Origin of the sequence: Streptomyces sp. NPDC018833 (genome assembly GCF_044390825.1) — a bacterium.
In the GTDB taxonomy this organism is placed as follows: domain Bacteria; phylum Actinomycetota; class Actinomycetes; order Streptomycetales; family Streptomycetaceae; genus Streptomyces.
In genome coordinates this window covers 29,657-118,193 of record NZ_JBIRZM010000018.1, presented here as the reverse complement: position 1 = coordinate 118,193, position 88,537 = coordinate 29,657, and the positions used below count along the sequence as shown (strand labels likewise).

The window sequence follows — 88,537 nt, the reverse complement described above, 5'->3', positions numbered from 1 at the left end:
TTTTCACCCGGAACCCCCCCCCCCCCCCCCATTTCCCCCCCATAAACCACCCCCCCCCCCCCCCCCCGGGGGGGGGGGGGGGGGGGGCCCCGGCCCCCCCCCCCGGGGGGGCGCCCCGCCTCGTCAGCCCTGCTTCACTTGACGATGTTGCCGATCTTCGGGGCGGGCTCGTTCTGGTAGTTCGCCGGGCCGAAGTTGGCCTTCACGGCCGCGTCCCAGGACTTGTCCTGGACCATCTTCTCGAGGGCGGCGTTGATCTTGTTGACCATCTCGGTGTCGCCCTTCTTGACACCGATGCCGTAGTTCTCGTTGCTCAGCTTGAGGCCGGCGATCTTGAACTTGCCCTTGTACTGCTCCTGCGAGGCGTAACCGGCGAGGATCGAGTCGTCGGTTGTCAGCGCGTCGACGGCGCCGCTCTGGAGGGCGCCGAGGCACTGGGAGTAGGTGCTGTACTGCTTCAGCTGGGCCTTCGGCGCGAAGTCCTTCTTCACGTTCTGCGCGGAGGTGGAGCCGGTGACCGAGCAGAGCTTCTTGCCGTTGAGGTCGTCACCCTTGCTGATGTTGTCGTCGGCGCGGATCAGCAGGTCCTGGTGGGCGAGGAGGTACGGGCCGGCGAAGTCGACCTTCTGCTTGCGCTCGTCGGTGATCGAGTACGTTGCGGCGATGAAGTCCACGTCGCCGCGGGCCAGCGCGGTCTCGCGGTCGGCGCTCTTCGTCTCCTTGAACTCGATGTCCTTCTCGTCGTAACCGAGCTCCTTGGCGACGTACTTCGCGACGTCGACGTCGAAGCCGGTGAACTTGCCGTCCGGCGTCTTCAGACCGAGGCCGGGCTGGTCGTACTTGATGCCGACGGTGATCTTCTTGCCGCCGCCGTCGGTGCCGGTGTCGGTGCCGCTCTCCTTGCTGTCGGAGCCGCAGGCCGTGGCTGACAGGGCGAGCGCGAGCACGGTGGCCGAAGCGGCGGTGACCTTACGAAGCTTCATGATGACTTCCCTAGAGTTTGACGCGAAGTGTTGGATCAGACGCGATACGGACAACTGATCCAGGACTCAGTGGTGGAGGATCTTCGACAGGAAGTCCTTGGCCCGGTCGCTGCGCGGGTTGCTGAAGAATTCCTCGGGCGATGCCTCTTCGACGATCCTGCCGTCCGCCATGAACACGACCCGGTTGGCGGCGGATCGGGCGAAGCCCATCTCGTGGGTGACGACCACCATCGTCATCCCGTCTCGCGCCAGCTGCTGCATGACCTCGAGGACTTCGTTGATCATCTCGGGGTCGAGTGCCGACGTCGGCTCGTCGAAGAGCATGACCTTGGGGTCCATCGCGAGCGCCCGCGCGATCGCGACGCGCTGCTGCTGGCCACCGGAGAGCTGGGCGGGGTACTTGTCGGCCTGCGCGGCGACCCCTACCCGGTCGAGCAGCGCCCGCGCCTTCACCTCGGCGGCCTTCTTGTCCGTCCTGCGCACCTTGACCTGGCCGAGCGTCACGTTCTCCAGCACGGTCTTGTGCGCGAACAGGTTGAACGACTGGAACACCATGCCCACGTCGGCGCGGAGCCGTGCGAGCTCCTTGCCTTCCTGAGGCAGCGGCTTGCCATCGATCGTGATGGTGCCGGAGTCGGTCGTCTCCAGGCGGTTGATCGTGCGGCACAGCGTGGACTTTCCGGACCCGGACGGTCCGATCACCACGACGACTTCGCCGCGCGTGATCGTCAGGTCGATGTCCTGGAGCACATGCAGCGCGCCGAAGTGCTTGTTCACGTCGCTCAGTACGACCAGGTCGCCCGCAGCGGGTACGGCTTCGTCTGCGCCCTTGGTCACTGACACTCCGCTCATCGGCTTCTTGCTCCGTCCTCCTCGGTTGCAGAGGACCCTAATCACGCGCTGCGACCACAGTCATTACATCTGAGGGGAAATTGAGCATAACGATCGGGCCGCAATCGGACACTCTGCGTGAACAGGGCGGTGGTCAGCGTACCGGGTAGGTAACGGAAACCACTGTGTAACAGGATGCCCCTTGACTCCTTGCGGGCGCATCGGCGTTCATGCCCTGTTGGATGCCGCGACAACGCTCTGACACTCTGACGTCGGCGCCGACCATCCGACGTCCTTGCGGATCGCCGCATCATCGACCGTACGAACACCGCTCACGAACGTAGGGGGGCCATGAGGCTGCTGCTCGTCGAGGACGACGACCACGTCGCCGCCGCCCTGTCCGCGGTGCTGGCGAGGCACGGGTTCCAGGTCGTCCACGCCCGCAACGGCGAAGAGGCGCTGCGCGCGGTGCTGCCCGACAGCCATCCGGACAAGCCGCCCTTTGGCGTCGTGCTTCTCGATCTCGGTCTCCCAGACCAGGACGGCTACCAGGTCTGCGGCAAGCTGCGGAAGCTCACCTCCACACCCGTGATCATGGTGACCGCGCGCTCGGACGTCCGGTCCCGCATCCACGGGCTCAACATGGGCGCCGACGACTACGTGGTCAAGCCGTACGACACCGGTGAGCTGCTGGCCCGTATCCACGCGGTCAGCCGGCGAACCGGAGCCACCGACGACGCCCAGCAGGGCGCCACGGGCGACGCCCTGCGGCTCGGCCCGGTCGTCATCGAGCTGCCGACCCGGCGCGTCAGCGTGGACGGGGAAGATGTCCAGCTCACCCGCAAGGAGTTCGATCTCCTGGCGCTCCTCGCCCAGCGGCCCGGAGTCGTCTTCCGGCGCGAGCAGATCATCAGCGAGGTCTGGCGCACCAGCTGGGAGGGAACCGGCCGCACGCTGGAGGTGCACGTCGCGTCCCTGCGGTCCAAGCTGCGCATGCCGGCGCTGATCGAGACCGTACGCGGCGTCGGATACCGGCTCGTCGCGCCCGCCGGGGCGTAGGGCAGGCCGTTCCCCGTGCGTACCCGACTGCTTCCGCTGCTCATCGTGCTCATGGCCGGCGTGCTGCTCGCGCTCGGCTTCCCGCTGGCCGTGAGCCTCGCCGCCGCTCAGCAACAGAGGGTCGTGGTCGACCGGATCGACGACACCGTGCGCTTCGCGGCGCTCGCGCAGTTCGTCACCAAGGGGCTGGCGGTGACGGACGAGCGCCGCTCCACCCTCCAGGAACAGCTCGACCGCTATTACGACACCTACGGCATCCGCGCGGGCGTCTTCCACCGGGAGATGAACTCCATGGCGCGCGCACCGCAGACCTGGGTGCTGCCGGGAGAGGGGGAGAGCCGGGAGGCGTTCGAGGAGGCGCTCACCGGCCGGCGCAGCGAGGATCCCCCGCAGGTCTGGCCCTGGCAGCGGGGCGAGCGGCTCGTCGTCGCCTCACCGGTGGTCCGGGACGGAGATGTCGTCGCCGTCGTCTTCACCGACTCGCCCACCGGCCACCTGCGTTCAGGCATCCTGCGGGGCTGGCTGCTCATCGCGGCCGGCGAGAGCGCGGCGATGCTCCTGGCCATGGGTGCCGCGTTCCGGCTCACCGGCTGGGTGCTGCGGCCCGTACGCGTCCTGGACGCGGCCACGCACGACATAGCCACGGGCCGGATGAACTCCCGCGTCGCCGCCGCGGGCGGCCCTCCGGAACTCAGGCGGCTCGCCCGTTCCTTCAACGAGATGGCCGACAACGTCGAGGAAGTGCTCGAACAGCAGCGTGCGTTCGTCGCCGACGCCTCCCACCAACTGCGCAACCCGCTGGCCGCCCTCCTGCTGCGCATCGAGCTCCTCGCGCTGGAGCTGCCGGCCGGCAACGAGGAGATCGCCTCCGTGCGTACGGAGGGCAAGCGCCTCGCACAGGTCCTCGACGACCTCCTGGACCTGGCGCTGGCCGAGCACGCCGCCGCGGACCTCCAGCTGACCGACATCGGTGAGCTGGCGGCCGAGCGGGTCGCCGCGTGGCGGCCCCTGGCGGACGAGAAGGGCGTGGTACTGGGCGGGGACACGGCACCGGTCACGGCATGGACGGATCCGGTCGCGCTCTCCAGCGCCCTGGACGCAGTGATCGACAACGCCCTGAAGTTCACGCCGCGAGGGGAGCCGGTCACCCTCGACGTCACGTCGAACGGCGACACGTCCACGATCGTCGTGACGGACTGCGGACCTGGGCTGACGGACGAGGAGCTGTCCCGTATCGGCGACCGCTTCTGGCGCAGCGGCCGCCATCAGAACGTGAAGGGGTCGGGCCTGGGCCTCTCCATCGCCCGTGCGCTGCTGATGGCGGGCGGCGGCTCGATCGACTACGCCCACCACGAGCCCCGCGGCCTGCGCGTGACGGTAACGGTGCCGCGCACGCCGCCGGGCGGTGAGTGACACCGGGGGCGTATGCCGGGGCGGGGTGCCCGAGTCGGCGCGAGTGGCGGTGGTGCGTGCCCTCGGGTGACGGTGGCGCGTGCGGGCGGTGGCGGGCGCGTGCGGCCTGTGGCGTGTGCGATCTGGCCGGCGCGGCCGCGTCGCGCGGCCGGGGGAGCGCGCTGGCCGTTACGGCTTGGCCGAGCGGTAGTAGCGCCGGGCGCCATCGTGCAGCGGCAGCGGCGCCGTGTAGACCGCGGTCCGCAGATCCACCAGCTGGGCCGGATGCACCGTGTTGCCGATGTGGTCGCGGCTGTCGATCACCGTCCGCGTGAAGCCCTCCGTCATCGCCGGATCCGTCCGGTCCGTGGTCACCAGAAGGTTCGCGACCGCGATCGTGGAAACGGGCGTACCGCCCTGCGCCTGGAGATACGCGTCCGCCGGCATCACCGCGGAGCGGTAGTAGCTGGTCGAGTCGCCCGTGGCGTGCAGCTTGTCGACGACCTCAGCCTCGAGCGGGACGAGCCGGATGTCGAACCGCTCGGACAGTTCCTGCACGGTGTTCGTGGGCAGACCGCCCGACCAGAAGAACGCGTCAAGGCTGCCGTTCTCCAGCCGTCCCGGCATGGTGTCTATCCCGGCGGGGACGGGGGTGATGTCCCGTTGCGGATCGAGTCCCGCGGCGGTCATCAGCCGGTCGGCGACCAGCCGGACCCCCGACCCCTGCTGGCCGACGCCCACCACCTTGCCCCGCAGTTCGCGCACCGACGAGACCGGCGACTTCTGCGGCACGATCAGGTGCACGTAGTCGTCGTAGAGCCGCGCGCAGCCGCGCAGCCGGTCGGCGCCCGGCAGGCCGTCCCGCTTGTACGTCGCGACCGCGTCGGCCGTGGCGATGGTGAAGTCCGCCTCGCCGGACGCCACGCGCGCGAGGTTCTGCTGCGATCCCTCGCTGGTGATCAGATCGATCTCCACGTCGGGCATGTCCTTGGCGAGTGCCTCTTCCAGCAGCACGCCGTACCGCTGGTAGACGCCGCTGCGCGATCCCGTGCTGAAGGTCAGCTCGCCGCTCGGCGACGTCCGACCGAAGGGCAGCAGCCACCACGCGAGCATCCCGAAGGCGACAAGGGCGGCCGCCGCCGTGAGGGCACGGCGGCGGCTGATGCGGAGGCCGACGGGGAGCATGGCGCGATCCTGCCAGCTCACCGGGGGTACTGGCCAGGCCCCTCCGGTGCGCACCGGGTCGGCTGCGGCGCCGGGGTCCACCAAGGCAGAGGCGTAGCGGCACGGGGACCCCGTACCCTGGTGGGCGCGATGAGTGCGAAAACTTACGAGGTGCGCACCTACGGGTGCCAGATGAACGTCCACGACTCCGAGCGGCTGTCGGGCCTGCTGGAGGACGCCGGTTACGTGCGGGCTCCCGACGGCGCCGACGGTGACGCCGACGTCGTCGTCTTCAACACCTGTGCGGTGCGGGAGAACGCCGACAACAAGCTTTACGGCAATCTCGGCCGCCTCGCGCCGATGAAGGCCAGGCGCCCTGGGATGCAGATCGCCGTCGGCGGCTGCCTCGCGCAGAAGGACCGCGACACCATCGTCACCAAGGCGCCGTGGGTCGACGTCGTCTTCGGTACGCACAACATCGGCAAGCTCCCGGTGCTGCTCGAGCGTGCCCGCGTCCAGGACGAGGCGCAGGTCGAGATCGCGGAGTCGCTGGAGGCCTTCCCCTCGACGCTGCCGACCCGCCGCGAGTCCGCGTATGCCGCCTGGGTCTCGATCTCCGTCGGCTGCAACAACACCTGCACCTTCTGCATCGTCCCCGCCCTGCGCGGCAAGGAGAAGGACCGCAGGCCCGGCGACATCCTGGCCGAGATCGAGGCACTCGTCGCAGAGGGCGTCTCCGAGATCACCCTGCTCGGCCAGAACGTGAACGCCTACGGCTCCGACATCGGCGACCGCGAGGCGTTCAGCAAGCTGCTGCGTGCCTGCGGGAAGATCGAGGGCCTGGAGCGGGTCCGGTTCACCTCCCCGCACCCGCGCGACTTCACCGACGACGTCATCTCGGCCATGGCCGAGACGCCGAACGTGATGCCGCAGTTGCACATGCCGCTGCAGTCCGGGTCGGACACGATCCTCAAGGCGATGCGGCGCTCGTACCGGCAGGAGCGTTTCCTCGGGATCATCGAGAAGGTGCGCGCGGCCATTCCGCACGCCGCCATCTCCACCGACATCATCGTGGGCTTCCCCGGCGAGACCGAGGAGGACTTCGAGCAGACGATGCACACCGTGCGTGAGGCCCGTTTCGCCAACGCCTTCACCTTCCAGTACTCCAAGCGCCCCGGCACACCCGCGGCGACCATGGAGAACCAGGTCCCCAAGGAGGTCGTCCAGGAGCGCTACATGCGTCTGGTCGCCCTACAGGAGGAGATCTCCTGGGAGGAGAACAAGAAGCAGGTCGGCCGCACCCTCGAGGTGATGGTCGCCGAGGGCGAGGGCCGCAAGGACGGCGCCACGCACCGGCTCTCCGGCCGCGCGCCCGACAACCGCCTCGTCCACTTCACCAAGCCGGAGACCGAGGTGCGTCCCGGTGACGTCGTGACGGTCGAGATCACGTACGCCGCTCCGCACCACCTCCTCGCGGAGGGTGCGGTGACGTCCGTACGCCGCACCCGCGCGGGCGACGCGTGGGCGCGGCGCAACGCGGCGGAGGCCGCGAAGCCGACCGGTGTGATGCTCGGCCTGCCGAAGATCGGCGCCCCGGAACCGCTGCCCGCGGCTGCGGCACCGGGCTGCGGCTGCGACTGACCCGCCCCCTGCCGGCCGGTGCCTCGGTGAGCGGCCACGATCGCGTCCGGCACGCGCGCGTGCCGGACGCGGCGATCGCACCCCGACGCGCTGTTCGTCGTGCGACGCTCACGGCGCTGCGGCTCTGGCGGGTGCTGCTGGTGCTGTGGCGTTGAGTGCGGTGGGGCCGGCGTGCTGTTGATGCCTCGGCGTTCACCGCGGGAGGGTCGTGCGGGGTGCTGCTCGTCATGCGGCGGTCACCGCGACCGTGGCCGCCGCGGACCTCGTTCTGGGACCGCGGCCCGTTCTGCGGCGCGCAGGCACTCCTGACGGGCCGCGTGCCACTCTCCGACCAGGGTCTTCTCCGGCCGCGGCCGCTCAGTGGGCCGCGCCGGGTCGCCGACCCGGTGGCATGTGCACGCACTAGGCTGCCGATCATGCTTGTCGCCGCCGCCGTGTGCCCTTGCCCGCCCCTCCTGGTGCCCGACATCGCTGCCGGAGCCGCACCCGAACTCGACACCGCCCGCGAGGCGTGCGCCGACGCCGTGGGCCTGCTCGCCGCTGCTCGGCCGGACCTGCTGCTCGTGGTCGGACCGGCCGCGGAGGCGGAGCACGGCACGTACCCGGCGGGAACCCGAGGCTCCTTCCGGAGCTTCGGCGAGGATCTCTCCGTATGCCTGGGCGAGGGGCCCGAGCGGGAACGGCAGCTGCCTGCCTCGCTCGCCGTCGCGGCATGGCTGCTCGGGCGTACGCACTGGGCGGCCTCTCCGGTGGAGGGCCTCGCTGTGGACGACCGGCTCGTCGGCGACCGCTGCGCCGCGGCCGGGCGCGAGGCCGCCGCGCGGAGCGAGCGGGTCGCGATGCTGGTCATGGGCGACGGCAGTGCCTGCCGGACGCTCAAGGCCCCGGGATACCTCGACGAACGCGCGGCGGGCTTCGACCGGGACGCCGCGCGGGCGCTTGGCGCGGCGGATGCCGAGGCACTGATGGCGCTGGACGCGTCGCTGGCCCGGGAGCTCAAGGCCGCCGGCCGCGCCCCCTGGCAGGTGCTCGCGGGTGCCGCGCGGGGCGCAGGACTCGAGGGCCGCCTGCTATACGAGGACGCACCGTACGGGGTGGGCTACTTCGTCGCGACCTGGTCCTGACCACCAGCAGGCCGACCGGGCGCCACGGCAGGAACCGGTCCGGGCCTGACCCACCGGTCCTGGCACGGCCCGACCGCCGCGGCAGCGCGCCGGCCGGGAGGGCCGCCCGGCTACGGGCCCCCGCCCACGTGCGGGCGCCGTCTCTCGCGCAGACGGAGGGCCGCGGAGCTTGCGTTCCGCGGCCCTGCGTTGTTCATCTCAGGCTGCCGGCGGCGTCGTGCCGGGGCCCTTCTCGTCGCGGTGCGCGATGCGGCCCAGGGCCTCCTTGGCCTTGCCCGTACCCGTCTCGATCTTGCTGCTGTACTTGCCCTTGGTCTTGTCGTCGACCGTCTTGGCGGCCCTGTCCAGGCCCTTCCCGATCCTGCCCTCGTGCTGCTGGGCCAGGTCGGTGACCTTGTCCTTGGCCGGGGCGAGCTTGGCCTTCAGGGTGTCCAGGAAGCCCATGGTTCACCTTCCCTCGTCATCCCGTGTGGGGCACTACTTCCGGGCGCCTTCACCGGCCTCGCTGTCCGCCGCCTCCTCGGCGGACTGCTGCTTGGGGATGTCCACCCCCGTAGCGGCTGTCTCCTCGGCGAGCGTGCCATCCGCATCGGCTTGGGAGTCGGACGGGGCGCCGGCCGGGGGCTCCGCCGCCACGGTGGCGAGGGGTGCCTCCTGGTCCGACGCCTCGGCGGTCGCCACAGACTTACCGCGGAACCATGAAAAAACGCCCATATCTGCTCCATAGCGTACTCGTGCGGGCGAAGTTCCGCGCCGCCCGGAGCGTCCCATTGCGCCGCTCGCGGGTACCGGCCCGAAACCGGCGTCCGGAACCTCGCAACAGGCAACGACCCCCGCCGCCTGCCGTCACTTCGCTCGTTCGGGGAGCGGTGCCGGGGTTTGCGAAACTGGGGCGGTGAGAAGTGCAGCTCCCGCACCGCGGGTCATCGCCGTCGTCGGTCCCACTGCGGCCGGAAAGTCCGATCTGGGGGTCTTCCTGGCCCAGCGGCTGGACGGCGAAGTCGTCAACGCCGACTCCATGCAGCTCTACCGTGGGATGGACATCGGCACCGCCAAGCTGACAGCCGAGGAGCGCCACGGCGTCCCGCATCGGCTGCTCGACATCTGGGACGTCACCGAGACGGCGAGCGTCGCCGAGTACCAGCGGCTGGCCAGGGCGGAGATCGACCGGCTGCTCGCCGAGGGCCGCACACCCGTCCTGGTGGGCGGCTCGGGGCTGTACGTTCGCGGCGCGATCGACGCCCTCGAATTCCCGGGCACCGACCCCGATGTGCGGGCCCGGCTGGAGGAGGAGCTGACCGTGCGCGGCTCCGGGGCACTCCACGCCCGTCTTGCCGCCGCCGACCCTGATGCGGGCCGCGCGATCCTGCCGGGCAACGGCCGTCGCATCGTCAGGGCGCTCGAGGTCATTGAGATCACGGGCAAGCCCTTCACGGCCAACCTCCCGGGCCACGACTCCGTCTACGACACCGTGCAGATCGGCGTCGACGTCGGGCGGCCGGAGCTCGACGGGCGCATCGCCCTGCGTGTGGACCGCATGTGGGAGGCTGGGCTGGTCGAGGAAGTGCGCTCCCTTGAGGAGCAGGGACTCCGCGAGGGGCGCACCGCGTCCCGCGCGCTGGGCTACCAGCAGGTGCTCTCCGCGCTCGCGGGGGAGTGCACCGAACGCCAGGCCCGCGAGGAGACCGTGCGCGCCACGAAACGTTTCGCACGCCGACAGGACTCCTGGTTCCGGCGGGATCCGCGGGTGCACTGGCTCAGCGGCGCGGCGCAGGACCGGACGGAACTTCCGCAGCGTGCCCTGGCGTTGATCGAACGAGCGGTCACAGCCTGATCACGTGATGGCATCGGGACGCTCCGCCCGTCATTCCGGCCACCTGGAGCGTGCCATCATCGAGCATCGATCGACAGCTGAGTCCGAGTTGGGAGGGCGCGTGGCGATGGAGGCCGGCCCTCGCGACACCGAGCGGGAGCGCCGAGATGCGGCCGAAGGCACCTCGGGGCTGAGCCCGGACGGTCCCGACGAGCATGACGTACTCGCCGACGAGGTCGAGGTGGAGCTCCGCCCGCAGCGGCGCCTGCGCATCTGGCAGCTCGCTCCGATCGTCGCGCTCGCCGCTGTCGGCTCCCTGATGTTCGCCTTCCCGCTCGCCTTCGGCACGGGGGACGGCGGGGCGGTGGTCGCCATGCTCGGCCTGCTGATCAGCTGCTGCGCGGCCGGCTGGGGCGTGATGGCGGCCCGTCGCGTTGGGCACAGCTGGCCCGGCCTGCCCGCCCGTGGCTCCGGCGAGCGTCCGGACTGGCGCGTCCTGGCTCTGTATGTGGGCGTGGGGGCGGTCCTCGTCGCCCTCGCGGTGTGGCGGGTGGCCCGCCTGCGCTGAGCCGGCGCATGGGGGCCGCGTGCCTGCATGAGCGGTGGAGCGGCGCTCACCGGACCCGTACGCCCGAGCTGAGCGGCACCGCCCGTGTCACGCCTGCGCCGCTCTCGCGTCCATCCGTGCGTGCCGCGCACCCGTGCAGCGCACCGCTAAGTGCACCGCATCTGCGTCCGTCGCCTCGTGCGCCCGTGCCGAGGGCGTCTCGACCGACCGGAGCCGAGCCCGTCGCCCCGCCGCCCGGCGCGGCCCTGCCCCGGTACCCTCCCATCCACCGGACGGCCCGCTGTCGGACCGTCCTCGTACGATGGTGGGCGTGACCATCTCGCAGACCTCCCCCATCCCCTTCCTCAAGGGCCACGGCACCGAGAACGACTTCGTGATCGTCCCGGACCCGGACAACGGCATCGACCTGTCGGCGGCGGCCGTCGCCAGGCTGTGCGACCGCCGGGCCGGTATCGGCGGTGACGGGCTGCTGCACGTGGTGCGCTCGGCGGCCCATCCAGAGGCCCGGAGCATGGCGGACGAGGCCGAGTGGTTCATGGACTACCGCAATGCCGACGGCTCCATCGTGGAGATGTGCGGAAACGGCGTCCGGGTCTTCGCCCGCTACCTCCACCGTGTCGGCCACGCCGAGGCCGGAGACATCGCCGTGGCGACCCGCGGCGGCGTCAAGAAGGTCCACATCGCCAAGGCGCCGGCCGGCGCCGGAGCCGACGCGGGTGACATCACCGTCTCCATGGGGCGCGCACTGCTCCCCGAAGACGGGGTGACCGTCACGGTCGGCGAGCGCAGCTGGCCCGCGCGGAATGTGAACATGGGCAACCCCCACGCGGTCGCGTTCGTCGACCGTCTGGACCACGCGGGGAATCTGTACTCTGCGCCCCCGTTCAGCCCGGCGTCGGTCTACCCGGACGGGGTGAACGTGGAGTTCGTCGTCGACCGCGGTGAGCGCCACGTCGCCATGCGCGTGCACGAACGAGGGTCCGGCGAGACGCGATCCTGCGGTACGGGCGCGTGCGCGGTCGCCGTCGCGGCGGCCCGCAGGGACGGCGTGGACCCGGCCGTCACCGGCATCCCCGTCACGTACACGGTGGACGTGCCCGGCGGCCGTCTCGTCATCACCGAGCGGCCCGATGGGGAGATCGAGATGACCGGACCGGCTGTGATCGTCGCCGAGGGATACATCGAGCCCGCTCTCCTCGAAACCGTGCTCGCGTAGAGCTTCGCTCGAATGGGTGATCCGTTTCACGCTGGGCGAGAGCGGGACTGCGCCACGTGGTGGGCTCGGTAGCATCAAGCACCGGCCCGGAGGCACGATCTGACCTTCCATCGCCGGTCGAAGCAGCCGGAGGTGCCCATGAGTGCAGAGGCCGCCAACCCTGGTGCCCACAGCCGCAGGCGCGGCCGTCCCAGGATCGACCTTCGCCGGATCGGCCGCGCCGCGCTGCTGGGCCCCACCGGCCGTGACCGTCTCCCCGACGCGATCGGACATGTCGTCGACGCGCACCGCGCGCACCATCCGGACGCCGATCTCGCCCAGTTGCACAAGGCGTATGTGCTGGCGGAGTCGTCCCACCGCGGGCAGTTCCGCAAGAGTGGTGAGCCGTACATCACCCATCCCCTCGCCGTCACGCTCATCCTCGCCGAACTGGGCGCCGAGACCACGACGTTGACGGCGTCGCTGCTGCACGACACCGTCGAGGACACCGAGGTGACGCTCGACCAGGTGAAGGCCGAGTTCGGCGCCGAGGTTGCCTACCTTGTCGACGGTGTCACCAAACTCGAGAAGGTCGACTACGGTGCCGCCGCCGAACCGGAGACGTTCCGCAAGATGCTCGTCGCCACCGGCAACGACGTCCGCGTGATGTCGATCAAACTCGCCGACCGGCTGCACAACATGCGCACCCTCGGCGTCATGCGCCCCGAGAAGCAGGCGCGCATCGCCAAGGTGACCCGTGACGTCCTCATCCCCCTCGCCGAGCGGCTCGGTGTGCAGGCGCTGAAGACCGAACTGGAGGATCTGGTCTTCGCGATCCTGCACCCCGAGGAGTACGAGCGCACGCGCGCCCTCATCGCCGAGAACGCCACGGCGTGCAACGCACTCGCCGCCAACGCGGAGGAATTCCGGACCGTGCTGCGCGACGCCGGTATCACCGCCGAAGTCCTCATCAGACCTAGACACTTCGTGTCCGTGCACCGTGTCTGCCTCAAGCGTTCCGAGCTGCGCAGCACCGACTTCGGGCGTCTGCTCGTCCTCGTCGCCGAGGACGCCGACTGCTACGGGGTGCTCGGCGAGCTGCACACCTGCTTCACCCCGGTGATCTCCGAGTTCAAGGACTTCATCGCCGCCCCCAAGTTCAACCTGTACCAGTCGCTGCACACGGCCGTCGCGGGCCCGGACGGCGCCGTCGCCGAAGTCCTCATCCGCACCCACCAGATGCACCGGGTGGCCGAGGCCGGGGTGGTCGCGCTCGGAAATCCGTACGTGCCGACCGAGGGCGCGGAGCCGCCCGACGGCGAGCGTGCGGATCCGACGAGACCCGGCTGGCTGTCCCGTCTCCTCGAATGGCAGCAGTCCACACCCGACCCGGACACCTTCTGGACCTCCCTGCGCGCGGACCTGGCGCAGGACAAGGAGATCACCGTCTTCCGGGCCGACGGCCGGGCGCTCGGCCTGCCGGCCGGTGCCACCTGCGTCGACGCGGCCTACGCCCAGTACGGCGAGGCGGCGCACGCCTGCATCGGCGCCCGCGTCAACGGCCGACTGGCGACCCTGAGCACCCAGCTCAACGACGGCGACACCGTGCACGTCCTGCTCGCCCAGGACGCCTCCTCCGGCCCCTCACCGGACTGGCTCGACCACGCCCGTACCCCCGCCGCACGGATCGCCATCAGCGGCTGGCTCGAAGCCCACCCCGAGGGCGTGAGCGCCCAGGCCGCCGCTCCCCGGCACCCCGCCCCACGTGCGGCCGACCGGCCGGCCTCGGTGAACGCTGTCGTCGACCTTCCGGGTGCGACGGTACGGCTCGCCGGCTGCTGTACACCGGTCCCGCCCGACACCGTCACCGGCTTCGCCGTTCGCGGGGGCGCGGTGACCGTCCACCGTGCGGAATGTCCCGCGGTGGCCCGGATGGAAAGCGCCGGCCGCGCGCCGGTGACCGTGCGCTGGGGCGACGGTGCCGAGTGCCGGGTCACCCTGGTCGCCGAATCGTTCGGCCGGCCCCGGCTGCTCGCCGACCTCACCGAGGTCATCGCCGGCGAGGGCGCGGCCATCGTCTCGGCCACGGTCGAACCGCCGAGCCAGCAGCGCGTACGGCACACGTATACCCTGCAACTCCCAGACGCCGCCGGTCTTCCCGCCTTGATGCGCGCCATGCGCGACGTTCCGGGCGTGTACGACGTCAGCAGGACCCAGCATCCGGCCTCGACCACCTGACCTCGTTCGGGTGGGGACGCGACCCGCCGTCGCGTGCCGTCCCGGCCGCCCAGCGGCGCGCTGGTAGCGGTAGGGCATGCCGCACACTCCCCGACGCCGCCTGCGTGCCCTGCTGATGGCCGCAGCATCGGCCACCCTCGTCGCCGCGACACTGCCCGAACCCACCGCCCTCGGGATCGGCGACCGGCTGTTCCCCCAGCTGGGCAACCCCGGTTACGACGTCATCGCTTACGACATCGCCCTCACCTACACAGGCAGCAACACCGAACCCCTGGACGCCGTCACCAGGATCGACGCGTTGACGCACGAGCGTCTCGACCGGGTCAACCTCGACTTCAGCCATGGCACGGTCCGCTCCGTCGAGGTCAACGGCAGACCCGCCGAGTTCGCGTCCGCCGGTGAGGACCTCGTCGTCGAGCCCACGACGACCGTCGCCGCCGGATCGAACCTGCGGATCACCGTCACGCACACCAGCGACCCGCGCGGGCCCAAGACCGCCGGCGGCTGGGTGCGCACCGGCGACGGACTGGTGATGGCCAACCAGGCCGACGCGGCCCATCGCGTCTTCCCCTGCAACGACCACCCCGCGGACAAGGCGTACTTCACCTTCCGTGTCACCACCCCCGACAACCTGACAGCTGTCGCCAACGGTCAGCGGGTGGCCCGTTCCCGGAACGGCACCAGCACCTCCTGGGTCTATCGGACCGGCCATCCCATGGCCTCCGAACTCGCCCAGGTCGCCATCGGCCGTTCCGCCGTCGTCGAGCGGCAGGGCCCGCACGGCGTGCCCATCCGCGACGTCGTCCCCGTCGCAGACAAGGCCCGACTCGAACCCTGGCTGAAGAAGACCCCCGGCCACCTGCGGTGGATGGAGGACAAGGTCGGCGCCTACCCCTTTGAGACGTACGGCCTGCTGGTCGCCGACGCCTCCACCGGTTTCGAGCTGGAGACCCAGACGCTGTCGCTCTTCGAGCGGTCCCTGTTCACCGACGCCGCCTACCCCGAGTGGTACGTCGACTCGGTCATGGTCCATGAACTGGCTCACCACTGGTTCGGCAACAGTGTGTCGCCCCGTACCTGGTCCGACCTGTGGCTCAACGAGGGGCACGCCACCTGGTACCAGGCGCTGTACGCCGAGGAGAAGGCGAAGCAGCCGCTGGTCGAGCGGATGCGGCAGGCCTACCGGCTGTCCGACGGCTGGCGCGCGGCCGGCGGACCACCCGCGGCACCACGGGCGCCGGCGCCGGGGCAGAAGCTCGGTCTCTTCCGGCCGGTGGTCTACGACGGCAGTGCCCTCGTCCTGTACGCCCTGCGGAAGACGATCGGCGAGGCCGCGTTCACCCGGCTGGAGCGGGAGTGGGTCACCCGATACCGCGACGCCACGGCGAGCACGAAGGAGTTCACCCAGCTCGCATCCCGCGTCGCGGGGCGTGACCTCAGCGGATTCTTCGACGACTGGCTTTACGGGAAGAAGACACCGGCCATGCCGGGCCACCCGGACTGGCGCAGCGTGGCCCCGAAGCCGGCGCCGACCGCCGAAAAACCGGCGTGACTGCCCCGGCAGGCCCGTGGGACCATTCAAGAGACCGGCGACGCTGCCGGGCCCGGGAACCCCTAGGGGAATCTTCCGGGGCCGTCACACGTTGTGACTGGTGAAACCAGGGCACACTGCCCTTGTGGGCACGCCGCCCGCATCCGCTCTTTCCATCGACGTAAGGATCCAATGACCTCCTCTTCTTCCCCTTCCCAGGACGAGCAGAGCTTCGCGGAGACGCGCACCGAGAGCCTTCGGGCCGATGCCCTGATGGAAGAGGACGTCGCCTGGAGCTACGAGATCGACACCGAGCGGGACGGTGATCAGTTCGACCGCTCCGAGCGGGCCGCTCTGCGGCGCGTGGCGGGCCTCTCCACCGAGCTCGAAGACGTCACCGAGGTCGAGTACCGGCAGCTGCGCCTGGAGCGCGTCGTGCTGGTCGGTGTGTGGACCTCGGGGACGGTGCAGGACGCCGAGAACTCCCTCGCGGAACTCGCCGCGCTCGCCGAGACCGCGGGCGCACTGGTGCTCGACGGCGTCATCCAGCGGCGCGACAAGCCCGACCCGGCCACTTACATCGGATCGGGCAAGGCGAGCGAGCTGCGCGACATCGTGCTCGAAACCGGAGCCGACACCGTCGTCTGCGACGGTGAGCTCAGCCCCGGCCAACTCATCCACCTCGAGGACGTCGTCAAGGTCAAGGTGGTGGACCGCACCGCCTTGATCCTCGACATCTTCGCCCAGCACGCCAAGTCCCGAGAGGGCAAGGCGCAGGTCGCCCTGGCGCAGATGCAGTACATGCTGCCCAGGCTGCGCGGCTGGGGTCAGTCGCTGTCCCGGCAGATGGGTGGCGGCGGCGGTGGCGGCATGGCCACCCGAGGCCCCGGTGAGACCAAGATCGAGACGGATCGGCGACGGATCCGCGAGAAGATGGCGAAGATGCGCCGAGAGATCGCGGAGATGAAGACCGGCCGCGAGATCAAGCGCCAGGAGCGCCGCCGCAACAAGGTGCCGTCGGTCGCGATCGCCGGTTACACCAACGCCGGCAAATCGTCCCTGCTCAATCGCCTCACCGGCGCCGGCGTGCTGGTGGAGAACGCACTGTTCGCCACCCTGGACCCGACCGTCCGACGAGCGGAGACCCCGGGCGGCCGTCTCTACACCCTCGCCGACACCGTCGGATTCGTCCGGCACCTGCCGCACCACCTGGTCGAGGCGTTCCGCTCCACGATGGAGGAGGTCGGCGACTCCGACCTGATCCTGCACGTGGTGGACGGTTCGCACCCGGCTCCGGAGGAGCAGTTGGCTGCCGTGCGCGAGGTGATCCGCGACGTGGGCGCGCTGGACGTGCCCGAGATCGTCGTGATCAACAAGGCGGACGCGGCCGATCCGCTGATGCTGCAGAGACTGCTCCGCATCGAGCGGCACGCCATCGCCGTCTCAGCCCGCACCGGTGCGGGCATCGGAGACCTGCTGGAGCTCATCGACGCCGAACTGCCCCGGCCGGAGGTCGAGATCGAGGCCCTCGTCCCGTACACCCGGGGCGGGCTCGTCTCCCGCGCGCACGCCGAGGGCGAGGTCATCTCCGAGGAGCACACCACGGAGGGCACCCTGCTCAAGGCGCGGGTCCATGAGGAGCTGGCCTCCGCACTGGCTCCCTACACACCGGCGACCCGCTGACGCGGCACAGCGGTAGAGCGGTCCCGAAGCGGGCCGGCGCCAGCGGTCCCCGGAACGAAACGGAAGGCCCGCCTCCCTCAAGGAGGCGGGCCTTCCGCGTTGTCCAGCCGGTACTCGAAGGACCTACCGGCCCGCGAACTTGTCGCTCATCATCGAGAAGATCTGCTGCGCCCCGCGGTCCAGCCGCGGGCCGGCCAGCCAGCCCGAAGTGACCGGGCCTATCGACGTGTTGGAGACGAGCACCGTCTTGCCGCCGGGCTGCCGGACGAACCAGCCGCCGCCCGAGGAGCCGCCCGTCATGGTGCAGCCGATGCGCCACATCGTCGGCGTGCCGGGGGCGATGGAGAGCCGGCCGGGCCGGTCCAGGCACTTGTGCATGATCGCGCCGTTGTACGGCGGCGCCGCCGGGTAGCCCCACGCGCCCATCGTGTCGATGCTCTTCGCCTCAGGAGCCTCGAAGTCGACGTCGAGGGCGGCGCCCACCGTCTCCTCCAGGGACTTGGAGCCCCGCTCCGGCTTCACATGCATCACGGCGTAGTCGTAGGGGGCACCGGTGCCGCCGGTGGGACCGCCCTGGTCGATCCACTCGCCCGAGGTGGCGACCCAGTCAGCCCAGTAGACGCCGTACGGGGCGATCTCCTGGGGCTGTGCCTTCTCCAGCGCGGCGGGGGACTTGCCCTTGTCGTTGTAGGCCGGGACGAAGGCGATGTTGCGGTACCAGCCGCCGGCCTTGCCCGCGTGGACGCAATGACCGGCGGTCCAGACAAGGTTCGACCGGCCCGGGTTCTTCGGGTCCTTGACGACCGTCGCCGAACAGACCATCGAGCCCTCGGGGGCGTCGAAGAACACCTTGCCGACCGGCGCGGCGTTCTTGTGGTAAGGCTTCTTCTCCGCCTCGGCCCGCACCGGGCGCGGCTCCGGGTCGGTGACATCCTGGTCACCGGAGATGTCGCCGGCGGCGAGCGTCTTGGCCGGTGCCTTGGCCGTCGTCATCCGCTGGGGCTCCCACAGACCCTCGATCACCGGGTTGACGAAGTCCTTGGCCTCACGCAGCCACTTGTCCTTCTCCCAGTTCTTCCACTCGCCGTTCTTCCACTGGTCGAGGTCGACACCGTGCTCCTTGAGCTTGTCGGCCAGGTCGGCGGGAAGTGCGGCGTCTGCGCCGCCGTCGCCTGCGCCTGCCGCGGAGGCGGCGGGCTTGTCGGCAGCCTGGTCCTCGCCGGGTCCGCAGGCGGTCGCCGTCAGCGCGAGAGCCGAGACGAGGCCGGCGGCAGCCAGCAGCGGACGTATGGATCGCATGGTAACGATTCCCCCTGAAATGCGTGCGAAATGTGCCATGAACGCGGGTGCACCTGCGCCTGATGCGACACGTCGAGGCAGGTGCACTGCGTACTTGCCATGGGCGTGTCATGCGAAAAGGCGGCGGCCTTCCGGAGCCGCCGCGGGTGCGGCACCACTCTAAGCCGGTGCGCAGGAGTGCAGTTGAGGCCGGTGGGCAACTCCACGGAGTCTCCACGTGATCAGTAAGGGGCGCCCGGCCTCACACGGCCGAACGCCCCTGCTCTCACTCACGCCTTCGGTCCCTCACACGGCGGCTCCGTCGCGCGAGGCTCTGTCAAGGGGCGGCTCCGCCGGAGGCGGCTCTGTCCCGCGACGGCTTCGTCACGCGACGCGGGCATCCCCGGTCACTGCCCCGCGAACTTCTTGCTGACCGCCGTGTAGACGCCCTCGGCCTCCTTGCCGAGGCGCGGACCCGCCAGCCAGCCGGCCGTCACCGGGCCGATGGAGGTGTTGGACACCAGGGCAGGCTTGCCGTCCTGCCCCTCGGCCACCCAGCCGCCACCGGAGGAACCGCCGGTCATCGTGCATCCGATGCGGTACATCGTCGGCTCCTCGGCCTTCAGGGAGAGCCGGCCCGGCTTGTCGGCGCACTGGAACAGCTTCTGGCCGTCGTACGGCGGAGCCGCCGGGTAGCCGGTCGCCGTCATGCTCGCGATGTCCGGTACCGCCGGGGCGTTGAAATCGACCGGCAGCGCGGCGCCGACCGTCTCCTCCAGCGACTTGCCCGTGCTGCCCTTCTCCGGGGTGACGTGGATGACCGCGAAGTCGTACGGCGCACCCTGGCCACCGGTCGCGGCGCCCTGGGCGATCCACTGCTCGGACGTCTGGGCCCAGTCGCCCCACCACACGCCGTACGGAGCGATCTCCTCCTTCGGGGCCTTCTCCAGCTCCGAGGTGGGCTTGGCGCTGTCGTTGTAGGCCGGGACGAAGGCGATGTTGCGGTACCAGCCGCCGCTCTTGCCGGCGTGGACGCAGTGGCCGGCCGTCCACACCATGTTCGACTTGCCCGGGTTGGCCGGGTCCTTCACCACGGTGGCGGAGCAGACCATCGAGCCCTGCGGGCCGTCGAAGAAGACCTTGCCCGCCTCGGCGGCGCTCGCGTGGTACGGGGCCTTCACCGGCACGGCGTCGACGGGCTTCGGCGTCGGGTCGGTGACACCCTCGTCACCCGAGATGTCCGGGTCGACGGGCTTCGCCGGCGGCTTGTCGGCATCGCGCATCCGGTCGGGGTCCCACAGGTCCTCGATGATCGGGTTGACGTAGTCCTTGGCCTCACGGAGCCACTTGTCCCTGTCCCAGTTCTTCCACTCGCCGTTCCTCCACTTGTCCAGGTCGATCCCGTGCTCCTTGAGCCGGTCCTTGAGATCGTCCGGAATCGTGATCTTGTCGTCGGCGGTCTGACTGGCCGGGGTACTCGGCTTGTCGCCCGCGGTGTCCTCGTTCGGACCGCAGGCGGTGGCAGCCAGCGCCAGTACGGCGGCAAGGGACGCCGCTGCAAGCGTCGGGCGAATGGGTCGCATCTCGTGATCCCCCTGGGACTTCGGTGCTGCTGTTTCTGTCTGAACTTCAGGCAACTGTCGGCAATGTCGGTACTTTTGGCGACGGACCGGGCCCGCCGCCGCCCCGGTGTATCCCGCCGCCGGGTGCGGCCCCCACTATGCCGGTGCCGTTGGGGACGGCGTGCACCAGGTCCGCGGTTCCGCCCGCGCAAGGATCTTCCTCCCGGCCGTGATCCCCGGCCCGCCGCGTCGTTGGTACGGGCGGGGGACACGGAGGGCGGCCTCGACGCCGAGCGGTCGCGGGCCCGGAGCCGTACCCATGGGAGACGCAACCGTGACAGCGGGAGGACCAACAGCCGTGGCCGTGACCGAACCTGCCCCGACCACCCCGGCCGCCCACGAGGGCATCCTGCGCCGGCAGTCGCTGCGCGAATCGGCCGCCCGCACCTATGCGCGTTCACTGCCCATCGTTCCCGTACGCGCCCGGGGGCTGACGATCGAGGGCGCCGACGGCCACCGCTACCTCGACTGCCTCTCCGGAGCCGGCACCCTCGCGCTCGGGCACAACCACCCCGTCGTCCTCGAAGCCATCAGGAAGGTCCTCGACTCCGGTGCGCCGCTGCACATCCTGGACCTGGCCACACCCGTCAAGGACGCTTTCACCACGGAGCTGTTCGCCACCCTCCCACCGCAGTTCGCCGCCGACGCCCGGATCCAGTTCTGTGGGCCGGCGGGCACCGACGCCGTCGAGGCGGCACTGAAACTGGTCCGCACCGCGACGGGCCGCAGCGGGATCCTCGCCTTCACCGGTGCGTACCACGGCATGACGGCCGGCGCTCTCGACGCATCGGGCGGCGCCACCGGCGTGCGCGTGACACGGCTGCCCTACCCGCACGACTACCGCTGCCCCTTCGGTATCGGCGGCGAACGCGGGGCCGAACTCACCGCACGCTGGACCGAGAACCTCCTCGACGACCCCAAGGGCGGAACGCCCGCACCCGCCGGAATGATCCTCGAACCCGTACAGGGCGAGGGCGGAGTGATCCCGGCACCCGACGAGTGGCTGCGCCGGATGCGCCGGATCACCTCCGCCCGCTCCATCCCGCTGATCGCCGACGAGGTGCAGACGGGTGTCGGACGCACCGGCACCTTCTGGGCCGTCGAGCACAGCGGCATCGTGCCCGACGTCATGGTGCTGTCCAAGGCCATCGGCGGCTCGCTCCCGCTGGCGGTCATCCTCTACCGGTCCGAGCTCGACACCTGGCAACCGGGGGCGCACGCCGGGACGTTCCGCGGCAACCAGCTCGCGATGGCCGCCGGGGCGGCCACACTCGCGTACGTACGCGAGAACCGCCTCGCCGACCGGGCCGCCACCCTCGGCGCCCGCATGCTGTCCCGTCTGCAGGGCCTGGCCGCCGCCCACCCGTGCATCGGAGATGTGCGGGGCCGGGGCCTGATGATCGGCGTGGAACTGGTGGACCCCGACTCCACCGCCCCCGACGCGATCGTCCCACCGCCCGCTCCCGAACTCGCCGCGACCGTGCAGCGCGAGTGCCTGAACCGCGGCCTCATCGTCGAACTCGGCGGACGACACTCCGCAGTCGTCCGTCTCCTTCCTCCACTCACCCTCACCGACGAACAGGCCGTGGCCGTCCTCGACCGCTTCGCGGACGCATTGGCCGCCGCCGAACGCTCCACTCGACGCCGCACCGACAGCGGGCAGTCGTACTGACCCCGGACACCGTCACAAGGAAGCCTCCGTGAACCCCACCCCCGCACCCGAAGTGCCCGAGGCCCACGGCCGCCCCACCGCCGCACACCTCCCCCACGTCGCCGTGGGCGGACCGCTCACGGCCGAGGCGGCGACGGTGCCGCGCCAGCAGGGCGGGGGCCTCGACGACGAAACCCCCGGCCCGGCCCGGCGGTTGCCGACGGCTCCCGAAGCGGCGGATCACCTCGACCATCCGGATCCCCGACATGCGGCGGATCACCTCGACCACCAGGATCCCCGCCGTGCGGCCGATGCCGCCGCGATCGAGAACCTGCTCCGCTGCTGGGTGCGCGAGAACAACCTTGCCGCGCCCGACGGCACTACCCTGCGCATCCCGCTCCACGCCAGCGGAACCGCGCTGCTGGTCCCCGTCCGTTACTGGTCGGCCACCGGTTGGCACCGATTCGGGCTGCCGTCCCTGGAGAGCAGCCCCCGCGATGCCACCACCGCCGACGCGGTGACCGTCGCCGCGCTCCTCGGCAGGGAAGCCGGCGGCGCCGAAGCGGCCGATCTCGTCGGCCGTGTCGCCGATTCCGTACAGCGCACCGCGCAGTTCATCGCTCACCGGCGCAGGCTCCCCGCCGCCCCCGAGGCTGCGGACCTCTTCCTCTCCGCCGAACAGTCCCTCCTGCTCGGCCACCCGCTGCACCCCACGCCCAAGAGCCGCGAGGGACTGTCCGACGCCGAGTCCCGTCTCTACTCACCCGAGTTGTACGGCGCCTTCCCCCTGCACTGGCTGGCAGTCGACCGCTCCGTCCTCGCCGGTGACTCGGCCTGGACCGAGCAGGGCCGCACGCTCGCCGCCGAGCAGCTCACCTCCCGCCTCGCCGGTGACCTCCAGGTCCCCGGCGACTGCGCCGCGCTGCCCCTGCATCCCTGGCAGGCACGAGACCTGTGCCACCGGCCCGCCGTGGCCGCGCTCCTGGACGCCGGTCTCCTCCACGCCCTCGGCCCGCACGGAGCCGATTGGCACCCCACCTCCTCCGTCCGCACCGTGCACCGCCCCGGGGCACCCACCATGCTCAAACTGTCCCTGGGACTGCGCATCACCAACTCCCGCCGGGAGAACCTCCGCAAGGAGCTCCACCGCGGTGTGGAGGTGCACCGTCTCCTCCGCGCCGGACTCGCCGAGCAGTGGCGGGCCGCCCACCCCGGGTTCGACATCGTGCGCGACCCCGCATGGCTCGCCGTGGACACCCCGGACGGAGAACCCGTCCCGGGGCTCGACGTCATGCTGCGCCACAACCCCTTTCGCCACGGCGACGACGCCGTCTGCGTCGCGGCCCTGACGTCCCCCCGGCCGTGGCCCGGCCGCACCGGCACGCACTCGCGACTCTCCGACACGGTCGAGCGCCTCGCCGCCCGCACCGGCCGGCCCGTCACCGCGGTGGCGGTGGAGTGGCTCCTGCGCTACCTCGACCAGGTCGTACGCCCGGTGCTCTGGCTCGACGCCACCGCGGGCATCGCGCTCGAAGCGCACCAGCAGAACACGCTGGTACTCCTCGACCCCGAAGGCTGGCCCGTAGGAGGCCGCTACCGGGACAACCAGGGCTACTACTTCCGCCAGTCCCACCGCGACGCGCTCGAGCACCGCCTCCCGGGCATCGGCGGCGCGAGCGACACGTTCGTCGCCGACGACGTCACGGACGAGCGCTTCGCGTACTACCTCGGCATCAACAATGTGCTCGGCCTGATCGGCGCCTTCGGAGCGCAGCGCCTCGCCGACGAAGGGGTCCTACTCGCCGCCTTCCGGCGCTTCCTGGCCACCCATGCCTCTCTCGGCTCGCCGCTGCCGACTCTGCTCCTCGAAGCCCCGACGCTGCGGTCCAAGGCCAACCTGCTCACCCGCCTGCACGGCCTCGACGAACTCGTCGGCCCTGTCGACACCCAGTCCGTCTACGTCACCATCGCCAACCCTCTCGTGTCCTGAGAAGCGTGCGGATCACCGAACGCCGACACCGTGACGCCGTCCGAACGACGAGAGGAGACCGTCGCCGTGCCACACCCCGAAGCCACGACCGACATCCGTGCGGAAGAGGCCTCCCCGCCCGGCTCAGGCCCGGAGGCCACCCTCCATCTGCGCCTGCCCGACGAGTTCCGCGCGCTCTTCCACCAGGACGCCCACAGCAGCACCTCGCGCGCGAAGCAGCTCCCGGCCTCCGCCCAGGACCCCTTGGGCGCCCCGGCAGACCTGTTGGACACCCCGGCGGACTGGGGCCCCGTGAGCACCCCCGCCGGTGAGTTCCGCCTCGTTCCCGTACGTCCGGACCGGGACGTTGCACTGATCACCCGCTGGATGAACGACCCGGCCGTTGCCGCCTTCTGGGGACTGGCCGGACCCGAGTCCGTCACGGCCGCGCACCTGCGCGGCCAGTGCGACGGAGACGGCAGCAGCATCCCCTGCCTCGGCGTACTCGACGGCACACCCATGAGCTACTTCGAGATCTACCGTGCCGACCTCGATCCCCTGGCCCGTCACTATCCGGCCCGCCCGCACGACACCGGCATCCATCTCCTCCTCGGCGGCGTGGCCGACCGCGGACGGGGACTGGGGTCCGTACTCCTCAGAACCGTTTCCGACCTCGTACTCGACCGCCGCCCCCGCTGCGCACGCGTCGTCGCTGAACCCGACCTGCGCAACACCCCCTCCGTGTCCGCCTTCCTCACCGCCGGCTTCCGCTTGTTCGGGGAAGCCGACCTACCCGACAAGCGAGCCGCGCTCATGGTCCGCGAGCGCGATCTGCGGCACCTGCTGTGACCGGCTCGCTGCGTTCCTGCACCGCTCGAACCGCATCGGTTCCACTCGAGGAGTCCCCGTGCCGAAGCCCCCTGCCAGCCACGACTCCACCGCCTCGACCGAGAACACCGCCTGGATCGAACCCACCGCTTCGACGGACTCGTCCGCTTCGGCAGAGTCCACCGCCTCGACCCGCGCCACGCCTTCGACGGAACGCATCGGCGCCGCACAAGCCGCAGGCGCCGCACAAGCCGCACGCGCCGAATCCGCCGGACCGGCGCCGGGGCCGTCGCTGTCCGGCCCGTGTGTGCCGCCCGGCCTCGACCGGGACAGCTGGGAGCGGGCCGCCGCCCGACTGCTGGCCAAGATGCTCGGCGAGTTCGCCTACGAGGAGATCATCGAGCCGAAGATCGTCGAACAGCAGGCGGACTCGGCCGGTGTCCCCCACAGCGCCCACCCCGGCGAGCTCACATGCCCCGCACCGAGCCGGCGCTACGTCCTCACCGTCGACGACCGCGGAGACCTGACCTTCCTGGCACGGCGCGGTGCCTACGGAAGCTGGCGCGTGGAGGTCGGCTCCGTCGAGTGGGGCGGGCAGCCCTTCTCGGACCCGCTCGCCTTCCTCGCCCGGGCGAAGGACACCCTCGCCCTCGACGGGGCCACCCTCGGCCACCTGCTGCGCGAGCTCTCCCTCACCCTCACCGCCGACACCGCGCTCGCCCACAACGCGGTCACGGCCGCCGAGCTGGCCGACCTCGGCTACGCCGAACTCGAGGGACACCAGACCGGACATCCGTGGCTCGTCCTCAACAAGGGCCGCATCGGATTCTCGGCACGCGACGCCGCCCGCTGGTCACCCGAGGCACGCCGCCCCGCTTCCCTGCCGTGGATCGCCGTCGGCACCGCACTCGCCCGGTACCGGGGCGTCGCGCACCTCGCCACACCGGACGACCTCTATCACCGCGAACTCGACGACTCCGTGCGCGCCGCATTCCACGCCGCACTGCGCGCCAGAGGGCTTGATCCGGCGGCGTACCTCTTCCTGCCCGTACACCCCTGGCAGTGGGACGAGGTGCTATTGCCGCTGTACGCACCGGCGATCGCCCGGCAGGAGATCGTCCCGCTGACCGAGGACGGCGATCTCCGGCTGCCCCAGCAGTCCATCCGCACGTTCGTGAACGTCGACCGCCCCGATCGGCACACGGTCAAACTGCCGCTGTCCATCCTCAACACACTGGTGTGGCGCGGACTGCCCACGGAACGGACCCTCGCCGCTCCGGCCGTCACCGCGTGGGTGCAGGGACTGCGGGACGCCGACCCGTTCCTCCGTGACGACTGCCGGGTGGTCCTTCTCGGAGAGGTCGCCTCGGTCACCGTCGAGCATCCCCTCTACGACCGCCTCGACGATGTGCCCTACCAGTACAAGGAACTGCTCGGCGCCATCTGGCGCGAGCCGCTCGGGCCGCGCCTGGACCCGGGCGAGCGGGCCCGCACCCTCGCGTCACTGCTCCACACCGATCCGCGGGGCCGCGCCTTCGCCGCCGAGCTGGTCGAGCGGTCGGGACTCGGGCCGGAGGTCTGGCTCCAGAGGCTGTTCGCCGCTCTCCTGCCTCCGCTGCTGCACTTCCTCTACCGCTACGGGACGGTCTTCTCCCCGCACGGGGAGAACGCGATCGTCGTCTACGACGAGCACGACGTTCCGGTGCGGTTGGCGATCAAGGACTTCGTCGACGACGTCAACATCAGTGCCCGGCCGCTGCCCGAGCACGCCTCGATGCCGGACGAGGTGCGGCGGATCCTGCTGACCGAGGGGCCCGGTTTCCTCACCCAGTTCATCCACTCAGGTCTCTTCGTGGGTGTCTTCCGCTATCTCGCCCCGCTCTTCGAGGATCAGCTCGGAGTCGCCGAGGCGGCGTTCTTCTCGCTCGTAAAGGCGGAGATCCTCCGGTATCAGGCCCGCTTCCCCGAGCTCAAGGAGCGTTACGAGCTGTTCGATCTGCTCACGGAACGTATCGAGCGGTTGTGCCTGAACCGCAACAGGCTTCATCTCGACGGTTACCGCGACCGGCCCGACCGCCCCCACGCCGCCGTGCACGGCACCGTGCCCAACCCGCTCGGCATGGCCTGATGCGCGCGATGGGTGATCGTGGTGTCAGTGGTGCCCCGTAGGCTGGTCGAGCTATGACGAAGCCATCCCTCCCCGAGCTCCTCCACGCCGCCGTCACCGCCGTCGGCGGGGTGGAACGGCCAGGCCAGGTCACCATGGCCAAGGCCGTCGCCGAGGCCGTCGACGACAATTCCCACCTTCTGGTGCAGGCCGGCACCGGCACCGGAAAGTCCCTGGGATATCTGGTCCCGGCGCTTGCCCATGGGGAGAGGGTGGTTGTCGCCACCGCCACCCTCGCGCTGCAGCGCCAGCTGGTGGAGCGTGATCTTCCGCGCACCGTCGACGCGCTGCACCCCCTGCTGCGCCGGCGGCCCGAGTTCGCCATGCTCAAGGGCCGTTCCAACTACCTCTGCCTGCACCGTCTGCACGAGGGTGCGCCGCAGGACGAGGAGGAGGGTCTCTTCGACCAGTTCGAGGCCGCCGCGCCGACGAGCAAGCTCGGCCAGGACCTGCTGCGCATGCGGGACTGGGCGGACGAGACCGAGACGGGTGACCGCGACGATCTCACGCCTGGTGTCTCCGACCGGGCCTGGAGCCAGGTCTCCGTCTCCTCCCGCGAATGCCTCGGGGCGTCCAAGTGCGCATACGGCGCCGAGTGCTTCGCCGAGATGGCCAGGGAGCGGGCGAAGCTCGCCGACGTGGTGGTCACCAATCACGCGCTGCTCGCGATCGACGCCATCGAAGGAGCGCCGGTCCTGCCGCAGCACGAGGTGCTGATCGTCGACGAGGCGCACGAACTGGTCTCGCGCGTGACCGGTGTCGCCACCGGCGAGCTCACCCCGGGCCAGGTCAACCGTGCTGTGCGCCGCGCGGCGAAACTGGTCAACGAGAAGGCGGCGGACGCGCTCCAGACCGCCTCGGAGACGTTCGAGCGCGTGATGGAACTGGCGCTGCCGGGCCGCCTCGAGGACATCCCGGAGGACCTGGGCTACGCGCTCATGGCGCTGCGTGACGCCGCACGGACGGTGATCAGCGCGATCGGCTCCACCCGGGACAAGTCGGTCCAGGACGAGGACGCCGTGCGCAAGCAGGCGCTCGCCTCCGTGGAGAACATCCACGCCGTCGCCGAGCGCATCACCCAGGGCTCCGAGTACGACGTCGTCTGGTACGAGCGGCACGACCGCTTCGGCGCTTCGCTGCGTGTGGCGCCCCTGTCCGTCTCGGGGCTGCTGCGCGAGAAGCTGTTCTCGGAGCGCTCGGTGGTGCTCACCTCCGCGACCCTCAAGCTGGGCGGCGACTTCAACGGCGTGGGGGCATCTCTGGGGCTCGCCCCGGAGGGCACCGGCGGGGAGGAGGTGCCGCAGTGGAAGGGCCTCGACGTCGGTTCGCCCTTCGACTACCCCAAGCAGGGCATCCTCTACGTCGCACGGCACCTCGCGACGCCGGGCCGTGAAGGTTCGCGCGGCGACATGATGGACGAGCTGGCCGAGCTGGTGGAGGCCGCCGGCGGACGCACCCTCGGGTTGTTCTCCTCCATGCGGGCCGCCCAGGCCGCCGCCGAGGAATTGAGGGGGCGGCTCGACACGCCGATCCTGCTGCAGGGCGAGGAGACGCTCGGCGAGTTGATCAAAAATTTCGCCGCCGATCCGGAGACCTGCCTCTTCGGCACGCTCTCCCTCTGGCAGGGCGTCGATGTACCGGGCCCCGGGTGCCAGCTGGTGGTCATGGACCGCATCCCGTTCCCGCGGCCCGACGACCCGCTGATGAGCGCGCGGCAGAAGGCGGTGGAGGAAGCCGGCGGCAACGGCTTCATGGCCGTCGCCGCGACGCATGCGGCCCTCCTCATGGCGCAGGGCGCCGGCCGTCTGGTGCGTGCCACGGGCGATCGTGGCGTTGTCGCCGTGCTGGACCCCAGGCTGGCCAACGCGCGGTACAGCAGCTATCTGCGGGCTTCTCTGCCCGATTTCTGGTACACGACGGACCGCAATCAGGTGCGCCGGTCGCTGGCGGCCATCGACGCGGCGGCCAAGGCGGACGGCAGGTAGCCCGGCGACCGCGTGCGTCCCGCCCTGCCCCGCCCGGCGACCGCGTGCGTCCCGTCCCGCCTGCCCCGCCCTGCGACCGCGTGCGTTCCGCCGGGGCCACGCGTTTCCGCCGCGGGAGCCACGAATCCGTCCGGCTGGAAGAAGACACGGCAGGACCCCGGGACCGGCGCAGTGGGTCCCGGGGCCCGGTCAGAGCCGGCGGGTCCGTCAGACCCGCCGCAGCACCGCCACCACCTTGCCGAGGATGGTCGCCTCGTCGCCGGGGATGGGCTGGTACGCAGCGTTGTGCGGGAGCAGCCAGACGTGGCCGTTCTCCCGCTTGAAGCGCTTGACGGTGGCCTCGCCGTCGAGCATGGCGGCGACGATGTCCCCGTTCTCTGCGACGGGCTGACGGCGCACCGTCACCCAGTCGCCGTCGCAGATCGCGGCCTCGATCATCGAGTCGCCCACGACCTTGAGGACGAACAGCTCGCCGTCACCGACCAGCTGCCGGGGGAGGGGGAAGACGTCCTCGACGGACTCCTCGGCGAGGATCGGGCCACCGGCCGCGATCCGGCCCACCAGCGGCACATACGAGGCGGCGGGCTTGCCGGTGGTGTCCGTCGGCTGGGTGCTGGGCTGGTCGGAGCCGCGGACCTCGTACGCGCGGGGGCGGTGCGGGTCCCGCCGCAGGAAGCCCTTGCGCTCCAGGGCCATGAGCTGGTGTGCGACGGAGGAGGTGCTGGAAAGCCCGACCGCCTGGCCGATCTCGCGCATGGACGGCGGGTAACCCCGGCGCTGCACGGAGTCGCGGATCACCTCGATGACGCGCCGCTGCCGGTCCGTGAGGCCGGAGCTGTCAGCCCGGATCCCTGGAGGCCGGCCGGGCAGCGAGCGGGTGGGCTTGGGCCCCTCCGGGGTCGTGGCTGCGTCATTCATGGCATGCACCGGCTCGAATCGGTTCTGGGAGCGGTCCTGGGCAGTGATGGCGGCACTGTCAGCGGTGGTGGTCACGTCGGCCCCTCTCGAATGGTCTCCCTAGCTGGACAACGGTAGTTGCTTTCGAAAGGTTGCGCCAAACACACGTTCGAGTGAAAAATCGCGGATTGTCTGACGTGGCCGCTCAGCTGGGTGTATGTGCCAAGGCTGGTAATGCGGGTGGGCGAGTTCTTACGGTAGCCTCCGCCGCCGGAGGAGTGGGGCCGGGCCCGTGCCAGTCTGGCACTGCCTTCCGTCCGACCCTCGTCAGCCGCGCCCGCTCGTGCGGCTGCGCTTCCGGTCGTTCCTGCGCGCCCGGGTTCCGCGTGTGCGCTCCGTGCCCGGCCGTGCGCGAGGTGTGCCTTCCGCGCTTGGTGTGCGCTCTGTGGATGGCCGTCATGCGGCTCGTATTCGGCCGGTCGCCCAGCGGGTGCGCGCGACACGCGCTGCGGACCGAAAAAGCGGTCGGACCCCAGATCTAGTGGTTGGATTGTGACCGCCACCCAGAAGTTGTGGTCCCTGGTCCGCCGAGGCCCGGGGGATCGCCTATGCTTGGGGCTGCTTCGGGGGGCTCAACGGGCCTGTTGAGGCTATTCGGTCGTGCTGTTGAAGGAGGGGTTGGGAGCCATGCACTGTCCCTTCTGCAGGCACCCTGACAGCCGCGTCGTCGACAGTCGGACCACCGACGACGGAACGTCGATCCGACGTCGCCGGCAGTGCCCCGACTGCTCCCGCCGCTTCACGACGGTGGAGACCGCGTCGCTGATGGTGATCAAGCGCAGCGGTGTGACGGAACCTTTCAGCCGCACCAAGGTCATCTCCGGTGTCCGCAAGGCGTGCCAGGGCCGACCGGTCACGGAGGACGCCCTCGCTCAGCTCGGCCAGCGGGTCGAGGAAGCGGTGCGCGCCACCGGAAGCGCCGAGCTGACCACCCACGATGTCGGTCTGGCCATACTCGGCCCCCTGCAGGAACTCGACCTCGTCGCGTACCTGCGTTTCGCGTCCGTCTACCGGGCGTTCGACTCACTCGAGGACTTCGAGGCCGCCATCGCGGAGCTCCGCGGCGAGCGGCCACCCGTTGAGGAGCGGAGCGACGGGGCCGTCGAGGTCCCCGTTCCCGCCGCCGCCGCCGACTGAGCGGCACCGGCCGAGCGGGCGGAGCCTGTGTGTCACGGGTTCTCCGGCCGACTCGGGGCGGCACATGACCTGTCACGGGCGTCGAGAGGCGCTCCGGGACAACAGACACAAGCAGTGCCACGGGAAGATCTGGGCACTTCAGGGCGTTTTTGCCCATGTATGGGAGGCGGCATGACCGAGACGACGAGCGGCCCGGCACGAGGGTCCCGCACCAGGGGAGCCAAGGCGAGCAAGGGCCTGCGTATCGAGCGGATCCACACCACCCCCGGCGTGCACCCGTACGACGAGGTGGTCTGGGAGCGCCGTGACGTCGTCATGACCAACTGGCGTGACGGCTCGGTGAACTTCGAGCAGCGTGGCGTCGAGTTCCCCGACTTCTGGTCGGTGAACGCGGTCAACATCGTCACCAGCAAGTACTTCCGCGGGGCGGTCGGCACCCCCCAGCGCGAGACCGGTCTCAAGCAGCTCATCGACCGGATCGTGAAGACGTACCGCAAGGCCGGCGAGGACTACAACTACTTCGCCTCGCCCGCCGACGCCGAGATCTTCGAGCACGAGCTCGCGTACGCCCTGCTGCACCAGATCTTCAGCTTCAACTCTCCGGTGTGGTTCAACGTCGGCACGCCCCAGCCGCAGCAGGTCTCCGCCTGCTTCATCCTGTCCGTCGACGACTCCATGGAGTCGATCCTCGACTGGTACAAGGAAGAGGGCATGATCTTCAAGGGCGGCTCCGGCGCCGGCCTGAACCTCTCCCGTATCCGCTCCTCCAAGGAGCTGCTGTCCTCGGGCGGCAACGCCTCCGGCCCCGTCTCCTTCATGCGCGGCGCCGACGCCTCCGCAGGAACGATCAAGTCCGGCGGCGCCACGCGTCGTGCGGCCAAGATGGTCATCCTCGACGTCGACCACCCCGACATCGAGAACTTCATCGAGACCAAGGTCAAGGAAGAGGAGAAGATCCGCGCACTGCGTGACGCGGGCTTCGACATGGACCTGGGCGGCGACGACATCACGTCCGTCCAGTACCAGAACGCCAACAACTCGGTGCGCGTGAACGACGAGTTCATGAAGGCCGTCGAGTCCGGTGGGAAGTTCGGGCTGCGCGCCCGGATGACCGGTGAGGTCATCGAGGAGGTCGACGCCAAGGCGCTCTTCCGCAAGATGGCCGAGGCCGCCTGGGCCTGCGCCGACCCGGGCATCCAGTACGACGACACGATCAACCACTGGCACACCTGCCCCGAGTCCGGCCGCATCAACGGCTCGAACCCGTGCAGCGAGTACATGCACCTGGACAACACCTCGTGCAACCTGGCCTCGCTGAACCTCATGAAGTTCCTCAAGGACAACGGCAAGGGCAACCAGTCCTTCGACATCGAGCGCTTCTCCAAGGTCGTCGAGCTGGTCATCACCGCGATGGACATCTCCATCTGCTTCGCGGACTTCCCGACGCAGAAGATCGGTGAGAACACCCGCGCCTTCCGCCAGCTCGGCATCGGTTACGCCAACCTGGGCGCGCTGCTCATGGCGACCGGCCACGCGTACGACTCCGACGGAGGCCGCGCCCTCGCCGGTGCCATCACCTCGCTGATGACCGGCACGTCGTACAAGCGCTCCGCCGAACTCGCCGCGGTCGTCGGCCCGTACGACGGCTACGCCCGCAACGCCGAGCCGCACCAGCGCGTGATGAAGCAGCACGCCGACGCCAACGCCAAGGCCGTCCGCATGGACGACCTGGACACGCCGGTCTGGGCCGCGGCCACCGAGGCCTGGCAGGACGTGATCCGTCTCGGCGAGAAGAACGGATTCCGTAACTCCCAGGCGTCCGTGATCGCCCCGACCGGCACCATCGGTCTCGCGATGTCCTGCGACACCACCGGTCTCGAGCCGGACCTGGCCCTGGTCAAGTTCAAGAAGCTCGTCGGCGGCGGTTCGATGCAGATCGTCAACGGCACGGTGCCGCAGGCCTTGCGCCGCCTCGGCTACCAGCCGGAGCAGATCGAGGCGATCGTCGCCCACATCGCCGAGCACGGCAATGTGATCGACGCGCCCAGCCTGAAGCCGGAGCACTACGAGGTCTTCGACTGCGCCATGGGCGAGCGCTCCATCTCCGCGATGGGCCACGTCCGCATGATGGCGGCCATCCAGCCGTGGATCTCGGGCGCGCTCTCCAAGACGGTCAACATGCCGGAGTCGGCGACCGTCGAAGAGGTCGAGGAGATCTACTTCGAGGCGTGGAAGATGGGCGTCAAGGCGCTCGCCATCTACCGCGACAACTGCAAGGTCGGGCAGCCCCTCTCCGCGAAGAAGAAGGAGCAGGCGAAGGCCGAGGTGACCGCGAAGGCCGAGGAGACGATCCGGTCCACGGTCGAGAAGGTCGTCGAGTACCGCCCCGTCCGCAAGCGCCTCCCCAAGGGCCGCCCGGGCATCACGACCTCGTTCACCGTCGGTGGCGCCGAGGGATACATGACGGCCAACTCCTACCCGGACGACGGTCTCGGCGAGGTCTTCCTGAAGATGTCGAAGCAGGGCTCGACCCTCGCGGGCATGATGGACGCCTTCTCGATCGCCGTCTCGGTGGGCCTGCAGTACGGCGTTCCGCTGGAGACGTACGTCTCGAAGTTCACCAACATGCGCTTCGAGCCGGCCGGTATGACGGACGACCCGGACGTGCGGATGGCGCAGTCGATCGTCGACTACATCTTCCGCCGCCTGGCGCTGGACTTCCTGCCGTTCGAGACGCGTTCCGCGCTCGGCATCCACTCGGCCGAGGAGCGTCAGCGTCACCTGGAGACCGGTTCCTACGAGCAGTCCGTCGACGATGTCGAGCTCGACGTCGAGGGGCTGGCCCAGTCCGCCCCGGTGCAGCAGGAGCTGAAGGCCGTCGCCCCCCCGAAGGCGGAGGTCCCGGCTCCCAAGCAGGCTCACACCTCGGCCGAGCTGGTCGAGATGCAGCTCGGCATCAGCGCTGACGCGCCGCTCTGCTTCTCCTGCGGAACGAAGATGCAGCGGGCCGGTTCCTGCTACATCTGCGAGGGCTGCGGCTCCACCAGCGGCTGCAGCTGAAACTGGGCGGAACTGCGTGGATGCCACGTCCGACGTAGCCCGTACAGGTAGCTGACCAGCAGCTCACGAAGGGGACCGACCTCAGGTCGGTCCCCTTCGTCGTGCCTGCCCCAGGCAATGCTGCGGACCGGCCGTCAGCCGCTCATCAGGCTGACGAAGTCCTGCGGGTCGGTGTCGAAGCCGCGCACCGATTCGCGGAACTCCCAGTTCCCAGCCTCATCGCGGGTGAACTCGCACACGACGGCCGCCGTGGACTGCGAGACCGCGGTGAAGTCGCACGCTGACAGCTCGCCATGCCCTTCCAGGACCCGTACCAGCGTGTTGGCTATGTCGCCGAACACCTTCCGGCCGTCGCGCTGCTGGATGACGACTCCCACGACGACCCGCCCGTACACCGGCGCCAGCCGGTCGAACTCCAGCGTCATGACCTCGTCGGCGCCGAATCCCTGTCCGGTCCTGCTGTCCCTGGTCAGGATGATCGTCCCGTCCGGTGACCTGCTGTCGAAGTGGACGACGTACGCCGGCCTGCCGTTCGTGGAATCCGACCGGTACGTCGCGGCCACCAGGTCGAGATCGTTGGGCGTCTCGCCCAGCGGACTCGGATCCCACTTGAGGGCCACCTCGGCCTTCCGGACCCCCTTGCTGAGGCTGCTCACCGGATCTCCCTCCCCCTAACTGCCATCACATCTACGAGTGTTGACCGTAGCCGCTCGGAAGGGGATGCGGCGAGGCGGCCACTGTCCCACGGCCACGTCTCGGAACTCCTCCTTGACGCTGCCGCCAGAGGGCTCGGACCGGGACGTCCTGGTTCATGAACCAGCGCACCGTCGCACGGGCGGATGCACTCCTGCCGACGGGGACCGGGGCCGCGGTCCGGGCCGTACGATGGCGCGGTGCTGGTCAAGTGGATTCGCTGCACCGTGGTGGACCGTCGAGGGTTCGAGCGGGGGCAGCGGAAGTGGGCGGGGCTGCTGGGTGAGCCGGGATTCCGGGGGCAGGGCGGCGGTTGGAGCCGAATACGGCCTGATGTCGCCCATGTGTTCTCCTTCTGGGAGAGCCGGCCGTTCTACGACTCGTTCATGGCGCGGTCCCACGACAGGCTGGCGGCGGGACAGTCGGGCACGTACAAGGACATCCAGGCCAAGCTCTTCGACTACCGCTTCGATGTGAAGACAGGCTTCGAGCCGCGCTTCGCGGACGCGGATGTGGTGCGGGTGGCGCACTGCCGTGTCCGTGAGGAACGGGTCGAGCACTTCTCCCTCATGCAGGAGAAGGTGTGGAACCCCGCGATGGCCGGATCTCCGGGGATGGTGCGCGGGCTGTTCGGTGAGGCGCCCGGAAACGAATTCCTGGTGATGTCCATGTGGTTGTCCGCGGCGGAACACGGCAAGTACCGCAGAGAGCGGGTCGAGCGGCTCCTCCTGCGCGCACAGACCGAGGCCGACGTCTCCGCCCTGGCCGGGGACGTCGTGGAACTGGAGCCGTCCTGGACGGTCTGATCGTGCCCTTCCGCGACCCGGCCCGACCTGGACGGAGGATCACGCCCTCGCCTGCGTCGAGAAGACGCCGGCACGAACCGCCGCGATCGCCGCTGCGGCCGACCGGTCGGCGAGAGCCCGGTCGACCGGCTCGCGGCTGATGAACAGCCGGAAGAACAAGGGTGCGGAAACCGCTCGCACCACGTCGCCCGCATCGGTGGCCGCGGGCGCCTCGCCGCGCGCGATCGCTCGTTCGACCACCGCTGCCGACCGTCTGAATCGCTCCGCGTAGAAGGCGTGCAGGGCCTGGGCCGCACGCTCCGACCGGAAGGCCGCGGCGATGAACGCCGCAGGGGCTGCCGCCGCTGCCGGGTCGTCGAGGGATTCCGCCACCTCCCGTGCCAGCGCATGAAGGTCTCCTTCCAGGCTGCCGGTGTCTGGTGGGGTCCAGCTGTCCTCCCCGGCGAGGTCGAGTGCGTCGGCCAGAAGCTCTTCGAGGCCTCCCCACCGGCGGTAGAGGGTCGTTTTGTGGACGCCCGAGCGCTCGGCGACGTAATCCACGGTGAGGCCGGGGTAGCCGTATTCGCCGAGGCCCGTGAGGACGGCATCCCGGACGGCTGTGCGTGTGCGGGCGGTTCGGCCGCCGGGGCGCTGGGTGCCGGGTGCCGGCCTCTTCTCGTCCAATTGCCACTCCTGTTGCGTTAGCCGCTTTCATCGTGACACACTCTCCGTAACACGACAAGTGTTGCGTTAGTCGGCAACGGTCGGCTGCTTCTTGCGTGAATCGGAGGGGAGCCATGGGGTACCTCGCCCGGGAGATACCGGTGAGCCGCGCCGGTGAGCCCGCTCTTCCTGCCTTCGCACGCGGCCGCCCCCTCGCTGCCGAGGACGAGCGGGCGGCGCTGCTGCTGTCCTTCGGCCTGCGCGGTCCTTGCGATCTCCTGCCAGATGCGCCGGATGGATTCGGGCCGACTCCTCGACCGACAACGGCCGGGGCCTAGGGTCGTCCCATGGCACGACCGCGACGCATCGTCCTCGTACGGCACGGAGAATCAGTGGGCAACGCCGACGACTCGGTCTACGAGCGCGAGCCCGATCACGCGCTCAGCCTCACGACGCTGGGACTGGCCCAGGCAGAGGAGACCGGCGTACGGCTGCGCGCGCTGTTCGGTCGGGAGCGTGTCAGCGTGTACGTCTCGCCGTACCGCCGTACCCATGAGACCTTCCGGGCTTTCGGGCTCGAACCGGAGCTGGTCCGCGTCCGGGAGGAGCCGAGACTCAGGGAGCAGGACTGGGGGAACTGGCAGGACAGGGAGGACGTCCGGCTGCAGAAGGCGTACCGCGATGCCTACGGTCACTTCTTCTACCGCTTTGCGCAGGGCGAGTCCGGCGCGGATGTGTACGACCGCGTGGGGGCGTTCCTGGAGAGCCTGCACCGCAGCTTCGAAGCACCCGACCATCCGCCCAACGTCCTGCTGGTCACTCATGGACTGACCATGCGCCTGTTCTGCATGCGCTGGTTCCACTGGTCGGTCGCCGAATTCGAGTCGCTGTCGAACCCGGGCAACGGAGTGACCCGGATACTTCAGCTGCGCGAGGACGGGCGCTATGCGCTGGACCGGCCGTTCGAGCGCTGGAGGACCCCGGAGCCGTACGGCGTCACCGGATAGAGTGGCAGCAAGATGACCGCTGATTCCTCGCGCGACCGGCGCTTCGTACGCGCCCTGGACAGCCTGCGCGGACTGTCCGTGGGAGACGCCCTGGGCTCCCAGTTCTTCGTACCTTCGAACTATCCCCTGCTGAAGCGGCGCGAGCTGCCGCCGTCCGACTGGCAGTGGACCGACGACACCGAAATGGCCTGCTCCGTCCTTGCGGTGCTCGTCGAGCACGATCGCATCGAGCAGGACGCGCTGGCCCGCTCGTTCGCCGAGCACCACGACTTCGACCGCGGTTACGGTCCGGCCGTCAACCGGATGCTCCGGCTGGTCAGGGAGGGAGGGGACTGGCGGGAGCTGGCCGCCGCTCTCTTCCAGGGGCAGGGATCATGGGGCAATGGTTCGGCGATGAGGATCGCTCCGCTCGGCGCCTGGTACGCGGACGACCCCGAGCAGGCGACCCACCAGGCGGAGATCTCGTCCTACACGACCCACCAGCACCGCGAGGCGGTCGTCGGCGCCATGGCCGTGGCCGCAGCGGCCGCACTGGCAGCGAATCCGGCCGGCACACCGGGGCCGGCCGAGCTGCTGGACGGTGTGATCGCCCTGGTGCCCCGCAGCGCTGTCGGTGCCGGCCTGAGGCGGGCACGGGACATGCTCGACTTCGGTGACGCCGGCACAGTGGCGGCCGTCCTCGGCAGCGGTCGGCGCACCAGCGCCCATGACACCGTGCCGTTCGCCCTGTGGTCCGCCGCCCGGTCCCTCGGGGACTTCGAGGAGACCTTCTGGACGACCGCGCAGGTCGGCGGAGACGTCGACACCACCTGCGCGATCGCCTGTGGCGTGGTCGCGGCGGGGAAGGCCGGCCGGCCGCCTGCCGCCTGGCTGGAGCGGACCGAGGACCTTCCGGGGTGGCTGCCCCAGGGTCCGGGCTGATCGGATCCGGTGGCACGTGGGGGTATGGGCCGTCCCCCGTACGGCCCATACCCCCACGACCAGGACCCGATGGGTTGATCGGCTCCTAGCCCGCGTGTGCGCCCGGACCGGCCGCGCCGCTCAGCGCATCGAGGTCGCTCTTTCGGACCCGGATGACGAAGACGGCGGCCAGTACAGCGAGCCCGACCAGTCCCACACCGGCCCAGAAGGCGGTGGCGATCCCCTCGGCGAGTACCTGATGCCCCCACGGCGGCGGCAGTTCGTGCGTCCTGGCGAACGCCTCCTTCTGGGCGGGAGTGGACTCGGCGAGGAACGAGGGAAGCTGCCGTTCCGCCTCTTCCCTGCCGGCGGTTCCGAAGACGGTCATGAGAATCGACAGGCCGAGGGAGCCGCCGACCATCTGCGTCGCATTGAGCAGACCGGAGGCTGCGCCCGACTCGTGCTGTGCCACCCCGGACACGGCCGTCAGCGTCGCGGTGACGAAGACGAGTCCCATGCCGAAGCCGAACAGCAGCATCGGCCCGAGGATCCCTCCCACGTAGGAGCTGTCCGGGGCGATCACCGTCAGCCACGCCATGCCGCCGCCGCTGAGAACGGCACCCGAGACCAGGAAGGGCTTGGGGCCGAGGACGGGCAGCAGCTTCGAGGAGATTCCCGCGGCGGTCACGATCATCACGGTGACCGGAAGGAAGGCCAGCCCGGAGGTGATGGGGCTGTACCCCAGCACGTTCTGGACGAAGAGCACGATGAAGAAGAACATGCCGAACATGGCGGCCGAGAGGCTCATCATGATCAGGTAGGTGCCGGATCGGTTGCGGTCGGCGAACATGCGCAGGGGCGTGATCGGCTCGCGCGCCCTGCGCTCGACAAGGAGGAACGCGGTGAGCAGAACGGCGGCCACGGCGAAGGCCCCCAGGGTCAGTTCGTCGCGCCAGCCCTCCTCGGACGCCCGGATGAAGCCGTAGACCAGGGAGGCCATGCCCACGGTGGACGTGAGCGCGCCGGAGACGTCGAACCGGCCGGATTGACGCTCCGACTCGTTGATGAACACGGGAGCGAGGACCGCGATCAGGATGCCGATGGGGAGGTTCACGTAGAACACCCACCGCCAGTCGAGCCACTCCGTGAGCATGCCGCCCGCCAGCAGACCGATGGCCGCCCCGCTGGCGGACACCGCCGCGAAGATGCCGAACGCCCGGTTCCGCTCAGGGCCTTCGCGGAAGGTCGTCGTGATGAGGGCGAGTGCGGTGGGGGAGGCGATGGCGCCGCCCACACCCTGCAGGGCACGCGCCGCGAGCATCTGCCACGGTTCCTGGGCGATGCCGCACAGCAGGGAGGCGACGGTGAAGAGAAGCACGCCGGAGACGAAGACCCGGCGCCTCCCGAGGATGTCGCCCGCCCTGCCGCCCAGCAGCAGGAGGCCGCCGAAGGTGAGCGTGTAGGCGTTCACCACCCAGGAGAGCTGCGTCGTGGTGAACTCGAGTGCTCCTTGGATGTGGGGCAGCGCGATGTTCACAATCGTGGTGTCGAGGACCACCATGAGCTGGAGAGCCGCGATCACCGCGAGGGCGATTCCGGGGCGGCCCTGCCGTCGGGCCGCCCCGGGTTTGTCCGGAGCCGTCAACTGAGAGGTAGTCACTTCATATCCCCCACCCACGAGTTAGTGAACGGAGCCGTTCACTCCTCCGTCAACCGTAGAGAATCCCCGTCAGTGAACGCAAGCGTTCACTAGACCTCCTGTCCCCAACGGAGAGATGAAGATGGCCACTTCGCGCTGGTGCCCTGGTGCACAGGCCCCGCCGGGTCCGCTGCGCCGCCGAGGGCCCGTGCTGGAACGAGCGATCCTGGAAGCCGCGCTGGAGCAGCTGAGCACGGTCGGCTGGGGTGGCCTCACGATGGAAGGCATCGCCGCCGGAGCCCAGACCGGCAAGGCCGCCGTCTATCGCCGCTGGCCGTCGAAGGAGGACCTGGTCGCGGACGCCCTCGAAGCCGGGCTGCCGACGTTGGACGAGGCGGCCGACCACGGCGGCATCCGCGAGGATCTCTACCAGCTCTGCCGGCAGGTGCGGGACGCCATGTTCTCCCGCTCAGGCGTGGCGCTGCGCTCGGTGCTTCACGAATGCGACACCGCCTCCGCCGAGCGCTTCCGCAATGTCATCGTCAACCGGGTCGTCGAACCGTCCAACCGCCTCTTCCGGGAGGTTGTACGCCGTGGGGTCGCCCGGGGGGACGTCCGGGCCGACGCCACGTGTGACCTGGTGTTCGACGTCGTTCCTGGCTTGCTGATGTATCGCTCCAAGGTGTGCGGGAGCGAATGGCCGGACCAGGACGTCGCCGAAATGATCGACCAGGTCATGGTGCCGCTGCTACGGCCGGGCAGCGGCTGAGGAGCGGCGCGGAGCGCCTGACGGGAATCCGGGTGTCGCAGCGCCCCTCAGGCGGCGTAACCTTGCTGGCGCCATGCCGTACGAACCACCTACTCACGCAGTCGAGCGCTCGATCCGGGCAACCACCGGCGCCAAGATCGTCGCAGGCATCGACGAGGTCGGCCGTGGGGCATGGGCAGGACCGGTGACCGTCTGCGCGGCGATCACCGGACTGCGCAGACCGCCCGACGGACTCACCGACTCCAAACTGATCGCCCCGAAGCGCCGCACGGAGCTGGCGGTCCATTTGGAGTCATGGGTCACGGCACATGCTCTTGGTCATGCGTCTCCCGAGGAGATCGACGACCTGGGGATGACCGCCGCACTGCGGCTCGCCGCCGTGCGGGCCCTCGCCGGTCTACCGGTGCGCCCCGACGCCGTCATCCTCGACGGCAAGTACGACTACCTGGGAGTGCCCTGGCAAGTGCGTACGGTGATCAAGGGTGATCAGTCCTGTGTCGCCGTGGCCGCCGCGTCGGTGATCGCCAAAGTGCGCAGGGACGCCATGATGGCCGAGCTGCAGGGGGAGTTCGCCGTTTTCGGCTTCGCCGACAACGCCGGTTACCCCTCACCCGTGCACAAGGCGGCTCTCGCTGAGCTGGGGCCCACCCCGTACCACCGGCTCTCCTGGGCCTATCTGGACGCGCTGCCCAAGTGGCGGCACCTCAAGAAGGTCCGCCTCTCCCCGGAGGCGGCCGCACTGGAAGACGGGGGCCAGCTCGGCTTCGACTTCTGACCGCGTCCCGCCAACGCCCGGGTCGCTCTTTTGTGCCCACCCGCCGATGCCGTCGGCACCCGCATTTGATAGACATCAACCCATGCCTCTCATCCCCGAGGAGCCTCAGATTCACGAGAGCGCCCAGGGTCCCCGCGTGACACCGGCCGCAGGCCGCACCGCGCCGACCCCTCGTCCCGTACCCGGTCCGCGTTCCGCGGCCTCGCCGCGTCCCGGACACCCGGGACCTGGTCCGGCCAGGCCCGCGCCTCCCGCGCCGCGTCCGTCAGCGGCCGCCGGGAAACCCCAGCCGTCCCGGAAGGAGAGTCCTTCCGGACCGCAGATCCAGCTCATCCCCGCTCCGGCGGACGGCGCCCTCGACGCCGCGGGCGAGGCGGTCGACCTGCTGCTCGACTCCGGGCGGGCACCGGGCGACATCCTGGTCCTCAGCACGGGCGAACTGCATCCGTGGGCGGCTCACGAGCTGTCCTTCGGCGAGTCCGCCTACTGGGCCCAGCACGATGCCCGTGACGACGTCTTCTACGCGGCCGCGGACTCGGTGGAACGGGCATCCGCCCGTCCCGTGGTGGTCGTCGCCGTCAACGGAGGCGCGGACGACTCCGCCGCGCACGCACTGCCGGCTGCCGTGGCCAAGGCCTCGGCACTCCTGATCGTGTGCGGTGATCCCCAGCGGATCAACAGCGCGATCGGCGCTGGTGTTTGACAATGCTCAGCAGTCGCGGACCCATGGTCCGGTCGTGATCCGGCTGCCCTGACCACGGGCAGCCGGTGGATGACCGGTCAGCGGGCTGCGGTGCGCCGCAGCGCGTCCACCGCTCCGCCTGCCGTGCGCAGCGGGACGGGATCGCTCTCCAGTCCGGCATCGGCCAGACAGCCAGGGGCCGAGGTGGAGTTGGGCCGACGGCCGCCACGGCCTTCGCCCAGCACTTGCCAGCCGCCACCTGTCAGCGTGATGTACGCACCGCAGCGCAGCCCGTGCAGCGTGCAGGCGTCGCGCAGTCCCCACATCCAGGCTCCGTCCTCCTCCGTCCAACGCTCGTCGCCTTCACGGCAGTAGAGCAGAATGGCGGTGCGCACAGGGGTGCGCCGGCGCAGGTCGTGCGGGATGACGCGGCGCAGGTGAGCCAGCAGCGCATTGCGGAACGCCCAGCCGTCCACAGGCGTCGAGCGCCGGGAGAACGACGCGCTCGCGGCCAGGCGCTCCTCGTGATCGAGCACGGCGACGACGGCGGTCGCCGGTGCCGGACGGTGTCGGGCATGCAGCCCACTGACCACCTCGCGCGGATTGCGCAGCAGCGGAATTCCTGCTGCCGCCCACTCGGCGGGCTCCAGCAGCCGAGCGAGGCGGCTGGCCGAGTTGGCCGTCGCAGTGATCGAAGTGGCTGCGGACGAAGCGAATCCGAAGGTCACGGTCCTCCCTTCGCATACGCGCCCACAGTAGGGGCAGGGTCGGGTGAGGGCGCACCACGACAGGACCCTCAGAGCCGAACAGGCCTGCGCGGGGAGCAGTTCAATTCTTCCTGGCGCATGAGGATGCGGCAACGAGCAATTCGGCGTGACCGACGGGAATCGGCGGGTATGAGGCTCATATCCTTCCCTTCTTCCAGACATCCACGCGTCGGCGCCGTCCGCATCAGGACTGGACGGCAAGGACCAGCGGAAACACGCCCTTTGCTCCCGCCCGGCGCAGCAGCCGTGCGGCCACCGCAAGAGTCCAGCCGCTGTCCGAGCAGTCGCCGATGAGCAGCACCGGGCCGTCTACGCCTGCGATGGCCTCCGCGAGCTGCGGCGGAACGACGAACGCCTCATGAAGCGCCCGGACGCGCTGGGCGCTGTTCGTGCGGGAGAAACGCGACTCCAGAGCTTCCGGTGTGTACGCGACGGAGCCGAGCAGGGGCATCCGCCCGACCTCAGCGATGCGTCCGGCGAGCGAGCCGATCAGCACGGGCCGCGAACGGGAGGCGACGGTGACGACCCCCGCCGTCCGCGGGGAGCGTCGTCGGCGCCGGACGCCCAGCCGCCCGGCCCCCTGGCCCGATCAATGCGTGGCAGCACCCTTCGCGAGCCCTCTGCCACGCTGAGTGGATTCGCCGATTGTCAGTCCCATCGGGTTGCATGGGGGCATGGACAACCTGGAGCTCCGTGCTGAAGCCGATGCCATCCTCGCTGAGCTCGTCGGTGCCCCGGGGGGTTCGGCGCGGCTGCGGGAAGACCAGTGGCAGGCGGTGGCGGCTCTGGTGGAGGAGCGCCGGCGGGCTCTGGTCGTGCAGCGCACTGGCTGGGGCAAGTCGGCGGTGTACTTCGTGGCCACCGCTCTGCTGCGCCGTCGTGGCTCCGGTCCGACAGTGATCATCTCGCCGCTGCTGGCGCTCATGCGCAACCAGGTCAACTCAGCGGCGCGGGCCGGTATTCAGGCGCGCACCATCAACTCGGCCAACCCGGAGGAGTGGGACACGATCTATGAGGAGGTTGAGCGCGGCGTGACCGACGTTCTCCTCGTAAGTCCGGAACGCCTCAACTCTGTGGATTTCCGTGAGCAGGTGCTTCCCAAGCTGGCGGCGACGACAGGTCTGCTGGTGGTGGACGAGGCGCACTGCATCTCCGACTGGGGTCACGACTTCCGCCCCGACTACCGCCGGCTTCGGGCCATGCTCGCCGAGCTTGCCGCCGGCGTGCCGGTGCTGGCCACCACCGCGACCGCCAATGCGCGGGTCACAGCGGATGTGGCTGAGCAGCTGGGTACCGGCGCCGGTGAGGCTCTGGTGCTGCGCGGTTCGCTGGAGCGGGAAAGCCTCCGGCTCGGCGTGGTCCGGCTGCCGGACGCGGCGCACCGCCTGGCCTGGCTCGCCGAGCACCTGGATGAGCTGCCCGGTTCCGGGATCATCTACACCCTCACTGTGGCCGCGGCCGAGGAGGCCACGGCCTTTCTGCGGCAGCGCGGTTTCAAGGTGGACTCCTATACGGGCCGTACGGAGAACGCCGACCGGCTCCAGGCTGAGGCCGATCTGCAGCAGAACCGGGTCAAGGCGCTCGTGGCGACCTCCGCGCTCGGTATGGGTTTCGACAAGCCCGACCTCGGCTTCGTGATCCATCTCGGTTCGCCGTCCTCGCCGATCGCCTACTACCAGCAGGTGGGTCGGGCCGGGCGCGGGGTGGAGCACGCCGAGGTGCTGGTGCTGCCCGGCAAGGAGGACGAAGCTATCTGGCGCTACTTCGCCGACACTGCCTTCCCGCCCGAGGCGCAGGTCCGCCAGACCCTGGCGGCCCTCGCGGATGCGGGACGGCCGCTTTCCGTGCCGGCTCTGGAGGCGGCGGTAGACCTGCGGCGCACCCGGCTGGAGACGATGCTCAAGGTCCTCGACGTGGACGGCGCCGTCAAACGGGTGAAGGGTGGCTGGGAGAGCACCGGACAGCCCTGGACGTATGACACGGACCGGTACGCCTGGGTGGCCCGGCAGCGGGCCGCCGAGCAGCAGGCCATGCGTGACTACGTGAGCACGTCCCAGTGCCGGATGGAGTTCCTGCGCCAGCAGCTGGACGACGAGGGAGCGACCCCCTGCGGCAGGTGCGACAACTGCGCGGGAGCCTGGATCGACTCCTCGGTTTCGACCGAGACGCTGACGGGGGCGGCGAAGGAACTGGATCGCCCGGGCGTGGAGGTCGAGCCGCGCCGGATGTGGCCGACGGGGATGCCCGCCCTGGGCATCAACCTCAAGGGCCGTATTCCCGCCGGTGAACAGTGCTCCACAGGGCGCGCCCTGGGCCGGCTCTCGGACATCGGCTGGGGCAACCGGCTGCGCCCCCTCCTGGCGGAGAACGCCCCCGACGGACCGGTGCCCGACGACGTTCTGAAGGCCGCGGTGGCGGTCCTCGCCGACTGGGCGCGCTCTCCGGGCGGCTGGGCACCGAACGTCCCGGACGCCTCCGCCCGGCCCGTGGGCGTGGTTGCCGTGCCGTCTCTCACCCGCCCACAACTGGTCGACTCCCTGGCACAGGGAATCGCGTCCGTCGGCCGCCTCCCCTACCTCGGAACCCTGACGTACAGCGGGCCGAGCGGCGCACATTCGGCACGTCGCAGCAACTCCGCCCAACGCCTCAGGGCGCTCTCCGGTGCCTTCACCGTCTCCGAGGAGTTGGCTGCTGCTCTGGCTGCCTCGCCAGGCCCTGTCCTACTCGTGGACGACTACACCGACTCCGGCTGGACCCTCGCAGTCGCTGCCCGCATGCTCCGCCAGGCAGGCAGCGAACAGGTTCTTCCACTGGTCCTCGCCGCGGCAGGCTGAGCTTCTCCACTCCGCGGGTGCGACCAAACTCGTTGCCACTGCCGTGGTGGGCGCGCGCCATCTACCGTTCCTCATCACTGGGCAGGAGTGAGTCTTGGACCCACTGCCCGTCGCTGCCCGCATCCCGAACGGATTGCCCCGCCGGGTCTCGTCGATGCCCAGCACCTTCACCTCGGGCAGCGGGGCGTCGACCATCTCGCGCACCGTTGTGCGGAAGGCGTCTATCACCGTCGGCCAGGGCGGATGCGGGTCGCGGGCGGCCCAAATGACAGTGGAGCCGGCATCGCGCGCCCGGCGCCCGGCCGCCTCCCGCAGCCGGGTGGTGATCCGCACCCCGGCCGGTATCTGGGCAATGCTCTCGGTGAACGACTTCCTCGGGCACGTCAGCTCGTGGCACCACCAGTGGCGCTTGTGTAAGAAGAACTCCAACCCCTGTGCCTCGTAGGGCAGATCTTCCTGCGTCCAGGGGCACGTCCCGCCATGCACATCACACACCGTGACGAACAGTCAGCGTGTCTGACGAGACGCACCGCTCAAGTCCGAAGACCCACTATCGTTCGCCACCGACAACAGGTTCACCGCCTCGGTGCACCCCACCATGTCCCGTGCTGGTGGTGGACGCGGTTCCAGTCCTCCTCCGGAGCGTCCTCGGGCACGGCCACGAGCATGGAATTCGCCGCGTCATACGCGTGCTGGGCCTGGTCCGCGGTGAGGCGTCGGCAGTTCCACAGCAGTCCGGCCATCTCCTCCGCCAGCGGGTCCGCGGGCCATGACGGCTCCGAGAGGTCGACCCCCGTCACGGCGGCGAGGTCGCTCGGAGGCATGCCGAGGGTGACCGCGAAGCCCGTCACCAGTTCCGGTGTCAGCGGGACGCGGCCCTGGCCGATGCCGTTGATCGTGGAGGCGGCCAGGTGCACACGGCCACGGGTCAGCAGGGCCAGGGCCTTGGCGGCACTGGGCACGGAGTTCTGGAGCCGGTTGCCGCACAGCAGGTTGACGAGCGTCGCGCCGAAACCGCCCCGTTGCCGGTCGTAGGCCGGGGCCGACGGACCGACTCGCAGTTCCCGGGGCAGTTCGTCGACCAGTCGGTGGATACGGGCCCGCTGGTCCGGCGGCAGTGCCATGGTGATCTTGACGAGGCTCACGGTCCCGGACGCTGCCGCCGGGTCCCTCGGCGTGCGGGCTTCCGGCACCGGGACACCGGCTATCACGTGCAGATCCTCGGCGTGGAAGCCGAGGGCGGAGGCGAGGGCGTCCAGCTGACGCGACGACGGTGGCGTTCCCAGCACCACCGCCCGTAGCTCGGCCTCCGGGATGCCGGACGCCGATGACAGCCATGCGACGTCGCTCCGGCGTTGATTGAGCAGTCGAGTCAGGAGTTCGCCGAAGTTCGGGTGATCGGCCATGACGCCGCCTTACGTCGAGGGAGATTCGAAGAGATATCGGGACGAGAGAGGGGCGCGGCCCCCGGGCGCCGATACTGGATGCCACCGACGCCAGGAGCCGCACAGATCATGTGGCCGTCGTACTCGACCCGGCTGGTCGGGTTGCCGCCGGTGAATGCGTAGCGATTTCCGGTGAACGGGATGTGATAGGCGGTGCTGCCGGGCGTCGACCCGGCAGCACCGCCTTGATCCCTTCTGCCGCGAAGACCAGAAGCCCATTCGCTGCCAGATCCCACAACTACTGCAGGTTCGCCAGCCACCCTGACCAAACCAGAATCTCGTGCTTGCTTGAGAACTCATGCGCGGGATTCACGGCAGAGGTACAAAGAAACCGTGATGGGGGTGTCGTCGGGATCGAAATGCTCGAGACCTAGGATCACATGCACGTCGGCGACCTTCCAGCAGCCAACCCACACGAATGCGAAGTAGTCGGCGTCGAGCACCAGGTCTTCTTTCTCCACCGCGAACTTCTTGCCCAACAGAGAAGCAAGCCGACCTGCCAGCTCGCGACAATCACGAACCTTTTCCGGGTACCCCTCCATGACGTCGCTGACGTAATCAGGGGAGTCCCAATCGACTTGCCACTCCTGCAGTGTGACGCTGAGCACCACCAGGCCCTCGTAATCCGTGATTCCCAGACGGAGGCCATTGCGCGCCAAACGTCTCGGGTACGGCAGAGACACCGAGCCGTAAGGCTCCCAGCCGGACTGGACGAGTTCAGCGGAAACCTGCTCGGCATCCCACGGAGATTCAAACCGCGCAGCCAGCTCAAAGAGCCGGAGAGCGTGATCCAAATCGACATCAAGCATCAGCTTCTCCTACCGAAGGGAACGTGATAGACGCCAAGCGCACCACTTTCCAACTCCGCCGGGAACCACTCCCGGAAGAGCGCTCGACAGAACGCGGCACCACCTGGCCTCGAAACCGCATACCGGACGCCCCTGCCACCCAGGGCGCTGTTCAACCCCAAGAGGCGCTGCGCCCGATCGATCGCGTTGCTTTCATTGAAGACCGTGTCTTCGACAAGAGGATTTGTCGGAGTGCACGATGACGAGCACCCCGTCCAGGTCCACAATCACCTGCCCACCGGTGTCCGGCGCCGAAATGCCGGGCAACTTCCAGACCTTGGCGGACTTCGGCCCGCGCGGTCCGGATCGCCGCCAGGGCCCGCTTCCCGCCCGCGGCGAGTGTGATATGAGTTCATCCCGGGTTCTGGAAACGGCGGCCATCCGTATTTACTTGACACTCGCCGCCCTCCCCTTTCGCACGAGACAGTGGGTGCTGGGCAGGTCAAGGAGACCTGCCCAGCACCCACTCATTTCGGAAACGGCTAGGTGTCAGTCCGAACCGTTTGGATCCTACTCCTCCTCCGACCGGACCGAGCCGAAGGTCACATCAGGGCCCAGGGGCCACGGCTCACTCGCGGAGAACAGAGAGGGCGCGGCATAGGGTCTGGGCGCCTCACGCCACGACGGCACACTTGAAACGACGCAACTCCTTCCTTCCTCTTCGAGCATCCACGTCCAGGTTCGTGCGTCGGCCTCGAGCTCGGCGAACCTTGCAACTTCTTCGAACTCGGTGCTAGTCGCAGGTCGCACGTGGATTCCACTGCGATAGACCGGCTTCAGAAGCATGAATTCGACATGCTCGAAGTAGATTTCGACTCTGGTGGTGGTGTTGTCGATCGCGGCAGGATCGCTGCGGAGAATCAGGCGACGGTGCGACACGTCAAAGCTCCACACTTTGAAAATTCGCCCACGCCGAGTGAATTCAGACATTCGCCACTTCCCGCTAGCCGGCCCAGTTGGGCCGTGGCATGTCGTCGACCTTACTGCCAGCCCAGTACCAGTCGATCGATTCCCACGTCCGCTGTTCTCTGAGGACCTTCAGTCTGAACAGGGCCATCTCCCATGCTGTCCCGTTTCCGTAGACGTTATCCCACCGATCGCCGATGAGGGGCCTTCCTTGTTCCACGAGCAGATCCAGGGCCTGCCGCGGTGAGGTTGCTCCGGTCACACCGTCCAGTGCGACGGAGAGTTTGACGTCGCCGTCGTCGATGGCGGCCTGGACCTTGCTCATCCACATCGGACGCCCGTCGCCGTTCGGATCAGGGTTACCGTACTGAGGGCCGTTGTAGTTCTTTACGTTGGTGTCTCCTGCCTTACGCAGCTGCCGCACCAGATCGTCGGAGTGCGGATTAATTCCCAGCACCACATGCTCTGCGCCACGGCCCGCATCCGCCGCCTCGTCGAGGAGCTTCGCGCCCTTGAGCGTCTTGCCGGCACCAGGGAATGCGGATGCGGCGGCCACGGAGCACTGCCAGGCCGACGGATCGTTCCAGCACCCCTGGATGTCCGCGAGGCCGGACAGTTCCTTGAAGACGGTCCCGAGGTCCACCCAGTTCTCGAGGCCCGTGGAGCCGTCGTGGTGCTGGACGTTGAACTCAAGCGTCTCCGGATCGGGGATGACCGGGTCCCCGTCCATCCGGTACTCGCGCCGTGCCTGGCAGCCGACGTCGCAGGACTCGTGCCCGTCAAGCTCGATGTTGTTGACGGGGTTGCCCGCGGCGAAGGCGTAGCGACTGGCGGTGGCCGGGTCGGCGCCCAGGTTCATGTCGGCTGCGGCGCCGTTGTACATGTCCCGGCTGATGAAGCGGGCCGTGGCCGGGTCGTAGTCACGGAAGCCATGTCGTAGGTGCCCGACTGGGCGTTCCAGCGCTTGCCGTTGAACCGGTACGGGTTGGTCGGCTCGTCGCCGGGCGGCACCAAGGCGTCCGTGCCGGTGAACTGGTCCCTGACATCCTGGCCGTAGGCGCTGTAGCCGTAGGTGGAGGAGGGGGCACCGGTGTAGAAGGTCACGGCCTCGACGTCGCCGTGGCTGTTGTAGCTGTAGTAGCCCGTGTCGCCGTTCAGGTGGTTGGTCAGGGAGAGGCGTTCGCCTCCCAGGCCGTAGGCGTAGGTCTTGCTGAGGGTTCCGTCGAGCTCCTCGCTGAGTACCTCACTGGACAGGCCCAGGTAGTTGTACTCGTTGGTCCAGACGTTGTTGACGTTCTTCTCGACCGTGCGGTCGAGCGCGTCGTAGCGGTAGTTCGTGGTGGTTGTCTTGGCACCCTCCGAGCGGACGGTGCTGGTCAGGCGGTCGAAGCCGTCGAAGACGTTCTGCTCCATGACCTGGCCACCGTCATGGCTGACGGACTTCAGCCGGCCGAAGGTGTCGTAGGAGGAGTTCAGCCGGTTCTTCCGGTAGTAGAACTCGGTCAGGTCCGAGGTCTGGAGGAACAGCTGCTTGGTGACGTTGGAGTTGTCGTCGTGCCAGTACTGCTCCGTCCGGGGCTTGCTGCCGGTCCGGTCCGACTCCCTGATCCGGTCGACCGGGTCGTAGGTGTAGGCGGTCTCGGACGTCATGAGCCCGGCGCCGCTGCCACCCAGCAGCTGGGCGGTGTCCTTGCTCTTGTTGCCGTTGGGGTCGTAGGCGTAGGAGTGCGAGGAGACCGTGGAGCCGTCGGACTTGAGCTCCTTGGCGGTGCGCACCTGGCCGTTGGCGTAGTAGGTGTAGTTGACGGTGTTGCCGTTGTTGACCTTGGTGATGGTGGCGCGCTGGCCGCGGTCGGTGTACGCGTACTGCGTGACATCCGGCAGCGGGTCCGTCGCCGTCTGGCCCACGGTGACCTTCTTCACCAGGTCACGCAGGTCGTACTCGAACTTCGAGTGCTGCTGCGGGTGGCCGATGGTGTCGAGCAGGCCGTTGACGTCGTAGGCGTAGGAGGTGGTCTTCGGCTCCTGGCCGGAGAGTGCTTCCCTGACCGTCGCCACCTGGTTGAGCCCGGTGTGCGTCAGCTTGTACACGTCGGGCGTCGTCGTGCCGCGATCGGTCTCGTCGACCGAGTCCAGGTTGCCGTTCAGGTCGTAGTCGTAGGCGAAGGACCGGTCCGCCGGGACGCTCGCGGAGGCGTCCGTGCGGGTCTTCATGGACCCGTCCGGGTAGTACGACCAGCCCATGGTGCGCTTCGACGTGCCGTCCGCGCCGGTCAACGTCCGCTTCTCCTGCCGGCCCAGATCGTCGTAGTCGTAGCCGGTCTTGATACCCCACGGGTCCGTGGAGTCCTTGATCCAACCGTTGTCGTAGTAGGCGTAGACGGTGTCGATACCTCGGCCTCGCCCGCCGGCGGCAGGGAAGTCCTGGCCACCCGGCCGACCTCGTCGTAGACCGTTTCGGTGTAGATGTCGCCGGTGTTGTGGTCGGAGTCCGCCGGGTCGTACGGCTGGAACTGCTTGACCGGACGGTTGAGCTTGTCGTACTCCGTGCGGTGGGTGAAGTCCTCGGTGTTCGCCGTGTCCACGCCGCGCGGGGTGATGACCTTGGTCCGGTTGCCGACCTGGTCGACTCGTACTTCGTCGACCGGATCGTGGTCCCGTCGTACGGCACCTTCTGCTCGACGAGCATGGCCCGCTCGTCGTGGACCGCCTCGGTCTTGTTGCGCCCCTGGTCCGTGGCGGCTACGACAAGGGAGTCCTTGTCGTAGGCGGTGGTGGTGTACTTGCCGATGGCGTCGGTGACCTTGACCGGCCGGTGGTTCAGGTCGTACTCGGTCTTGACGGTGTAGTCGGTGGTGTCGGCCGTCGCGTTCTTCTTCGGGTCGATCATCGTCACCTGGTTGCCGACGTTGTCGTACTCGTAGGAGAACTTGCCGCCCCCGGCGTCCACGACGGACACGGGCTGGTAGATCGCGTCGTAATTGGTGGTGGTGACGTAGTCGGTGGCGTCGGCGGTAGCCGCGCCCTTCGGCTCGGTCGTCGTTCTGAGGTTGCCGACCTTGTCGTAGGTGTAGGTGCTCTTGCGTCCGGTGTTGTTGTTGTCCGGAGCGGTGGCCTGGGTGACCTGGTCGGCCGCGTCGTAGACCGCCGAGGACACGGCACCGGTCGGCGCGACGGCCTTGGTGACGTTGTCGTTGGCGTCGTACTCCGGCGCCGACGTGGTGATGAAGTACCAGCGGCCTGGACCTTCGGCACCTTGCTGACCAGCGGACGCTTGAACGTGTCGTAGGTCTGGGTGCTCGTCTTGCCCAGCGCGTCGGTGACCGAGCTGACCTGGCCGCGATCGTCGTATACGAACGTGGCCGCCTTCAGGTACGGGTCGGTGACCGTCCTCGGGTACCCGTTCGGGTCGAAGTCCGAGTTCGCCGTCGCGTTGTTGTTGGCGTCGGTCGTCCTGGTCGGCTGACCGTACGAGTCGTAGGTGTAGGAGGTGGTGTAGCCACTGGTCGTGGGCGCGCACTGGCCCGCGGTCCACGTGGCGGTGCCCTTGGGGTCGGTGACCGTCTTCAGGTTGCCGAAGCAGTCGTAGCCGTACTTCCAGGCCCGTCCCTCGGCCGAGGTCTTGCGGAACATGTCGGCGGCGTAGCCGTCGCCACGGGTCTGGTACTCGTAGACCACCCCGTTCGTCGGCTTCTGGCCGACCGCGCATTCACTCTGGGCGGGCAGACCGGCCTTGTTGCTCTCGGCGTCACGCTGCCAGAGCGGGTAACCGGTCTTCGGGTCGAAGCAGTAGGCGGTCTTCGCCCCGTTGGCCTCCTCGAACACGCTGACGTTGTTGTCCGCGTCCCACGTCATCTTGGTGGTCTCGGACTTGGCGTTCGTGGTGCGCACCGGCCGGGTGAAGTCGTCCAGGGTGTAGTGGGTCGCGTGACCCTCCGCATCCGTCACCGAGGTGTCGGTGAACGCCGGGTCGTCGTGTTGGGCACGTAGTCGAAGGCGGTGATGCCGTCGAGGTGGTCGGTGATGCCCTGGGCGCGCCAGTGATCCTTGGGGTCGTCGCTCTCGCTGGGGTAGTAGTAGTCCAGCGACGTGCCGTTGCCCCGCGGGTCGGTGGCCTCGACCAGCTTGGCGTTCTTGTTGCCCTGCGTCGCGTCGTAGCGGAACTTGAACACCTTGGGCTGCGCCGAGCCGTCACCGTCGGTGATGCGGCCGAGCAGTCCCTCCTGGGTGTAGAGGAAGGAGACCTTGCGGCCGGTGGCGCCGGTGCCGGAGGCCTCGAACCGCAGCAGCCGCCGCGCATCCGAGCCGAACCAACTGCCTGCCGCATTTGTCGTGTTGCCGAAGGCGTAGCCCTTGGCGCCGGTCGCCGTGACCGTCGGGTCGATGTCCTTCCAGGACTTCCCCGACCGGTAACCGGTCGGCACCGCCGATACCTCGGTCTGTACCCGGCCGTCGGACAGCTGCCAGTACCGGGCGTTCGCCGTACGCCTGGCCGTCAGTTCCGCAACGCGTTTCGGCTTCGCGGCCGTCTTGCCCTTCGGCAGTTTCTCCCGGCTCGGCAGCGTCGGAGTCCCACCGGTCGACGGCTCCTCCGGCCCGCCCGGCTCGTCTTCGTCCTCCGAGAACCAGCCCGCGAAGGAATCGACAATACCCTTGTCGTTATCACTTGAAACGGGTGCCGCATAAGCGACTTGTGGCAGCATGGTCCCGGCGACCGCCGAGACCACGAGGCAGGCTATTGCCCGCCCGTATCTCATTCTCACGCCATTCCCTTCATCGGCACCCGTCCCGCACTGGGCGAAAAGGGCGCACCGACATGCCGGCGCGGGCACTCCGTCGCCGGTCACGGTGGACCTGACCTCGACCGGAGCACCTCAGGGCATGCCGAACAAGGCCACCTTTCGCATGCGGAAAATCGGCCTTGCCGGAGGTGAGCGTGATCGTGTCGGGAGGATCTTCAGCACGGAGTTGATGCACCGTCAACTCATTGTCCATTTAGGACATTTCGCTGACCGCGTTGATATCGTTGGGCTCACCTTGTTCCCAAATTTCCGCTGCCTGGCATCGCTTGAATCCGATGGTGTATAACCCATCCGAATTCACGTCTAGAGAAAGCTGGGCCATGCCGACGACGACCGAAGAACCGGCAGGACCGGACGAGTCCGAAACCCCAGAGGCCACCGGGGATTCCCGGACCCCGGACGACCGCCGCATCGACCGCCGCGGTATCGCCGTCGCCGCGGCTCTCCTGCTCGCATGCGGCGCGCTCGTCACCTACGGAGTCCTCGACTCCGATGACGACCCGGCGGACAGGCGGGCGACCACGCCCACCGCCGAGGTGACCTACGAGGTGCTCGGCGAGGGCGCGGCCGACATCTCCTACCGCGGGGCCGACGACGACAAGGCGAATGTCGTCACGAAGGCCGGCCTGCCGTGGCGGAAGACCGTGAGCGTGCCGCTCGGCGCCTCCCCGATCGTCAACGTCACCCTCGGCGAGAAGGGCGGCACGGCCAGCTGCACCCTGGCCGTACGCGGCAAGCACGTCCAACGCGCCACCGCCACCGGCACCTTCGGCCGGACCACGTGCAGCAGTGAACTCCCCACCCCGGAAGCGTCCGCACCGCCTGAAGGAGCACAGTGACCCCGCACCTCCTGCGTCGTACGGCCAGGATCGTGGCGGCCACCGCCGTCGCCCTCGCCGCTCTCGGTCTGACCTCCCCGGTGACGCCGGCGGCGCAGATGCCGGCCGGAGTGCGGAGCATCGCGCTGCACGGCTCCGATTCCGCCGAGCGGTCGCTGCCCGCTCGGCGCACAGAGCCGTTCAGCATGCTCGGCGTCACCTGGAACGACCCGCGCGCCGAGCTCGGCGGCACGGCGCAGGTCCGTACCCGCGACCGGGCCACCGGCGTCTGGTCCCGCTGGCGCGAGCTCGAACTCGACACACGTACGCCCGAGGTCGGGCCCGATGCCGAAGCCGGCGGGGTGCGCGCCGGAACCCAACCGCTGTGGACCGGACCGTCCGACGGAGTACAGGTCCGGGTGACCGGGCAGCACGGCAAGCTGCCGGGCGGGATGCGCGTCGAGCTGGTGGACCCGGACGGGACCGGGGCGACCTTCTCCACGTCGTACGCCTCCACCGCCACCGCGAGCACGGCTCCTCAGCCCGTCGTGACCCCGCGCTCGGGCTGGGGCGCCGACGAGTCCCTGGTCAAGGACCCGGCGACGTACGCCACGGACACGAAGGTGGTGTTCACCCACCACACGGCGGGCACCAACGACTACACCTGCGAGCAGTCCCCGGACATCATCCGCGCGATCTTCCTCTACCACGTACAGGGTCAGGGCTGGAACGACATCGGCTACCACTTCCTCGTCGACAAGTGCGGCACCGTCTTCGAGGGCCGCGCGGGCGGCATCGACAAGCCGGTCGTCGGCGCGCAGACCTACGGCTTCAACACGGACACCACCGGAGTCGCCGTCCTCGGCAACTACAACGACGCGATCTCCTCGCAGCCCGTGCTCGACGCGGTGGCCGCGGTCGCCTCCTGGAAGCTCGGCCTGTACGGCTACGACGCCGCCGGCACCATCCAGCTCACCGCGGCCGCCGACAACGGCCTGTTACAACTCGGGCTACGGCGGCACCTCGCAGTATTTCGCCCACCGAGAGCCCTACGGCGACTGCAATCTCACCAACCTGATCTCGGCGCTCAAGAACGAGAACGCATCGCAGCACTTCGCCTGAGCCACCGCCACCACGGATAGGGGAGATCACCATGAACTGGAAGAAGCGCACTGCCGCTGCTGCGGCCATGGCAGCGGCGACCGCCTTGATCACCGGATGCGGTGCAGGCACGGCGACCGGCACTGCCGGTGCCACGCCGGTGGCGGAGAACAAGCCGATGGTGGACAAGGAGAACTGGCCCAAGGCAACTCCGGAGCGGGGCCTGGCCAAGGGCCTGTCTCTGCCGCTGGAGGCGTACATGCAGACCTACCAGGACACCGTGACCCTGGACCAGGCGTCGCGGAAGCTCCAGGAGAGATGCATGGCCGATTACGGCTTCTCCATAGAGCTGCCGCTGGCCGGTACGACACCGCCGCCGAACGACAACGACGCCAACATGGAGCGCAGATACGGGCTCACCGACGGTCAGTCCGCCGCCCAGTACGGGTACGGCCTGCCCGAGGCGCTGACGAACCAGGTGCGGCAGACGATGCCCGAGCTGACGGACGAAGAGGTTCAGGTGCTGACCGGGCACTCCAAGCCCGCCGATCCGACCGCGCCTGGTGCGGCCCCGGCCGCCGAACCCGAGTCCTACAAGGGCAGGACACAAGGGCGGCTGCTCCGGGTGGGCGAAGGGCAAGCTGAAGCAGCCCACGTCCGAGGACCTCGCCTTCGTCTCCGAACTGAACGGAAACAGCTTCACCGAGTCCATGCGGGCCCCGGCCGTGAAGCAGGCCCTCGCTGACTGGTCGCAGTGCATGAAGGCCGAAGGCTACACGGCTGCCACGCCGTTCGAGGCGACGGAGATCGCGCCGCACGCAGACGGCGGGGCGGCATCGAAGGAGGAGATCGCCGTCGCGCTGGCGGAGATCGACTGCAAGGAGAAGACCGATCTGGTCGCGGTGTGGTTCGCCGAGGAGTCGAAGATTCAGAAGGCGCAGATCGCCGAGCACCAGGACAAGCTGAACGGTGTCCGTACGCGGAACAGCAGCGCGGTGGCTGCGGCCAACGGGGAACTGGCCGGCTGATGCCGAGCGCGGGGCGCGTCCTGACCGCCGTGGCGGTAGGACGGGGTGTCCACTGAGCTGATCACGGGCACGGTCACCGCGGGGGAGAAGAAGAGGCTCGGCGCACAGGTCGGGCCTCGGCGGACGGAAGCGTGACGGTGCACACGCCGCTGCGGGAAAGGGACATGGTCACTCTCCCCGTCAGCCTCGGCGACCCATCCGACGCGACCCCGCGTCGTCCAGTCAGCCATTCAGGTCCACGCAAGCCCGTACGGGCGGCAAGTGAGCCTCTCTCAGAAGGTCGTCGACAGCGGCACCCCCCGGACCCCAACGCGCCCCTGCTGACCGAAATCAGCGTCCAGGGCGCACAGTCTCCGCCTCCCCCGGATACCCGCCCAGGCGGCGGCCTCGACCTGGTTGCGCATCAGCGCCGGCAGCGGTGAGACGATCACCGTGGGCCCGCTGCCGGCCGCCCGCGGCAGGGACGTGGCGACGAATCTGACCGCGGATTTGCCCCAGCCGGTGCGCTGGACGACCAGTGCCCGGCGCTTGTCTGCAACAAGCGCCTCGATGGCACGCCACTGGTCCTCGCGCAGGCGGGCGGAGCCTGAGGGGTCACTGACGAGACGGGCGAGTACGGATCGGCGGCGGCCCTGAGCTCCGCACGGTCTGCGTTGGTCATGCCCCCATGCAACCCGATGGCACCGACAAAGCGCGAACGAGCGGCCGGGCCTGTGGACAAAGTTATCCACAGGGGTCGCGGCAGATTGCTGCTCCGCGAGACGGTCCTGCCATGAACAAGCATCACGACTTCGCCGCCCGATCCGCCGGCGACCAGCAGGTCACCCTGCGCAGCCCTGCCGAACTGGCCGATGCGCTCCCGTACATGATGGGCTTCCACCCGAGCGACTCGATCGTGCTGGTCGCCCTGCACGGCGGCCGAGGGCGGTTCGGTGGCCGGCTCAGGCTCGGCATCCCCCGCTCGCCGCGCGAATGGGAGCCGGTGGCGCGGCAACTCGCCGAGTGCCTGATCCACGGCAGCGAGCGCCGCGGGCCGCGCCCCGACGGGATCGTCGTGTTCCTCTGCCAGGAGCCGGCGGACGGCGAGGGCGGACTGGATGTGATGGACCGGCTGCGCCCGCTGGCCCAGCGCCTGCGCACCGCCTGCGGCGCACTCGAGGTGCCCGTGTACGAGGCCCTGTGCATCTCCGAGGGCCGCTTTTGGAGCTATTGCTGCCCCGACGCGCGCTGCTGCCCGCCCGGCGGCACGCCACTCGCCCTTCCGGGCACATCGGTGATGGCAGCGGCCGCCGCCTATGCCGGCATTCAAGTGCGGGGCAGCCTGAGCGAGATGGAGGCCCGGCTGATGCCCTGGACCACTGGGGAGGCGATGGAGCATCAGCAGCGGGCCCTGGACCAGGCCGGCACGGCCCTCGTGCCTCGGATTCTGGACGAGGAGGGACGACAGCAGCTGGCGGCGGACACCCTGGAGCTGGCCCGGGCCCTGCTGGATCGGCTGGCACAGACCCCGCAAACCCCGCAGAGCCCGCGGACGGCCGCATCCGGCGAGGCCGACCAGGTGGACGACCGGCTCATCTCCCACCAGGAGGCAGCCGAACTGATCCTCGGTCTCCAGGACCGCCGGACCCGGGACCGAGCCGCTCAATGGATGGAGGGCCCCGACGCCGTTCCGGCGCTTCGTCTGTGGCGCGCTCTGTCCCGGCGATGCGTCGGAAGCTATGACAGTCACGCGGCCGCGCCGCTCACGCTCGCGGGCTGGGTGTCATGGTCCCTCGGCGACGAGCCTGCGGCGCGGGTCGCCCTTGGTCTCGCCCTGCGCGCAGACCCGGAGTACGTCTTCGCGCGACTGCTCCACCAGGCCTGCAACGAGGGCCTCGACCCAGAGACGCTGCGGCACTGTCTGCGCCAGGAGCAGGACTGGCCCACGCCGGGCGACCAGCCGAAGGTCGCCGTCTCCCCGGCCGGAAGTCCGGCCGCCGGTGACCAGGACATCCCCGACCGGCAGGCATCGGCCGATCGGTCGGCTGCGGCGACGGCCGCCGAGGTGCAGCGCCCCCGCCACCGGCGGCGCTCCGCCCGGGTTCGTTCTGCCGCTCGTGCCGCTCGTGCCGCTCGTGCCGCTCGTGCCGCTCGTGCCGCTCGTGCCGCTCGTGCCGCTCGTGGTCCCGCCGCCGGCTCCCGTAGTGGCACGATCGCCGGGGGGACCCAGGCGCACGTGGGCAGGCGCAGCGGGCAGCGCGGCAACAGGAGCCGGCGGTGACGCCCGTGACCTGGGCGCCCCGGCAGCCGTTCATCGTGGCGGCGGGCCGGTACGGCCCGTGCCGTCCCGCATGCAGCGGCTGTCCGACGTGTCAGGAAGGCGTGGCAGACCACCCATGGCCCCCAGCGCACCTCGCCGCCCGTCCCCGCCCGCAGGTCAGTTCTCCGGAGCCGTGCCCCGATCGCCGGCTCCAGGCCGCAGACCCGATCTGCCACCCCTGCACGAGGCGATCATGTGCGTCGCCCTGCCGTGTCTGGCGGTGTCGCCTCAGCACGGCCAGCTCAGCGGCAACGGAATCGAGGGCGTCTACCGGTCGGGCCGACGGCTGCTCTCCCGCTGCCGGCTGCGCATCCATGGCCGCGAACCACTTGCCCTGCAGGGCCGGTTGCTGTCCGCCGACGTCGCCGAGTTCCTGGCCGTCGTCCGTACTCCTTCCGAGAGCGGCCCCGATCCGGAGGTCGTCGTCGAACGGTCCCGCGACGCCCAGGGCACGGAGCGGATCACGCTGCGCAGTGCGGCGGCGCGCACACTCAGCCTGCCGGTCGAGATCGTCCTCGGCACGGATCTCGCGGAGCTGGGAGCCATCGCCGCGGGACGCCCCGGCCCCGAACTGCCCGCCAGCGTCCACGACTCGGGCCTGCGCTGGTCGGCCGGCCCCGACGGGGGCGGCGTCGGCGCGACCGTCACCGCGGACCCGGCCCCGCACGACGCACTCGCCTCCGCCGGAGTCCTGCGGTGGGACCTGGAGCTGCCTCCAGGAGCCTCACGCACCATCGAGCTGCGGGTGCGCGCGCGTGCCGCCCGCCACGGCACCGAGCCCGCGCCCGGCCTTTCCCGCCCGGCCGCCCGAGCCCTCGTCCCGGAACCGGGTCTCGAATGCGACGACGCCCGTCCGGCGGCGCTCGTCGCCACCGCGGTCGGCGATCTGCGGGCGTTGCTCGACCGCGATCCGGCGCATCCGGCGGACGCCTCTCTCGCGGCCGGGGTGCCGTGGCGCTGCAGGACGGCTCCCGCGGAGGCCTTGTGGGCCGCCCGGATGGTCCTGCCGCTCACCACGCGGCTCGCCTCCGCGACCCTCCGGAGCATCGCCCGCACGCAACGAACCGGTCCCGGTGCCGACTTCGGACACATTCCCGGTCCTCTCCGTGACGCCGGGCCGCACCTGCCCGCCATGTGCACGGGCATGGAGGCGACCCTGGCGTTTCCGACGGTCGTCGCGGAAGCCTGGCGCTGGGGTCTGTCCGAGCGGGACCTGGCCGAGTTGCTCCCCGCGGTGGAGGGCTGCCTCAAGTGGCTGCGGCGGGCTGCCGGGGAGACGGTCCTGCTCGCCGAGCCGGGGACCCCCGGCTTCCACCGCGCCGAGACCCAGGCGCACGCACACCGGGCCGCGCTGCTGGGCGCCGATGTTCTCGAGGCAACGGGCCGCCCCGGAGCGGGGTTCTGGCGGGCATGGGCAGAGCAGCTGCGGTACCGATTCCGGGAGCAGTTCTGGCTCGACGACCCAGGCGGGGGTCGCCCCGCCGCGGGCAGACTGCCCAGCGGTCGGCCCGTGCCGCAGATGGGAGCGGGGGCGGCGCACCTGCTCGACACCGGACTGCTCGGCGGCGGGAAGCACGCGGCCGGACTGCTCGACAAGGCGCAGACCGAGCAGCTGGCCCGCCTCTTCGACAGCCCGGCACTGCATTCGGGCTGGGGTCTGCGATCGCTCGGAGCGAAGGAGCAGGGCCACAACCCTTTCGGCCACCGCTCCGGAGCGGTGCGGGTCCACGAGACGGTGGTCGCCATCGCCGGGCTGGCGGCCGCCGGGTTCGAGCACGAGGCCTCCTCTCTCCTCCGCGGCGTGCTCGATGCCTCCGACCGGTTCGGCCACCGGCTTCCGGAGATGTTCGCCGGAGTGCAGCGCGGGGCGGGCGGCATTCCGGTTCCGCATCCGGCCGCGTGCCGGCCGGCCGCCCTGGCCGCGGCAGCCTCCGTCCGGCTGGCCGTCGTTCCGGCCGGGATCCGGCCCGATGCGCCCGGTGGGAGCGTCGCCTTGCATCCGATGCGCAGCGCACCGCTCGGAGCCGTGCAGATCTCCGGGCTGAGCGTGGGCGGGGAGCCGTTCGCCGTCCGGGTCAGCAGGCTCGGCCTCGGCATGGTCGAGGAGGCCGGCGAGGGTCTCCAGCTGGGTGTGTGACGGGAGATGGTGGGGGTCGGTGCGAGCGGCTGAGGAAACGGATGCAGGAGATGAGGAAGGGTGTCTTTATCGTCAGGCAGACGACTATGATCGCGGCATGTCTCCCTACGACCCGTCGGCCTATCCGCCCTTTGCTGTCACCGTCGACCTGGTCGTGCTCACTGTGCGCCGCCATGCCCTCTGTGCACTGGTCGTGCGTCGCGGGGAGCCGCCGTTCCAGGGGCGGTGGGCGCTGCCCGGAGGGTTCGTCCGGGCCGAGGAGGACCTGGCTGCCGCTGCGGCGCGCGAGCTCGCGGAGGAGACAGGGCTCTGCGCCCATGACCCGTCCTCACCCGCGCCGGCCAACGGGGCCCACCTGGAGCAGCTCGCCACCTACGGGGACCCCCAGCGCGACCCGAGGATGCGTGTGGTCAGCGTTGCGCATCTCGTCCTCGCACCCGACCTGCCGGCCCCCCGCGCCGGCGGTGACGCGAACAGCGCCCGCTGGGCCCCGGTGGAGGATCTGCTCGGGCAGGAGAACGGATTCGCGCGCGCGGACGAGCAGCAGGGTCCGCTCGCCTTCGACCACGCGCTGATCCTCGCGGACGGAGTCGAGCGCGCCCGTTCCAAGATCGAGTACTCGTCACTGGCCACGGCTTTCTGCCCGCCCGAGTTCACGGTCGGGGAGCTGCGGCGGGTGTACGAGGCGGTGTGGGGCGTGGCCCTCGACCCGCGCAATTTCCACCGCAAGGTGACCGGTACGCCGGGCTTCCTGGTGCCCGCGGGCGGCACGACCACCCGGCAGGGAGGTCGTCCGGCGCAGCTGTTCCGGGCCGGCGGGGCCACCCTGCTCAACCCGCCGATGCTCCGTCCGGAGGTCTGACCCCTGATCCGCCGGGGGTAGCACCGAGATCGGGGAGACCGCCTATCGCCACGGCGTGCTCGTGCACCGGCTCACCGAGGAGTTCGGTGACTGCTGGCCGCCGTCGGCGGCCCGGCCACCGCCCGCATCACGGCACAGCAGGAAACCCCCTCGTCGAGCCGGACACCACCCCGGCCAGCCCTTCGGGCACCGGCACCGTTCAGGCGACCCTGCCCACTGCGGTGACCGCCCCGCCGCTGCCGGCGCGCCTGCCCCCGCGGGCGTCGACGCGACCACCCCCTCGGCTGCCCACACCCCCGCCTCCGCCTCCGCGGACCCCAACGCCGCCGCGATCGTGCACCCCACGGCCCCCGCGTCCGGCACCTCCGCCGCGCACCCCACCGCCCCCGCGACCGTCGCCCGCTCGCACCCGACCGATCCGGCGAGTTCCTGCCCCCGCCCCGTAACCGCCCCGACAAGCGCGCAACCGCGGGTTCCCAACCGCCGCCGACCGCGCGCAGTCCGCGGTGGACCGTGCGTTACGAGCTGCGTCGCCTCCTCGGCGTCCGTACTCGCCGCTGATCGCGGTCGCCGCGGTCGCCGCCTCCCTCGCTCTGTGCGTGCTGCTCGCCCGGCCCGGGCCGCTCTGTCGCCCAGCGTCTTCGCCGCCTGGCCCGGTGTCCTGCCGCTGCCTCCCGCGCGCCCGGCGCCGGGCTGGTCGGGGCGCTGTCCTTCTGCGAGGAGTTCCGCTACCCCGCACTCGCCGCGATCCGGGGCCGTGCCCTGGCGGGCGGGACTGCTGTTGGCCGAACTCGCGGTGACCGCCGCCGCTGCCGTGCTGCTGGCGACTGTGGTGGTGGCAGCCGATGTCCAGGCTCTGCGCCCGGCCTACGGCGCCGGCTTGGGCGTGTTGCCCACGAAGTGGCCTCGTTTCGCCGCAACTTGGACGGGCCTGTGTGTGGGCTGCGCCTCGGCGGGCCTGCTCGCCGCCGGCGACTTCAGGGCCACCGCAGCCGGGGTTGCCGCGGTTCTGGCGGTGCCGGTGCTGATCGCGCCGCTCGTCGAGTTCGCGCTGCTGGGTCCGGCAGTTCGATCGGTCGCCGGGCTCCCGGGCCGCTTCCACGACATGGCCTGGGTGCGGCTGCCGCGTGAGCCGGAGCGCTGGGTTGGCAGTGGCTGCAGGTGGTTGCGCAACCGGTCCGAGGGACAGTGGTGTTGTCGTTGTCGGCACTGATCTGCGCATATCTGTTCATGGCGCTTCGATGTAGGGCACCTTGGTGATCGAGGTCGACCGGTTAGGGTCGGGCTGCTCGCAACTCCCCTGAGGATGCCCGATTCCTTACGATAAGGCGTCAATTGCGGGGTGGGCGCCGATCACCCTTTCGTGTGCTTTTCACCAAAGACCTCAAGGGGATTCGAAGCCGAGCCGACAAAGGATGCGTGAGTACCCTTGCGCACACCATGATGACCGCCGCCCGCCCCTCCGAGACCGGCCTCGCAGGCCCGGGCGAACTCGACCGATACCCCTACGCGGAGTCGCCGGGCGCCGACCGTGTCAGCCCTCCCTCCTGGGAGGGTGGGAACGCGGAGCTCGGCCGGGTCGCCCGCCGCGCGGCAGGCAACCGCGGCCGTGGTCTGCACGGTCAACTCGTCCAGCAGCTGGGACAGATGATCGTCTCCGGCGACCTCGGTGCCGACCGCCCGCTCGTCCCCGAGGAGATCGGCCAGCGATTCGAGGTCTCCCGCACCGTCGTGCGTGAGTCGCTGCGCGTTCTCGAGGCCAAGGGCCTGGTCAGCGCCCGTCCCAATGTCGGTACGCGGGTGCGGCCGGTGAGTGACTGGAATCTGCTCGACCCCGACATCATCGAATGGCGCGCCTTCGGCCCCCAGCGTGACGACCAGCGCCGGGAGCTGAACGAGCTGCGCTGGACGATCGAGCCGCTCGCCGCCCGCCTCGCCGCCGGCCACGGCCGCGAGGACGTGCAGCAGCGGCTCGGCGACATGGTCGAGATCATGGGGCATGCCCTTGCCCAGGGTGACGGCCTCACCTTTTCGCGGGCAGACGCCGAGTTCCACTCGCTGCTCATCCAGCTCGCGGGCAACCGCATGCTGGAGCACCTCTCCGGAATCGTCTCCGCCGCCCTCCAGGTGTCCGGAGGGCCGGTCACGGGCTGTGACCACCCCACCGAGGCCTCCCTCACCCACCACAGCCGAATCGTCGAAGCGCTCGCCTCGGGCGATTCGCAGGCCGCCGAATCGGCCATGCGGCAACTGCTCACGGTTCACCCGGAAGTGGAACGAGTGGTTCCCGCCCCGCGGGAGCACTGACCGCCTCGGCGGCCGGGGAGTGCGGAGGCGTACGCACAGCGTGTCGCCGGATTCCACGGGGATCCGGCGACACGCTGTGCGGTGAATGTCCCCATCTGACCGTTTCATGGCATATGGGGTGTGACTCGGGCCACGCGAATTGGGCGTAACACTCCTCGAAACAGTGCGATGACCTAAGAGGTGACAGCCGAGGAGGGAATACAGCCGCCGTGGACGGCGCTGTGACAGCTCCGAGGTTCCGCCCGCGCCACCGGCACATCCGCAGCCCGGTGGTCGTCGGCTCCGGCCCGATCATGGGCGGGGCCGGAAGCCGTTTTCCATCGTTCCGAGAGGTTGTTCGTGTCGGCCAGCACATCCCGTACGCTCCCGCCGGAGATCGCCGAGTCCGAGTCTGTGATGGCGCTCATCGAGCGGGGAAAGGCTGATGGGCAGATCGCCGGCGATGACGTGCGTCGGGCCTTCGAGGCTGACCAGATTCCGCCAACCCAGTGGAAGAATGTTCTGCGCAGCCTCAACCAGATCCTCGAGGAAGAGGGTGTGACGCTGATGGTCAGTGCAGCGGAGTCGCCGAAGCGCGCCCGCAAGAGCGTCGCAGCGAAGAGCCCGGCAAAGCGCACCGCCACCAAGACCGTCGCCGCCAAGACGGCTCCGGCGAAGACCGTCGCCGCCACTGCGGCGCCGTCGGCCGAGACCGTCGACGTCACGGCCGACGAGTCGGCAGCCGCCGCTACCGCCAAGAAGACCGCCGCCAAGAAGACGGCGGCCAAGAAGACCGCGGCGAAGAAGACCGTCGCCAAGAAGACCGCGGCGAAGAAGACCGCGGGCAAGAAGGACGCCGACGAGGTCGTCGAGGGCGAGGAGCTGCTCGAGGAGGTCCAGCCCGGCGGCAAGGGGGACGAGGAGGAGACCGAAGGCGAGAGCAAGGGCTTCGTCCTCTCCGACGACGACGAGGACGACGCGCCCGCTCAGCAGGTCGCCGTCGCCGGTGCCACCGCCGACCCGGTCAAGGACTACCTCAAGCAGATCGGCAAGGTCCCCCTGCTCAACGCCGAGCAGGAGGTCGAGCTCGCCAAGCGCATCGAGGCGGGCCTGTTCGCCGAGGACAAGCTGGGGAACTCCGACAAGCTCGCCCCCAAGCTCAAGCGCGAGCTGGAGATCATCGCCGAGGACGGTCGCCGCGCGAAGAACCACCTGCTGGAGGCCAACCTCCGACTGGTCGTCTCGCTGGCCAAGCGTTACACCGGCCGCGGCATGCTCTTTCTGGACCTCATCCAGGAGGGCAACCTGGGTCTGATCCGTGCCGTCGAGAAGTTCGACTACACCAAGGGCTACAAGTTCTCCACGTACGCCACCTGGTGGATCCGCCAGGCGATCACGCGTGCCATGGCCGACCAGGCCCGCACCATCCGTATCCCGGTGCACATGGTCGAGGTCATCAACAAGCTCGCGCGCGTCCAGCGTCAGATGCTCCAGGACCTGGGCCGCGAGCCCACCCCGGAGGAGCTGGCCAAGGAGCTCGACATGACCCCCGAGAAGGTCATCGAGGTCCAGAAGTACGGTCGCGAGCCGATCTCGCTGCACACTCCGCTCGGCGAGGACGGCGACAGCGAGTTCGGTGACCTCATCGAGGACTCCGAGGCGGTCGTCCCGGCCGACGCGGTCAGCTTCACGTTGTTGCAGGAGCAGTTGCATTCGGTGCTCGACACGCTGTCCGAGCGGGAGGCCGGCGTGGTCTCGATGCGTTTCGGACTCACGGACGGGCAGCCGAAGACTCTGGACGAGATCGGCAAGGTCTACGGCGTGACGCGTGAGCGCATTCGTCAGATCGAGTCCAAGACGATGTCGAAGCTGCGTCACCCGTCGCGTTCCCAGGTGCTGCGCGACTACCTCGACTAGGTCGACGCTGCACCTGCTGCCTGCATACGGCTGGAAGGGTCCGGTTCCCTGCGGGGAACCGGACCCTTGGTCGTGCCCCGGGCCCCGGCGAGGGTGCGGCGGACGGCACTCTGCACGACTCTGAGTGCACACAGTTCACGCAGAGTCAGGAGGCCGTATGCGTCGTTCCACCGTCCGAGGCCCGGCCGGAGTGCTGGCCCTCCTCGCCGCTGCGGTCGTGGCACCACTGGTGATGCCCCGTCCCGCCGCCGCCGACAGCGTGGTCGTCGGCGGCTACGAGGTGCGGGCCCAGGACAGTCCCTGGGTCGTGGCGCTGTCCAGCCGTGACCGGTTCGGCCCAACGCGGGCCGGACAGTTCTGCGGCGGCGTGGTCGTCGCGCCCACGAAGGTGATGACGGCCGCCCACTGCCTGAGCCGGGCCGTGCTGGGCAAGGAGGTGAGCGCGGTACGGGATCTGCGTGTCATCTCCGGCCGGTCGAAGCTCGACGGCGGCGGAGGGCGGGAGATCGCAGTGAAGTCCAGCTGGGTGTCTCCGGCGTACGACCCCAACACCAACAGTGCCGACATGGCGGTGCTCACCCTGGCGGAGGCCGTGCCGCAGGCCAGCGTGCTTCCGGTCGCGAAGGCGGGGGAGGCGGTGTACAAAACCGGAACCGGTGCCACGGTCTATGGCTGGGGCGACACGATCGGTGGCGGTCGCTACGCGCCCACGCTACGCGCGGCCCATGTGTCCGTACTGCCGGACGAGACCTGTGAACGGGCGTACCCGGGCGGACTGGGCGGCCGGTACAAGAAGACCACCATGCTCTGCGCCGGAGACCCGCAGGGCGGCCACGACGCCTGTCAGGGGGACAGCGGAGGCCCGCTGGTCGCGCAGGGGCGGCTCATCGGCATCGTGTCGTGGGGCAGCGGCTGCGGCCGCCCTGAGACGCCCGGCGTCTACACCCGGGTCTCGACCGTCGCCCCCTCGGTCGGGGAGGGCGTCACGGCAGCAGCCCGGTGACCCGTTGTCGGGGTCACCCTGTGAAAGCGGGCGGCCGCCCCCTGTGTCCAGGGGCGGCCGCCCGCTGCCGATCCTCGACCGGCCCATGGCTCGTCGTGGATGCGAGGTCTCAGTGGTCCTCTTCGCCGGCCCCGGCCGGAACAGCCGTCAGTCGGTCCGTCTCATCCTGTATCTCCGCGGCGATCTTCTTGAGTTCCGGCTCGAACTTGCGTCCGTGATGGGCGCAGAAGAGCAGTTCACCACCGCTGATCAGGACGACGCGCAGATAGGCCTGGGCGCCGCAACGGTCGCAACGGTCAGCGGCCGTCAGGGGGCTCGCGGGGGTCAGAACAGTAGTCACGTCGCCTCTTCTCTAGCTCGACGAGCTGTCGTACCAGGGGCAACATCCAACCAGCCCGAAAACGTTCCCGCTCGGGGCTTTCCCTCGAAATATTTTTCCCGAGGTGGCTGTCTGTTGCCGGTTGGCGGCGAATGAGCCGTATTGCTGCGCTCTACGGATTTCGCGTTGCTTGTCTCGTTTGGCCCTCCCGGCTGGGTTGCCGGTTGTTCATGAGGACGTGCCCGGAGCCTAAATGGTTCATGCGTGGAAGGGAACGTGATGTGCACGTCACCCCATCGAGGGATCGAACACTCATACGATGCTGGACTAGCATGAGAAATCACGTGGGTGGCGTTACATCGGCTCTACCAGGCCTCGGTACGCTCTGTGCGGCGACCGACGCCCGGGCCTTTACCCCACTTGGCCACATCTGAAATTCAGCGAGGAGCGAACCGCGTGACCGCCGAAACGTCCGTGCCGTCCACAGCGCTGCTGACCGCAGACCGTGACGGTTCCAACTACACCGCGCGGCACCTGCTCGTCCTGGAGGGGCTCGAGGCTGTCCGTAAGCGACCTGGCATGTACATCGGGTCGACCGACAGTCGCGGCCTGCTGCACTGCCTTTGGGAGATCATCGACAACTCCGTGGACGAGGCCCTCGGTGGCCACTGCGACCACATCGAGGTCATCCTCCACGAGGACGGGTCCGTCGAGGTCCGGGACAACGGCCGTGGCATCCCGGTCGACGTCGAGCCCAAGACCGGCCTGTCGGGCGTCGAGGTCGTGATGACCAAGCTGCACGCCGGCGGCAAGTTCGGCGGCGGGTCGTACGCGGCCTCCGGCGGTCTCCACGGAGTCGGCGCCTCCGTGGTGAACGCGCTCTCCTCCCGTCTCGACGTCGAGGTGGACCGCAACGGCGCTACCCACATGATCAGCTTCCGGCGTGGTGTGCCCGGCATCTTCACCGAGTCCGGTCCCGACGCCCCCTTCGACCCGGCCAACGGGCTCCTGAAGGGCAAGCGTGTGCCCAAGGCCCGCACCGGCACGCGCGTGCGCTACTGGGCGGACCGCCAGATCTTCCTCAAGGACGCCAGGCTGTCGCTGGAGACGCTCTACCAGCGCGCCCGCCAGACCGCCTTCCTCGTGCCCGGGCTGACCATCGTCGTCCGTGACGAGCGCGGCCCGGCCGGCGGTGACGGCGAAGGCAAGAGCGTGGAGACGTTCCGCTTCGATGGCGGGATCAGCGAGTTCTGTGACTACCTGGCGCAGGACAAGGCGGTCTGCGACGTACTGCGGCTGACCGGCCACGGCACCTTCAAGGAGACCGTGCCGGTACTCGACGACCGCGGTCACATGACCCCGACCGAGGTCACCCGGGAGCTCGGCGTCGACATCGCCATGCGCTGGGGCACCGGTTACGACACCACGGTGAAGTCCTTCGTCAACATCATCGCCACGCCCAAGGGCGGCACCCACGTCACCGGCTTCGAGCGCTCGGTGACCAAGACGATGAACGAGGTCCTGCGCTCCGCCAAGCTGCTGCGCGTCGCCGAGGACGACATCGTCAAGGACGACGCCCTCGAGGGCCTGACCGCGGTCGTGACCGTCCGGCTGGCCGAGCCGCAGTTCGAGGGCCAGACCAAGGAGGTCCTCGGCACCTCCGCCGCCAACCGGATCGTCGCCAACGTGGTGGCCAAGGAGCTCAAGGCCTTCCTGACGTCCACCAAGCGGGACGCCAAGGCCCAGGCTCGTGCCGTGCTCGAGAAGGCCGTCGCAGCCGCCCGTACGCGCATCGCGGCCCGGCAGCACAAGGAGGCGCAGCGCCGCAAGACGGCCCTGGAGTCCTCGTCCCTGCCGGCCAAGCTCGCCGACTGCCGCAGCGACGACGTGGAGCGCAGCGAGCTCTTCATCGTCGAGGGGGACTCCGCGCTCGGTACGGCCAAGCTGGCGCGCAACAGTGAGTTCCAGGCGCTGCTGCCGATCCGCGGCAAGATCCTCAACGTCCAGAAGTCGTCCGTCTCGGACATGCTGAAGAACGCCGAGTGCGGCGCGATCATCCAGGTCATAGGGGCTGGCTCCGGCCGGACCTTCGACATCGACGCCGCGCGCTACGGAAAGATCGTGCTGCTGGTCGACGCTGATGTCGACGGCGCGCACATCCGCTGCCTGCTGCTCACCCTCTTCCAGCGCTACATGCGGCCGATGGTGGAGACCGGCCGGGTGTTCGCCGCCGTGCCGCCGCTGCACCGGATCGAGCTGATCCAGCCGAAGAAGGGCCAGGACAAGTACGTCTACACGTACTCGGACAACGAGCTGCGGCAGACGCTGCTGGAGTTCCAGCGCAAGGGCGTCCGCTTCAAGGACTCCATCCAGCGCTACAAGGGCCTCGGCGAGATGGACGCGGACCAGCTGGCGGAGACCACGATGGACCCGCGCCACCGCACCCTGCGCCGGATCAACATCGGCGACCTCGAGGCGTCCGAGCAAGTCTTCGACCTGCTGATGGGCAACGAGGTCGCGCCCCGCAAGGAGTTCATCACCGGCTCGGCGGCCACGCTCGACCGCTCGCGCATCGACGCCTGACGGGCCCCCAGGGGTGGAGGCAAGCTCCACCCCTGGTTCCTCCCGCGGTCCGATCCGGTGCCGGTCCCGCCTCCGTAGCATCAGCGCGGACGGAGGAGGCCGGGGTGCCCGCCGACGCGCGAGGCGCTGTCCCGGATCGGGATCCCCCGGGCGCGCCCATCGCGCTCGACATCCGCGCTGCGACGGTGGAGGCGACCCGCCGGATCCGCGGCGAGCATCCCGCGACACAGGTCGTCGTGCTCACCACCTACGCGGACGACGACTCGCTCTTCCCCGCCCGGCGAGCAGGGTCGCGGGTTCACCATGGATGCGGACGGCGACGAGATCGGGCCGCGCCGTCCAGGACGTCATGGCGCGCCGGGCCGGACTCTCCGCGGTCGTCCAGCAGCGGCTGCTGGAGCAGGTCATCGCCGAACCCCGGCCGGCCGGCCCACGCCTGCCCGACGGGCTGACGGCCCGCGAGGGCGAAGTGCTCTCCCTGATCGCCGAGGGCCTCGGCAACGCGGACATCGCGCGGCGGCTGGGCATCTCCACGGCGACGGTGAAGACCCACATCAACAACCTCTTCACGGAGGCCGACCTCCATGACCGTGCCCAGGCGGTGCGCTACGCCTGTCGGGAAGGACTCGCTCAGCCACCAGGGACGGGCGTCACTTGATGGGGTGAAGACCAGGGAGAGAAGAGTCCGGGATCTTCCCGCTCTGTCCATACTTGTGCACGCGGGCCGAAACGGTTTGTTGACAAGGAGAGTTGAGCGTGGACGAGAGGGAAGGGCACAGCGCGTCGGCGGTGCGGCTCGAGGACCCGTGGTGCGACGCGCCGGCCTCCGGCTGGGGCCGGATGGACAGCACCGGCGGCCAGGTCCCGGTGACGCCGCCCGCTCCCGCGCAGCAGCGCGAGACCGGCCCGAGCGCCGCTGAGATCTACCTCGAGGTGCAGCGCAGCCCCGCCTTCCAGCAAGTGCGCCGCCGCTACCGGCGGTTCGTCGTGCCGGCATCCGTCGCCTTCTTCCTCTGGTACCTCGCCTACGTGGTGGCCGCGACCACCGCCCCGGACCTGATGGCCCGCCCGGTCGCCGACGCGGTGAACGTGGCGATGGTCGCAGGATTGGCGCAGTTCCTCACCACGTTCCTGCTGACCTGGGCGTATGCCCGTCATGCCCGGCACCGGCGCGATCGCGCCGCGCTCGATCTGCGCTGGGACACCCAGGAAATGACCAGGGGAGCCGGGCGTTGAGCGGCGATCACCAGGCCCTGGCGCTGCTGCTGTTCAGCGCGTTCATCGCGGTCACCCTCGGCATCACGACCTGGGCAGGCCGCAACAGGCGCGGTTCGGCCGAGGAGTTCTACGCCGGCGGACGGCTCTTCACCCCGATGGAGAACGGCTTCGCGATCGCGGGCGACTACATGTCGGCCGCGTCCTTCCTCGGTATCTCCGGCCTCATCGCCCTGTTCGGCTACGACGGAATGCTCTACTCGGTCGGATTCCTGGTCGCCTGGCTCGTCGTTCTCCTCCTCGTCGCGGAACTGGTCCGCAACTGCGGCCGGTTCACTCTCGCCGATGTCGTCGCCTCGCGGATGAAGGAGCGGCGCGTCCGCATCGCATCGGGAACTTCCTCGGTCACCGTGTCCGTTCTGTATCTGGTGGCGCAGATGGTGGGAGCCGGGTCCCTCGTCGCGCTGCTGCTCGGCGGGACGAGCGAAGCCGCGCGCTCGTGGACCGTCGTCGGCGTGGGTGCCCTGATGGTGATCTATGTCTCGATGGGAGGGATGCGAGCCACCACCTGGATCCAGATCGTGAAGGCCGTGCTGCTGATGGCGGGCGCGAGCGCGATGACCGTGCTTGTGCTGATGCGGTTCGGCGGCGACATCAACCAGCTGCTCGTCTCGGCTGCGGACCGCAGCGGTTACGGCAGGGAGTTCCTCGCGCCCGGCCTCCGGTACGGAGGTGACTGGACCGCACGCCTCGATTTCATCAGCCTCGGCCTGGCACTGGTGCTGGGTACGGCAGGACTGCCGCACATCCTGTCGCGCTTCTACACCGTGCCGACCGCGCGGGCCGCCCGCCGCTCGGTCGTGTGGGCCATCGGTCTCATCGGCGGCTTCTACCTGATGACGATCGTGCTCGGCTTCGGCGCCGCGGCCGTGGTCGGCACGGACGAGGTACGCGCCTCGAACGCCGCGGGGAACACCGCCGTGCCGCTGCTCGCCCTCGACCTCGGTGGGGGAGCGGGTTCGACCGGAGGCACCGTGCTCTTCGCGGTGGTCGCCGCCGTGGCCTTCGCGACGATCCTCGCGGTCGTCGCCGGTATCACGCTGGCGTCCTCGGCTTCGGTCGCGCACGACCTGTACGCGTCGCTGAGGCGACGGGACGGCGGCCGGTACGGCGAGGTCGCGGTCGCACGCGTCGCGGCCGTCGGGATCGGCGCGGTCGCGATCGCGCTCGGCCTGCTGGCCCGGGATCTGAACGTTGCCATTCTGGTGGGCCTGGCGTTCGCGGTCGCCGCGTCCGCGAACCTCCCCGTCCTGCTCTACTCGCTGTTCTGGCGCAAATTCACCACCCGAGGAGCGATGTGGTCGGTGTACGGAGGTCTCGTTCCCTCTGTGCTGCTCGTGGTGCTGTCACCCGTGGTGTCCGGAAGCCCTCAGGCGCTGTTCCCGGGCGTGGACTTCCATGTCTTCCCGCTGGAGAACCCGGGACTGGTCTCGATCCCGCTGGGCTTCCTCGCCGGCTGGATCGGCACCGTCACGTCGTCGGAGCCGCCGGATGCGGCCCGGCACGCGGAGACCGAGGTGCGTGCGCTGACCGGGGCCGGCGCCGCATAGGGCGGGCCGGTGCGGGCTTCCGGCATCGAGCGCGGCTCGGATCACCGAGACCGATCTCATCGTGGACCACGATCGGCTGCGCCGGCTCGCCGTCGCCGTTGTGGACGACTGACACAGCTCGCGCCTGCGGCGCGAGTCGGGACGCCAGAGGTTCAGCCGCTGGTCGTCCAGGAGTAGCGGTGCTCGGGACGGCCGGTCTCGCCGTACTTGAGGCTCAGGCGGACCCGGTTCGTCCGTTCCAGCAGCTTCAGGTAGCGCTGTGCGGTCTGCCGGCTGATACCCGCCCGCTCCGCGATCTCCTGGGCGGACAGTGGGCCCTCGGCAGCCAGCAGGACCTGGCGCACCAGCTCGGCCGTCGTCGTGGAGTGCCCCTTCGGCAGCTCCGGGGTGACCGATCCGGCCGACAGGACGCCGAAGATCCGGTCCACCTCGCCCTGCTCCGCCTCGCCGCCCGCGTCGAGGGCGCGCCGCAGGGTCGCGTACGCCTCCAGCTTGGCGCGCAGCCCGGCGAAGTTGAACGGCTTCACCAGGTACTGGAGTGCACCGTGCCGCATGGCGGCCTGCACCGTGGCCACGTCGCGGGCCGCCGTCACCATGATCACATCGGTCTGATGGCCGAGGCGGCGCAGCTCCCGGACCACGGCGAGGCCGTTCTCGTCCGGCAGGTGGTGGTCGAGCAGGATCAGATCCACCGGCGTCCCGGCGATCCGGGCCAGCGCCTCGGCGGCCGAGTGAGCGACGGCGGCGACCTGGAAGCCCGGCACCTTGGCGACATAGGCCGCGTTGATCTCGGCGACCCGGACGTCGTCGTCCACGACCAGCACGTCGATCATCGTGGGTCGCGCGTCTTCTCAGCGGCGGCCGCCACCGTCTGCGCCGGCCCCCTCGCCGGGAGCGGCTGCTCCGCCAGTGCCTCCGCCATTGCCTCCGCCAGTGCCTCCGCCAGTGCCTCCGGCAGGACGACGGTGAACTCGGCGCCGCCGCCCGCAGCCTCGCGCACCACCGCGCTGCCGCCCTGCCGTTCGGCGAACCTGCGCACCAGCGCGAGGCCGAGCCCGCGCTTGCCGTGCGCGGGCAACTCCTTCGTCGACCAGCCCTCGGTGAAGATCAGCTCACGCTGCCCAGCCGGCACCCCCGGCCCGCTGTCAGCGATGCGCAGCACGACCGTGCGGCCCTCCGCGTACAGCTCCACCTCGACCGTCGCGTCCGGTGTGCCCGCGGCCGCGTCCAGTGCGTTGTCGACGAGATTGCCCACGACCGTCACCAGCCCGCGCGGATCCACCAGCCGGTCCGGCAGCAGCGTCGCGGGCGCGATGCGCAGCGACACGCCGCGCTCGGCCGCCACGGTCGCCTTGCCCACCAGCAATGCGGCGAGCAGCGGATCGTGGATCTTCTCCGTGACCTGCTCCGCGGTGGCCCGGTGCACACCGACGACCTCGGTCACGAACTCCACGGCGTCCTCGTGCATCTGCAGTTCCAGCAGGCCGAGGAGCGTGTGCATCCGGTTGGCGTGCTCGTGGTCCTGGGCCCGCAGAGCGTCGATCAGTCCCCGGGTCGAGTCCAGTTCCCGGCCCAGCTGCTCCAGTTCGGTGCGGTCGCGCAGAGTCACGACGGCGCCGCCGTCGTCGGTCGGCATACGGTTCGCGATGAGCACGCGGCTGCCGCGTACGGTCAGCAGGTCCTCACCGCTGACCCGGCCCGCCAGGACGTCGGTCGTACGACCCTGGCCCAGCACCTCGTCCAGGGGCCGGCCTGTGACATCGGGGCCGACACCCAGCAGGCGCTGCGCCTCGTCGTTGAGCAGCCGGATCCGCCCGGACCGGTCGAGGGCCACGACGCCCTCCCGGATGCTGTGGAGCATCGCCTCGCGTTCGGCGAGCAGCGCCGAGATGTCGGAGAAGGCGAGGTCATGGGTCTGCCGCTGGATCCTGCGGGAGATCAGGTAGGCGGCGAGCGCGCCGACGGCCAGGGCGCCGCCCGCATAGGCGATGAGGCCGGGGATCGCGGCGAGCAGCCGGGCCCGGACGCTGTCGTACTCGATACCGACCGACACGGCCCCCACGATCCGGCCCTCGTCGTCCCGGAGCGGCACCTTGCCCCGCGCGGAGCGGCCGAGGGTGCCGCTGTCGATCTCCATCACCTCATGGCCGGCGAGGGCGTCACTCGGGTCGGTGGAGACGATGCGCCCGATCTCGGAGGGGGAGGTGTGCGACCAGCGGACGCCGTTGTCGTTCATGACGACGATGTACTCGGCGCCGGTGGACAGCCTGATCCGTTCGGCCTCCTGCTGCACGGGGCCGTCAGCGGTCGGGCGGGAGCCGGTCAGCTCGTCGGCGAGCTCCGGGGAGGCGGTGGTCTGGGCGATGGCGAGGGCGCGCCGCATCGCCTGGTCGTCGAGCTGGGAGCTGAGCGGTGCGAGGAACAGGCCGGTGGCCAGCGCGGTGACACCTGTGGCGATGGCCAGCTGCATGAGCAGGACCTGGGAGAAGACCCGCTGAGGCCAGCCGAACCGGCGTCGCCGGGTGGTGGCGGTCGGTACGGGACTCATGCCTCAGAACGGTAAACGGCACGGCCGCCATCGCGAAATGGATGGCTCCGCCAAGGGGACCGCGCCCCGGCCGCTGACGCACACTCCTGCCGGCCCGCCGGGGCCACCACGGCACGTCCCGCCGGCGTCCCCACAGCTCAGCGCGTCACGGCACAGCCGCTTACGAACGACGACGTGCCCGGCACCGGTCGGTGCCGAGCACGTTACGGTCCCCGCCGGCCGTTACGCGTCGGGGATGTCGGCCTTGGCTCTGATGAGCGTTTCGCGACTGATGATCACGATGCGCTCGTAGTCCGCGCGGGCGGCGTCGGCGGGAAGCTCCTTGTCGAGGTCTTCCGTCGCCTCGGTGCCGATCACGGCGAAGCGGCCGTCGCTGAGCTCGAAAATGTCCGGGCAGGTCTGCCCGGACAGGCTTCCGCGCTCGCGAGGAGAGGCTCCGATCCTACGAACGATCTTCACTGGCGCCGATCCTTGTGTGTGGAGAGAGGGATGACACGGCTGGGGCGCAGTGTGTCACGCTCGGTCCGCTGCGGTCCCCGGTTGCACACAGGTGAAACGAGGACGTTGCTCCCCGGTCACCCCGCTGGACCTGGTCGGTCACCCCGCCGGACCTGGTCGGTCACCCCGCTGGACCTGGTCGGTCACCCCGCTGGACCTGGTCGGTCACCCCGCTGGACCTCCCCCTCACCCCGCTGGACCTCGTCGATCACCCGGTCGACCATCCGCCCCAGCCTGGCCTCGTCGGACTCGTACGGCAACTCAGCGCGGTGCGGCCGGGTCGCCTGCCAGTAGTCGTGGAAGAGCGGGCTGCGGCAGATCACCTTCACATGGCCCCGCAGGTCCCGCTCGCTGGTCGAACCGATCCGGTAGGCGTGAAGGAGATTGCTGTAGAGGGCGTTGGCGTACAGGTACTGGCGCTGCCTCACGGGCGAGACGTCGTCGCCGTACGCGTTGAGCACCGCGGCGAGATCCGGATCGTCCATGGCCTTGGACAGCAGCTCGAACTGGAGCCGGTGCTGGCTCGTGATGTCGGCGCGCCGCTGGTAGCCGTTGGCTGCCTCCATGTGTTTCAGCTGGGTGGCGAGGCTGGAGTTCTGCCTGCGCATCTGGCCGTGCTGGATCACCAGGGCGACAAGGACCGCGCCGAAGGCCAGACCGGAGAAGACGGCGTTGGCGGCGGAGACGTCGGTGTCGGGCGCGAGTGCCTCCATCGACGAGCTGATGACCAGGCTGAGCGCGGCGACCAGTCCGACCATGCCCGTCGCGGAGGCGAGGACGAGCGCGATGCCTGCCGCCACCCCTCGCTGCTGCCGATTTCCCTGTGTGCCCATGTCAACCCCCGAAACAGGCGACCGTCCACCGAACCGGGCGGAGTGCGCGGCGCAGGGCACCGCGAGCGGTCGTCGACTGCATGTCTGCTGACTCCCAGAGTGCCGAGCGGCGTTGACCGGCGGGGAGGCGGAGATAACGGCGCACGGAGGGAACGCTGCGGCGTACGTCCATGGGCCGTGTCGAATGTGTGCCCGGTACGCGCTGCTAACAATCGTTCACTTCGTCTCGCGCCCTTATCCTGGGCCGCCGGAGCAGTCGAACCGACCGAGGTGCAGCAGTGAGCCCGACCAGGTCCCAGATCCCCGTCGTCGTCCTCGCGGGCTTCCTCGGATCCGGGAAGACCACGCTGCTCAACCATCTGCTGCGGCGCAACGGCGGCAACCGCATCGGCGTCGTCGTCAACGACTTCGGATCGATCGAGATCGACGCCATGACCGTTGCCGGACAGGTCGGTTCGACGATCTCCCTCGGCAACGGCTGCCTCTGCTGCGCCGTCGACGCGAGCGAGCTGGACGACTATCTGGACAAGCTCACCCGGCCCTCGGCACGGATCGACGTCATCGTCGTCGAGGCGTCGGGGCTGGCCGAGCCGCAGGAGCTCGTGCGGATGATTCTCGCCAGCGACAACCCCCGCATCGTCTACGGAGGGCTGGCCGAGGTCGTCGACGCCGCCGAGTTCGACGCCACCAGGGCCCGGCATCCCGAGATCGACCGGCATCTCGCGATCGCCGACCTCGTCGTCCTCAACAAGACCGACCGGGTGGGCCGGGCCGGCCTGGAGCGGCTGCGGGACACGCTCGCCCGGCTCGCCGGCGGCACACCCGTCGTCAGTACGCAGTACGGCCGCATCGACCCGGAGTTACTTCTCGACCCGGCCGTACGGCCCGAGCGGGACGAGAAGGTCCGCCAGCTGTCCTTCGAGGACCTCTACGCCGAGGCGTACGACCACGAGTACAGCCATGAGCACGCGCACGAGAGCGGCCACGAGCGGCATCTGCACGCCGCGTACGACAGCGTCTCCGTGGCCCTGGACGCGCCGGTGCACCCGCGCCGTCTGATGACGTTCCTCGACTCCAGGCCCGCCGGGCTGTACCGGATCAAGGGCTTCGTCGACTTCGGCGCGGCCGACCCGCGGAACCGGTACGCGGTGCACGCGGTCGGACGCTTCCTGCGCTTCTGTCCGCAGCCCTGGCCCGCCGGTGCGGAGCCCCGGACGCAGCTCGTGCTCATCGGCTCCGGCATCGACGCCGAAGGGCTCCGTAAGGAGGTCGAGTCCTGCGCGCTGAGCGGATCCGACGACCTCCCCGACGAGCGCAGCATGTGGGGCGTGCTGCGCTACGTACCCCGGGAGGCCGACGGCGACGAGGCGCCGGGGGAGCCGGACGGGACCGGCGCCCCCGGTCACGAGATCTAGCTCGCGGGCCCCGCAAGCACCGCGACCGGTGACGTCAGGGGCGTGCCCGAGCCGTCACGGCGCGGGTCGAGCTCCGGCAACTGCGCCGGTGCGCCGTTCTTCTGCGCCGCGCGCGCCGGGGCCGCGCCGGCCCAGGCCAGGACCAGCATGTCCTCACCCTTCAGGAAGCGCTGGCAGCGCACTCCGCCCGTCGCGCGCCCCTTGCGCGGGTACTGGTCGAACGGCGTGAGCTTCGCCGTCGTCGGACCGTCGACCAGAGTGCCCTGCGCGCCGGCCACCGTGAAGACCACCGCCTCCCCCGCCGGGTCGACCGCGGTGAACGAGATCACCTCGGCGCCCTCCGCCAGCTTGATACCCGTCATGCCGCCGGCCGCCCGGCCCTGCGGCCGCACCTGCGAGGCCGGGAAGCGCAGCAGCTGCGCGTCGGAGGTGATGAAGACCAGGTCCTCCTCCCCCGAACGCAGCTCCGTGCCGCCCACGATGCGGTCGCCCTCCTTGAGGGTGAAGACCTCCAACTCGTCCTTGTTCGACGGATAGTCGGGGACCACCCTCTTGACCACGCCCTGCGCGGTGCCGAGCGCGAGGCCGGGGGACGACTCGTCCAGCGAGGTGAGACAGACGATCTTCTCGTCCGCCTCCAGCGACAGGAACTCCGCGACCGGCGCACCGCCCGCGAGGTTGGGGTCGGACGCCGTGTCGGGCAACTGCGGCAGGTCGATCACCGACAGGCGCAGCAGCCGTCCCGCCGACGTCACCGCACCCACCTCGCCGCGCTGCGTCGTGAGCACCGCCGAAACGATCACGTCGTGCTTGGTGCGCCGGGTGCCGTGGTCCACCAGCGGCTCGCCGGTGGCGGTCCGCGCCAGCAGGCCCGTCGAGGACAGCAGCACGCGGCACGGGTCGTCCGCGACCTGGAGGGACGCGGCGGGTGCCGGTGTGCCCGCGGACTCCAGCAGCACCGTGCGCCGCGGGGTGCCGAACTTCTTGGACACCGCGGCCAGTTCGGCGGAGACCAGCTTGCGCAGCTCGGTATCCGACTCCAGGATCCGGGTGAGCTCCTCGATCTCGCCGGTGAGCCGGTCGCGCTCGCTCTCCAGCTCGATCCGGTCGAACTTGGTCAGGCGCCGCAGCGGAGTGTCGAGGATGTACTGCGTCTGGATCTCGCTCAGGGAGAAGTGCTGGATCAGGCGCTCCTTGGCCTGGGCGGAGTTGTCGCTGGAGCGGATCAGGCGGATGACCTCGTCGATGTCGAGCAGGGCGACGAGAAGCCCCTCCACCAGGTGCAGCCGGTCTCGGCGCTTGGTCCGGCGGAACTCGCTGCGCCGGCGCACCACCTCGAACCGGTGGTCCAGATAGACCTCCAGCAGCTCCTTCAGCCCCAGGGTGAGCGGCTGACCGTCCACCAGGGCCACGTTGTTGATGCCGAAGGACTCCTCCATGGGCGTCAGCTTGTACAGCTGCTCCAGGACGGCCTCGGGGATGAACCCGTTCTTGATCTCGATGACCAGGCGCAGACCGTGCTGGCGGTCAGTGAGGTCCTTGACGTCGGCGATGCCCTGCAGCTTCTTCGCCGAGACCAGGTCCTTGATTTTGGCGATGACCTTCTCCGGACCGACCGCGAAGGGCAGTTCGGTGACGACCAGACCCTTGCGGCGGGCGGTGACCGTCTCGACGGACACGGTGGCACGGATCTTGAACGTGCCGCGACCGCTCTCGTACGCGTCCTTGATCCCGCCCAGGCCGACGATCCGGCCACCCGTGGGCAGGTCGGGACCGGGCACGTGGCGCATCAGCGCCTCGAGGTCCGCGTGCGGGTATCGGATCAGGTGGCGGGCGGCGGCGATGACCTCGCCCAGATTGTGCGGGGGCATGTTGGTGGCCATGCCGACCGCGATGCCGGAGGCGCCGTTGACCAGCAGGTTCGGGTAGGCGGCCGGGAGGGCGACCGGCTCCCGCTCCTGACCGTCGTAGTTCGACTGGAAGTCGACCGTGTCCTCGTCGATCGACTCCGTCATCAAACTGGTGGCATCCGCCATGCGGCACTCGGTGTACCGCATGGCGGCGGGCGGGTCGTCATTGCCCAGCGAGCCGAAGTTCCCGTGGCCGTCGACGAGCGGCAGGCGCATCGAGAACGGCTGCGCCATGCGCACCAGGGCGTCGTAGATCGACGCGTCTCCGTGCGGGTGCAGCTTGCCCATGACCTCGCCGACGACGCGCGCGCACTTCACGTAGCCGCGGTCGGGGCGCAGGCCCATCTCGTTCATCTGGTAGACGATGCGGCGGTGCACCGGCTTCATGCCGTCGCGGGCGTCGGGCAGGGCGCGGGAGTAGATCACCGAGTACGCGTACTCGAGGAAGGAGCCCTGCATTTCGTCCACGACGTCGATGTCGAGGATCCTCTCCTCGAAATCGTCCGGCGGCGGGGTCTTCGTGCTGCGGCGGGCCATCGCGGCTGCTGCTCCTTCACGTACCAGGCTGGATCTGACGCCGACCATTGTGGACCTTCCCACCGACAGCGCGGACCGCGACCCGGGTACTACGCCGGCCGCGGCCCCCGCGGCGGCGCCGCCCACGAGCGGGGGAACAACGCGCACCGTCGGCCGGGAACTTCGCCAGGTGTCTGCGCGCTTGCATACAGTGGCAGGTCTGGCAGCAATTCCAGCATCGCGATCGAAGGGACGTACATGCCCATGGGTCACACGGCCACAGCTCAGGCCGGGTCCGGCGGCCTGACAGCGACCGAGCACCGCCTGGCCAACGGCCTGCGCGTCGTGCTCTCGGAGGACCACCTGACCCCGGTCGCCGCGGTCTGCCTCTGGTACGACGTCGGCTCCCGCCACGAGGTCAGGGGCCGTACAGGACTCGCCCACCTCTTCGAGCACCTGATGTTCCAGGGCTCGGCCCAGGTGAAGGGGAACGGCCACTTCGAGCTGGTGCAGGGGGCCGGCGGCTCGCTGAACGGCACCACCAGCTTCGAGCGCACCAACTACTTCGAGACCATGCCCACCCATCAGCTGGAGCTGGCGCTCTGGCTGGAGGCCGACCGCATGGGCTCGCTGCTCGCCGCGCTCGACGACGAGTCGATGGAGAACCAGCGCGACGTCGTCAAGAACGAGCGCCGCCAGCGCTACGACAACGTGCCGTACGGCACGGCGTTCGAGAAGCTGACCGCCCTGGCCTACCCCGAGGGCCACCCCTACCACCACACGCCGATCGGCTCGATGGCCGACCTCGACGCGGCGACCCTCGAAGACGCCCGCGCTTTCTTCCGCACGTACTATGCGCCGAACAACGCGGTCCTGTCGGTCGTCGGCGACATCGACCCGCGGCAGACGCTCGCGTGGATCGAGAAGTACTTCGGCTCCATCCCCTCGCACGACGGCAAGCAGCCCCCGCGCGACGGCTCCCTGCCGGAGGTCATCGGCGAACAGCTGCGCGAGGAGATCGTCGAGGAGGTGCCCGCCCGCGCCCTGATGGCCGCCTACCGTCTCCCGCACGACGGCACCCGCGAGTGCGACGCCGCCGACCTGGCGCTCACCGTCCTCGGCGGCGGCGAGTCCTCCCGCCTGCACAACCGCCTGGTCCGCCGCGACCAGACGGCCGTCGCCGCCGGGTTCGGGCTGCTGCGCCTGGCCGGTGCCCCGTCGCTCGGCTGGCTGGACGTCAAGACGTCCGGCGGTGTCGAGGTCCCGCAGATCGAGGCCGCGGTCGACGAGGAGCTCGCGCGGTTCGCCGCCGAGGGCCCGACGCCCGAGGAGATGGAGCGCGCCCAGGCCCAGCTGGAGCGCGAATGGCTCGACCGGCTCGGCACCGTCGCCGGCCGCGCCGACGAACTGTGCCGTTACGCCGTCCTGTTCGGCGACCCGCAGCTGGCGCTGACCGCCGTGCAGCGCGTCCTCGACGTCACCGCCGAGGAGGTGCAGGCGGTCGCCGAGGCACGGCTGCACCCCCGGAACCGGGCCGTACTGGTCTACGAGCCCATCTCCGCCGACGACAGTGACGAGGCCGCGGCGGCCGACGAGAACGACGAGCACAAGGGGGCGGACCAGTGAGCGACGCTGCCGTGACCATGGAGTTCCACCCGCAGCCCACCCCCGGCACCGCCCGGCCCTGGGCCTTCCCCGCCCCCGAGCGCGGCACGCTGGACAACGGGCTGACGGTGCTGCGCTGCAACCGCCCGGGCCAGAAGGTCGTCGCCGTGGAGATCCTCCTCGGCGCCCCGCTGGAGGCCGAGCCCGAGGGGCTCGACGGCGTCGCCACGATCATGGCGCGCGCCCTGTCGGAGGGTACGGACAAGCACAGCGCGGAGGAGTTCGCCGCCGAGCTGGAGCGCTGCGGCGCCACGCTCGACTCGCTCGCGGACCACCCCGGTGTCCGCGTCTCCCTGGAGGTCCCCGCCTCCCGGCTGCCCAAGGGGCTCGGCCTGCTCGCCGAGGCGCTGCGCGCCCCCGCCTTCGCGGCGGGCGAGGTCGACCGGCTGGTGCGCAACCGGCTCGACGAGATCCCGCACGAGATGGCCAACCCGGCCCGCCGCGCGGCGAAGCAGCTCTCCCAGGAGCTCTTCCCGTCGTCCCTGAGGGTGTCGCGCCCGCGTCAGGGGACCGAGGAGACGGTCGCCAGGATCGACTCTGCTGCCGTGCGTGCCTTCTACGAGGCACATGTACGGCCCGCCACGTCGACCGTCGTGATCGTCGGCGACCTGTCCGGGATCGACGTGGACGCCGTCCTTGCCGACACCCTCGGGGCCTGGACGGGTGACAAGGCGGAAACCCGGCCCGTGCCTGCCGTCACCGCCGACGACACCAGCCGCGTGATCATCGTCGACCGGCCGGGCGCCGTGCAGACGCAGCTGCTCATCGGCCGTATCGGTCCCGACCGCCACGACAGTGTCTGGCCCGCCCAGGTGCTCGGCACGTACTGCCTGGGCGGCACGCTGACCTCCCGGCTCGACCGCGTCCTGCGCGAGGAGAAGGGCTACACCTACGGCGTACGGGCCTTCGGCCAGGTGCTGCTCTCCGCTCCGGACGGCTCGGGCGCCTCGATGCTGGCCATCAGCGGCTCCGTGGACACCCCCAACACCGGTCCCGCGCTCGACGACCTGTGGAAGGTGCTGCGCACGCTCGCGGCGGAGGGGCTCACCGACGCCGAGCGCGACGTGGCCGTGCAGAACCTGGTCGGCGTGGCCCCGCTGAAGTACGAGACCGCGGCGTCGGTCGCGGCCACGCTCGCCGATCAGGTCGAGCAGCACCTCCCGGACGACTACCAGGCGCAGTTGTACGCCCGCCTGGCCGCGGCGGGGACGGTGGAGGCGACAGCGGCGGCGGTCTCCGCGTTCCCTGTGGACCGTCTGGTCACCGTGCTGGTCGGCGACGCGGCGCAGATCGAGGAGCCCGTCAGGGCGCTCGGCATCGGTGAAGTGACCGTCGTCACGGGCTGATCAAAGGCCACCTGTCGGGCGGACAGGTACAGAACGAGCGCTGCCGATTCCAGCGGAACCCCGGCTTCGAGTCCTTTGCCGGGGTTCCGTGCTTTATCCGTTTTGCAGGAGAGGCTGCCTGTCTGCCCTGTGGCATGCGCTACAAAACAGGCTGTCCGTTTGGTTATCGGCTGATGACCTGCCTAGCGTCGGTCCGGCTGTTCGCCTGGATCACGCCGCACCCGCGGCATCGGACAGTCATCGCCGAGTCCCCTTCAGGCGCGAGCCCGGGGAGCCGGGGACCCACCCTCCGTGCCCGCCAGCGGGCACGAGAGGTCGATTCCCTGGGGTGAATCGGACGCCTTCGCCCGCGCGGAGGGGCCCGTAGGAGACCTTCCTGCTCCGAACCCGTCAGCTAACCCGGTAGGCGAGAAGGAAGGAAAGGACCAGCCTTTTCATGGCGTTCACCCGTGCCACCGGGAAGCACCGTGCCCCGAGCCGCCGCACGCGCAGGAGTGCGAGTTTCGCCGGAGTCGCGACTCTGGCCACTACCGGCGTCATCGGAAGCCTCGCCTCTCCGGCACTCGCCGCCGAAGCCGAGCCCTCGGTCGAGGACACCGGCCTGACCCAGATCGTCTCCATGGGGTCCATCGCCGACGAGATCGCCGACCAGGCCGCCGCCCAGAAGCAGGAGGCCGCCGAGGCCGCCGCCAAGGCCCGGGCGAAGGCGAAGGCCGAGGCCGAGGCGAAGCGCAGGGCCGAAGCGCGGGCCAAGGAGGCTCGCGAGGCCAAGGAGCGCGCCGCCCGCGAGGCCGAGCGCCGGCGCCTGAACTCCTTCCAGCTCCCCGTCGCGGGCTCGTACGTGACCACCGGCTACCAGGCGGGCGGGTCCCTGTGGTCCTCCGGCAGCCACTCCGGCGTCGACTTCCGTGCCGCGTCCGGAAGTTCGGTCATGGCCGTCGGTGCCGGCACCGTCGTCGAGGCGGGCTGGGGCGGCGCGTACGGCAACAACATCGTGCTCCGCATGAACGACGGCACCTACACCCAGTACGGCCACCTGTCGTCGATCAACGTCTCGGTCGGCCAGCAGGTCATGCCCGGTCAGCAGATCGGTCTCTCCGGCTCGACCGGCAACTCGACCGGCCCCCACCTCCACTTCGAGGCCAGGGCCACGGCGGAGTACGGCTCCGACATGAACCCGGTCGCGTATCTGCGCGCCCGCGGCGTCAGCGTCTGACCGACGGCTCTTGGGAAGGCCCCTGGAATCTGCCTGCTGCCGGGGGCCTTCCGCGTCCGTGGGCCCCGCCCGCGTCTCCTGTGTCCTGTGTCCGGGTCCGTCCCGCCGTCCCCTGCCCGCTCCCGTGTCGGGGCGGTGCCGTGTGCGGGGCGGTGCCGCCGTGGCCTGTCGGTCCCGTGCCCGGGGCGGTGCCGCCGTGCCCTGCCCGATCGCGAGTCCGCGGGGCGGGCCGCTCGAACGATCGCATTCCGCCGTTTCCGGCCAAAAGAATCCATGGAATGCGGTCGGCCATCGGAAAATCCCGCGGACTGGAATAGAGTCACTGGACACGAGTCAGTCGGCTGCGTTTCGCGCGTATCAAGGCGGAGGTTCGGACATGCGCATTCCCGCGCACTCTGTATGCACGGCGATCCGCGACGACATCATCTCCGGTGTATTCGAGCGCGGCAGCCGGCTCACCGAGGAGAACCTCGCCCGCCGCTACGGGGTCTCCCGCGTCCCGGTGCGCGAGGCGCTGCGCACGCTGGAGTCCGAGGGCTTCGTCGTCACCCGGCGTCACGCCGGCGCCCATGTCGCCGAGCCCACCGAACAGGAGGCGGCCGACCTCCTGGAGATCCGCATGCTGCTGGAGCCGCTCGGCGCCGCGCGCGCTGCCCAGCGGCGGACCGAGGCGCATCTGAAGGTGCTGCGGGGCCTGGTGAGGCTGGGTCAGGAACGGGCCCGTCGCGGCCAGGGCGAGGACCTGCGGTCCCTGGGTGCCTGGTTCCACGAGACACTCGCGCAGGCCTGCGGCAGCCCCGGGCTGACCGCCCTGCTCACCCAGTTGCGGCACAAGATCGCCTGGATGTACGCCGTCGACCAGCCGGCCGTGCCCGTCGAGTCCTGGGCCGAGCACGGCGCGATCGTGGACGCCGTGGCGCGCGGCGATGTGGAACGGGCCCGGTCGCTCACGGCACTGCATGTGGAAAGGGCGTCGGCCGCACACCGGCTGAGGCGCCCGGAGCGGGTGAGGACTTCGCAACATCCCGTAAACATCGCGAGCATCCGCAATTAACAATCGAGCCGTATACAAGAGGGGACTTATTCGGCCCCGCTGCTTTTTCGGGCTGCCCGAATTCATTTGTTCCCGGTGAACGTACGGGAAACGCAAAAGCCGCGGCTTCCTTTTTCGGAACGCCGCGGCTCTGCCATGGTCGTCGAGTGAGTCGGCCGGACGGGACCGGCTCACCGGAATGCGGGGGTCAGACGGTCTCGGGGAGTTCGTCCAGACCCTCGGCCACGAGCTTGGCCAGGCGGTCCAGCGCGGCGTCGGCACCGCCCGCGTCGGAAGCGAGCACGATCTCCTCGCCGCCCTGTGCCCCGAGGCCGAGGACGGCCAGCATGGAGGCGGCGTTGACGGGGTTGCCGTCGGCCTTGGCGATCGTCACCGGGACGCCGGCTGCCGTCGCGGCACGAACGAAGATGGACGCGGGGCGGGCGTGCAGGCCCTCGGCCCAGCCGACATTGACGCGACGCTCAGCCATGGTGTTGCCCTTCAAGTCTCAACGGGTTGTCTAGACCAGTCTCTCATGCGTTCCGGCGTGCTTCCCAAGGCGTCCGGATCGTGGTCACGGCCGCTGAGAAGCCCTCTCAGCGTGCCCGTCCACAACCACCCACGCGACCGGTGGCCGCGCCGTACGCTTGCCCCATGCAGACCTCGGAGCACGCTTACCCGGATCACTGGGAAGCAGACGTGGTGCTGCGCGACGGCGGCACCGCGCGCATCAGGCCGATCACCACCGAGGACGCCGACCGGCTCGTCAGCTTCTACGAACAGGTCTCCGACGAGTCGAAGTACTACCGCTTCTTCGCGCCCTATCCCCGGTTGTCCGACAAGGACGTGCATCGGTTCACCCACCACGACTACGTGGACCGGGTGGGGCTCGCGATGACGGTCGGCGGCGAGTTCATCGCGACCGTCCGCTACGACCGGATCAACGAGCAGGGCCGCCCCGCCAGTGCGCCCGCCGACGAGGCCGAGGTCGCCTTCCTCGTCCAGGACGCCCACCAGGGGCGCGGTATCGCGTCGGCGCTGCTGGAGCACATCGCCGCCGTCGCGCGCGAACGTGGCATCCGGCGGTTCGCGGCGGAGGTCCTGCCCGCGAACAACAAGATGATCAAGGTGTTCCGGGATGCCGGATACACACAGAAGCGCAGCTTCGAGGACGGCTCGGTCCACCTCACCCTCGACCTCGAACCGACGGAGAAGTCCCTCGCCGTGCAGCGCGGCCGCGAGCAGCGGGCCGAGGCCCGCTCCGTGCAGCGCCTCCTCGCCCCCGGCTCGATCGCGGTGATCGGCGTGGGCCGTCGGCCCGGCGGCGTCGGCCGCACCACCCTGCGCAATGTGCTGGGCGCGGGCTTCACGGGCCGTGTGTACGCGGTGAACCGCGCCTTTCCCGAGGGGCGCACCGAGGTGGAGGGCGTGCCGGCCGTGCGCTCGGTCGGCGACATCGGCGAGCCCGTCGACCTGGCGATCGTCGCCGTGCCCGCCGAGCGGGTGACCGAGGTGCTCGCCGACTGCGGCGAGCACGGCGTCCAGGGCCTGGTGGTGCTGAGCGCCGGATACGCGGAGAGCGGCGCGGCAGGCCGCGAGCGCCAGCGCGAACTGGTGCGGCAGGCCCGCTCGTACGGCATGCGGATCATCGGCCCGAACGCCTTCGGCATCATCAACACAGCGGACGCCGTTCGGCTCAACGCGTCCCTCGCCCCCGAGTCCCCGGCGACCGGGCGGATCGGTCTGTTCACCCAGTCCGGGGCGATCGGCATCGCACTGCTCTCGGGACTGCACCGGCGTGGGGCGGGGCTGTCCTCCTTCATCTCTTCCGGCAACCGCGCGGACGTGTCGGGCAACGACTTCCTCCAGTACTGGCACGAGGACCCCGGCACGGACGTCGTGCTGCTGTATCTCGAGTCCCTCGGCAACCCCCGCAAGTTCACCCGGCTCGCCCGGCGCACGGCGGCCGTCAAGCCGGTCGTCGTCGTCAAGGGCGCGCGCCACAGCGGCAGTGCGCCGCCGGGGCACGCGGTGCCGGTGACACGGATGCCGGACGCGACGGTCGGTGCGCTGATGCGTCAGGCGGGCGTGATCAGGGTGGACACCGTGACTGAGCTGATCGACGCGGGGCTGCTGCTCGCCGGGCAGCCGCTGCCCGCCGGGCCGAGGGTCGCGATCCTCGGCAACTCCGAGTCACTCGGGCTCCTCGCCTACGACGCGTGCCTCGCGGAAGGGCTGCGGCCGCTGCCGCCGCTCGACCTCACGACAGGGGCGACGCCGGCGGACTTCCGGGCGGCGCTCGCCCGCGCGCTGGACGACGACGCGTGCGACGCCGTCGTCGTCACGGCGATCCCGTGGGTCGGCGAGAACGGCGTCACGGAATCGGGCGACGGCGAGGTGCTGGCCGCGGCCCTCCGCGACGCGGCGGCGACGAGTGCGGCGAAGCCGGTGGCGGTGGTGCACGTCGAGATGGGCGCGCTGGCGGACGCGCTCGCGGCGGCGTCGAGCACGTCACCACGTGCCCGCGCGGGCGCGACGCCCGACCGCCCGTCCGAAGCGGCCGAGCCGGCGGAGACCGCCGAGACCGCCGACGGCGGGCCGGAGGCGACGGACCGCCGGGTCGAGCGGGACGAGTCGGAGGCGGTCGGCAGTCGGGGCGGGTCCGCGCAGATGAACGCACGGGGCGGGCCGGAGGCGGCCGACAGCGTTGCGGTCCCGGCGACGGACGGGCGGCGTCAGGTTACGGCTCCGGTGGACGCGGACGTGTCGTCGCCGGAGTCGGATGCCCCTTCGGGCGATGGCCGGGGCACGGGCGTGGCGGATCGGCATGGCGCTGCGATGAACGCGGACGTGTCGTTCGAGAAGGCGGCGGACCAGCACGGCGCCGCCAAGAACGCGGACGTGTCGTCGCCGGAGTCGGATGCCCCTTCGGGCGATGGCCGGGGCACGGGCGTGGCGGATCGGCATGGCGCTGCGATGAACGCGGAC

General features: G+C 70.0%; 70 protein-coding genes, 6 pseudogenes and 1 riboswitch. Of the genes and pseudogenes, 45 read left to right on the top strand and 31 right to left on the bottom strand.

Annotated features, from left to right (window positions below; all coding sequences use genetic code 11):
• Window positions 1-134 precede the first annotated feature (134 nt).
• The gene (locus ACH5AF_RS29460) at window positions 135-983 is read right to left on the bottom strand and encodes a glutamate ABC transporter substrate-binding protein (RefSeq protein ID WP_398905756.1); all 849 of its coding nucleotides are present in this window, start codon (window positions 981-983) and stop codon (window positions 135-137) included.
• A 66-nt stretch (window positions 984-1,049) separates the two neighbouring features.
• Window positions 1,050-1,835, bottom strand: coding sequence for an amino acid ABC transporter ATP-binding protein (locus ACH5AF_RS29455; RefSeq protein WP_398905755.1), 786 nt, complete (start codon window positions 1,833-1,835; stop codon window positions 1,050-1,052).
• 330 nt (window positions 1,836-2,165) lie between these two features.
• On the opposite strand from ACH5AF_RS29455, the gene ACH5AF_RS29450 reads away from it, so the two are divergent.
• Together ACH5AF_RS29450 and ACH5AF_RS29445 are read left to right on the top strand one after the other, a co-directional pair.
• Window positions 2,166-2,873 carry a response regulator transcription factor gene (locus ACH5AF_RS29450; protein ID WP_398905753.1) on the top strand — a complete coding sequence of 236 codons (708 nt, stop codon included), beginning with the start codon at window positions 2,166-2,168 and terminating at the stop codon, window positions 2,871-2,873.
• A 15-nt stretch (window positions 2,874-2,888) separates the two neighbouring features.
• Complete coding sequence (locus ACH5AF_RS29445; protein ID WP_398905751.1) at window positions 2,889-4,286, top strand: sensor histidine kinase; 1,398 nt, start codon at window positions 2,889-2,891, stop codon at window positions 4,284-4,286.
• A 168-nt stretch (window positions 4,287-4,454) separates the two neighbouring features.
• On the opposite strand, the gene ACH5AF_RS29440 is transcribed toward ACH5AF_RS29445, so the two are convergent.
• Entirely contained in the window at window positions 4,455-5,450 is a 996-nt protein-coding gene (locus tag ACH5AF_RS29440) for a TAXI family TRAP transporter solute-binding subunit (protein WP_398905749.1), read from the bottom strand.
• 129 nt (window positions 5,451-5,579) lie between these two features.
• Here ACH5AF_RS29440 and miaB point away from each other — a divergent pair, with 129 nt between their 5' ends.
• Together miaB and ACH5AF_RS29430 are read left to right on the top strand one after the other, a co-directional pair.
• Window positions 5,580-7,070: a tRNA (N6-isopentenyl adenosine(37)-C2)-methylthiotransferase MiaB gene (miaB, locus tag ACH5AF_RS29435; RefSeq protein WP_398905747.1), complete on the top strand. Its 1,491-nt coding sequence runs from the start codon at window positions 5,580-5,582 to the stop codon at window positions 7,068-7,070.
• A gap of 416 nt (window positions 7,071-7,486) precedes the next feature.
• Window positions 7,487-8,194, top strand: a complete 708-nt coding sequence (locus tag ACH5AF_RS29430; protein WP_398905745.1) for a class III extradiol dioxygenase subunit B-like domain-containing protein — start codon at window positions 7,487-7,489, stop codon at window positions 8,192-8,194.
• 198 nt (window positions 8,195-8,392) lie between these two features.
• Here the strand turns inward: ACH5AF_RS29430 and ACH5AF_RS29425 are convergent, their stop codons facing one another.
• Window positions 8,393-8,638, bottom strand: coding sequence for an antitoxin (locus tag ACH5AF_RS29425; protein ID WP_398905743.1), 246 nt, complete (start codon window positions 8,636-8,638; stop codon window positions 8,393-8,395).
• 33 nt (window positions 8,639-8,671) lie between these two features.
• Window positions 8,672-8,908, bottom strand: a complete 237-nt coding sequence (locus ACH5AF_RS29420; protein ID WP_398905742.1) for a gliding motility protein — start codon at window positions 8,906-8,908, stop codon at window positions 8,672-8,674.
• A gap of 181 nt (window positions 8,909-9,089) precedes the next feature.
• Here ACH5AF_RS29420 and miaA point away from each other — a divergent pair, with 181 nt between their 5' ends.
• The 6 genes from miaA to hflX all read left to right on the top strand — a co-directional run bounded on the left by miaA (window position 9,090) and on the right by hflX (window position 17,222).
• Entirely contained in the window at window positions 9,090-10,028 is a 939-nt protein-coding gene (gene miaA, locus ACH5AF_RS29415) for a tRNA (adenosine(37)-N6)-dimethylallyltransferase MiaA (protein WP_398905740.1), read from the top strand.
• Window positions 10,029-10,134: 106 nt separating this feature from the next.
• Complete coding sequence (locus ACH5AF_RS29410) at window positions 10,135-10,575, top strand: hypothetical protein (RefSeq protein ID WP_398905816.1); 441 nt, start codon at window positions 10,135-10,137, stop codon at window positions 10,573-10,575.
• 301 nt (window positions 10,576-10,876) lie between these two features.
• On the top strand, window positions 10,877-11,791 hold the full coding sequence (gene dapF / locus ACH5AF_RS29405) for a diaminopimelate epimerase (protein WP_398905738.1): 915 nt from the start codon (window positions 10,877-10,879) through the stop codon (window positions 11,789-11,791).
• 138 nt (window positions 11,792-11,929) lie between these two features.
• Window positions 11,930-14,008, top strand: a complete 2,079-nt coding sequence (locus ACH5AF_RS29400) for a RelA/SpoT family protein (protein ID WP_398905736.1) — start codon at window positions 11,930-11,932, stop codon at window positions 14,006-14,008.
• Between the two features lie 76 nt (window positions 14,009-14,084).
• The gene (locus tag ACH5AF_RS29395; RefSeq protein ID WP_398905734.1) at window positions 14,085-15,560 is read left to right on the top strand and encodes a M1 family metallopeptidase; all 1,476 of its coding nucleotides are present in this window, start codon (window positions 14,085-14,087) and stop codon (window positions 15,558-15,560) included.
• Window positions 15,561-15,731: 171 nt separating this feature from the next.
• Window positions 15,732-17,222 carry a GTPase HflX gene (gene hflX / locus ACH5AF_RS29390; protein WP_398905732.1) on the top strand — a complete coding sequence of 497 codons (1,491 nt, stop codon included), beginning with the start codon at window positions 15,732-15,734 and terminating at the stop codon, window positions 17,220-17,222.
• A 123-nt stretch (window positions 17,223-17,345) separates the two neighbouring features.
• Here the strand turns inward: hflX and ACH5AF_RS29385 are convergent, their stop codons facing one another.
• On the bottom strand, window positions 17,346-18,521 hold the full coding sequence (locus ACH5AF_RS29385) for a trypsin-like serine peptidase (RefSeq protein WP_398905731.1): 1,176 nt from the start codon (window positions 18,519-18,521) through the stop codon (window positions 17,346-17,348).
• 386 nt (window positions 18,522-18,907) lie between these two features.
• Window positions 18,908-20,083: a trypsin-like serine peptidase gene (locus tag ACH5AF_RS29380; protein WP_398905729.1), complete on the bottom strand. Its 1,176-nt coding sequence runs from the start codon at window positions 20,081-20,083 to the stop codon at window positions 18,908-18,910.
• Window positions 20,084-20,420: 337 nt separating this feature from the next.
• Here ACH5AF_RS29380 and ACH5AF_RS29375 point away from each other — a divergent pair, with 337 nt between their 5' ends.
• From ACH5AF_RS29375 to ACH5AF_RS29355, 5 genes are all read left to right on the top strand, one after another.
• Window positions 20,421-21,794 carry a diaminobutyrate--2-oxoglutarate transaminase family protein gene (locus ACH5AF_RS29375; RefSeq protein WP_398905728.1) on the top strand — a complete coding sequence of 458 codons (1,374 nt, stop codon included), beginning with the start codon at window positions 20,421-20,423 and terminating at the stop codon, window positions 21,792-21,794.
• Window positions 21,795-21,822: 28 nt separating this feature from the next.
• Complete coding sequence (locus tag ACH5AF_RS29370) at window positions 21,823-23,763, top strand: IucA/IucC family protein (protein WP_398905726.1); 1,941 nt, start codon at window positions 21,823-21,825, stop codon at window positions 23,761-23,763.
• A gap of 66 nt (window positions 23,764-23,829) precedes the next feature.
• Window positions 23,830-24,591, top strand: coding sequence for a GNAT family N-acetyltransferase (locus ACH5AF_RS29365; RefSeq protein WP_398905724.1), 762 nt, complete (start codon window positions 23,830-23,832; stop codon window positions 24,589-24,591).
• Between the two features lie 346 nt (window positions 24,592-24,937).
• Window positions 24,938-26,698, top strand: coding sequence for an IucA/IucC family protein (locus ACH5AF_RS29360; protein WP_398905814.1), 1,761 nt, complete (start codon window positions 24,938-24,940; stop codon window positions 26,696-26,698).
• A gap of 53 nt (window positions 26,699-26,751) precedes the next feature.
• Window positions 26,752-28,722: an ATP-dependent DNA helicase gene (locus tag ACH5AF_RS29355; protein ID WP_398905723.1), complete on the top strand. Its 1,971-nt coding sequence runs from the start codon at window positions 26,752-26,754 to the stop codon at window positions 28,720-28,722.
• Window positions 28,723-28,929: 207 nt separating this feature from the next.
• On the opposite strand, the gene lexA is transcribed toward ACH5AF_RS29355, so the two are convergent.
• Window positions 28,930-29,715, bottom strand: coding sequence for a transcriptional repressor LexA (lexA, locus tag ACH5AF_RS29350; RefSeq protein ID WP_215176000.1), 786 nt, complete (start codon window positions 29,713-29,715; stop codon window positions 28,930-28,932).
• 591 nt (window positions 29,716-30,306) lie between these two features.
• Here lexA and nrdR point away from each other — a divergent pair.
• Together nrdR and ACH5AF_RS29340 are read left to right on the top strand one after the other, a co-directional pair.
• On the top strand, window positions 30,307-30,816 hold the full coding sequence (gene nrdR, locus ACH5AF_RS29345; protein ID WP_398905720.1) for a transcriptional regulator NrdR: 510 nt from the start codon (window positions 30,307-30,309) through the stop codon (window positions 30,814-30,816).
• Window positions 30,817-30,987: 171 nt separating this feature from the next.
• A complete protein-coding gene (locus ACH5AF_RS29340) occupies window positions 30,988-33,876 on the top strand; it encodes a vitamin B12-dependent ribonucleotide reductase (RefSeq protein WP_398905718.1) in 2,889 nt (962 codons plus the stop codon).
• Window positions 33,877-34,010: 134 nt separating this feature from the next.
• Here the strand turns inward: ACH5AF_RS29340 and ACH5AF_RS29335 are convergent, their stop codons facing one another.
• Window positions 34,011-34,532 (bottom strand): TerD family protein, encoded by a 522-nt coding sequence (locus ACH5AF_RS29335; RefSeq protein WP_398905717.1) that lies wholly within the window; start codon window positions 34,530-34,532, stop codon window positions 34,011-34,013.
• Window positions 34,533-34,769: 237 nt separating this feature from the next.
• On the opposite strand from ACH5AF_RS29335, the gene ACH5AF_RS29330 reads away from it, so the two are divergent.
• Window positions 34,770-35,375 carry a YdbC family protein gene (locus tag ACH5AF_RS29330; RefSeq protein ID WP_398905715.1) on the top strand — a complete coding sequence of 202 codons (606 nt, stop codon included), beginning with the start codon at window positions 34,770-34,772 and terminating at the stop codon, window positions 35,373-35,375.
• Window positions 35,376-35,414: 39 nt separating this feature from the next.
• Here the strand turns inward: ACH5AF_RS29330 and ACH5AF_RS29325 are convergent, their stop codons facing one another.
• Complete coding sequence (locus ACH5AF_RS29325; protein WP_398905713.1) at window positions 35,415-36,038, bottom strand: TetR/AcrR family transcriptional regulator C-terminal ligand-binding domain-containing protein; 624 nt, start codon at window positions 36,036-36,038, stop codon at window positions 35,415-35,417.
• A 326-nt stretch (window positions 36,039-36,364) separates the two neighbouring features.
• Here ACH5AF_RS29325 and ACH5AF_RS29320 point away from each other — a divergent pair, with 326 nt between their 5' ends.
• The gene (locus ACH5AF_RS29320; RefSeq protein ID WP_398905711.1) at window positions 36,365-37,024 is read left to right on the top strand and encodes a histidine phosphatase family protein; all 660 of its coding nucleotides are present in this window, start codon (window positions 36,365-36,367) and stop codon (window positions 37,022-37,024) included.
• 12 nt (window positions 37,025-37,036) lie between these two features.
• A complete protein-coding gene (locus ACH5AF_RS29315) occupies window positions 37,037-37,945 on the top strand; it encodes an ADP-ribosylglycohydrolase family protein (RefSeq protein WP_398905710.1) in 909 nt (302 codons plus the stop codon).
• Window positions 37,946-38,030: 85 nt separating this feature from the next.
• Here ACH5AF_RS29315 and ACH5AF_RS29310 read toward each other — a convergent pair whose 3' ends face one another.
• On the bottom strand, window positions 38,031-39,584 hold the full coding sequence (locus ACH5AF_RS29310) for an MFS transporter (protein ID WP_398905708.1): 1,554 nt from the start codon (window positions 39,582-39,584) through the stop codon (window positions 38,031-38,033).
• Between the two features lie 121 nt (window positions 39,585-39,705).
• On the opposite strand from ACH5AF_RS29310, the gene ACH5AF_RS29305 reads away from it, so the two are divergent.
• From ACH5AF_RS29305 to ACH5AF_RS29295, 3 genes are all read left to right on the top strand, one after another.
• The gene (locus ACH5AF_RS29305) at window positions 39,706-40,332 is read left to right on the top strand and encodes a TetR/AcrR family transcriptional regulator (protein WP_398905707.1); all 627 of its coding nucleotides are present in this window, start codon (window positions 39,706-39,708) and stop codon (window positions 40,330-40,332) included.
• 73 nt (window positions 40,333-40,405) lie between these two features.
• Window positions 40,406-41,107, top strand: coding sequence for a ribonuclease HII (locus ACH5AF_RS29300; protein ID WP_398905706.1), 702 nt, complete (start codon window positions 40,406-40,408; stop codon window positions 41,105-41,107).
• A gap of 82 nt (window positions 41,108-41,189) precedes the next feature.
• On the top strand, window positions 41,190-41,810 hold the full coding sequence (locus ACH5AF_RS29295; RefSeq protein ID WP_398905704.1) for a hypothetical protein: 621 nt from the start codon (window positions 41,190-41,192) through the stop codon (window positions 41,808-41,810).
• A 77-nt stretch (window positions 41,811-41,887) separates the two neighbouring features.
• On the opposite strand, the gene ACH5AF_RS29290 is transcribed toward ACH5AF_RS29295, so the two are convergent.
• Together ACH5AF_RS29290 and ACH5AF_RS29285 are read right to left on the bottom strand one after the other, a co-directional pair.
• A complete protein-coding gene (locus ACH5AF_RS29290; RefSeq protein WP_398905702.1) occupies window positions 41,888-42,517 on the bottom strand; it encodes a hypothetical protein in 630 nt (209 codons plus the stop codon).
• Window positions 42,518-42,740: 223 nt separating this feature from the next.
• Window positions 42,741-43,147 (bottom strand): annotated as a pseudogene (locus ACH5AF_RS29285) (recombinase RecQ); the annotation flags it as partial.
• A gap of 83 nt (window positions 43,148-43,230) precedes the next feature.
• Between ACH5AF_RS29285 and ACH5AF_RS29280 the strand changes: the two are divergent.
• Complete coding sequence (locus ACH5AF_RS29280; RefSeq protein ID WP_398905699.1) at window positions 43,231-45,390, top strand: RecQ family ATP-dependent DNA helicase; 2,160 nt, start codon at window positions 43,231-43,233, stop codon at window positions 45,388-45,390.
• A 575-nt stretch (window positions 45,391-45,965) separates the two neighbouring features.
• Here the strand turns inward: ACH5AF_RS29280 and ACH5AF_RS29275 are convergent.
• From ACH5AF_RS29275 to ACH5AF_RS29230, 10 genes and pseudogenes are all read right to left on the bottom strand, one after another.
• Complete coding sequence (locus ACH5AF_RS29275) at window positions 45,966-46,796, bottom strand: hypothetical protein (protein ID WP_398905697.1); 831 nt, start codon at window positions 46,794-46,796, stop codon at window positions 45,966-45,968.
• 335 nt (window positions 46,797-47,131) lie between these two features.
• On the bottom strand, window positions 47,132-47,644 hold the full coding sequence (locus ACH5AF_RS29270; RefSeq protein ID WP_398905696.1) for a hypothetical protein: 513 nt from the start codon (window positions 47,642-47,644) through the stop codon (window positions 47,132-47,134).
• Window positions 47,645-47,866: 222 nt separating this feature from the next.
• Window positions 47,867-48,023 (bottom strand): annotated as a pseudogene (locus tag ACH5AF_RS29265) (IS1380 family transposase); the annotation flags it as partial.
• 170 nt (window positions 48,024-48,193) lie between these two features.
• Window positions 48,194-48,613, bottom strand: coding sequence for a hypothetical protein (locus ACH5AF_RS29260; protein ID WP_398905694.1), 420 nt, complete (start codon window positions 48,611-48,613; stop codon window positions 48,194-48,196).
• Between the two features lie 13 nt (window positions 48,614-48,626).
• Entirely contained in the window at window positions 48,627-49,550 is a 924-nt protein-coding gene (locus tag ACH5AF_RS29255) for a polymorphic toxin type 27 domain-containing protein (RefSeq protein ID WP_398905813.1), read from the bottom strand.
• A complete protein-coding gene (locus tag ACH5AF_RS29250) occupies window positions 49,445-50,866 on the bottom strand; it encodes a hypothetical protein (RefSeq protein WP_398905821.1) in 1,422 nt (473 codons plus the stop codon). The genes ACH5AF_RS29255 and ACH5AF_RS29250 overlap by 106 nt, the downstream gene beginning before the upstream one ends.
• Complete coding sequence (locus ACH5AF_RS29245; protein WP_398905819.1) at window positions 50,863-51,174, bottom strand: hypothetical protein; 312 nt, start codon at window positions 51,172-51,174, stop codon at window positions 50,863-50,865. Before ACH5AF_RS29245 ends, ACH5AF_RS29250 begins: the two co-directional genes overlap by 4 nt.
• 182 nt (window positions 51,175-51,356) lie before the next feature.
• Window positions 51,357-51,746 (bottom strand): annotated as a pseudogene (locus tag ACH5AF_RS29240) (hypothetical protein); the annotation flags it as partial.
• Between the two features lie 149 nt (window positions 51,747-51,895).
• Window positions 51,896-52,222 (bottom strand): annotated as a pseudogene (locus ACH5AF_RS29235) (RHS repeat domain-containing protein); the annotation flags it as partial.
• Window positions 52,223-52,533: 311 nt separating this feature from the next.
• Window positions 52,534-53,352, bottom strand: a complete 819-nt coding sequence (locus tag ACH5AF_RS29230) for a hypothetical protein (protein WP_398905693.1) — start codon at window positions 53,350-53,352, stop codon at window positions 52,534-52,536.
• A 359-nt stretch (window positions 53,353-53,711) separates the two neighbouring features.
• Here ACH5AF_RS29230 and ACH5AF_RS29225 point away from each other — a divergent pair, with 359 nt between their 5' ends.
• The 4 genes from ACH5AF_RS29225 to ACH5AF_RS29210 are packed head-to-tail and all read left to right on the top strand — an operon-like array spanning window position 53,712 to window position 56,338.
• Complete coding sequence (locus ACH5AF_RS29225; RefSeq protein WP_398905691.1) at window positions 53,712-54,230, top strand: MmpS family transport accessory protein; 519 nt, start codon at window positions 53,712-53,714, stop codon at window positions 54,228-54,230.
• Window positions 54,227-55,351 (top strand): N-acetylmuramoyl-L-alanine amidase, encoded by a 1,125-nt coding sequence (locus ACH5AF_RS29220; RefSeq protein WP_398905689.1) that lies wholly within the window; start codon window positions 54,227-54,229, stop codon window positions 55,349-55,351. The genes ACH5AF_RS29225 and ACH5AF_RS29220 overlap by 4 nt, the downstream gene beginning before the upstream one ends.
• 11 nt (window positions 55,352-55,362) lie before the next feature.
• Window positions 55,363-56,055, top strand: a complete 693-nt coding sequence (locus ACH5AF_RS29215) for a hypothetical protein (protein ID WP_398905687.1) — start codon at window positions 55,363-55,365, stop codon at window positions 56,053-56,055.
• A gap of 13 nt (window positions 56,056-56,068) precedes the next feature.
• On the top strand, window positions 56,069-56,338 hold the full coding sequence (locus tag ACH5AF_RS29210; RefSeq protein WP_398905685.1) for a hypothetical protein: 270 nt from the start codon (window positions 56,069-56,071) through the stop codon (window positions 56,336-56,338).
• Window positions 56,339-56,694: 356 nt separating this feature from the next.
• On the opposite strand, the pseudogene ACH5AF_RS29205 reads toward ACH5AF_RS29210, so the two are convergent.
• A pseudogene (locus tag ACH5AF_RS29205) lies at window positions 56,695-56,999 on the bottom strand (DEAD/DEAH box helicase); the annotation flags it as partial.
• 111 nt (window positions 57,000-57,110) lie between these two features.
• Between ACH5AF_RS29205 and ACH5AF_RS29200 the strand changes: the two are divergent.
• The 7 genes from ACH5AF_RS29200 (at window position 57,111) to ACH5AF_RS29170 (ending at window position 66,842) form a co-directional block, all read left to right on the top strand.
• A complete protein-coding gene (locus tag ACH5AF_RS29200; RefSeq protein ID WP_398905683.1) occupies window positions 57,111-58,598 on the top strand; it encodes a DUF4192 domain-containing protein in 1,488 nt (495 codons plus the stop codon).
• 232 nt (window positions 58,599-58,830) lie between these two features.
• Complete coding sequence (locus ACH5AF_RS29195; RefSeq protein ID WP_398905681.1) at window positions 58,831-60,774, top strand: glycogen debranching N-terminal domain-containing protein; 1,944 nt, start codon at window positions 58,831-58,833, stop codon at window positions 60,772-60,774.
• A gap of 97 nt (window positions 60,775-60,871) precedes the next feature.
• On the top strand, window positions 60,872-61,636 hold the full coding sequence (locus ACH5AF_RS29190; RefSeq protein ID WP_398905679.1) for an NUDIX hydrolase: 765 nt from the start codon (window positions 60,872-60,874) through the stop codon (window positions 61,634-61,636).
• 781 nt (window positions 61,637-62,417) lie between these two features.
• Window positions 62,418-62,849, top strand: coding sequence for a hypothetical protein (locus tag ACH5AF_RS29185; protein ID WP_398905678.1), 432 nt, complete (start codon window positions 62,418-62,420; stop codon window positions 62,847-62,849).
• Window positions 62,850-63,055: 206 nt separating this feature from the next.
• On the top strand, window positions 63,056-63,943 hold the full coding sequence (locus ACH5AF_RS29180; protein ID WP_398905677.1) for a FadR/GntR family transcriptional regulator: 888 nt from the start codon (window positions 63,056-63,058) through the stop codon (window positions 63,941-63,943).
• 339 nt (window positions 63,944-64,282) lie between these two features.
• Complete coding sequence (locus tag ACH5AF_RS29175; RefSeq protein ID WP_398905675.1) at window positions 64,283-65,839, top strand: RNA polymerase sigma factor; 1,557 nt, start codon at window positions 64,283-64,285, stop codon at window positions 65,837-65,839.
• Window positions 65,840-65,996: 157 nt separating this feature from the next.
• Window positions 65,997-66,842 (top strand): S1 family serine peptidase, encoded by an 846-nt coding sequence (locus ACH5AF_RS29170; protein ID WP_398905674.1) that lies wholly within the window; start codon window positions 65,997-65,999, stop codon window positions 66,840-66,842.
• A 109-nt stretch (window positions 66,843-66,951) separates the two neighbouring features.
• Here ACH5AF_RS29170 and ACH5AF_RS29165 read toward each other — a convergent pair whose 3' ends face one another.
• The gene (locus ACH5AF_RS29165; protein WP_100109587.1) at window positions 66,952-67,182 is read right to left on the bottom strand and encodes a hypothetical protein; all 231 of its coding nucleotides are present in this window, start codon (window positions 67,180-67,182) and stop codon (window positions 66,952-66,954) included.
• A 435-nt stretch (window positions 67,183-67,617) separates the two neighbouring features.
• Here ACH5AF_RS29165 and ACH5AF_RS29160 point away from each other — a divergent pair, with 435 nt between their 5' ends.
• The 4 genes and pseudogenes from ACH5AF_RS29160 (at window position 67,618) to ACH5AF_RS29145 (ending at window position 72,569) form a co-directional block, all read left to right on the top strand.
• Window positions 67,618-69,744, top strand: a complete 2,127-nt coding sequence (locus ACH5AF_RS29160; protein WP_398905672.1) for a type IIA DNA topoisomerase subunit B — start codon at window positions 67,618-67,620, stop codon at window positions 69,742-69,744.
• Between the two features lie 166 nt (window positions 69,745-69,910).
• A pseudogene (locus tag ACH5AF_RS29155) lies at window positions 69,911-70,402 on the top strand (LuxR C-terminal-related transcriptional regulator); the annotation flags it as partial.
• Between the two features lie 131 nt (window positions 70,403-70,533).
• Complete coding sequence (locus ACH5AF_RS29150) at window positions 70,534-70,980, top strand: DUF485 domain-containing protein (RefSeq protein WP_398905812.1); 447 nt, start codon at window positions 70,534-70,536, stop codon at window positions 70,978-70,980.
• Window positions 70,977-72,569 (top strand): cation acetate symporter, encoded by a 1,593-nt coding sequence (locus ACH5AF_RS29145; RefSeq protein ID WP_398905671.1) that lies wholly within the window; start codon window positions 70,977-70,979, stop codon window positions 72,567-72,569. Before ACH5AF_RS29150 ends, ACH5AF_RS29145 begins: the two co-directional genes overlap by 4 nt.
• Window positions 72,570-72,721: 152 nt before the next feature.
• Here ACH5AF_RS29145 and ACH5AF_RS29140 read toward each other — a convergent pair whose 3' ends face one another.
• From ACH5AF_RS29140 to ACH5AF_RS29125, 4 genes are all read right to left on the bottom strand, one after another.
• Window positions 72,722-73,402 (bottom strand): response regulator, encoded by a 681-nt coding sequence (locus ACH5AF_RS29140; RefSeq protein WP_398905669.1) that lies wholly within the window; start codon window positions 73,400-73,402, stop codon window positions 72,722-72,724.
• Window positions 73,399-75,117: an ATP-binding protein gene (locus tag ACH5AF_RS29135; protein ID WP_398905668.1), complete on the bottom strand. Its 1,719-nt coding sequence runs from the start codon at window positions 75,115-75,117 to the stop codon at window positions 73,399-73,401. Before ACH5AF_RS29135 ends, ACH5AF_RS29140 begins: the two co-directional genes overlap by 4 nt.
• A gap of 222 nt (window positions 75,118-75,339) precedes the next feature.
• Window positions 75,340-75,576 carry a hypothetical protein gene (locus ACH5AF_RS29130; RefSeq protein ID WP_177151644.1) on the bottom strand — a complete coding sequence of 79 codons (237 nt, stop codon included), beginning with the start codon at window positions 75,574-75,576 and terminating at the stop codon, window positions 75,340-75,342.
• Window positions 75,577-75,758: 182 nt separating this feature from the next.
• Window positions 75,759-76,448, bottom strand: a complete 690-nt coding sequence (locus ACH5AF_RS29125; RefSeq protein ID WP_398905666.1) for a DUF6082 family protein — start codon at window positions 76,446-76,448, stop codon at window positions 75,759-75,761.
• A 278-nt stretch (window positions 76,449-76,726) separates the two neighbouring features.
• On the opposite strand from ACH5AF_RS29125, the gene ACH5AF_RS29120 reads away from it, so the two are divergent.
• Window positions 76,727-77,863, top strand: coding sequence for a CobW family GTP-binding protein (locus ACH5AF_RS29120; protein ID WP_398905664.1), 1,137 nt, complete (start codon window positions 76,727-76,729; stop codon window positions 77,861-77,863).
• Here ACH5AF_RS29120 and ACH5AF_RS29115 read toward each other — a convergent pair.
• Entirely contained in the window at window positions 77,860-80,310 is a 2,451-nt protein-coding gene (locus ACH5AF_RS29115; protein WP_398905662.1) for a DNA topoisomerase (ATP-hydrolyzing) subunit A, read from the bottom strand. The genes ACH5AF_RS29120 and ACH5AF_RS29115 overlap by 4 nt on opposite strands.
• Window positions 80,311-80,547: 237 nt before the next feature.
• Here ACH5AF_RS29115 and ACH5AF_RS29110 point away from each other — a divergent pair, with 237 nt between their 5' ends.
• The 4 genes from ACH5AF_RS29110 (at window position 80,548) to ACH5AF_RS29095 (ending at window position 85,570) form a co-directional block, all read left to right on the top strand.
• Window positions 80,548-81,915, top strand: a complete 1,368-nt coding sequence (locus ACH5AF_RS29110) for a M16 family metallopeptidase (protein ID WP_398905661.1) — start codon at window positions 80,548-80,550, stop codon at window positions 81,913-81,915.
• A 17-nt stretch (window positions 81,916-81,932) separates the two neighbouring features.
• Window positions 81,933-83,300 carry a M16 family metallopeptidase gene (locus ACH5AF_RS29105; protein ID WP_398905810.1) on the top strand — a complete coding sequence of 456 codons (1,368 nt, stop codon included), beginning with the start codon at window positions 81,933-81,935 and terminating at the stop codon, window positions 83,298-83,300.
• A gap of 231 nt (window positions 83,301-83,531) precedes the next feature.
• Window positions 83,532-83,723, top strand: a riboswitch (cyclic di-AMP (ydaO/yuaA leader).
• Window positions 83,724-83,736: 13 nt separating this feature from the next.
• On the top strand, window positions 83,737-84,516 hold the full coding sequence (locus tag ACH5AF_RS29100; protein ID WP_398905659.1) for a M23 family metallopeptidase: 780 nt from the start codon (window positions 83,737-83,739) through the stop codon (window positions 84,514-84,516).
• Window positions 84,517-84,892: 376 nt separating this feature from the next.
• Window positions 84,893-85,570 (top strand): GntR family transcriptional regulator, encoded by a 678-nt coding sequence (locus ACH5AF_RS29095; protein ID WP_398905657.1) that lies wholly within the window; start codon window positions 84,893-84,895, stop codon window positions 85,568-85,570.
• A 187-nt stretch (window positions 85,571-85,757) separates the two neighbouring features.
• Here ACH5AF_RS29095 and ACH5AF_RS29090 read toward each other — a convergent pair whose 3' ends face one another.
• The gene (locus ACH5AF_RS29090) at window positions 85,758-86,039 is read right to left on the bottom strand and encodes an HPr family phosphocarrier protein (RefSeq protein ID WP_398905656.1); all 282 of its coding nucleotides are present in this window, start codon (window positions 86,037-86,039) and stop codon (window positions 85,758-85,760) included.
• Window positions 86,040-86,203: 164 nt separating this feature from the next.
• Between ACH5AF_RS29090 and ACH5AF_RS29085 the strand changes: the two genes are divergently transcribed.
• Window positions 86,204-88,537 (top strand): GNAT family N-acetyltransferase (locus ACH5AF_RS29085; protein ID WP_398905653.1); only part of this gene is annotated, 2,334 nt, incomplete at its 3' end.

Coding starts and splice junctions, on each gene's coding strand:
- ACH5AF_RS29170 (WP_398905674.1), top strand. CDS start 65,997: ATGCGTCGTTCCACCGTCCGAGGCCCGGCCGGAGTGCTGGCCCTCCTC.
- ACH5AF_RS29430 (WP_398905745.1), top strand. CDS start 7,487: ATGCTTGTCGCCGCCGCCGTGTGCCCTTGCCCGCCCCTCCTGGTGCCC.
- ACH5AF_RS29270 (WP_398905696.1), bottom strand. CDS start 47,644: ATGCTTGATGTCGATTTGGATCACGCTCTCCGGCTCTTTGAGCTGGCT.
- ACH5AF_RS29400 (WP_398905736.1), top strand. CDS start 11,930: ATGAGTGCAGAGGCCGCCAACCCTGGTGCCCACAGCCGCAGGCGCGGC.
- ACH5AF_RS29305 (WP_398905707.1), top strand. CDS start 39,706: ATGGCCACTTCGCGCTGGTGCCCTGGTGCACAGGCCCCGCCGGGTCCG.
- ACH5AF_RS29420 (WP_398905742.1), bottom strand. CDS start 8,908: ATGGGCGTTTTTTCATGGTTCCGCGGTAAGTCTGTGGCGACCGCCGAG.
- ACH5AF_RS29125 (WP_398905666.1), bottom strand. CDS start 76,448: ATGGGCACACAGGGAAATCGGCAGCAGCGAGGGGTGGCGGCAGGCATC.
- ACH5AF_RS29225 (WP_398905691.1), top strand. CDS start 53,712: ATGCCGACGACGACCGAAGAACCGGCAGGACCGGACGAGTCCGAAACC.
- ACH5AF_RS29280 (WP_398905699.1), top strand. CDS start 43,231: ATGGACAACCTGGAGCTCCGTGCTGAAGCCGATGCCATCCTCGCTGAG.
- ACH5AF_RS29260 (WP_398905694.1), bottom strand. CDS start 48,613: ATGTCTGAATTCACTCGGCGTGGGCGAATTTTCAAAGTGTGGAGCTTT.
- ACH5AF_RS29450 (WP_398905753.1), top strand. CDS start 2,166: ATGAGGCTGCTGCTCGTCGAGGACGACGACCACGTCGCCGCCGCCCTG.
- ACH5AF_RS29135 (WP_398905668.1), bottom strand. CDS start 75,117: ATGAGTCCCGTACCGACCGCCACCACCCGGCGACGCCGGTTCGGCTGG.
- ACH5AF_RS29385 (WP_398905731.1), bottom strand. CDS start 18,521: ATGCGATCCATACGTCCGCTGCTGGCTGCCGCCGGCCTCGTCTCGGCT.
- ACH5AF_RS29200 (WP_398905683.1), top strand. CDS start 57,111: ATGAACAAGCATCACGACTTCGCCGCCCGATCCGCCGGCGACCAGCAG.
- ACH5AF_RS29380 (WP_398905729.1), bottom strand. CDS start 20,083: ATGCGACCCATTCGCCCGACGCTTGCAGCGGCGTCCCTTGCCGCCGTA.
- miaB (WP_398905747.1), top strand. CDS start 5,580: ATGAGTGCGAAAACTTACGAGGTGCGCACCTACGGGTGCCAGATGAAC.
- ACH5AF_RS29100 (WP_398905659.1), top strand. CDS start 83,737: ATGGCGTTCACCCGTGCCACCGGGAAGCACCGTGCCCCGAGCCGCCGC.
- ACH5AF_RS29275 (WP_398905697.1), bottom strand. CDS start 46,796: ATGGCCGATCACCCGAACTTCGGCGAACTCCTGACTCGACTGCTCAAT.
- ACH5AF_RS29210 (WP_398905685.1), top strand. CDS start 56,069: ATGAAGGCCGAAGGCTACACGGCTGCCACGCCGTTCGAGGCGACGGAG.
- ACH5AF_RS29190 (WP_398905679.1), top strand. CDS start 60,872: ATGTCTCCCTACGACCCGTCGGCCTATCCGCCCTTTGCTGTCACCGTC.
- ACH5AF_RS29455 (WP_398905755.1), bottom strand. CDS start 1,835: ATGAGCGGAGTGTCAGTGACCAAGGGCGCAGACGAAGCCGTACCCGCT.
- ACH5AF_RS29425 (WP_398905743.1), bottom strand. CDS start 8,638: ATGGGCTTCCTGGACACCCTGAAGGCCAAGCTCGCCCCGGCCAAGGAC.
- ACH5AF_RS29355 (WP_398905723.1), top strand. CDS start 26,752: ATGACGAAGCCATCCCTCCCCGAGCTCCTCCACGCCGCCGTCACCGCC.
- ACH5AF_RS29090 (WP_398905656.1), bottom strand. CDS start 86,039: ATGGCTGAGCGTCGCGTCAATGTCGGCTGGGCCGAGGGCCTGCACGCC.
- ACH5AF_RS29360 (WP_398905814.1), top strand. CDS start 24,938: ATGCTCGGCGAGTTCGCCTACGAGGAGATCATCGAGCCGAAGATCGTC.
- ACH5AF_RS29140 (WP_398905669.1), bottom strand. CDS start 73,402: ATGATCGACGTGCTGGTCGTGGACGACGACGTCCGGGTCGCCGAGATC.
- dapF (WP_398905738.1), top strand. CDS start 10,877: ATGGTGGGCGTGACCATCTCGCAGACCTCCCCCATCCCCTTCCTCAAG.
- ACH5AF_RS29215 (WP_398905687.1), top strand. CDS start 55,363: ATGAACTGGAAGAAGCGCACTGCCGCTGCTGCGGCCATGGCAGCGGCG.
- ACH5AF_RS29105 (WP_398905810.1), top strand. CDS start 81,933: ATGGAGTTCCACCCGCAGCCCACCCCCGGCACCGCCCGGCCCTGGGCC.
- ACH5AF_RS29110 (WP_398905661.1), top strand. CDS start 80,548: ATGCCCATGGGTCACACGGCCACAGCTCAGGCCGGGTCCGGCGGCCTG.
- ACH5AF_RS29320 (WP_398905711.1), top strand. CDS start 36,365: ATGGCACGACCGCGACGCATCGTCCTCGTACGGCACGGAGAATCAGTG.
- ACH5AF_RS29315 (WP_398905710.1), top strand. CDS start 37,037: ATGACCGCTGATTCCTCGCGCGACCGGCGCTTCGTACGCGCCCTGGAC.
- ACH5AF_RS29340 (WP_398905718.1), top strand. CDS start 30,988: ATGACCGAGACGACGAGCGGCCCGGCACGAGGGTCCCGCACCAGGGGA.
- ACH5AF_RS29115 (WP_398905662.1), bottom strand. CDS start 80,310: ATGGCCCGCCGCAGCACGAAGACCCCGCCGCCGGACGATTTCGAGGAG.
- ACH5AF_RS29395 (WP_398905734.1), top strand. CDS start 14,085: ATGCCGCACACTCCCCGACGCCGCCTGCGTGCCCTGCTGATGGCCGCA.
- hflX (WP_398905732.1), top strand. CDS start 15,732: ATGACCTCCTCTTCTTCCCCTTCCCAGGACGAGCAGAGCTTCGCGGAG.
- ACH5AF_RS29460 (WP_398905756.1), bottom strand. CDS start 983: ATGAAGCTTCGTAAGGTCACCGCCGCTTCGGCCACCGTGCTCGCGCTC.
- ACH5AF_RS29095 (WP_398905657.1), top strand. CDS start 84,893: ATGCGCATTCCCGCGCACTCTGTATGCACGGCGATCCGCGACGACATC.
- ACH5AF_RS29300 (WP_398905706.1), top strand. CDS start 40,406: ATGCCGTACGAACCACCTACTCACGCAGTCGAGCGCTCGATCCGGGCA.
- ACH5AF_RS29440 (WP_398905749.1), bottom strand. CDS start 5,450: ATGCTCCCCGTCGGCCTCCGCATCAGCCGCCGCCGTGCCCTCACGGCG.
- ACH5AF_RS29410 (WP_398905816.1), top strand. CDS start 10,135: ATGGAGGCCGGCCCTCGCGACACCGAGCGGGAGCGCCGAGATGCGGCC.
- nrdR (WP_398905720.1), top strand. CDS start 30,307: ATGCACTGTCCCTTCTGCAGGCACCCTGACAGCCGCGTCGTCGACAGT.
- ACH5AF_RS29195 (WP_398905681.1), top strand. CDS start 58,831: ATGTGCGTCGCCCTGCCGTGTCTGGCGGTGTCGCCTCAGCACGGCCAG.
- ACH5AF_RS29295 (WP_398905704.1), top strand. CDS start 41,190: ATGCCTCTCATCCCCGAGGAGCCTCAGATTCACGAGAGCGCCCAGGGT.